The sequence below is a fragment of the Bacillus pretiosus genome (assembly GCF_052947655.1).
In genome coordinates this window covers 1,929,117-2,044,459 of sequence record NZ_CM129593.1, presented here as the reverse complement: position 1 = coordinate 2,044,459, position 115,343 = coordinate 1,929,117, and the positions used below count along the sequence as shown (strand labels likewise).

Annotated in this window: 121 protein-coding genes, 2 pseudogenes and 2 other annotated features (2 of these 125 cut by a window edge); of the genes and pseudogenes, 40 read left to right on the top strand and 83 right to left on the bottom strand. The window is 35.0% G+C overall.

Features of this window, described 5'->3' with window-relative positions; genetic code table 11:
* From ileS to ACU8YW_RS10565, 8 genes are all read right to left on the bottom strand, one after another.
* Positions 1-1,753: the 5' portion of an isoleucine--tRNA ligase gene (gene ileS, locus ACU8YW_RS10600; protein ID WP_306007798.1), read on the bottom strand. Its footprint begins 1,349 nt before the window's first position; 1,753 of the gene's 3,102 nt are visible here — the first part of the coding sequence; its start codon is at positions 1,751-1,753; the stop codon falls past the left edge of the window.
* 54 nt (positions 1,754-1,807) lie between these two features.
* Positions 1,808-2,046, bottom strand: a binding site (T-box leader).
* 99 nt (positions 2,047-2,145) lie between these two features.
* On the bottom strand, positions 2,146-6,348 hold the full coding sequence (locus ACU8YW_RS10595; protein WP_426933707.1) for a tetratricopeptide repeat protein: 4,203 nt from the start codon (positions 6,346-6,348) through the stop codon (positions 2,146-2,148).
* 338 nt (positions 6,349-6,686) lie between these two features.
* Complete coding sequence (locus tag ACU8YW_RS10590) at positions 6,687-7,592, bottom strand: class I SAM-dependent methyltransferase (RefSeq protein WP_426933708.1); 906 nt, start codon at positions 7,590-7,592, stop codon at positions 6,687-6,689.
* Positions 7,593-7,725: 133 nt separating this feature from the next.
* Positions 7,726-9,414: an arginine--tRNA ligase gene (gene argS, locus ACU8YW_RS10585; RefSeq protein ID WP_426933709.1), complete on the bottom strand. Its 1,689-nt coding sequence runs from the start codon at positions 9,412-9,414 to the stop codon at positions 7,726-7,728.
* A gap of 46 nt (positions 9,415-9,460) precedes the next feature.
* Positions 9,461-9,675 (bottom strand) — a binding site (T-box leader).
* 40 nt (positions 9,676-9,715) lie between these two features.
* Entirely contained in the window at positions 9,716-10,492 is a 777-nt protein-coding gene (locus ACU8YW_RS10580; RefSeq protein ID WP_087982606.1) for a class I SAM-dependent methyltransferase, read from the bottom strand.
* Between the two features lie 49 nt (positions 10,493-10,541).
* The gene (locus tag ACU8YW_RS10575) at positions 10,542-10,976 is read right to left on the bottom strand and encodes a BrxA/BrxB family bacilliredoxin (protein ID WP_000063705.1); all 435 of its coding nucleotides are present in this window, start codon (positions 10,974-10,976) and stop codon (positions 10,542-10,544) included.
* A gap of 83 nt (positions 10,977-11,059) precedes the next feature.
* Positions 11,060-11,443, bottom strand: coding sequence for a thiol-disulfide oxidoreductase DCC family protein (locus ACU8YW_RS10570; protein WP_098137211.1), 384 nt, complete (start codon positions 11,441-11,443; stop codon positions 11,060-11,062).
* Positions 11,444-11,446: 3 nt separating this feature from the next.
* Positions 11,447-12,574 carry a conserved virulence factor C family protein gene (locus tag ACU8YW_RS10565; RefSeq protein WP_087982610.1) on the bottom strand — a complete coding sequence of 376 codons (1,128 nt, stop codon included), beginning with the start codon at positions 12,572-12,574 and terminating at the stop codon, positions 11,447-11,449.
* 243 nt (positions 12,575-12,817) lie between these two features.
* Here ACU8YW_RS10565 and ACU8YW_RS10560 point away from each other — a divergent pair, with 243 nt between their 5' ends.
* Both ACU8YW_RS10560 and ACU8YW_RS10555 read left to right on the top strand, forming a co-directional pair.
* Positions 12,818-13,966: an FAD-dependent monooxygenase gene (locus ACU8YW_RS10560; protein WP_426933710.1), complete on the top strand. Its 1,149-nt coding sequence runs from the start codon at positions 12,818-12,820 to the stop codon at positions 13,964-13,966.
* A 122-nt stretch (positions 13,967-14,088) separates the two neighbouring features.
* Positions 14,089-14,679 carry a TetR/AcrR family transcriptional regulator gene (locus tag ACU8YW_RS10555; RefSeq protein WP_426933711.1) on the top strand — a complete coding sequence of 197 codons (591 nt, stop codon included), beginning with the start codon at positions 14,089-14,091 and terminating at the stop codon, positions 14,677-14,679.
* Between the two features lie 25 nt (positions 14,680-14,704).
* Here the strand turns inward: ACU8YW_RS10555 and ACU8YW_RS10550 are convergent, their stop codons facing one another.
* The 5 genes from ACU8YW_RS10550 to ACU8YW_RS10530 form a co-directional block, all read right to left on the bottom strand.
* Positions 14,705-15,043, bottom strand: coding sequence for a single-stranded DNA-binding protein (locus ACU8YW_RS10550; protein WP_048540931.1), 339 nt, complete (start codon positions 15,041-15,043; stop codon positions 14,705-14,707).
* A 158-nt stretch (positions 15,044-15,201) separates the two neighbouring features.
* A complete protein-coding gene (locus ACU8YW_RS10545; protein WP_426933712.1) occupies positions 15,202-15,456 on the bottom strand; it encodes a DUF4318 domain-containing protein in 255 nt (84 codons plus the stop codon).
* A gap of 153 nt (positions 15,457-15,609) precedes the next feature.
* Entirely contained in the window at positions 15,610-16,341 is a 732-nt protein-coding gene (locus ACU8YW_RS10540) for a Bax inhibitor-1/YccA family protein (RefSeq protein ID WP_426933713.1), read from the bottom strand.
* A gap of 75 nt (positions 16,342-16,416) precedes the next feature.
* Positions 16,417-18,312, bottom strand: a complete 1,896-nt coding sequence (locus ACU8YW_RS10535) for an ABC-F family ATP-binding cassette domain-containing protein (protein WP_426933714.1) — start codon at positions 18,310-18,312, stop codon at positions 16,417-16,419.
* Complete coding sequence (locus tag ACU8YW_RS10530; protein WP_426933715.1) at positions 18,309-18,956, bottom strand: HD domain-containing protein; 648 nt, start codon at positions 18,954-18,956, stop codon at positions 18,309-18,311. Before ACU8YW_RS10530 ends, ACU8YW_RS10535 begins: the two co-directional genes overlap by 4 nt.
* Positions 18,957-19,065: 109 nt before the next feature.
* Between ACU8YW_RS10530 and ACU8YW_RS10525 the strand changes: the two genes are divergently transcribed.
* The gene (locus tag ACU8YW_RS10525; RefSeq protein ID WP_098948846.1) at positions 19,066-19,851 is read left to right on the top strand and encodes a hypothetical protein; all 786 of its coding nucleotides are present in this window, start codon (positions 19,066-19,068) and stop codon (positions 19,849-19,851) included.
* A gap of 112 nt (positions 19,852-19,963) precedes the next feature.
* Here ACU8YW_RS10525 and spoVS read toward each other — a convergent pair whose 3' ends face one another.
* Complete coding sequence (gene spoVS / locus ACU8YW_RS10520) at positions 19,964-20,236, bottom strand: stage V sporulation protein SpoVS (RefSeq protein ID WP_000427790.1); 273 nt, start codon at positions 20,234-20,236, stop codon at positions 19,964-19,966.
* Between the two features lie 474 nt (positions 20,237-20,710).
* On the opposite strand from spoVS, the gene ACU8YW_RS10515 reads away from it, so the two are divergent.
* Complete coding sequence (locus ACU8YW_RS10515; protein ID WP_088063174.1) at positions 20,711-21,295, top strand: preprotein translocase; 585 nt, start codon at positions 20,711-20,713, stop codon at positions 21,293-21,295.
* A gap of 185 nt (positions 21,296-21,480) precedes the next feature.
* On the opposite strand, the gene ACU8YW_RS10510 is transcribed toward ACU8YW_RS10515, so the two are convergent.
* A complete protein-coding gene (locus ACU8YW_RS10510; RefSeq protein WP_262719894.1) occupies positions 21,481-23,082 on the bottom strand; it encodes an esterase/lipase family protein in 1,602 nt (533 codons plus the stop codon).
* Between the two features lie 550 nt (positions 23,083-23,632).
* Here ACU8YW_RS10510 and ACU8YW_RS10505 point away from each other — a divergent pair.
* Positions 23,633-24,472, top strand: a complete 840-nt coding sequence (locus tag ACU8YW_RS10505; protein WP_097907125.1) for an arylamine N-acetyltransferase family protein — start codon at positions 23,633-23,635, stop codon at positions 24,470-24,472.
* Positions 24,473-24,565: 93 nt separating this feature from the next.
* Here the strand turns inward: ACU8YW_RS10505 and ACU8YW_RS10500 are convergent, their stop codons facing one another.
* Together ACU8YW_RS10500 and exsG are read right to left on the bottom strand one after the other, a co-directional pair.
* Positions 24,566-24,775, bottom strand: a complete 210-nt coding sequence (locus ACU8YW_RS10500) for a hypothetical protein (protein ID WP_000830261.1) — start codon at positions 24,773-24,775, stop codon at positions 24,566-24,568.
* Positions 24,776-24,991: 216 nt separating this feature from the next.
* On the bottom strand, positions 24,992-25,144 hold the full coding sequence (exsG, locus tag ACU8YW_RS10495) for an exosporium protein ExsG (protein ID WP_000395678.1): 153 nt from the start codon (positions 25,142-25,144) through the stop codon (positions 24,992-24,994).
* Between the two features lie 207 nt (positions 25,145-25,351).
* Between exsG and ACU8YW_RS10490 the strand changes: the two genes are divergently transcribed.
* The 7 genes from ACU8YW_RS10490 to ACU8YW_RS10460 all read left to right on the top strand — a co-directional run bounded on the left by ACU8YW_RS10490 (position 25,352) and on the right by ACU8YW_RS10460 (position 32,772).
* The gene (locus ACU8YW_RS10490) at positions 25,352-26,263 is read left to right on the top strand and encodes an excalibur calcium-binding domain-containing protein (RefSeq protein WP_262719818.1); all 912 of its coding nucleotides are present in this window, start codon (positions 25,352-25,354) and stop codon (positions 26,261-26,263) included.
* Positions 26,264-26,464: 201 nt separating this feature from the next.
* Positions 26,465-27,172 carry an iron-sulfur cluster repair di-iron protein gene (gene ric, locus ACU8YW_RS10485; RefSeq protein WP_097889481.1) on the top strand — a complete coding sequence of 236 codons (708 nt, stop codon included), beginning with the start codon at positions 26,465-26,467 and terminating at the stop codon, positions 27,170-27,172.
* Between the two features lie 208 nt (positions 27,173-27,380).
* Positions 27,381-29,786 (top strand): NADPH-nitrite reductase large subunit, encoded by a 2,406-nt coding sequence (nirB, locus tag ACU8YW_RS10480; protein ID WP_426933716.1) that lies wholly within the window; start codon positions 27,381-27,383, stop codon positions 29,784-29,786.
* A gap of 15 nt (positions 29,787-29,801) precedes the next feature.
* Entirely contained in the window at positions 29,802-30,119 is a 318-nt protein-coding gene (gene nirD, locus ACU8YW_RS10475) for a nitrite reductase small subunit NirD (RefSeq protein ID WP_097889479.1), read from the top strand.
* 58 nt (positions 30,120-30,177) lie between these two features.
* Positions 30,178-31,602, top strand: a complete 1,425-nt coding sequence (locus tag ACU8YW_RS10470) for a uroporphyrin-III C-methyltransferase (RefSeq protein WP_088063166.1) — start codon at positions 30,178-30,180, stop codon at positions 31,600-31,602.
* A complete protein-coding gene (locus ACU8YW_RS10465) occupies positions 31,599-32,309 on the top strand; it encodes a sirohydrochlorin chelatase (protein WP_088063165.1) in 711 nt (236 codons plus the stop codon). The genes ACU8YW_RS10470 and ACU8YW_RS10465 overlap by 4 nt, the downstream gene beginning before the upstream one ends.
* Complete coding sequence (locus tag ACU8YW_RS10460) at positions 32,302-32,772, top strand: precorrin-2 dehydrogenase (protein ID WP_088063164.1); 471 nt, start codon at positions 32,302-32,304, stop codon at positions 32,770-32,772. Before ACU8YW_RS10465 ends, ACU8YW_RS10460 begins: the two co-directional genes overlap by 8 nt.
* A gap of 223 nt (positions 32,773-32,995) precedes the next feature.
* Here the strand turns inward: ACU8YW_RS10460 and ACU8YW_RS10455 are convergent, their stop codons facing one another.
* The 9 genes from ACU8YW_RS10455 to moaA all read right to left on the bottom strand — a co-directional run bounded on the left by ACU8YW_RS10455 (position 32,996) and on the right by moaA (position 41,073).
* A complete protein-coding gene (locus ACU8YW_RS10455) occupies positions 32,996-33,913 on the bottom strand; it encodes an AEC family transporter (protein WP_426933717.1) in 918 nt (305 codons plus the stop codon).
* A gap of 85 nt (positions 33,914-33,998) precedes the next feature.
* On the bottom strand, positions 33,999-34,742 hold the full coding sequence (locus tag ACU8YW_RS10450) for an amidohydrolase family protein (RefSeq protein ID WP_426933718.1): 744 nt from the start codon (positions 34,740-34,742) through the stop codon (positions 33,999-34,001).
* Between the two features lie 488 nt (positions 34,743-35,230).
* Positions 35,231-35,428: a PspC domain-containing protein gene (locus ACU8YW_RS10445; RefSeq protein ID WP_000737851.1), complete on the bottom strand. Its 198-nt coding sequence runs from the start codon at positions 35,426-35,428 to the stop codon at positions 35,231-35,233.
* A gap of 271 nt (positions 35,429-35,699) precedes the next feature.
* Positions 35,700-36,869 carry a nitrate transporter NarK gene (narK, locus tag ACU8YW_RS10440; RefSeq protein WP_088063161.1) on the bottom strand — a complete coding sequence of 390 codons (1,170 nt, stop codon included), beginning with the start codon at positions 36,867-36,869 and terminating at the stop codon, positions 35,700-35,702.
* Between the two features lie 80 nt (positions 36,870-36,949).
* Complete coding sequence (moaD, locus tag ACU8YW_RS10435; RefSeq protein ID WP_046953625.1) at positions 36,950-37,183, bottom strand: molybdopterin converting factor subunit 1; 234 nt, start codon at positions 37,181-37,183, stop codon at positions 36,950-36,952.
* Positions 37,180-37,650, bottom strand: coding sequence for a molybdenum cofactor biosynthesis protein MoaE (locus ACU8YW_RS10430; RefSeq protein WP_046953626.1), 471 nt, complete (start codon positions 37,648-37,650; stop codon positions 37,180-37,182). Before ACU8YW_RS10430 ends, moaD begins: the two co-directional genes overlap by 4 nt.
* Before the next feature lie 44 nt (positions 37,651-37,694).
* Positions 37,695-38,984, bottom strand: coding sequence for a molybdopterin molybdotransferase MoeA (locus tag ACU8YW_RS10425; RefSeq protein WP_088609035.1), 1,290 nt, complete (start codon positions 38,982-38,984; stop codon positions 37,695-37,697).
* 44 nt (positions 38,985-39,028) lie between these two features.
* Positions 39,029-40,042 (bottom strand): molybdopterin-synthase adenylyltransferase MoeB, encoded by a 1,014-nt coding sequence (locus ACU8YW_RS10420; protein WP_088609034.1) that lies wholly within the window; start codon positions 40,040-40,042, stop codon positions 39,029-39,031.
* Between the two features lie 17 nt (positions 40,043-40,059).
* A complete protein-coding gene (moaA, locus tag ACU8YW_RS10415; RefSeq protein WP_426933719.1) occupies positions 40,060-41,073 on the bottom strand; it encodes a GTP 3',8-cyclase MoaA in 1,014 nt (337 codons plus the stop codon).
* A 279-nt stretch (positions 41,074-41,352) separates the two neighbouring features.
* On the opposite strand from moaA, the gene ACU8YW_RS10410 reads away from it, so the two are divergent.
* On the top strand, positions 41,353-42,045 hold the full coding sequence (locus ACU8YW_RS10410; RefSeq protein WP_000185186.1) for a Crp/Fnr family transcriptional regulator: 693 nt from the start codon (positions 41,353-41,355) through the stop codon (positions 42,043-42,045).
* A 93-nt stretch (positions 42,046-42,138) separates the two neighbouring features.
* On the opposite strand, the gene narI is transcribed toward ACU8YW_RS10410, so the two are convergent.
* The 4 genes from narI to ACU8YW_RS10390 are packed head-to-tail and all read right to left on the bottom strand — an operon-like array spanning position 42,139 to position 48,544.
* Positions 42,139-42,828 (bottom strand): respiratory nitrate reductase subunit gamma, encoded by a 690-nt coding sequence (gene narI / locus ACU8YW_RS10405; RefSeq protein WP_000969212.1) that lies wholly within the window; start codon positions 42,826-42,828, stop codon positions 42,139-42,141.
* A 17-nt stretch (positions 42,829-42,845) separates the two neighbouring features.
* Positions 42,846-43,376 (bottom strand): nitrate reductase molybdenum cofactor assembly chaperone, encoded by a 531-nt coding sequence (narJ, locus tag ACU8YW_RS10400; protein ID WP_000814221.1) that lies wholly within the window; start codon positions 43,374-43,376, stop codon positions 42,846-42,848.
* Positions 43,377-43,395: 19 nt separating this feature from the next.
* A complete protein-coding gene (narH, locus tag ACU8YW_RS10395) occupies positions 43,396-44,871 on the bottom strand; it encodes a nitrate reductase subunit beta (RefSeq protein ID WP_098133688.1) in 1,476 nt (491 codons plus the stop codon).
* A complete protein-coding gene (locus tag ACU8YW_RS10390; protein ID WP_426933720.1) occupies positions 44,861-48,544 on the bottom strand; it encodes a nitrate reductase subunit alpha in 3,684 nt (1,227 codons plus the stop codon). The genes narH and ACU8YW_RS10390 overlap by 11 nt, the downstream gene beginning before the upstream one ends.
* A gap of 476 nt (positions 48,545-49,020) precedes the next feature.
* On the opposite strand from ACU8YW_RS10390, the gene ACU8YW_RS10385 reads away from it, so the two are divergent.
* From ACU8YW_RS10385 to ACU8YW_RS10365, 5 genes and pseudogenes are all read left to right on the top strand, one after another.
* Complete coding sequence (locus tag ACU8YW_RS10385; RefSeq protein ID WP_088609031.1) at positions 49,021-49,521, top strand: hypothetical protein; 501 nt, start codon at positions 49,021-49,023, stop codon at positions 49,519-49,521.
* A gap of 99 nt (positions 49,522-49,620) precedes the next feature.
* Positions 49,621-49,961: pseudogene (locus ACU8YW_RS10380) on the top strand (hypothetical protein).
* 405 nt (positions 49,962-50,366) lie between these two features.
* Entirely contained in the window at positions 50,367-51,329 is a 963-nt protein-coding gene (locus ACU8YW_RS10375; RefSeq protein WP_046953636.1) for an AAA family ATPase, read from the top strand.
* On the top strand, positions 51,329-52,543 hold the full coding sequence (locus tag ACU8YW_RS10370; RefSeq protein ID WP_426933721.1) for a DUF58 domain-containing protein: 1,215 nt from the start codon (positions 51,329-51,331) through the stop codon (positions 52,541-52,543). The genes ACU8YW_RS10375 and ACU8YW_RS10370 overlap by 1 nt, the downstream gene beginning before the upstream one ends.
* Positions 52,540-54,768 (top strand): transglutaminase TgpA family protein, encoded by a 2,229-nt coding sequence (locus ACU8YW_RS10365; protein ID WP_426933722.1) that lies wholly within the window; start codon positions 52,540-52,542, stop codon positions 54,766-54,768. Before ACU8YW_RS10370 ends, ACU8YW_RS10365 begins: the two co-directional genes overlap by 4 nt.
* Before the next feature lie 82 nt (positions 54,769-54,850).
* Here ACU8YW_RS10365 and bsaA read toward each other — a convergent pair whose 3' ends face one another.
* Positions 54,851-55,333 carry a glutathione peroxidase gene (gene bsaA, locus ACU8YW_RS10360; RefSeq protein WP_088609028.1) on the bottom strand — a complete coding sequence of 161 codons (483 nt, stop codon included), beginning with the start codon at positions 55,331-55,333 and terminating at the stop codon, positions 54,851-54,853.
* Between the two features lie 224 nt (positions 55,334-55,557).
* Here bsaA and ACU8YW_RS10355 point away from each other — a divergent pair, with 224 nt between their 5' ends.
* The 4 genes from ACU8YW_RS10355 (at position 55,558) to ACU8YW_RS10340 (ending at position 57,751) form a co-directional block, all read left to right on the top strand.
* Positions 55,558-55,767, top strand: a complete 210-nt coding sequence (locus ACU8YW_RS10355; RefSeq protein WP_088609027.1) for a DUF3925 family protein — start codon at positions 55,558-55,560, stop codon at positions 55,765-55,767.
* 96 nt (positions 55,768-55,863) lie between these two features.
* Complete coding sequence (locus ACU8YW_RS10350) at positions 55,864-56,835, top strand: MBL fold metallo-hydrolase (RefSeq protein ID WP_426933723.1); 972 nt, start codon at positions 55,864-55,866, stop codon at positions 56,833-56,835.
* A gap of 85 nt (positions 56,836-56,920) precedes the next feature.
* On the top strand, positions 56,921-57,355 hold the full coding sequence (locus ACU8YW_RS10345; RefSeq protein ID WP_262719814.1) for a hypothetical protein: 435 nt from the start codon (positions 56,921-56,923) through the stop codon (positions 57,353-57,355).
* 150 nt (positions 57,356-57,505) lie between these two features.
* Positions 57,506-57,751, top strand: coding sequence for a hypothetical protein (locus ACU8YW_RS10340; RefSeq protein WP_075310899.1), 246 nt, complete (start codon positions 57,506-57,508; stop codon positions 57,749-57,751).
* A gap of 52 nt (positions 57,752-57,803) precedes the next feature.
* On the opposite strand, the gene ACU8YW_RS10335 is transcribed toward ACU8YW_RS10340, so the two are convergent.
* Positions 57,804-58,484, bottom strand: a complete 681-nt coding sequence (locus ACU8YW_RS10335) for a DUF3600 domain-containing protein (RefSeq protein ID WP_262719813.1) — start codon at positions 58,482-58,484, stop codon at positions 57,804-57,806.
* Positions 58,481-59,059, bottom strand: coding sequence for a sigma-70 family RNA polymerase sigma factor (locus ACU8YW_RS10330; protein ID WP_199695234.1), 579 nt, complete (start codon positions 59,057-59,059; stop codon positions 58,481-58,483). The genes ACU8YW_RS10335 and ACU8YW_RS10330 overlap by 4 nt, the downstream gene beginning before the upstream one ends.
* A 207-nt stretch (positions 59,060-59,266) precedes the next feature.
* On the opposite strand from ACU8YW_RS10330, the gene ACU8YW_RS10325 reads away from it, so the two are divergent.
* Both ACU8YW_RS10325 and ACU8YW_RS10320 read left to right on the top strand, forming a co-directional pair.
* Positions 59,267-60,253 carry a quinone oxidoreductase family protein gene (locus ACU8YW_RS10325; RefSeq protein ID WP_426933724.1) on the top strand — a complete coding sequence of 329 codons (987 nt, stop codon included), beginning with the start codon at positions 59,267-59,269 and terminating at the stop codon, positions 60,251-60,253.
* 29 nt (positions 60,254-60,282) lie between these two features.
* Entirely contained in the window at positions 60,283-60,921 is a 639-nt protein-coding gene (locus ACU8YW_RS10320) for a zinc dependent phospholipase C family protein (RefSeq protein ID WP_426933725.1), read from the top strand.
* Between the two features lie 44 nt (positions 60,922-60,965).
* Here the strand turns inward: ACU8YW_RS10320 and ACU8YW_RS10315 are convergent, their stop codons facing one another.
* The 5 genes from ACU8YW_RS10315 to ACU8YW_RS10295 form a co-directional block, all read right to left on the bottom strand.
* Positions 60,966-61,349 (bottom strand): VOC family protein, encoded by a 384-nt coding sequence (locus tag ACU8YW_RS10315; protein ID WP_097907113.1) that lies wholly within the window; start codon positions 61,347-61,349, stop codon positions 60,966-60,968.
* Positions 61,350-61,472: 123 nt separating this feature from the next.
* Positions 61,473-62,642 (bottom strand): DEAD/DEAH box helicase, encoded by a 1,170-nt coding sequence (locus ACU8YW_RS10310; protein WP_000588608.1) that lies wholly within the window; start codon positions 62,640-62,642, stop codon positions 61,473-61,475.
* Between the two features lie 19 nt (positions 62,643-62,661).
* Entirely contained in the window at positions 62,662-63,189 is a 528-nt protein-coding gene (locus ACU8YW_RS10305) for a hypothetical protein (protein ID WP_141499182.1), read from the bottom strand.
* A gap of 90 nt (positions 63,190-63,279) precedes the next feature.
* Positions 63,280-64,968, bottom strand: coding sequence for a formate--tetrahydrofolate ligase (locus ACU8YW_RS10300; RefSeq protein ID WP_087983223.1), 1,689 nt, complete (start codon positions 64,966-64,968; stop codon positions 63,280-63,282).
* Between the two features lie 94 nt (positions 64,969-65,062).
* Positions 65,063-65,743, bottom strand: a complete 681-nt coding sequence (locus ACU8YW_RS10295) for a class I SAM-dependent methyltransferase (RefSeq protein WP_060488566.1) — start codon at positions 65,741-65,743, stop codon at positions 65,063-65,065.
* A 204-nt stretch (positions 65,744-65,947) separates the two neighbouring features.
* On the opposite strand from ACU8YW_RS10295, the gene ACU8YW_RS10290 reads away from it, so the two are divergent.
* Positions 65,948-66,286, top strand: a complete 339-nt coding sequence (locus tag ACU8YW_RS10290; RefSeq protein ID WP_060488565.1) for a hypothetical protein — start codon at positions 65,948-65,950, stop codon at positions 66,284-66,286.
* Positions 66,287-66,316: 30 nt separating this feature from the next.
* Here ACU8YW_RS10290 and ACU8YW_RS10285 read toward each other — a convergent pair whose 3' ends face one another.
* From ACU8YW_RS10285 to ytfJ, 4 genes are all read right to left on the bottom strand, one after another.
* The gene (locus ACU8YW_RS10285) at positions 66,317-66,529 is read right to left on the bottom strand and encodes a hypothetical protein (RefSeq protein WP_000798747.1); all 213 of its coding nucleotides are present in this window, start codon (positions 66,527-66,529) and stop codon (positions 66,317-66,319) included.
* Positions 66,530-66,598: 69 nt separating this feature from the next.
* A complete protein-coding gene (locus ACU8YW_RS10280) occupies positions 66,599-66,919 on the bottom strand; it encodes a hypothetical protein (RefSeq protein ID WP_048540982.1) in 321 nt (106 codons plus the stop codon).
* Positions 66,920-66,970: 51 nt separating this feature from the next.
* Positions 66,971-67,747, bottom strand: a complete 777-nt coding sequence (locus ACU8YW_RS10275) for an oxalate:formate antiporter (RefSeq protein ID WP_000014094.1) — start codon at positions 67,745-67,747, stop codon at positions 66,971-66,973.
* A 160-nt stretch (positions 67,748-67,907) separates the two neighbouring features.
* Positions 67,908-68,333, bottom strand: a complete 426-nt coding sequence (ytfJ, locus tag ACU8YW_RS10270; protein WP_000349987.1) for a GerW family sporulation protein — start codon at positions 68,331-68,333, stop codon at positions 67,908-67,910.
* Between the two features lie 132 nt (positions 68,334-68,465).
* Here ytfJ and ACU8YW_RS10265 point away from each other — a divergent pair, with 132 nt between their 5' ends.
* Entirely contained in the window at positions 68,466-69,251 is a 786-nt protein-coding gene (locus ACU8YW_RS10265) for a GNAT family N-acetyltransferase (protein WP_426933726.1), read from the top strand.
* 26 nt (positions 69,252-69,277) lie between these two features.
* Here the strand turns inward: ACU8YW_RS10265 and ACU8YW_RS10260 are convergent, their stop codons facing one another.
* From ACU8YW_RS10260 to ACU8YW_RS10235, 6 genes are read right to left on the bottom strand one after another with little or no spacing between them, the layout of a single operon-like run.
* Positions 69,278-69,628, bottom strand: coding sequence for a hypothetical protein (locus tag ACU8YW_RS10260; protein WP_088063138.1), 351 nt, complete (start codon positions 69,626-69,628; stop codon positions 69,278-69,280).
* A gap of 32 nt (positions 69,629-69,660) precedes the next feature.
* Positions 69,661-70,089 (bottom strand): GNAT family N-acetyltransferase, encoded by a 429-nt coding sequence (locus ACU8YW_RS10255; protein ID WP_097907110.1) that lies wholly within the window; start codon positions 70,087-70,089, stop codon positions 69,661-69,663.
* On the bottom strand, positions 70,086-70,457 hold the full coding sequence (locus ACU8YW_RS10250) for a cupin (RefSeq protein WP_262719809.1): 372 nt from the start codon (positions 70,455-70,457) through the stop codon (positions 70,086-70,088). The genes ACU8YW_RS10255 and ACU8YW_RS10250 overlap by 4 nt, the downstream gene beginning before the upstream one ends.
* Before the next feature lie 12 nt (positions 70,458-70,469).
* Positions 70,470-70,955, bottom strand: coding sequence for a GNAT family N-acetyltransferase (locus tag ACU8YW_RS10245; RefSeq protein ID WP_087982712.1), 486 nt, complete (start codon positions 70,953-70,955; stop codon positions 70,470-70,472).
* Positions 70,952-71,512, bottom strand: a complete 561-nt coding sequence (locus tag ACU8YW_RS10240) for a 2'-5' RNA ligase family protein (RefSeq protein ID WP_097908535.1) — start codon at positions 71,510-71,512, stop codon at positions 70,952-70,954. Before ACU8YW_RS10240 ends, ACU8YW_RS10245 begins: the two co-directional genes overlap by 4 nt.
* A gap of 6 nt (positions 71,513-71,518) precedes the next feature.
* Positions 71,519-72,085, bottom strand: coding sequence for a GNAT family N-acetyltransferase (locus ACU8YW_RS10235; RefSeq protein WP_097889438.1), 567 nt, complete (start codon positions 72,083-72,085; stop codon positions 71,519-71,521).
* Positions 72,086-72,221: 136 nt separating this feature from the next.
* On the opposite strand from ACU8YW_RS10235, the gene ACU8YW_RS10230 reads away from it, so the two are divergent.
* Positions 72,222-72,848: a DUF1648 domain-containing protein gene (locus ACU8YW_RS10230; RefSeq protein WP_097908536.1), complete on the top strand. Its 627-nt coding sequence runs from the start codon at positions 72,222-72,224 to the stop codon at positions 72,846-72,848.
* A gap of 31 nt (positions 72,849-72,879) precedes the next feature.
* Here ACU8YW_RS10230 and ACU8YW_RS10225 read toward each other — a convergent pair whose 3' ends face one another.
* Together ACU8YW_RS10225 and ACU8YW_RS10220 are read right to left on the bottom strand one after the other, a co-directional pair.
* Entirely contained in the window at positions 72,880-74,007 is a 1,128-nt protein-coding gene (locus ACU8YW_RS10225; protein ID WP_426933728.1) for a metallophosphoesterase, read from the bottom strand.
* 120 nt (positions 74,008-74,127) lie between these two features.
* Positions 74,128-74,550, bottom strand: coding sequence for a GNAT family N-acetyltransferase (locus tag ACU8YW_RS10220; RefSeq protein WP_087982720.1), 423 nt, complete (start codon positions 74,548-74,550; stop codon positions 74,128-74,130).
* 130 nt (positions 74,551-74,680) lie between these two features.
* Here ACU8YW_RS10220 and pdxR point away from each other — a divergent pair, with 130 nt between their 5' ends.
* A complete protein-coding gene (gene pdxR / locus ACU8YW_RS10215; protein WP_426933729.1) occupies positions 74,681-76,081 on the top strand; it encodes a MocR-like pyridoxine biosynthesis transcription factor PdxR in 1,401 nt (466 codons plus the stop codon).
* Between the two features lie 46 nt (positions 76,082-76,127).
* Here pdxR and ACU8YW_RS10210 read toward each other — a convergent pair whose 3' ends face one another.
* The gene (locus tag ACU8YW_RS10210; protein WP_097889434.1) at positions 76,128-76,973 is read right to left on the bottom strand and encodes a YitT family protein; all 846 of its coding nucleotides are present in this window, start codon (positions 76,971-76,973) and stop codon (positions 76,128-76,130) included.
* Positions 76,974-77,142: 169 nt separating this feature from the next.
* Positions 77,143-78,351, bottom strand: a complete 1,209-nt coding sequence (locus tag ACU8YW_RS10205; protein WP_088609019.1) for a macrolide family glycosyltransferase — start codon at positions 78,349-78,351, stop codon at positions 77,143-77,145.
* A gap of 386 nt (positions 78,352-78,737) precedes the next feature.
* On the opposite strand from ACU8YW_RS10205, the gene ACU8YW_RS10200 reads away from it, so the two are divergent.
* The 3 genes from ACU8YW_RS10200 to ACU8YW_RS10190 are packed head-to-tail and all read left to right on the top strand — an operon-like array spanning position 78,738 to position 81,233.
* On the top strand, positions 78,738-79,616 hold the full coding sequence (locus ACU8YW_RS10200) for a protein kinase family protein (RefSeq protein WP_097906682.1): 879 nt from the start codon (positions 78,738-78,740) through the stop codon (positions 79,614-79,616).
* A 23-nt stretch (positions 79,617-79,639) separates the two neighbouring features.
* Complete coding sequence (locus ACU8YW_RS10195; RefSeq protein WP_088609018.1) at positions 79,640-80,527, top strand: GNAT family N-acetyltransferase; 888 nt, start codon at positions 79,640-79,642, stop codon at positions 80,525-80,527.
* The gene (locus ACU8YW_RS10190) at positions 80,520-81,233 is read left to right on the top strand and encodes a class I SAM-dependent methyltransferase (protein WP_426933730.1); all 714 of its coding nucleotides are present in this window, start codon (positions 80,520-80,522) and stop codon (positions 81,231-81,233) included. The genes ACU8YW_RS10195 and ACU8YW_RS10190 overlap by 8 nt, the downstream gene beginning before the upstream one ends.
* 20 nt (positions 81,234-81,253) lie before the next feature.
* Here the strand turns inward: ACU8YW_RS10190 and alr are convergent, their stop codons facing one another.
* Positions 81,254-82,429, bottom strand: coding sequence for an alanine racemase (gene alr, locus ACU8YW_RS10185; protein WP_426933815.1), 1,176 nt, complete (start codon positions 82,427-82,429; stop codon positions 81,254-81,256).
* Positions 82,430-82,600: 171 nt separating this feature from the next.
* Between alr and ACU8YW_RS10180 the strand changes: the two genes are divergently transcribed.
* Positions 82,601-83,062, top strand: a complete 462-nt coding sequence (locus tag ACU8YW_RS10180; protein ID WP_446894061.1) for a DinB family protein — start codon at positions 82,601-82,603, stop codon at positions 83,060-83,062.
* A gap of 7 nt (positions 83,063-83,069) precedes the next feature.
* On the opposite strand, the gene ACU8YW_RS10175 is transcribed toward ACU8YW_RS10180, so the two are convergent.
* The 4 genes from ACU8YW_RS10175 to ACU8YW_RS10160 form a co-directional block, all read right to left on the bottom strand.
* On the bottom strand, positions 83,070-83,846 hold the full coding sequence (locus tag ACU8YW_RS10175; protein WP_000278952.1) for a Cof-type HAD-IIB family hydrolase: 777 nt from the start codon (positions 83,844-83,846) through the stop codon (positions 83,070-83,072).
* Positions 83,847-83,852: 6 nt separating this feature from the next.
* Complete coding sequence (locus ACU8YW_RS10170) at positions 83,853-84,443, bottom strand: histidine phosphatase family protein (protein WP_426933732.1); 591 nt, start codon at positions 84,441-84,443, stop codon at positions 83,853-83,855.
* A 264-nt stretch (positions 84,444-84,707) separates the two neighbouring features.
* On the bottom strand, positions 84,708-85,679 hold the full coding sequence (locus tag ACU8YW_RS10165) for an SPFH domain-containing protein (protein WP_046954938.1): 972 nt from the start codon (positions 85,677-85,679) through the stop codon (positions 84,708-84,710).
* 2 nt (positions 85,680-85,681) lie between these two features.
* Positions 85,682-86,110 carry an NfeD family protein gene (locus tag ACU8YW_RS10160; protein ID WP_087982739.1) on the bottom strand — a complete coding sequence of 143 codons (429 nt, stop codon included), beginning with the start codon at positions 86,108-86,110 and terminating at the stop codon, positions 85,682-85,684.
* Positions 86,111-86,385: 275 nt separating this feature from the next.
* Between ACU8YW_RS10160 and ACU8YW_RS10155 the strand changes: the two are divergent.
* Positions 86,386-87,600, top strand: a pseudogene (locus ACU8YW_RS10155) (MFS transporter); the annotation flags it as partial.
* An 11-nt stretch (positions 87,601-87,611) separates the two neighbouring features.
* Here ACU8YW_RS10155 and ACU8YW_RS10150 read toward each other — a convergent pair.
* The 5 genes from ACU8YW_RS10150 to spoIIP all read right to left on the bottom strand — a co-directional run bounded on the left by ACU8YW_RS10150 (position 87,612) and on the right by spoIIP (position 92,366).
* Positions 87,612-89,084: an amidase family protein gene (locus ACU8YW_RS10150; protein ID WP_426933733.1), complete on the bottom strand. Its 1,473-nt coding sequence runs from the start codon at positions 89,082-89,084 to the stop codon at positions 87,612-87,614.
* 185 nt (positions 89,085-89,269) lie between these two features.
* Complete coding sequence (locus ACU8YW_RS10145; protein ID WP_076537077.1) at positions 89,270-89,716, bottom strand: NUDIX hydrolase; 447 nt, start codon at positions 89,714-89,716, stop codon at positions 89,270-89,272.
* Positions 89,717-89,739: 23 nt separating this feature from the next.
* Entirely contained in the window at positions 89,740-90,480 is a 741-nt protein-coding gene (locus tag ACU8YW_RS10140; RefSeq protein ID WP_088609016.1) for a M15 family metallopeptidase, read from the bottom strand.
* An 11-nt stretch (positions 90,481-90,491) separates the two neighbouring features.
* Positions 90,492-90,989 (bottom strand): GNAT family N-acetyltransferase, encoded by a 498-nt coding sequence (locus tag ACU8YW_RS10135; RefSeq protein WP_141542753.1) that lies wholly within the window; start codon positions 90,987-90,989, stop codon positions 90,492-90,494.
* 222 nt (positions 90,990-91,211) lie between these two features.
* Positions 91,212-92,366, bottom strand: a complete 1,155-nt coding sequence (spoIIP, locus tag ACU8YW_RS10130; protein ID WP_088609015.1) for a stage II sporulation protein SpoIIP — start codon at positions 92,364-92,366, stop codon at positions 91,212-91,214.
* An 89-nt stretch (positions 92,367-92,455) separates the two neighbouring features.
* Between spoIIP and ACU8YW_RS10125 the strand changes: the two genes are divergently transcribed.
* The gene (locus ACU8YW_RS10125) at positions 92,456-92,752 is read left to right on the top strand and encodes a hypothetical protein (protein WP_048543102.1); all 297 of its coding nucleotides are present in this window, start codon (positions 92,456-92,458) and stop codon (positions 92,750-92,752) included.
* 4 nt (positions 92,753-92,756) lie between these two features.
* Positions 92,757-93,062: a hypothetical protein gene (locus tag ACU8YW_RS10120; RefSeq protein ID WP_048543104.1), complete on the top strand. Its 306-nt coding sequence runs from the start codon at positions 92,757-92,759 to the stop codon at positions 93,060-93,062.
* Here the strand turns inward: ACU8YW_RS10120 and ACU8YW_RS10115 are convergent.
* The 4 genes from ACU8YW_RS10115 to cbpA all read right to left on the bottom strand — a co-directional run bounded on the left by ACU8YW_RS10115 (position 93,035) and on the right by cbpA (position 96,397).
* Positions 93,035-93,562 (bottom strand): DUF1572 domain-containing protein, encoded by a 528-nt coding sequence (locus ACU8YW_RS10115; protein WP_426933734.1) that lies wholly within the window; start codon positions 93,560-93,562, stop codon positions 93,035-93,037. The two genes, ACU8YW_RS10120 and ACU8YW_RS10115, sit on opposite strands and share 28 nt — an antisense overlap.
* A 17-nt stretch (positions 93,563-93,579) precedes the next feature.
* Positions 93,580-93,909, bottom strand: a complete 330-nt coding sequence (gene csaA, locus ACU8YW_RS10110) for a chaperone CsaA (RefSeq protein ID WP_046954946.1) — start codon at positions 93,907-93,909, stop codon at positions 93,580-93,582.
* Between the two features lie 66 nt (positions 93,910-93,975).
* Entirely contained in the window at positions 93,976-95,313 is a 1,338-nt protein-coding gene (gene brnQ4 / locus ACU8YW_RS10105) for a branched-chain amino acid transport system II carrier protein BrnQ4 (RefSeq protein ID WP_426933816.1), read from the bottom strand.
* Between the two features lie 436 nt (positions 95,314-95,749).
* Positions 95,750-96,397 (bottom strand): cyclic di-AMP binding protein CbpA, encoded by a 648-nt coding sequence (gene cbpA, locus ACU8YW_RS10100; protein WP_098649269.1) that lies wholly within the window; start codon positions 96,395-96,397, stop codon positions 95,750-95,752.
* 244 nt (positions 96,398-96,641) lie between these two features.
* On the opposite strand from cbpA, the gene ACU8YW_RS10095 reads away from it, so the two are divergent.
* From ACU8YW_RS10095 to ACU8YW_RS10085, 3 genes are all read left to right on the top strand, one after another.
* A complete protein-coding gene (locus ACU8YW_RS10095) occupies positions 96,642-97,511 on the top strand; it encodes a hypothetical protein (RefSeq protein ID WP_426933735.1) in 870 nt (289 codons plus the stop codon).
* A 208-nt stretch (positions 97,512-97,719) separates the two neighbouring features.
* Positions 97,720-99,027 (top strand): hemolysin family protein, encoded by a 1,308-nt coding sequence (locus ACU8YW_RS10090; RefSeq protein WP_000353742.1) that lies wholly within the window; start codon positions 97,720-97,722, stop codon positions 99,025-99,027.
* Between the two features lies 1 nt (position 99,028).
* Positions 99,029-99,511 carry a DUF456 domain-containing protein gene (locus tag ACU8YW_RS10085; RefSeq protein ID WP_046959211.1) on the top strand — a complete coding sequence of 161 codons (483 nt, stop codon included), beginning with the start codon at positions 99,029-99,031 and terminating at the stop codon, positions 99,509-99,511.
* Between the two features lie 25 nt (positions 99,512-99,536).
* Here ACU8YW_RS10085 and ACU8YW_RS10080 read toward each other — a convergent pair whose 3' ends face one another.
* From ACU8YW_RS10080 to cls, 4 genes are all read right to left on the bottom strand, one after another.
* Complete coding sequence (locus tag ACU8YW_RS10080) at positions 99,537-100,157, bottom strand: NAD(P)-dependent oxidoreductase (protein ID WP_088063116.1); 621 nt, start codon at positions 100,155-100,157, stop codon at positions 99,537-99,539.
* 243 nt (positions 100,158-100,400) lie between these two features.
* Complete coding sequence (locus tag ACU8YW_RS10075) at positions 100,401-100,580, bottom strand: hypothetical protein (protein WP_001045960.1); 180 nt, start codon at positions 100,578-100,580, stop codon at positions 100,401-100,403.
* A 187-nt stretch (positions 100,581-100,767) separates the two neighbouring features.
* Positions 100,768-101,226 carry a spore coat protein gene (locus ACU8YW_RS10070; RefSeq protein ID WP_000340548.1) on the bottom strand — a complete coding sequence of 153 codons (459 nt, stop codon included), beginning with the start codon at positions 101,224-101,226 and terminating at the stop codon, positions 100,768-100,770.
* A 31-nt stretch (positions 101,227-101,257) separates the two neighbouring features.
* A complete protein-coding gene (gene cls, locus ACU8YW_RS10065) occupies positions 101,258-102,442 on the bottom strand; it encodes a cardiolipin synthase (RefSeq protein WP_142310359.1) in 1,185 nt (394 codons plus the stop codon).
* A gap of 160 nt (positions 102,443-102,602) precedes the next feature.
* Here cls and ACU8YW_RS10060 point away from each other — a divergent pair, with 160 nt between their 5' ends.
* Complete coding sequence (locus ACU8YW_RS10060) at positions 102,603-102,689, top strand: YjcZ family sporulation protein (RefSeq protein WP_000505094.1); 87 nt, start codon at positions 102,603-102,605, stop codon at positions 102,687-102,689.
* A 126-nt stretch (positions 102,690-102,815) separates the two neighbouring features.
* Here the strand turns inward: ACU8YW_RS10060 and ACU8YW_RS10055 are convergent, their stop codons facing one another.
* The 8 genes from ACU8YW_RS10055 to cotH form a co-directional block, all read right to left on the bottom strand.
* Positions 102,816-103,322 (bottom strand): acyl-CoA thioesterase, encoded by a 507-nt coding sequence (locus ACU8YW_RS10055; RefSeq protein ID WP_000141167.1) that lies wholly within the window; start codon positions 103,320-103,322, stop codon positions 102,816-102,818.
* Positions 103,323-103,517: 195 nt separating this feature from the next.
* Positions 103,518-104,387, bottom strand: a complete 870-nt coding sequence (locus ACU8YW_RS10050; protein ID WP_088063115.1) for a TIGR03943 family putative permease subunit — start codon at positions 104,385-104,387, stop codon at positions 103,518-103,520.
* A gap of 3 nt (positions 104,388-104,390) precedes the next feature.
* Positions 104,391-105,287, bottom strand: a complete 897-nt coding sequence (locus ACU8YW_RS10045) for a permease (RefSeq protein WP_000418724.1) — start codon at positions 105,285-105,287, stop codon at positions 104,391-104,393.
* 198 nt (positions 105,288-105,485) lie between these two features.
* Positions 105,486-106,427, bottom strand: coding sequence for a magnesium transporter CorA family protein (locus tag ACU8YW_RS10040; RefSeq protein ID WP_000932392.1), 942 nt, complete (start codon positions 106,425-106,427; stop codon positions 105,486-105,488).
* Positions 106,428-106,611: 184 nt separating this feature from the next.
* Positions 106,612-107,991 (bottom strand): putative polysaccharide biosynthesis protein, encoded by a 1,380-nt coding sequence (locus ACU8YW_RS10035; protein ID WP_046954954.1) that lies wholly within the window; start codon positions 107,989-107,991, stop codon positions 106,612-106,614.
* A 96-nt stretch (positions 107,992-108,087) separates the two neighbouring features.
* On the bottom strand, positions 108,088-108,690 hold the full coding sequence (gene uptA, locus ACU8YW_RS10030; protein ID WP_000881203.1) for an undecaprenyl phosphate transporter UptA: 603 nt from the start codon (positions 108,688-108,690) through the stop codon (positions 108,088-108,090).
* Between the two features lie 104 nt (positions 108,691-108,794).
* A complete protein-coding gene (locus ACU8YW_RS10025) occupies positions 108,795-109,412 on the bottom strand; it encodes an NUDIX hydrolase N-terminal domain-containing protein (protein ID WP_088063114.1) in 618 nt (205 codons plus the stop codon).
* 105 nt (positions 109,413-109,517) lie between these two features.
* Positions 109,518-110,594, bottom strand: a complete 1,077-nt coding sequence (gene cotH / locus ACU8YW_RS10020) for a spore coat protein CotH (RefSeq protein ID WP_048543582.1) — start codon at positions 110,592-110,594, stop codon at positions 109,518-109,520.
* Positions 110,595-110,775: 181 nt separating this feature from the next.
* Between cotH and exsB the strand changes: the two genes are divergently transcribed.
* Positions 110,776-111,354: an exosporium protein ExsB gene (gene exsB / locus ACU8YW_RS10015; RefSeq protein WP_088063113.1), complete on the top strand. Its 579-nt coding sequence runs from the start codon at positions 110,776-110,778 to the stop codon at positions 111,352-111,354.
* 45 nt (positions 111,355-111,399) lie between these two features.
* On the opposite strand, the gene ACU8YW_RS10010 is transcribed toward exsB, so the two are convergent.
* From ACU8YW_RS10010 to ACU8YW_RS09990, 5 genes are all read right to left on the bottom strand, one after another.
* On the bottom strand, positions 111,400-112,011 hold the full coding sequence (locus ACU8YW_RS10010; protein WP_088609009.1) for a phosphoserine phosphatase 1: 612 nt from the start codon (positions 112,009-112,011) through the stop codon (positions 111,400-111,402).
* Positions 112,008-112,544 (bottom strand): short-chain dehydrogenase, encoded by a 537-nt coding sequence (locus ACU8YW_RS10005; protein WP_149213400.1) that lies wholly within the window; start codon positions 112,542-112,544, stop codon positions 112,008-112,010. Before ACU8YW_RS10005 ends, ACU8YW_RS10010 begins: the two co-directional genes overlap by 4 nt.
* Before the next feature lie 12 nt (positions 112,545-112,556).
* The gene (gene fosB / locus ACU8YW_RS10000) at positions 112,557-112,973 is read right to left on the bottom strand and encodes a FosBx1 family fosfomycin resistance bacillithiol transferase (RefSeq protein WP_088063110.1); all 417 of its coding nucleotides are present in this window, start codon (positions 112,971-112,973) and stop codon (positions 112,557-112,559) included.
* Positions 112,974-113,030: 57 nt separating this feature from the next.
* Complete coding sequence (locus ACU8YW_RS09995; protein WP_097906697.1) at positions 113,031-114,692, bottom strand: peptide ABC transporter substrate-binding protein; 1,662 nt, start codon at positions 114,690-114,692, stop codon at positions 113,031-113,033.
* 84 nt (positions 114,693-114,776) lie between these two features.
* On the bottom strand, positions 114,777-115,343 hold the 3' portion of the coding sequence (locus ACU8YW_RS09990) for a DUF2628 domain-containing protein (protein ID WP_098649354.1). 438 nt of this gene lie beyond the right edge of the window; only the last 567 of its 1,005 coding nucleotides appear in the window; the start codon falls outside the window, past its right edge — the gene reads right to left on this strand; it ends in the stop codon at positions 114,777-114,779.

The following is a 115,343-nucleotide window of genomic DNA, read 5'->3' as shown; positions in this document are numbered from 1 at the left end:
CTAATACATGCCCTAGTGATAACACTCGTTTATAAGGCACTTTTCCTGTATATAGTGCTGATACTGCTAATAAACTATAAAACCATCCACGTGTTTGATCAATGCCTTCTGCAATAACATCCGCTGGAAACTGTTCTTCAAATAACTCTTTATTTTCAAATGGATAATGATATTGCGCAAATGGCATGGAACCACTATCAAACCAAACATCAATTACTTCTGGTGTACGATTCATTGTACTTCCGCATTTTTCACAGCAAACTTGCACTTCATCTACATATGGCTTATGCAATTCCAAATCTTCCGGTGTTTCTTTTGTACTATGCTTTCTTAAATCAGCAATGCTTTTCGGTGCGAATTGATGATCGCAACTTTCACATTCCCATACGTTTAATGGTGTTCCCCAATATCTATTTCGGCTAATATTCCAGTCCACCATATTTTCTAAAAACTTACCAAAGCGTCCATGTTTCATATGATCTGGATACCAAGTAACAGAATCGTTATTTTGCAAAAATGTATCTTTAATTGCAGTTGTTCGGATTAACCAACTCTCTCCTGCATAATAAAGAAGTGGTGAATCACAACGCCAGCAATGTGGGTAGCTATGTTCATACTTTTCTTTATGATATAGTAAGCCTTCCTTCGCTAAATGACGAACAATATCCACGTCACAATCTTTTACAAATTTCCCTTTCAAAAATGGTACTGCTTCTGTATACTCACCTTTCTCATCTACAACATGCAAGAATGACAATCCTTCACTTTGAACGACTCTATAATCGTCCTCCCCATATGCTGGAGCGATATGAACGAGTCCTGTACCACTATCTGCCGTGACAAAATCTGCTGCGATAACGTGATAGCCATTTGTAACTTCTTTCATTGGAAATGGCGGCATATAAGATGTGTTTACTAATTCTTCACCTTTATGAACAGATAATACTTCATAGTCTTCTTTTAATACATCTTGTACACGTTCTTTCGCAACAATGTATACATGACCTTCTTGTTTCGCTTTCACGTATTCCATATTTGGATGTACAGCGAGCGCAACATTTGCTGGAAGTGTCCAAGGTGTTGTTGTCCACCCTAGGAAATATTCATTTTCACTATCTTTCACTTGAAACTTAACTGTTGCACTTAAGTCTTTTACTGTTTTATACCCTTGTGCAACCTCATGTGAACTTAGTGAAGTTTGACAACTTGGGCAGTATGGTGAGACTCTATGCCCTTTGTACAATAATCCTTTTTCATGAATCGTCCCTAAAATATGCCATACACTTTCGATATATGGATTCTCTAGCGTAACGTATGGATCATCCATATCTACCCAATAACCGATGCTTTCAGTGAATTCACGCCACTGCTTCTCATATGTGAATACACTCTCTTTACACTTCTGAATAAATGGCTCAATTCCATACTCTTCAATTTCATGTTTACCAGAAATACCGAGTTGCTTCTCAACACCTAATTCTACAGGTAAACCGTGTGTATCCCATCCCGCTTTTCGTAGCACTTTATAACCAGCCATCGTTTTATATCTCGCTACTACATCTTTAATTGTCCGTCCAAGTGCATGTCCGACGTGTGGTAAACCGTTCGCCGTTGGTGGTCCTTCATAAAATACGAAAGACTGTGCGCCTTCTCGATTCTGAATTGATTGCTCGAAAATACTTTGCTCGTTCCACTGCTTACGAATACGTGTTTCTCTCCCTACAGCTGACTCTTTTACATCTACTTTCTTCATCTACAATCACTCCTTTTGAATATTTTAAAGCACACAAAAAACCCGTCCCCATGAAGTAGGGACGGGTTTAACCGCGTTACCACCCTAATTCTATTAGCTCTTCGCTAATAGCACTTAGCAACGTACTATCATACGTGTTCTTTGTAACGGTAGACATCCGTCCGGGCTTACTTATTTCAGCCTCGGCTCCTCGGAGATGATTTTCAAATAACGTCTGCACACCGGCTTTCAGCTATACACCGGCTCTCTGGGGAACAATTCATTATTTTACTCGTTCTCGTCTTCAGATTTGTATACTTTATTAAAAGCTATTTTATGCCATTGGGCAATAAATTGTCAACTAATTCTAAATATATATTTAATTATACCCTTTTTTCACAATTCCTATACAATTATTTCTTAAATTCTTGTATTCCAGCTAAATCTTCATCTTCTTCAATAAGCTCAGCAAAGAATCCTGATTCATCCTCACGAAGAACAATTTCAAGCTCTTGCTTCGCCTCTTCAATTCTATTTAACTGTGCTAAATAACAAGCGCGATCGTATCTTGCTAACAAATCACTCGCATCTATTGTTAATACATCATTTGTTATTTTTTCTGCCTTTAGTGTTTGTCCGGCACCATGATACGAAGATGCTAAAGAAAGAAGAATTGCTGCTTCATTTGGATGATGTATAGAAGCATTTTCTAATACATGAATTGCCTCTTCAAACCTTTCTTGACTTTGATACATTTCTCCTAAAGCAAGAAACGCTCTACTTACAAACGGTGTTTGCTCCGTTAATTGTAAGGTAATCTTTTCTGCTTTTCTTTCTTCTCCTATTTTAAAGAATACTTGTGCTTGTAAAAGAAGCGTATCATAATCATCTGGTAACTCTCGAACCATTTGCTTCGTTAATTCTGAAGCATCCCGTAACATATCTTCTTCCTCACACGCCATGAAAAGATTTACAAGTTGCTTCGCTATATCGTAATCCCATTTATTTTCTAACGATGTTTGCAATACATCTATCGCCTCTTTATACATCGCCACATTCTCGTAAAATAGTGAAAATCGCTGCGCTGCCATGCTATTTTTTTGATTTAACTTTAACGAAATTTCATACAAATCAATGATTGTAGTAATAATCGAAATTTCTTTCGCACGGTTTTTCATACGATAAAAAGCTCTCGTAATTATGGATTTTTTCGGCTGTTCATTTTGTTGACGTTCAATCCATCTTTCCGTCACCGCAGATGCAGCATACATAAATGCCATACTTCTTTCTGCCTTCTTCACCTTTAATGTATGAAGAAACTCTCGTATGTTAGACAATTTCTTATGTTGTTCTATCGCTTTTACATACACATCAAATATTCGTTCATTATTTGCATCTTTTTGTATAACTTTCATTGCAATTTCAATTGCTTTTGCATTTCTTTTTTTCACTAACACTTTGGCATAATGATATAGAACTTCTATATGCTCACTATCTAATTGAAGTGCCTCTTCAATCTGTGCTTGTTCTTTATCTATTTCATCCATCGCTCCATACACATATGCAATCGCATCTAATCGCCATATTTCAGGTGCTTCGTCCGCTAATTGTTCTAGTTCTGTCAGTAACTCTTCCTGAAGACTCATTTCTACTGAAAGCTGTGCCAAATATTCCATATTAATATGCATCGGCTCTTCTTTCATAGCCTGAACCATATGACTTTGTTCTTTAGAACGATTTTCTTCTTTTTCATATATTTCTGCAAGCTGTAAATGCACACCTACGAAATTCTCATCAAGCTCTAAACATGTTTCATACGCTTGTTTTGCTTCCGTCAATTGCCCTAATGCCATAAGTATTTCACCAATTCGGTAATACGGTAATGCCGTTTCCTTTTGTTCTATCGCCTTATTATACCTTTTCATCGCTTGGCCGTACTGCCCAATAGATTCATATAAAATACCTGTATAACAACCGTATTCGCTTATTTCTTTTCTTTCTTTGTGTAACGTTCTTAAGAATGCTATACCTCTTTGTACAAATACCGTTCCTTTAATTCGATTCACATATTCATCTAACGCACTTGCCACATTATATTCACTCTGCTTTATACCACTCTCTAACTTAGACAAAGCTACTTTAAACCCTTCTTCATTTCCACCAAGTTCAACCTCAGCATCCCATAGAACCATTCCCGCATTCATAAGAAAATCTTGGCTCTTTTCAATTTGTTTTTCAATACCGAGAATATATTGTTTCGCTTCCTTGTATTGTTCTTTCGCCATATAAACTTGCGTAAGTCCAAAGTGAGAATAAACATCATCATGATTTTCTTCTAAAGCACGATTATACAATGTTTCTGCTTCTTCCAGACTATCATTTTGAAAATGATAGTCACCGAGTTTTACGTATAGAGGTGCCTTATCGTCACAATTCTCAATACCTTTTAATAAAATTTCTTTCGTACTTTCCTCATCCTTCAAATCAGACTCGTATATTTCCGAAAGTTTCGTATAGATGTAAGGTGCATTACTATCCAAATAAATCGCTACTTTAAGCCCTTTTATCGCTAAATGTAATTTCCCTAAATGATGCGCACATCTCGCGCGCTCATACCATACATGTGCCTCATTTTTATTCTCTCTTAATAGGTCATTAAAAATTTCATACGCTTCTTCATATCTTTCTAAATCTATTAATATTAATCCGTGATTCGTTAAAGTGAATCTTTCTGGACTACGTTCTAAAGCAACTTGAGAAAACTGCAACGCCTTTTCAGATTGATCGATATACATGTATGATAGAGCGAGAAAACTCCAAGCAATCGGCTGATCTGCGTCTAATTGTAATGATGAACGAAAACTTGAAATCGCTTCTATATAACTTTCCTGTTCAAAAGCATATCTTCCGTTTATTAAATGATATAAAGCACGATTATTTTTCTTCTCAACACTTGTCAGCATTTGCCCGGCTTTTTCTAATTCTTGAAGGCGAATAAAGCACTGCGCACCATGCAATTTAACAAAATCTGAGTTCGGAAACTTCTCCATTAACTTTTCAATACAACATATAATAAACTCATTATCTACTTCAACATCTAAATGCTTAACTGTATATAACCACGTATTCGGATTATCACTCGTCTCTTTTAAAAATTGTACTAAGTTATGAATCCCCTCTTTATCATGTTCATCTAAATGATCCGTAAGAGAAAAAATAGATTTAAAATAATGATTTTCTTCTTCATTTAAAAATGCTAACTGCTCCTTCTTTTCTTTCGGAACAAACGTAATCGCTAAACAACCTGTGTAACGATATTTTTCTTGTAACTTACTATATTCCACAATAACTGGTTCTATAAAGTTCGGATCTTGAACATAAAAAGCTTGTAACGTATCATCATATCCAGATAGCACTTGTACATGTGAAGCATGCTCAATATCTATACTTAATAAAACAGGAATCCCTTCATCCAGCAGCCTCTTATAATTTTCCTCATTCCCTTTAAAATAACGATATTCATAACCTAATTCTTCTAAATAAGAAACAGTATCTGAAAACTTTGACCCTGTCATATCAAAAATAAACTCTGCTATTTCATCTTGTGTACGTTTTTCTCCCCATAACTGCAACATCATTTCTAAACTTGTCGGAACACAATAATTATCCTTTTGTACAATAGGAACTATCGGTAAATGCACCTTTTTTCCATCTGGATTTTTTTCTAAATTATGATATAAAGACTCTTTTAAACTTTTTTCTTCTTTTAATAACTGTTGTAAATTTACAAGTTTATTCATTTTGTAAAGCGCTTCTGCACGTAAATGTACAAAGTAAGCTTTATACGCATGATAAGGAAGCTGATTATTTATGTTATCTATTACCGCTAACATTTCTTCATACTTCCTTAAATCTAATAAATATTTTACCTTTTCAAAATGAAAATATGGTACTTGCGGGAACTTTACAATCGCATCATCAATTAGCTGTAATGCACGTTTTTGTTCTCCTTGATTCGCATATAATTGTGATAATAAATAGGTAGATAGCTCTTCACAATCTTTATGCTGCATGCCGGCTATAAATTGTTCTTCTGCTTTCTCCCATTCACCTGTATGCATATAGACGTAGCCCCATTTATCAAATACGGCACGTGAACTGTACTCCTCTGCCTTTTGCATATAGATTAGGGCTTCTTCATTTCGTTTCATTTCCAACAAACATCGTACTAATGTAAAATATGTTTTCGCTAAAAGATCAGCTTCTATTTCTTCTTTACTTACCTCTTCTAATGAGTCTTTTAACAACTGTTCTACTTCAAGTATTTTCCGCTCATCAATTAACTCATCACAATATAAAGAGAGCGTTCTCATATTTGGGAATTTTTTGTAGGCGTAGCGAATGAGGAATGAACTGTATTGGTGCATAAGCCCTTCATCAGTAAGACGTATTAATATGTCAAACTCCTTATGTGAAGGAACACTAGCAAGCCAACTCTTCAAATAAGATAAAGTATTCTTTTCTTTTATATATGAAATTTCATTATTTATTTCCTGTAATCCATCTATAAATCTCTTGTCTTTCAAACAAGCATCTAACTGCTTAAAATCTAGCATGTATTCACCTCGAATATTTATTTGTACTGCTACTTGCTTAGATTTTACACATCATATTGTAGGTATTCAACTAAAATCTCTTATAATGGATGGTATTAATTAATATTATTCAAATTTATAACAAAATATAGTAAAAATGATTGTTTTTCTCCATATTTTGTTTAATTAAATGGAATAACGTAACATGAGGATTTTATCTTTTGGAAGCTGAAATCCGTACATGAAATTATATCGGCGATAATTTAAATATATCGACGATTTTCAAAATATATCAGCGATTATACGGTGGATATCGACTTACCGACAAAAAATGACAATCCTCAATAAATCGCTATCTTTCAACATACTATTTCACCAAATGTAATTTTCATATTCGGAGCATATACTAAAGAAGAATGTAGATGAAATGCCTTAAAAAATCGGAGTTCAGCTTCATATTGAGCTAGCGCATCATCATATGTTAATCCTCTAGCCATTAAACGTTCTATAAAATGCTGTTTATCACCCGGATCCCCTGCAATCCCCTCTTCTTTTAATGAATGATACAACCTTTGTTTATCATTATAGTGCATATTAGAATCTAAAAAGTTCACTTTATCACTTACTCTACATTCAATATTTTTTACGCCTAGTTCACTTAAACACATCGGTATTTTCATACCAATATTTCCATCTTTTCCGCTTCTCTGCATGTCATTTTCAAATAACTTCTGCAAAGCACCTAGCCTAATAATTTCCGATTGATTCTCTCCATCTAAAGAGTATGAAGACATATTTGATATCCAATGTGGTTCAAAACAGATTATTTTTCCGCCCTTTTTAATTGAATGTATCATTTTTGGCGAACTCATATGTAATAAGAAAGCATGACAAATTGCTATATCGTATGTATCTTTCAATTCAATTTCTGTAGCATCTCCCTCAAGAAATTCTGTCTCATACGGAAGTAAACGAAACAACTCTCTCGCTTCAGATAATAATGTTTCTCCACTATCAATGCCTGTATACTTTGATCCTTCTGGAAGTAAAGGCATTAATACTAAGCCTAAATAACCATATCCACAACCATAATCAACAATATGTACTGGCTTAGTAATCTTCCAAACCATATTTACTAAAAAGCTTACATAATCGTCGTTGTAATATAAATCTCTTGTGTTTTTTAAATATGCTAGTTTACTGTTCCAATCGTATGTTTCCAAGTTTAACGCCTCCTTTTTATATATGACATTACAATTCTCCATTTAATAAGGACATTCCTACACTTGAAACAATTCTAGAAAAATTTAGATTTAATAAAATAAAACTTCTGCTTTCACATTTTCTATAAAAATAAATAGGCATACATATCTACTATGATACGTATACCTATTTGTTTCACATCTCCTCAGGTGCCTCCACCCCAAGTAAACGTAGTCCCTCTTTTAATACAACCGTCACAGCATACACTAATGCGAGTCTGCTGTCTTTCTCTTCGCTCTCTTCTAATATACGAACATTACCGTAATATTTATTAAACGATTGTGCTACATCCAATACATATTTTGAAATGATTGATGGCTCATTTTTGTTGAAAGCTGCTTCAATTATTTGAGGGAATTTATTCAGTAATTTTACAACGCTCCAGCTATGATCATCTTTTAATGCAAACGTACACGTTTCAAATTCTACACTTTCTTTTCTTAAAATAGAGCACGCACGTGCATGTGTGTACTGTACATACGGTCCTGTTTCACCTTCAAATTTCAGCATGTTTTCTAATGAGAATTCGATATTATGCATACGCTCGTTTTTTAAATCGTGAAAGATAACTGCGCCAACACCGACTTGCTTCGCTACTTCTTCTTTCTGTTTTAAGTTTGGATTTTTCTCTTCAATATTTTGTTTTGCAAGGTCAATTGCTTCTTCAAGTACTTCTTCAAGTAAAATAACTCTTCCTTTACGTGTCGACATTTTCTTACCATCTTTTAAAATGAACCCAAATGGTACATGTTCCATGCCGTCAACCCAATTGTATCCAAGCTTTTTTAATACAGTGAAAAATTGATTAAAATGTAAACTTTGTTCTGGGCCAACTACATATAACGCTTTATCAAATGCATATGTGTTTTGACGGTATAACGCTGCTGTTAAGTCACGTGTTGCGTAAATCGTTGCACCATCGGATTTTCTAATTAAGCAAGGCGGCATTCCCTCTTCTTCTAAATTAACGACTAACGCACCTTCTGACTCTTCAAGCAAATCATGTTCTTCTAAAATCCCAATAAAATCTTCCATTAAGTTATTATAAAAGGCTTCTCCTTGAAAATTAGTAAACTCAACACCGAGAAGTTCATAAATACGAGAAAATTCTTTTAAGGATTTGTGACGGAACCAATTCCAAAGCTCAATAGCTTCTTCATCACCTTCTTCTAATTTCTTAAACCAAGCGCGTCCATCTTCTTCTAATTCTTCATCGTCTTTTACCTCTTCATGAAATTGAACATATAACTTAAATAGTTCACGTATTGGATCCTCTTTAACTACTGCTTCATTTCCCCATTTTTTATAAGCGGTAATTAACTTTCCAAACTGTGTGCCCCAGTCTCCAATATAATTAATTCCTACAACTTCATAACCACATTTTTCAGCAATATGTTTCAGTGAATTTCCAATCATTGTAGAACGTAAATGCCCCATTGAAAAAGGTTTCGCGATATTAGGAGAGGAATAATCGATAACTACCGTTTTTTCACAACCAAAGTGATTTTGACCGTACTCTTCTTTCTCCGCTAAAACCGTTTTTAATACATCATCACTTACCGTCTCACGATTAAAAAAGACATTTACATAAGGACCAACAGCCTCTACTTTCGTAAAAAATGGATCACTTAATTTTCCTGCAACTTCCTTTGCGATAATAGCTGGTGATTTTTTATATTGCTTCGCAAGTGAAAAACATGGAAATGCCGCATCTCCGAATTCATCTTGTTTCGGCGTTTCGATTAAATCTAAAATTTGATTTTGCGTTAATTCATTCGTAAAAATATCGGATAAACTTTCCGCAAACTGCGTTTTATAATCCATACTATATAACCTCCTTATTTTTTTAAACACAAAAAACTCGTCTCTAAAAAGAGACGAGTTTAAACCCGTGGTACCACCCTTGTTGTTCATTACGAACCACTTTCCCGTTTATAACGAGGACAGGGGGCCTCGGCTTACTCTACTATTCGTTCAAGAAGCATCTCCGAAGTGCGCTTCATCTTTTCCTTCCACACTAGGCTCACACCATCCCTAGCTCGCTTTCCTTCTAAAAAAGACTACTCTCTTCATCACCGACAGTATATTTAATTAATTATTGCTTATTATACATCTTTTCAAACAATTAGCAAGGGTCAATTACACCAAAGTGAAACTTAGCACTTCTTCTTTTGTATACATGAAAATTATGTTTTTCAAATCTAGAACTACGGAAATGATCTTTCAGAACGACACGCTTTCTCGCCACACGCTTCGCTTCTGCAATTGTTTCGTTAGTAATATCATGATACAAAGCGAAGTGTTTTAATCCTTTTATTCCATCTGATTCTATAACAGTTTCTTCAAACATCGGATCAAGGTACACAACATCATAACTATTGTCTTCACATTGTGTTAAAAATGCGTAATGCTCCGTTTGCTTCACATCGATTCGTTGCATTGCCTCATCAATTTCAGAAACAGTTGAAGACCATGTTTTTAAACCATTTTCCATAATATAAGCCATATACTCATTGCCTTCAAGTCCCGTTACTTTTCCGCTTTCACCAACAATATAACTAGCTACAATACTATCTGATGCCATACCGAGCGTACAATCTAATACTGTCATTCCGCTCTCTAATTGCGCGGCTTGTACAAACGGATCGTGTTCTCCGCGCATTAACCTTTTCACACGAAACATCGCTGAGTTTGGATGAAAGAAAAATGACTCTTCCGTTCCTCTCGGATAAATAGCTAATCGGTTTTTCCCTACAACAAGTACATCTTGTTCATACTGCTCATGCAGTTTATGTACTGGTACGTCATTACGTTTAACGAAAGAACGATTTAATTCTGCTGCTACCTTGTTTGCATAATCTGTCATTTCTTTGTTTGTTCTTCCTGCTGTTGTTACGATCATTGTTTCACCTCTATATAAAGAAAAGAGGGAGATTTACTCTCCCCCTTCTTTAGCAATTCTTTTCGAAAGCTTGTTCTAAGTTCGTAATAATTTCGTCCATAGTTGCACCTTCAATTTCATGACGGTGAATGAAGTGAACAACTTCTTTTCCTTTTAATAATGCCATAGATGGTGAAGATGGAGGAATTTCTCCGAAGTATTCACGCATTTTTGCAGTAGCATCTTTATCTTGACCTGCGAATACAGTTACAAGATGATCTGGTTGTTTTTCAGCACGAACAACTGCTTGACCTGCTGATGGACGTGCTAAACCAGCTGCACAACCACAAACTGAGTTTACAACTACTAAAGTTGTACCTGCCGTGTTTTCCATAAATTCTGTTACAGCTTCTTCTGTAGTTAACTCTTCAAACCCAGAACGCACTAATTCTTGACGCATTGGGATTACCATTTGGCGCATGTATTCTTCATAAGCATTTGACATCGTGTAATCTCTCCTTCAACTTTCATTCCAAATTCATCATATCACGCTCTATTACTAGGTGCAAAAGAAAGATAACGATGATTTCATTTTTTTGTAGGGATTTCACAAACCCCTTCACGGCAATGTCCAACTGGGACAAGTTTTCTATTGTTAGCGATATAATCGTATACTTTACTTCCAAATCCGAGTACGATAGATAGTTTTATAAAAGGAACGGCAAACCAATAAGATGGAACGGCCTTTGCTAATACATGTATGCTATGAATTCCGGCATACCACTTATTATTTTTTAAAATATACAATCTTTGTTCCATCTTACTTTGTAGTTCTTGAGAAAGTTCATACTTCTCAACTACATCTTCATCTCGAAATGAAACAAATTGCATCTTACCCTTTTTATCTAGTTTTTTCGTACGTTCTGCAACCGCCGTACACATCGGACACCAACTATCATAGAAAACAATCATACATTACTCCCCTTTACGAGACTCCGTCATTTGTTTCCATACAGAACCTTTTGCTTCTTCTCCACCTTCAATACGCTCTAATGCTAGACGCGCTTGCATCGCTACTTCAAACTCCGGATCATCTTGCGCTGCTTTTAATGCAGGAATCGCACTTTCATCTCCAAGTTCAAATAAGAACATAGCTGCACGCCAGCGTACTAATTTACTTGAATCTTTCAGAGATTTAATCATAACGAACATCGCTGCTGGATCACCTACGTCTGATAAGCAATCGCCCGCTGTACGGCGAACACTTACTGAACGATCTAATAACGCTTTATATAATAACGGCAATACCCCATCACCTTTTACCATACCTAAATACGCTGTTGCTAAACGGCGGATTGAAACTTTTTCATCATCTAACGCCATCTTCAACACTGGCATATCTTCTTCAGTAGGATCCATTTGCTCTAATGCTGCAAAACGATTTTTCCAGTCAGCATCTTTCATCATCTCTACTGTTACTTTATATGGCTCACGCTTTTGAATCGTTACTTCAACAGCACCTGCCTGGTTTAATAATTCTTTAACTGTTTCATTTACACGTTCTTCTGAATAAGCAGCAACAATCTCTTCTACTACTTCTTTCCCGATTTCTTCAAAATTACCGTAACGTGTACCTTGTTCTACCCATTTGCGCTCTTTCACAACGTTTGGTGCAGACATTTGAACTTTCATAATTGATTCTTTAAAACGATCTGGTAAACCAACACGTTCTTCCGATGTTCCATCTGTTAACTTTACTTGCATTGGAATTGTAAAGAACATTTGAACAAACACTTTCACTTCCCCAAAATGAGCAAGTTGTTGTTCTTCACTTTCTTCTACTACCTGTTCGCCGAAAACAGCACGAACTTGTTGTAATAAAACTTTCCAGTCAAACTTCGCATTTCGCTCCACTGCTAAAAAGTCGGCTACATGATATACACCTTTAATACCTTCAATTTTCAAAATTTCTTGCACTTGCATTGGTGCCTGTTCTTTATTTTCATTTGTATAATTATTACGCGCTCCTGATGGTAATACTTCATTCAAAATAACTTTCATTGTATTTGGACTTGGCGTCGGTTCAATTGCTTTAATCTTCACGTAAAAAACTCTCCTTTATTGCGTGTTCTTAGCTGTATTGTAACATGTTATCACTCTATACTCCTACTCGGATGCTTAATTTTGCTAATTCCTTTTCTACATTTCTTAGAAGTTTCATTCATTCTATTTTCACCTAATCGTTCGAAAACTAAAGTTAAAAGTATAATTGACAATACCAGAAAAAGGGATTAACCTTAACTCATAAAATGACTATGGTCATTTTATGATCAAAGTCACTCTAAGTTGGAGGGATATCAAATGAATAATGTCATAATTATTGGTGGCGGTATTGCTGGACTTTGCGCAGCAATTTCCTTACAAAAAATAGGATTAGATGTAAAAGTATATGACCAAAATACTGAACCTACTGTTGCTGGTGCAGGTATTATCATCGCCCCAAATGCGATGCAAGCACTTGAACCATACGGAATTTCTGAGACAATAAAAAAAATTGGCAACGAAAGTGACGGCTTTAACCTTGTATCCGAAAAAGGAACTATTTTTAATAAATTGACCATTCCAGCATGTTATCCAAAAATGTACTCCATTCATAGAAAAAATTTACATCAATTACTACTTTCTGAACTAAAAGAAGATACTGTCGAATGGGGAAAAGAATGCGCAAAAATAGAACAAAATGAAGAAAACGCCTTAAAAATATTATTCCAAGATGGTAGTGAAGCACTTGGTAATATACTCATTGCTGCTGATGGTATTCATTCTGTCGTTCGAAAACAAGTAACACAAAGCGATAATTATCGTTATGCAGGATATACGTGTTGGCGCGGCGTAACTCCTACTAATAACCTTTCTTTAACAAACGATTTTATTGAAACTTGGGGAACAAACGGTAGATTTGGTATCGTCCCTCTTCCCAATAACGAAGTATACTGGTATGCGCTCATAAACGCTAAAGCTAGAGATCCAAAATACAAAGCTTACACAACAGCAGATTTATATAATCATTTCAAAACTTACCACAATCCCATCCCATCTATTTTAAATAATGCATCGGACGTTACTATGATTCATCGTGACATTGTAGACATTACACCAATGAAACAGTTTTTTGAAAAGCGCATCGTATTTATTGGGGATGCAGCTCATGCACTTACTCCTAATTTAGGTCAAGGAGCTTGTCAGGCAATTGAAGATGCGATTATTTTGGCTGAATGTATTAAGAATAATGCCCATTATCGTCAAGCATTCCTAGAATACGAACAAAAAAGACGAGATAGAATTGAAAAAATCTCAAATACTGCTTGGAAAGTTGGAAAAATGGCGCAAATAGAAAGTACACCTTTAACTATAGTGAGAAACGAAGTAATGAAACGTATTCCGAAATGGATTTCTGAAAGGCAAGCACATGAACTATACAACTTTCAGTTATAACAAAAATGAGAAACAGCATTCTCTACCCTTCTTTCAATTACATTAAACTTAATCATGAAGTAAGATTTTATTTAAGATTATCTATTAAACAGATATAATTGTTTGTGTTAGGAGTAGATAAAATGCTTAGAGAAACGAGAAAAAAAGAATTAAAAGAACTTATATTCCTAAAAGCAGTACAACTCTTCCAAGAACGCGGGTACGAAAATGTAACGGTTCAAGATATTACTACTGCATGCGGGATTGCAAAAGGAACTTTCTTCAACTACTTTCCGAAAAAAGAAAACATATTATTATTTTTAGGTGATTCTCAAATTGAGCTATGGAATGAAAGTTTAAAAGCATATGAAAATGTGGAACATCCAAAAGAAAGAATCAAACTTGTTCTAGAAAACTTACTAGACCGTTTTACTGGACATGGTGATTTAATGCAGCATGCCGTCTTTGAGATTATTAAGTCTAACTACTTAGTAGAAAATGAAGTAAAAAGCATACAACAACTACAAGAATGTTTATCTTCAATTATCGCAGAAGCAAAAGCGACAGGAAAATTAAACAGTAAATGGGATATACATATTATCACCTCTACAATTATGAGTACTTATTTTTATACATTAATGTCCCATTCACTATTACATGCTAATGAAATAAACGCGAAAAATATACTCAATCAACAATTAGATGTTGTTTGGGAGGGTATCAATCAAAAGTGATAGAGGGCTATACTACTAAGCCCTCTTATTGTGATGCCCCCTCCCGCCTTTTCTCCAAAAATGTAATGCTCTCAATCAGAACTTCCGTTATATATATTCTCTTTCCTTGATCATCTTCGTAATTCCTCGTATGAATACGTCCGGTAATTCCAACAAGTGACCCCTTCTTACAATATTCAGTTACATTCTCAGCCGATTTTCTCCAAACGACACAATTAATAAAATCTACTTGTTGCTCACCTAAACTATTTCGAAAACCTCTATTCACCGCAACACATACTCGTGCATAAGCGACACCTTGCTTTGTGTAGTATAATTCTGGCTCCTTTGTCAATCTACCGATTAATACAACTCGATTCATCATATGTTATACCACCTCACATATTTTTCTTCATTGTAAAGAAAAATGTATGAAGGGTAAAAAGCGTAAAATAATATATTTTAAAGTAAAAAATATTATTTTATATGCTGTAAAAGAAAAAAAGAAACCTTACATATATTAAACATGTAAGGTTTCAAAATTTATACTTCACTACAGGAAATGTAATATCCACCGCGAGCCATCTTTATCTCAACACGATACATTACATTTTCTAAGTAAAAAGTAATCGGTTTAACTTTACTCTCAAAACTCAATTGTTCCTGACATTCAACCGCATACCTTTCAATAGCGGAAATAATAACTTCTGATGATGGATACGTTAAAGCATCTTCTAGTTCTATGAAAAAACTTTTAGAAAATAGTTTTTTCATAATCCCTTTCTTCTCTTTCATCATATTCCATCCCCCTTCAATTTGAATTACCAACAACCATATTATACCATTACCGAAATTACCCTGCATTAACAGGCAGTATAAGCCTCACTGATTAAAATTTCACTCTATCTTTGAAAATAAAAAAATCCTGCATTTTTCATGCAGGATTTTTTATTAGTCATTTTTCGTAAAGTAAGAAACGAAACGAAGAATTTCTAAATATAACCAAACTAATGTAAGCATTAGTCCCATCGCAGTGTACCACTCCATATATTTCGGAGCTTGACTACGTACACCATTTTCGATTAAATCGAAATCTAGTAATAAGTTTAATGCAGCAACTACGATAACAACTGCACTAATAATAATACCAATCGTACCGCCTTGGTGAATGTACGGAACAGTTACACCAAACATGTTTAGTAGAAATACGACTAAATACATAACCATAATTCCAAGTGTTGCTGCCATCACGCCTGTACGGAATTTATCCGTTACCTTTACTGCACGCGTTGCATATAACACTAACATTGCAAATAGAATTGAGATTGTTAGTAATACAGCATTTAAAACGATAGAATCGCCAAATTTCATTGTATAAACCGCTGAAATACTACCTAATACAACCCCTTCTACCGCCGCATAGATTGGTGCACCAAAAGGTGAAATACGCGGAAAGAACATAGACGCAAATGCGATGATTGCCGCAACGATTAAAGCACCAATTAATACCGGCATCTTCATCGTCCCCTGCATCATCTGTATGTATGAATAGACAGACGTTGCAAGTAGCAAGATAAGCATAATAAACGTTTTGCCTACTGTTCCGCCAATCGTCATCGCAGAAGCGCTTGCTCCCTCTTTACGGAATGCCTCTTTTTTCAACATTGGATTAGATGTTCTCATTTTTTCCCTCCTAAAATAGGTTCTACCAATAGTGTAAAGTTTTTCTCTTTACTTTTCAATATATGCAGCTTGTTTTTATTTTAATCCTTCAACGATGTCTGATAGTTCACTCCATCTTTCCATCGTTTTTTCTAGCTCTTCTTCTGTTTTCTGCTGTGCTTCAGATAATTCTTGTGCCTTTGTGAAGTCAGATCCAACTTTCGCAAGTTCTTCTCCAATTGACTCAATTTTCTCTTCTAGTTCGGCAATTGTATCTTCAATTGTTTCCCATTCACGCTGCTCTTTGTATGAAAGTTTACGTTTACGTTGTTGTTTCGGAGCTTCTTCTACTACTTTTTTCTCTTTTTGAACTTCCGCCTTCTCAATAAGTTCTTTCGTCTTTTCCATTTCTAAAAAGTCCGTATAACTACCTAGGAATTCACGCACTTCGCCTCCGCCACTAAAGATGAACAATTCATCTACTACTTTATCTAAGAAGTAACGGTCATGCGATACAGTTAAAACGACACCTGGGAAATCTTCTAAATAATCTTCCAGTACTGTTAATGTTTGTGTATCTAGATCATTCGTAGGTTCATCAAGTAATAGTACGTTTGGTTCTCCCATTAAAATACGTAATAAATATAAACGTCTTCTTTCACCACCAGATAGTTTACCAAGCGGTGTACCATGTGAGTGCGTCGGGAATAAGAAACGTTCTAGCATTTGAGATGCACCAATTACTTTTCCGTCTGTCGTATGAATAACTTCTGCAATCTCTTTAATGTATTCAATCATACGCTGATTTAAATTCATCTCTTCATTTTCTTGCGTATAATAAGCAACTTTTACAGTTTGTCCTACTTCAACTTCACCACTATCAGGAGCTAACTTGCCTGCAAGCATATTTAATAGAGAAGATTTTCCGCTTCCATTCGCTCCAATGATTCCGATACGATCTCCTGGTTTCACAATATGATTAAAGTTGTGTAATACCGTTTTATCACCGAATTTTTTCGTTACATCTTTTAACTCAAGTACTTTTTTGCCAAGGCGACTCCCGCTAAGCGCAATATCAACTGACTGTTTTGCAGCTGGTCCTTCTTGACCTTTTAACTCATCAAATCGTTGAATACGTGCTTTTTGCTTTGTCGAACGAGCTTTTGCACCGCGGCGGATCCATGCTAGTTCGCGGCGATATAAGTTTTGACGTTTTGATTCTTGCGCAATTTCTTGTTCTTCACGAAGTGCTTTCGCTTCTAAAAATGTACTATAGTTTCCTTCGTAACTATATAGTTTACCATTGTCTAATTCAAAAATGCGGTTTGTCACACGATCTAAGAAATAACGATCATGGGTTACAAGTAATACCGCACCAGTATATCTTGCTAAATATTCTTCCAACCATTCAACTGTCTCATGGTCAAGATGGTTCGTAGGCTCATCCAAAATTAATAAATCAGGTGTTTCAATAAAACATTGCGCCATTGCAATACGCTTTTTTTGTCCACCAGATAGGTTTCCAACAGTTGCTGTAAAATCAGTAATTCCTAATTTCGTTAATAACGATTTTGCATTCGCATTTGCTTCCCATGCACTCATCGCATCCATACGTTGCTGCACTGCAAATAATTGTTCCTGTACTTTTTCATTACTTGGATCTTTTTCGATATTTAATAACGATTGTTCATAATCACGAAGAAGACGAATTAAAGGTGTATCACCACGGAACACTTGTTCTAATACTGTTAGTTTTTCATCAAACTCTGGTTGCTGTGATAAATAACTAATTGTATAACCACGTGAATGCGTCATATCACCTGTATCAGGAGTTTCTAACCCTGCAATAATTTTTAATAATGTCGATTTACCAGTACCGTTTACACCAATGATTCCGACACGTTGTCCTTCTGTAATACTACATGATAATCCATCAAATAACGGTTTTTCTCCGTATGATTTCGATAAGTTTTCCACAGTTAACATTTTCATATTTGTGCATTCCACTCTTTCATAAATTGTTCAATAAACTGTTCCATATAACGATGACGAACTTCAGCCTCTTGTTTTGCTGCGTTCGTGTTCATTAAGTCTTTTAGTTTTAAAAGTTTTTCATAGAAATGATTTAAAGATGGATCGTTATTTTTTCTATATTCATCTTTCGTCATCACTTCACGCGGAGGAATAGTTGGATCATACATTAATCTTCCTTTCGCTCCACCATACGCAAATGTGCGAGCTATTCCAATTGCTCCAAGAGCGTCTAAGCGATCCGCATCTTGAACAAGCTTCCCTTCAAGTGAATCCATTTTACCGCCATGACCACCTTTATAAGACATATTGGCGATGATATGAAGAACATGTTTACTTTCCTCTTCTTCAACATGTAACTCTTCTAACCAATCAGAAACTTTTTTCATTCCTGCTTCTTCACTTTCATTTAACTTCTCATCTGCCACATCGTGAAGTAATGCTGCCATTTCAATTATAAAACGATTTCCCCCTTCTTGCTCGGATAAAGAAATCGCCAGTTTATGTACGCGTTCAATATGATACCAATCATGCCCACTCGCATCTTTTTCTAAAATATGTTTTACAAAAGTAATTGTTTTTTGAATCTTTTCTTGTTTTGTCATTTTATCTTCACCCAGTTACTTATTGTAACACGCCCGCATTTTTTCATCACATATTTTCTTGTCCGCCCATACACTGAGTGGTAAGCATCATCATGGAGGAGGAATAAATATGTTCTATAATAATCAACCGCCTTATCCACAACAACCATTTTACCCTCAGCAACAGGACCAAAGATACACAGAACAATATGAAGAACAAGAGCAACAATATGAACAAAATCCATACGAAACACCGCAAAACCAAGAAGCTAATTATCAACAAAGCTCATACGACACACGTCCTAATTATGAATATCCTCAAAACCCATATGCAGCACCGCAAAATCAAGAACAACAATATCAGCAAAATCCATATGCAACAACGCAAAATCAAGAAACTGAATATCAACAAAATCCATACGACTCACGTCCAAATTATGAATACCCTCAAAATCCATATGTAGCACCACAAAATCAAGAGCAACAATTTCAACCAAATCCATACGCAACTCAGCCGCAACAACCACAATACCAACAACAAATGTACCAACCAAACTACAACGCGCGTGTCTCACCGCCTAAACCACCAACAATTGATCCAACACAACCACAAATTTTACCACCAGGACCAACACTCGATATTACACAACCGCAAATCTTACCGCCTGGACCAATTACAGAACCAACACAACAACAAATTCAACAAGTTGTCGGTACACAGTTTTTACCTTTAAAGAAACCTGTACTAGATTTCGTAAAACCTTGGGTAGATTACGGTTTAAATGAAGCTAAACATACATCACATAAACATGCTTTAACAGAAGTTGCGGCGATTATGTTTTTAGTTGGAAAAGGATTCAACCCGACGATTGCACATTATATTGTGGAATCTTGGGAGAAGAATGAGCAGTTTTAGAGGTTTTTATTCTCACAAAACTATAAAAGTGTCACAAATGCCTATTTCATAAGCATTTGTGACACTTTTTGTTTGTTATGTTAAATGTCATTTCAATACTGAATTACTGCAGTTACCTTTTCCTTCTAGGACCTACAATTAATTTAATCGCCGTTCTTTCTTGATCATTAATAGTAACCTCTTGAAATGCTGGAACAAAGGCCAAATCAATACCACTTGGAGCAACAAATCCTCTTGCAATTGCAATTGCTTTAATCGCTTGATTTATAGAACCTGCCCCAATCGCTTGAATTTCCACATTGCCACTTGTTCTTAGTACACCAGCTATTGCACCTGCTACTGAATTTGGTTTTGATTTTGAAGATACCTTTAATATATTTTCCATGTAAGTTGCTCCCTCTATTATTTAATCGCTCTTTTGTTACGGTTTAAAATATTTCAACGTATCTTTTATTACTATTCACACCAAAAGCAAACAATGCTACATATGTACATTCATTCGATACTTTTCGTCTTCTTCCTGCCCCACTACGTAAATAAAAGATAATAACCATAAACTCTAATATACAAACACTACAAAATAGACATTCACTTAAACGATCACATCATTACAACTGAAGATAATGGTTTTACTTTCACATGTAAAATATGCGTGCCCGCTTTACTTCAATCTTTCAAGATATTCCACTGATATTTCCACCAAAACATCAACCTTTTCTTCTTCAAAATCGTTACAGCTACTATTCTATTACTATATTTCATCGTATTAGCACTTTATACTCCAAATCTATCACCTTTTATATAAGACAAGCATAAAATACTATGAGTATACACTTCATTCATAATAGGAGGTAATATATTGGGTTCATACTATCATTCTTCAAATTCAAATAAAAAATGTTCATGTAACTCTTCTTCCAGTTCATATAAAAAATGTTCATGCAACTCCTCTTCTAGTTCCTATAAAAAATGTTCATACGACCATTCACATAAAAAAAGCTGTCCAGCATACGGCACTTTTTGGCAAACTGAGTTTATAACTGTTCCTTTTGGAAATCCTTTTCCATTTAATCACGTTGGCCCTATAGCAGGAGGAGTTTCCTTACTAAATCCTACTACTATACAATTTAGTCAAGCTGGTGATTATAGAGTTTCTTTCATTTCAACGATTAACACTACTTCAAATCCTGTATTTCCACATATTCCAGTCATGACTATATTTTTAAATAATAATCCACTTGCTAATAGTCAAGGTGATTTCGCTTTCCAAATGAATACTTCATCAAATAACGAATGTCTTCAACTAGCTGGCGAAACGATTGTTACAGTGACAGCTAATTCCACTCTTCAACTGAAAAATAATAGTGGTTTTAATCGTCAAAGTATTGCAACTTGTGATAATGGTATTAATTCAGTTGAATTAACAGTTATAAAACTAAGTTAATAATCCTCTTCACATTCAGATGCTATTTCAGCATCTTTTTTTATTGAATAATGCTCTTTTGATTCCTATAATCAAACATAAATTCCATTGTACGTTTCTGTTAATCTAATAAACATGAAAAAAGTACCGAACTCTTCTACTACAAAAGTTCGGTACTTTTTATATTAAAAACTTCTCATTCTTTCTTACTTCTCCACATAAACCGACTTAACAATTGTACGATTATACGGTTGTCCTTCTTTATTCGTCCCTTTTATATCCATCGTAACGTTATATACTCCTGGTTGCTTTATGTCCTTCAAAGCACCAGTAAACGTATTGTTATTACCCTTTTGTAATTCATTGTATTCAGAGACTAGTTTCCCTTCTTTATTAACTACTCTTACTGTTATAGAAAGATCCCCTTTCATTTCAGGTGCCACAGGTGATTTTTTCAGTTTATACTCAGATTTATTCACTTTAACTTTTGTAGGCATTTGGAGAACAAATGGTGCACCACTATTGTAATCGCTTACAATTAAAAATGCATCTTTCGACTGCTTCGCCATCATTTTAACTTTCCATTCTCCTACATCCATTTTATCAAATTTAAATGTTCTAATTGTCGCACCACCAAAGAAAGATTCACCTTCACCAGTAGTAATAACGCTATCCTTATTTGTATACATTTTTCCTTTTGGAGACATCATTTGTACTTCTACATCAGAAGACGCTGTTAAGATAGAAACTATTCCTTCAGCTTTTTTATCAACCATAACAGTTTGCTCTATCCATTGATTTTGTGGCAATTCTCCTCCTAAAATGTTTTGATTTGAAGTTGTATTTAGTTGTTCTATATTTTCATTTGAACTAGTGCTGGATGCTACTAAAGCTGGTACAGCTACATTTGATGTACGTAAATATGGTTCAATTCGAGAGAAAACAGCAGATCCTTTTCGTATATTATCATGATCAAATCTGGAATCTGTAAATAAATGCGTTCCATACGGTAACTTAGCACTCCACTCATTTACTAGTCCATCATTTGAACCGTATGATGACAAATAGAACCCGCCCATAGATAGCGCAGAAAATACTGGTCCCCAGCTAGTCCCAGTAGCCGTATAGTAACGGTTTAATTTAGCTGCTGGATTATTATCAATCGTTGAACGAAATTTTGCCATTTCGCCCATTTGTAATGAGTAAGTACCATCATCTTTTTGACCTAAAATAGAAGCAAGCCATCCTGCCCACCAACTATATGATAAGTCCGCTAAATTTGAGCCATGATGTGGCGTCGCAAGCGTAATAACATTTCCTACAAATCGATTTGCACCATATCCTACTAATGCAGCCTGTGTATCGATACCGCCTTTACTATGTGCTACAATATTAACTTTTTTACCGAAATGATTATATATTTCTTCTAACTTTTGTGCTAACAATTTTCCGTTGTCCCACTGACTAGCTGACCCTTTCCCAGCAGCATCATATAATTGTATAAATACTGTTTGATAGCCTGCTTTCAAAGCATAGTCATACATATCATTTATATCGTGATACACTGTCTTTCCATACCAACTATCAGCATTCCCATTCCTTCCTTGTACAAAAAGAATTGGAGGCTTATTCTCATCATAATTAGCAGGTTTTTGACCTAAAAACCATTCTCCAGGTGTAAATACTTCTGTATCAGGAAATCCCTTTCCAAGCTCTTTTACAACTTCTGCCCGTACATTCGTGCTAATCATTGGAGCCATAATTAAAAATACAATCAGTAAGGCAACACATCTTCTCATCAATCGCATGTTACTCCCCCCACTTTTTTTGAAAGAAGGTGCTCTTTGTAATATTTTTTTATCTTCTCTCTTAATACTAGATAATCTTTTTACTTAAACAAAATCTTGTCCCTATTTGCAAAAGATTACTAGTACACCTTCTTTCTTAACTCACGTTATTCTCTTTGTTTCTATCTCTTCCTTTTGAGAGAACACTATAAAAAAGTTTCTCAATAATTGTTAACCGTACTAAATCCAAATATCTCTAAATCATTATTGTCTATATAAAGTATACAAATCTTGAAAAAACTTTAGGAAAAAAACACTTTATTACCACCTAGTTATAAAAAAGATTAATGAAGATATGTACTTTTATTTAATTTTATACAAAACAAACGAATAGAGGCTTATACTGTAAGACTTTCCTACCATTAAATTTTAAACTGAAATTTCCGAATAGAAAATAATATTTCGAGAAACATATATTATGATAATTTTCGCAGACTTGAATTAAACTTTTATAAGTACTAACCTATCGGTGAGCAGAAGAAAATTCTGTAAAAAGAAAGGAGAATGCTTTATGATGACCAATTTACAAAAGGAGTTTTTTAAACGACTAAAAATTCCTGCAAAAGAAATAACATTTAATGATTTAGATGAAATTCTCTTGAAAATGGGCTTGATTCTCCCCTATGAAAATCTCGATATTATGGCTGGTACTATTAAAAACATCTCAAAAAATAACTTAGTAGAAAAGTTACTAATTCAAAAACGAGGCGGTCTTTGTTATGAATTAAACTCCTTATTGTATTACTTTTTAATGGATTGTGGGTTTCAAGTATATAAAGTAGCTGGTACTGTTTATGATCTTTACGATAATAAATGGAAACCCGATGATGGTCATGTCATTATCATATTAAATCATAATTATAAAGATTATGTTATAGACGCAGGTTTTGCATCTCATCTACCTCTACATCCCGTCCCTTTTAACGGAGAAGTGATTTCTTCTCAAACGGGAGAATATCGAATTCGCAAACAAACTACCCGAAAAGGTACACACATTTTAGAAATGAGAAAAGGAGCTAACGGGGAATCTACAAATTTCTTGCAATCTGAACCTTCACACGAATGGAAAATAGGCTATGCTTTCACTTTACATCCAATAAATGAGAAAAAAGTGAATAACATTCAAAAAGTGATTGTAGAGCATAAAGAATCGCCTTTTAATAAAGGGGCTATTACTTGTAAATTAACTGATTATGGTCACGTATCATTAACAAATAAAAATTATACAGAAACCTTTAAAGGCACAAAAAATAAACGACCAATAGAATCAAAAGATTATGCTCGCATTCTTCGTGAATCTTTTGGAATAACACAAGAAAAATATGTAGGAAAAACACTAGAAAGAGGATAGTTGACTAGAAGTATTTCATAATAAAGCAGATTCCATATTTAGAATCTGCTTTATTTTATATTTTGTTATAAAGAATTTTTTTGCTGGTATCCTTTAATTTTCAATGATATACTCATCATCATATTTATCGTATTGGAGCCCTGATCCTATTTTTGATTCCGTAACTTGATCTCTTAAAAACGGTGCAGCTTCCATTTTGCTAGTTGCAATTTCAATTCCATATTTTTTCGTTAAATGGGCTAATTCTATTAAAAACCACTCTCTTCGCAATGTAACTGGAATATCCAATGTTCTTCTTTTCATGTATAATAGCACCTCTTTAATTTCATAACTTAATGAACATCACTACATGCACGTGTGAAAACTACCTTTCATCACTAACATCCAATGAAACATTATAGTATATGCATGTCCATTTTAAACGTGCTATTACAAAACAATATTTTAGTTTACATAATCATATTATGTAAGAGTAGAAGAGAAAGGTATATCCCTTCCCTTCTACTCTAGAAACTTAAATTAAGAACATCTTGGTACACCTAAAGCTAAGAATAAACCTGCTACTCCCGCAGTAATCGGTACTTTTAACGTAATAACATCGTCTACTTTCGTTACTAAAAAGAAAGCATTACCTTCTTGTAATATACAAGTTACCAATAATTGGAATTCCATTTACCCCCCTCCTTTCAATCGTTATATTATAATTTATGAATTATCTTTAAAAATGTAATAGGGAATATATCCATTTTTCCTTATATATGAAATAAATGTTTGTAAGTCTATTAAAAATACTAATTTTCTAAATTTATATAAATCGTGTAATATCCAATAAGTTCCTATATAATCAATAGTGAAAATCTTACAAATGGAGGTATAAAAATGGCGATTTTGAGTAATATTGGTGCAGCTTTATTTTTTATTGCTTTTATTCTTTTAATACTATGTATCATTTCATTCTTTAAGAAAAATGGAAAAGCAAAACAATATGGTCGTCCTACTGTTATTCTTTTTATGATTTCAATTCTCTTAACAGGAATGGGCACTACAAAATCTGAACACCCAGTCATCGATTTTTTTGCTACTTTAAGTTTAATTTTATTTATTTTTTTCCTTGTTCTAGCAATCTTATCCGTAATTAAAAAGACAGGTGTAGCAAAAAAACAATTTATAATCACTGCTATTTTATTTGTCATTTTTGGTGCGTTATCAAGTATTTCAAACCCTTCTTCTGAAAAGACGGCAGCTACTAGTAAAAAAGTTGCATCTAACAATGCAGAACAAAAAGATAGCGACAAAAAAGATGAAGCAGCAAAGAAAGAAGCAGATGAAAAAACTCAAAAGCAAGAAGATGAGAAGCGTCAAGCGGAAGAACAAGCTCGTAAGCAAGAGGATGAAAAACGCCAAGCCGAAGAGCAAGCTCGCAAGCAACAAGAAGAGCAAAAACGTCTCGCTGATGAACAAGCTCGTAAACAACAAGAGGAACAAAAACGCCAGGCTGATGAGCAAGCTCGTAAACAACAAGAAGAGCAAAAACGTCTCGCTGATGAACAAGCTCGTAAGCAACAAGAAGAGCAAAAACGCATAGCTGATGAGCAAGCTCGTAAGCAACAAGAGGAACAGAAAAAAGCACAGCAAGCTCAAACACAACCTGCTGCAAGTAACAATAGTAATGTAACTTACGCAAATTGTGCCGCAGTTAGAAGTGCTGGGAAAGCTCCTTTATATAGAGACCAACCAGGTTATAGCTCTAAACTTGATCGTGATGGTGATGGAGTTGCATGTGAAAAATAGTATAAAAAAAGAAGCTTCTAGTAAGCTTCTTTTTTTATCAAATAGTATTGCGACTAATTACCTCCTCTCTCTCTTCCATTTATAACACTCCTATTATTCTCAAAACAGACACATAATAAGTGATTTCAATCACCACATTGTTTTTCATTCATCGCTATTCTTAATTTAGATATTACATTTAAACTTTATGGAGGCATTCATATGGAACATACATTTACTGAAACTTCAATTGTTGGTGAGATTGTTACGCAATTTCCGAAAGCTAGTGATCTTTTTAAATCGTATAGAATAGATTTTTGTTGTGGTGGTAATAAGCCGCTTATTGATGCAATTCATGAAAGAAATTTACCGGCTTCTGAAGTAATTACAAAGTTAAATACACTTTATCATAATACGAAACGATTAAATGAATCTGAAATTGATTGGAAAAATGCTTCTTATCGTGAATTGATTGATTATGTAATTAATAAGCATCATCGTTATTTAAATGAAGAATTACCGCAGTTAAGTCCATATGTGACGAAAGTATTACGTGTTCATGGAGTAAATCAGCCTCATTTAGCTCAAATTCATAAGCTATTTCATGAACTTAAAATGGAATTAGAACAGCATTTAATTAAAGAAGAAACGGAAGATTTTCCCTTAATTTTAGAATTTGAACAAAATCCAACTGATGAAAACTATGAAAAGTTAAGCAAGGTAGTAGATGAGTTGGAAAATGAACATAGCCACGCCGGAAATATTATAAAAGAACTTCGTAAAGTGACAAATGACTTTACTCCTCCAGAAGGAGCTTGCGGCACTTATCGACTTGTTTATCAACGCCTTGAAGCGCTAGAGTCTGATTTATTTGAGCATATTCATTTAGAAAATAATATTTTATTTCCGCGTGCCATTACAAGAGCATAAATCAAGTGCAGGACATGAGTGTAAATACTTATGTCCTGCTTTTTCATTTTGCGAAAAATATCCACGCCCCCCTCAAACAAATCCGAATTTTAACAATTTGTGAATCATTATATAAGTGTGATAAATATCACATCTCCCCCTTTTTTAATTTTCTATAATAAAAATATAATCCTTTGTTCAATATTTCACATAAAAAGGGGAAACAAAAATGAAAAAACGTTTAGTTATGATCGGAAATGGTATGGCTGGCATACGCTGTATGGAAGAAATATTAAAACATGATAGTGATTCCTATGAGATTACTATTTTTGGAGATGAACCGCATCCAAACTACAACCGTATTATGCTCTCTCATGTTTTACAAGGCAAAACAAATATGCAAGATATCATTATGAATGAATATAGTTGGTACGATGAAAACGAAATAACTTTGTATACAAACGAAAGAGTTCAAAGTATTAACCGAGAAGAAAAAATTATTATTACAGAAAAGAATCGTACTCTTACATATGACAAGCTCATTATTGCAACAGGTTCTAGTGCTTTTATTTTACCTGTTGAAGGTTCCACACTTCCCGGTGTAACAGGATTTCGAACTATTGAAGATACACAATTTATGATAGATACCACTAAAGAAAAGAAAAAGGCCGTTGTCATTGGTGGCGGGTTACTCGGTTTAGAAGCCGCAAGAGGTCTAATTGACTTAGGAATGGACGTACATGTTGTTCATTTAATGCCTAACTTAATGGAGCAACAACTAGATACGAAAGCAGCTTCTCTTCTGCGTGAAGATTTAGAAGCACAAGGCATGAAGTTTTTAATGGAAAAGAAAACTGTAAAAATTCTTGGTACAGACTATGTTGAGGGCATTCAATTTGAAGATGGTGAAGTTGTAGATTGTGATTTAATCGTAATGGCTGTCGGAATACGACCAAATACGAAAATAGCAAGAGGTGCTGGTCTCATTGTCAATCGCGGCATTGTAGTCAATGACTATATGCTAACAAATGATGAATCCATTTATGCAGTTGGCGAATGTGCAGAGCATGACGGTATCGCTTATGGACTTGTTGCTCCTCTTTATGAACAAGGGGCAATATTAGCGAAACATATAACAAATTTACAAACGAATGGATATACGGGCAGTATCGTCGGTACACAATTAAAAGTTGCTGGTTGTGATTTATTCTCTGCTGGTCAAATATATGAAGATGATCAGACGAAAGCAATATCGATCTTTGATGAATGTAAACGTTCCTATAAAAAAGTATTAATTCGCGACAATAAAGTCGTTGGTATCGTTTTATATGGTGACACAGCTGATGGTACACGCCTCTTTAGCATGTTAAAGAAAGAAGAAGATATACAAGAATATACACCAGCTTCCATTCTTCACAAAGCTGGTGAAGAAAGTGAACTTGACATTGCTACAATGAGTGCGGATGACACGATTTGTGGATGTAATGGTGTTACGAAAGGTACAATCGTTCATGCCATTTTAGAACAAGAGTTAACTACTTTTGAAGAAGTAAAAGGCTGCACGAAAGCAGCAGGATCTTGTGGTAAATGTCGTCCGCTTGTGGAACAAGTTTTATCTCATACACTCGGAGATGCTTTTGATGCTTCTGCGCAGTCTGCTGGTATGTGCGGATGTACAACTTTATCACGTGATGAAGTCGTAGCAGCCATTCACGAGAAAGGTTTAAAATCTCCAAAAGAAGTACGAAATGTTCTTGGTTTTGTACATGAAGATGGCTGTTCGAAATGTCGTCCTGCTTTGAACTACTATTTACGTATGGCGATTCCAGAAGAATATGAAGATGATAAAGCGTCCCGCTTCGTTAATGAAAGAATGAACGGTAACATTCAGCACGATGGTACATTCTCTGTTATTCCACGTATGTACGGAGGCGTTACAACAGCAGATGATTTAATGAAAATTGCTGAAGTTGCGAAAAAATATGATGTTCCTCTTGTGAAAATTACAGGTGCGAGCCGAATTGGCTTATACGGTGTTAAGAAACAAGATTTACCTAACGTATGGGCTGACTTACATATGACTTCGGGGTATGCGTATTCAAAATCGCTTCGTAATGTAAAATCATGTGTTGGTTCTCGCTTCTGCCGTTTCGGTACGAAAGATTCATTAGGACTTGGTATGCTCCTTGAACAATCATTAGAAATGGTAGATACACCCCATAAAATGAAGATGGGTGTAACGGGTTGTCCGCGTAACTGTGCGGAAGTACTGACGAAAGATTTTGGAGTTGTTTGTGTCGAAAATGGATACCAACTTTATATTGGCGGAAATGGTGGTACAGAAGTACGCGAAGCTGATTTTGTAATGATTGTCTCTACTGAAGATGATGTCCTTCGCATCGCTACAGCTTACATGCAATATTATCGTGAAACTGGTATTTACGGAGAGCGTACTGCCTACTGGACAGAACGATTAGGCTTCGATCACATAAAAGAAATACTGCAAGATGTAAATATGGTCACTAAGTTAAATGAACGTTTCCAAACAGCTCGTGGCACATATAAAGAAGCTTGGGGACAAGCACTGGAAACGAAATCATTAAAAGCGATGTATGAAGTAGAAACTGTGAAATAAGGAGCTGTGATCTATATGATACAAACGAAAGAAAAAATAAAAGTTATGCGTGCAGAAGATCTTCCTATTCAAATCGGTAAAGAGGTACAAATGAAAGGTATGTCTATCGCCCTATTCCGCCTTTCAAATGGCGATATTCAAGCTGTAGAAAATCGTTGTCCTCATAAAAACGGACCATTAGCCGAAGGAATTGTATCTGGTGAATTCGTTTTTTGTCCACTGCATGATTGGAAAATTTCATTACTAACAGGTGAAGTTCAAAAACCTGATGACGGCTGTATTCAAACATACGAAGTAGAAGTTATTGATGGTGACATTTATTTATACATGTAATTTTCGAAAGGAAGCCTCCTCTGGCTTCCTTTTAAATAAAAATTGATGAGGTGCGATGATGAACGGATATGTATATTTAGTTGGTGCAGGACCAGGTGATGAAGGGCTTATTACAAAGAAAGCAATAGATTGTTTAAAGCGTGCAGATATCGTTTTATATGACCGTTTATTAAACCCTTTCTTTCTTAGTTATACAAAAGAAACATGTGAACTTATTTATTGCGGAAAAATACCAAAGAATCATACTATGCGACAAGAAATGATTAACGCCCACCTCCTTCAATTTGCGAAAGAAGGAAAAATCGTTGTCCGCTTAAAGGGCGGAGATCCATCTATTTTCGGCCGTGTTGGTGAAGAAGCAGAAACTTTAGCAGCAGCGAACGTTCCATATGAAATCGTACCAGGTATTACATCTAGCATCGCCGCTAGTAGCTATGCAGGTATCCCCCTCACCCACCGTAACTACAGTAATAGCGTCACTTTACTAACTGGGCATGCGAAAGGCCCTTTAACCGATCATGGAAAATATAATTCATCCCACAATAGCGACACAATTGCCTACTACATGGGTATAAAAAACTTACCTACAATTTGTGAAAACTTACTACAAGCAGGAAAGAAAAAAGATACGCCAGTAGCCGTCATTGAATGGGGTACAACCGGAAAGCAGCGCGTTGTCACAGGAACACTTTCAACCATTGTTCCTATCGTCAAAAACGAGAATATTTCAAATCCATCCATGACAATTGTTGGTGATGTCGTTTCCTTACGTAATCAAATCGCTTGGAAAGAACGTAAACCATTACATGGTAAAAAAGTTTTATTTGCATCCGCAACGAATAAAACAAGTTCAATGAAGCAAAAGTTACAAGAAGCCGGTGCAGAAATATATCAAATTCCTACTTTCAAAAAAGCAGAATACACATTAAAACTTGAACAAATCAATGAAATTTTTAACGTTGATCGCCTTGTATTTTGTTCAGCTGAAAGTGTAGAAATATTGATGCGATCATGTAGTAAACACCAAAAAGATATTCGTTCTTTACAGGCGCAACTACAACATATGAACGTTGCCACTCAAGAAAAACTTATACAATATGGACTACTAAGTAAACAAGCAGAGTTCTCTTCCGATACAACTGTTTATTTAGGACGAAATATTAACCGAATTGCTTTTATTCAAGAGACAATTGGTGCTGGGTCATATATGATGACTCATGAATATACAATTGATCATCGCTTCGATGAAGTCCATTCTCGTATGCTTTCTGAATTCTCATGGGATAGTATTGTATTTGAAGGGCGTGCCTCAATTGATACATTTCTATCAGAAATAAAACGCCTTGGCTTTAGCGATATTCTTACTCTTCCCTTCTCATATACCGACGTTCCAACTTTACACTATGCGAATAAAGTCGGACTTCATCATGTAGATGAGCAATTACAAGACATGGTTATGAAGAAAGATTTGGTGGTACGATGAAAGGAATTGTATATGTTGGACACGGGAGTCGCCTGCAAGAAGGTAATGAGCAATTCATTCACTTTATTCAATCTGTTATGAAAGAACGTAACGAAAGAATTCAAAAAATGGCTTTTCTAGAACTAACAACACCTACCATTTCGGATGCAGTTACAGAAACGATACTAGAGGGCGCAACTGAAATAATGATTGTACCTGTTTTATTATTTGCAGCAGCTCACTATAAACTTGATATTCCTTTTGAAATAGAGCAACTACAAAAGAAATATCCACAAATAACATTTTCAGTTGTACCACCCTTTAGTACGCATCCACATATGGTGGAACTTGTAGTGAAAAGAATACGTGAAACTATGCCAATGCAAGATAGTAGTATTTTACTCGTAGGAAGAGGTAGCAGTGATCCACAGCCGATACATGAGTTACAACAAATCGGAGCAGCTGTCGAACGAAAACTCGGTATGCCAGTATCGTGCTCCTTTTTAACGAAAGGAGCACCCTCTTTTACTGCTGAGCTCAAGGCTATAACATCGACTGCCTCCCATGTATATGTCATGCCCTATCTTCTCTTTACCGGACTGTTGCTTCAAAAAATTAAGTTGCATACAAAAAAACATGCTCACATCACGACTTGTAACTGTCTTCAGTTTGATACATATATGAAATTGACATTATTAGAACGAATGGAGGAATGTGTGTATGTATAACATGTACCCTCTTATGCTTAATCTAAATAAAAAAGTAGTTGTTATAGTTGGTGGAGGTAAAATTGCATATCGAAAAGCGTCTGGATTAAAAGATACAGGCGCTTTTGTCACCATTATCAGCCCAGAAATTTGCGAGGAAATGAAGGAACTACCTTATATTACTTGGAAGCAAAAAACTTTTAGTAATGATGATATTAAAGATGCTCATCTTATTTATGCAGCTACAAATCAACATGCTGTAAATATGATGGTCAAACAGGCCGCCCATGATTTCCAGTGGGTTAATGTTGTAAGTGATGGTACAAAATCATCGTTTCACACACCTGGTGTCATCCGACATGATGAATATGTTGTCACTATTTCAACTTCAGGTAAAAATCCATCATATACAAAGCGTTTGAAGCAGGCACTAACATCTATATTTCCTAAACTTATAAAAAAGCTTTCTCGTACTCACAAATAATAATCTATTTCTTAGCTAAAATAGTAATTACCTTTGGACAAACGTTTTTTAGAAGCGTTTGTTCTTTTTGTTTTGGTTCCTTTTTTGAATTAAGCCGCTTGATTATTAGGCATGGTACAATTGTAAACGACACCTAATATATCAAAGACTGTTTTCTTCTCATATTGATGGGATTTCTGTCCATCATTTACCGCCTCAAATCTAATCGTTTTTGCATGTATATTCAAAACAAAATATATGACAAATAAATAACGACAGTTACTGTAATAATGCTGAAAAGTGTTGAAAATAGAACGATTTGCGCATGTAATTCAGGCTCTATTTGATACTCCATAGCAATCGTTGATGTATTTCTTGAAGTAGGAAAAGAACTTGCAATAAATAATGATTGTGCAACAATACCATCAATGTTTAGTAGGTAGATCATGGCAAGTGCTAATAATGGTCCCATCAATAATCTTCCAATTAAAGCCCATGTTATGACTCGATGGAAAAAATTAAGCTTAATGTTGGATAATTGCGCTCCTAGCAATATGAGTGCTATTGCAACAAAACTATTCGCAAGCTGATTAAGAGGTAGAAAGATAGAATTAGGTATTTGAATTGTAAAAGATTGAAAGAGAACCCCTAATATGAGTGCATGAAATACAGGCAATCTTAGAAATGATTGAATAATACTTCCGATTGTTTTTGTTGCTGATAGTAAGTTATATATCCCATATGAATAAGTTAAAATATTCTGAAAAATAATAATGAAAATCTGAATGGAAACCCCCACTGGATTGTGACTGAAAATCAATTGACTTACTGGTAATCCATAATTACCGGAATTCATTAACGAAATGCTATTTTTTAGAGCTGCACTTTCTCCTTTTTCTAACTTTAATGTTTTTGAAATGAAATGACTTACTATCATCACACTCAGACTGTAAAGCATTAAATAGTATATTATCTGGAGCAACAAACCTGTTTCTATACTAATATCATATATATTCACAAATACAGCCGCTGGCATCAAGCAATAATTAATAAGTGTTGATAGCTGCTTTAAGTTAAATTGGAACTTCCTTTGTAAGGTTGCACCAATTAGCATCAATATTAATATTGGTAATATTACGTCTAATATAATAAAAACAAACATTTAAAACCTCATTCTACATATATTTTAGTTTGATTAAACGCTTTACTAAATTTGGACACATTTAATTCAAATGTAGACCATGACGCTACCCAAAATACCATTTAAAAGCATTCGTATACAGGATGTTATCGGTAGCTTGTTCATCAAATAGCTGTTGAATCAATTTGATATCTCCATACTCAAAAGGTCTTTTTGCTCTTGTAGATGGTAAATCTGTTCCAAACATAAGTGCATATGGGTTAACTTCATAAATCGACTTTAAGGCATTCTCAACACCTAATTCGATACGACCAAAACCAGTAGCTTTCACATGTACCCCTTTATCAACTAGTTTTAATAAATGTGGTAAACCTTCTTCTGATAACCCTAAATGGTCAATTGATATAGCTGGTAATTTTTCTATAGTGGATGCAATTTCGGGCAACTCTTTTGCATCCATATAAAGCTCACTATGCCATCCTACTAAATCATGAACTCTTCTAGCAAAGTAATCCAGCTTCGATAAATCTTCTGAACCACCTCTTTTAATATTAAAGCGTAATGCTTTTACCCCATTTTCATTTAAATTTAGTATTTCTTCATCCGTCACTGTAAAAGGTAATTGTGTTACGCCACAAAATGTTGAACCCAACTGTTTTAGTGCCTTTAATAAATATTCTTGATCAAACCCTTGGAAAGAACCAGATACGATCGCTCCACCAATTACATTCAAATTAGGAGATTCATTCTGATAATCTTCTACAACAAAGTTGGGTGGAAAATACCCTTGGTTCTCAATAATCGGAAAATTAAAATCAATAATATGAAAATGTGCATCAAAAATTCTCATTTCATTTCCCTCCCCTCTCTTTTCTTTAACATATCAAATATGACTCATAAAGAAAATTATGGATTATTTATACAAATTCATAATTTTATCTTATCGACCTAAACTTTATTTTAAGTGTACTTTTTCATAATATCCATTAGCCTTACCAAAAAATCTGGCCCTAAAAAATATGAAGTTTTTTCTTGTTATAAATACCGTCATATATTTTTAAATTTTCGGGATATTCCTATACATTTATATTAATTTTTATATATTAATATATAGTTTTTAGAAAGGAGCGACTATTTATCGATTCGTTAGCGATCAATAGTCATCGTTTCATTCAAAAGTTATTATTTTCGTTCTCGATATATTCCGAATGTTTTATGAGGATTTTTCGTTTGTTCATTTCAGTCTTATAACAATCGTACTGTAGCTTTTACTTTGGAAACTTTCAATAGACAAAAAACAGCGTTCTCGATTGTAGAATTAGATTTAAGTTCATACATTTATCTCTTAATATCTTTATCTGTAGGCAAAACAATTGCAGCTATTATATAAAGTAACACTGTAAATCCGCTAGAAAAAAAAGCGGATAATGCAGTTACTATGCGAAGGATACTTACATCAATTCCATACTTATCACTTAAGCCACCTAGTACACCTGAAACTTGTTTATCTTGAGTAGACTTATATAATTTTTTCATCTAAACACCCCGATCCGATTAAATATTTGTATTCTAAAAATTAGCTCAATCTTTGGAATAGATTTAACATCCCTTTAACTAACTTGCCCTTTAATTGAATAACATCTGATATCTATATTTTAACATAAAATTCCATAAAACTTCTGTTTTTCATTTTTAAACCACATTATTTTAGAATACAAGTGTTTGTTAAGCTAGCAATAAAAAACATATCGAAGCCTATTACTAAAAGAACCATCCTAGATTACTTTAGGATGGTTCTTTTTCTTTATTAATGATTTTTTAACATCACTAACAGCTTTTCTTGACTATACATCCACACTGTAATGATTAAACAAGCAAGTGCGACTTCTGATAATGCCATAAATCCAATTGCATAATGGCCTGTTAGTTGGAATAGTAAAGTTAAAATTAGGGGCGGGAAGAACCCTCCTAGTCCGCCTAAAGCTGAAACGAGTCCATTTACAATACCAGCTTGTTCTGAGAAGTACATGGGAGCAAGTTTGAAGATTGTACCATTACCAATCCCTGCACAAAATGCGACTAGTAGGCAACCAAATGTATACACGTTCATACTAGGCATAAATGATAAAATAATACCTGAAAGTGTTAAACCGATAAATACGAAGATTAATATTTTAAACGGGTTAAACTTATCACCAAGCCAACCACCAATCGGACGCATAATTGTTGCTAATACAATGAATCCAGCTGTCCGCATACCTGCATCCACTTTCTCTAATCCGAAGTGAGATACTAAGAAGTTTGGTAAGTATACGGTAAATGCAACAAACGATCCGAATGTTAAAAAATAAAAGATACATAGAAACCAAAGTTTTTCATTTTTATATACACCTTTTATTTGTTCCATTAGTGGCGTATTCACCTTTTTCTCCTTACGATCGCCTAATAAAAAGTTCATAAGTGCAAACGCTGCAAGTAAAACTAAATAACACTGTACTGTCGTTCGCCAGCCAACTGAAGTTGCAATGACAGGTGCTAAAAACGAAGTAATTGCTGTTCCGGCGTTACCGACACCGTAAATACCATTTACAAAACCGTGACTCTCTTTCGGAAAGTATTTCGGTAAAGAAGTTACGCCTACGGAGAATACAGCTCCACCGATCCCTACAAATAATCCTCCAATAATTAAATCCATCATTGAATTGGCAACACTAATATAAAAGACAGGAAATAATAATAGAATAAAACTAATAAAGAATAATTTTCTTGCGCCGAAACGATTTGTCCAATAACCAATCGGAATGCGAAGAACAGAACCTAAAATAACCGGTACTGCCGTTACCATAGAAATTTGTCCCGCAGTTAATGGAATATCCGCTTTAATATAAGGCATTAATGATGATAAAATGACCCATACCATAAAACCGATAACTAGATTAGAAGTTTGTAAACTTAATTGAAAATTAGGACTTTTCATCCTGTTCCCTCCTATGTATGCATAGTTATATTCATTCCCTCCAGCCTAATCACGTCCTTACATGATTAGGCTGAAAAGAATCAACCACCACTTACTGGCGGAATTATCGCTATGACATCGCCAGTTTGAATGATGTCATCCTCATTTGCATACTCTTCATTTATAGCGACCATTATCTCATTTGAAATTGCTACGTTGTATTTCGTGATAAGGACTTCCTTTAGTTCAGCAACTGTAATATTTTCATAATCTATGTGTAATGCTGGCTTGCTTACTTCTTCTTGTAAATGTGCAAATAATAGTACTTCAATCATATTCTCATCCCCTTTCCAGGCTCATCATTCTCATATGCTACCTTTTCTAACTGATCACCTATCCATGATTCACCATCTTCCCAAAATTCTTTCTTCCAAATTGGAACGATTTGTTTTATACGCTCCATAATATATTCGTTCGCCTCATAGGCTGCTTTCCGGTGTGGTGTAGAAACAGAGACGACAACAGCAAGATCAGAAATTTGTAATGTACCAATGCGATGTGTAATGGCGACATTTGTCCCAGGCCACTTCTCTCCTACTTCGGTGCCAATTTTCTTAAGCTGTTTCTCCGCCATTGACTTATATGCTACATACTCTAAATATAGCGTACGACGGCCTTTCGTAAATTCTCTAACAGTACCAATGAAAGTTGCAACTGCGCCACATTCACGAAGAATTACTTTGTTTGTAACTTCTTCAATTGAAATAGGTGTATCAATTACTTCATAATACGTATGTGTCATCTCGCACCTCTTATCTTTGTATAAGTTAGCAATCTATTTTTCTATTATTTGTATGATCGAAGTGGTTCTTCCCACGGCCACTCACTTCCGGCGCTTGATTCTAATAACAGTACCGAAACAGTTATTCCTGCTTCAAATCCTCTCGTTCCTCCCGGCAGGACGATAAATGCGTTGGCCTCTGCAAGTGAAGAAATTGCACTAGATTTGTCTAAACCAACTGGTGTAGCTTGCAATGTTCCATCTACAATTTCCACTTTCCCTCGTACAAAACGAGTAAATGGGTTTGCTTTCAGAAAGTCTTTCTGTAATATTGCCTCTGCACGATATATGTGCGAATCTTTTCTATGCAAATATGTTCCAATGACTGGCCGAACATATAATTCACAACCGACATAACAAGCAGAAGGATTACCAGATAGACCAAATAATAGTTTCCCCTCTAGCTCAGCTACAGTTGTCACACTTCCTGGTCGCATCGCTATTTTGTTAAAAAGTACATTAGCTCGTAATCTCTCATAAATAGCAGGTAAATAGTCATAGTCTCCTACCGAAACACCACCAGTTGTAATTAAAATATTGACTTCTTTTATCGCTTTTTTCACAGTGTTATAACATGTCTCAAAATCGTCAGCAAATTGTCCATAATACTGTACAACTCCGCCCGCTCGTTCAACTTGAGCAGCTATCATATAGGAGTTACTATTTCGAATCTTCCCTGGCTTTAATTGTTCATGTACTTCAAGCAGTTCACTTCCTGTCGTTACAATTCCAATAACCGGCTGTTTTACAACGTGAACGGTACTATAACCAAACGTTGAAAGAAGCACCACTACTCCAGGGTTAATAACAGTCCCTTTTTTCACAAGGATGGTATTTTGTTTTACATCTTCACCTTTAAAAGAAATGTTATCACCAGCGGCGAAGGAGCGTTTTAATTTCATATACGTCTTTTCTTTTTCTTCAAATCCTTCCGTTAGCTCTAACATAACAACCGCATTACACCCTTTCGGAATTGCGGCTCCTGTCATAATACGGACAGCTTGAAATGCTTTCACTTCTTCTGTAAAAACAAAACCGGCTCCAATTTCACCAATCACTTCAAACAGAATGGGATTACTGCTACTTGCTTCTTTTGTATCTTCTGCTCGAATCGCAAACCCGTCATATGGAGAGCGATCAAAATGCGGGACATCATGATCTGCAATAACAGCTTCTCCAAGCGTTCTACCGTAGCTTTCTATAAGAGAAACCTTTTCTATTTCACCTTGGTAGGCATATTCCATTACACGCGCAACTGCTTCTACCACTGGAATTGGTATACGTTTTTCTAACATTCTTTTTTCACCTCTTTCCAATAAGGTGCCACTCACTTTTCTGTTCACCCTATATATGTTGCGTATAATCGTTTTGCTATTTTCACATCATTTGTCCCATGAATAAATGCCCTACCGTCTGTAAATAAAACGAAACGATATTCATCAATTAGAAATGATAGTAAGTATGGCGTTTTTTTGACATGTACACTCTTTTGTAATCGTTTTTGAATTTCGTTTAAATTAAGATTTTTCTTTATTCCTGAACGGATTTGAACTGTATTCCGTCCGCATAACACTTCCGTTTTCATTTGCGTTTCAAATGTTAAACTTGGATACGTTCGTGATTTTCCGCAAGATGGACATGTACTTTTTTTCTGTCTATTTACTTTTAATGAGAGATATTGATTGTTCCAAATATCAAATGATAACATCGTCCCTCTTAACGACTCATAATCATCCACCAATATTTTCATCGCCTCTGTTACTTGGTGAGCAACAACCATTTGTACAGCTGGCTGAATGATTCCGGCTGTATCGCATGTTGCACCGCTCATAGGATGGTCCATTAGGCAGCGAAAACATGGTGTTTTCCCAGGAAGAATTGTATACGTTACACCGTAACTCCCGATGCATCCGCCGTATATCCAAGGTATATTCTCTTTTTGTGAAATGTCATTTATAAGTAAACGCGTATCGAAATTGTCAGTCGCATCTATGATAAGGTCCACATCTTTTGTTAACTCTTCTATTTCTTGCATTGTGACATCTGTTACAACTGGTACAATTTCCACTTCAGAATTAATCTTTCTTACATGTTCTGCCGCTGCAATTGCTTTCGGTTTACAATGCTTTGCATCTTCTTCTGTATATAACTGTTGCCGCTGTAAATTACTCCATTCGACGTAGTCACGATCGGCAATTGTCAATTTCCCAATTCCCATCCTAACGAGCGCTTCCGCATTTGCAGCTCCTAGTGCACCCGCACCGATTAGGAGCACTTGCTTTTCTCTTATTTTTCTTTGACCCATTTCACCAATTCCAGAAAACAATACTTGCCTTGAATATCGCTCTTGCATAGAGAATCCTCCTTTCGCTATCCGCCAATGTATGACATTTCAACTTTTGGACGTTTATTTGTACTTTCCACCGTTCTTTCATCTGAATATCGATCTGTTCTATATCTCCATGTATGTTGTAAAATTTTTAATAGTGAGGCATCCGAAATATTTTCTCGAAGAAGCGTTCGCAAATCCGTTCCTTTTTCTCCAAATAAGCACGTAAAAAACTTACCGTCTGCCGAAATACGAGCTCTCGTACAAGAAGAACAAAATGACTCTGATACTGAAGTAATAAACCCAACTTCTGCATTGCTCCCTACATATCGATACAATTTCGCAACTTCTCCAAAGTAACGAGGTGTAACAGGCTCAACTGGATATACGCGATTAATCTTCTCTATTAATTGTTCCTTCGTAATCACTTGTTCAAAGTTCCATCCGTTCGTACTGCCCACATCCATAAACTCAATAAAACGAAGCTGAATTTCTTGTTCTTTAAAATAACGAGCCATATGTAGGATTTGGCTATCATTCATTCCTTTTTTTACGACCATATTTACCTTTACTTCTAATCCTGCAGCCTTTGCTGCTTCAATTCCTTTTAATACAGGTTTTGTGCTTACATTTCGGCCATTTATATTTTTGAAGACGTGATCCTCTATCGCATCTAAACTAATATTTACACGTTTTAATCCCGCGTCTTTTAACGCCTGAGCTTGTTTTGCTAAATGAATACCGTTTGTTGTGAGCCCAATATCTTTTAAGCCTTCTAGCTTTGCAAGTCTTGCGATTAACTTCGGTAAGTCTTTACGCAATAACGGTTCGCCACCAGTAAGCCTAATTTTTTCAACTCCCATACTTATAAATAACCTAGCTAGTCTCTCTATTTCATCAAAAGATAATAAAAACTCTTCCTGTAAAAAAGCGTAATGAGGTCCGAACACTTCAGCAGGCATACAATATGTGCACCTAAAATTACAACGATCAATAACTGAAATACGTAAATCTTGAAGTGGACGTTCTAAAGAATCTTTCATTTTCTCGTACATCTATATCCCTTCTTTTCTGCTGCAATCCTTAGTAAGTTTTCAATTTTTCATTTGCCTTTATTATAAAAAAGAAGCTACATATTCAATGTGACTTTTCTCACATCACTTTCCCCATTCAAAAATTCTTCACAAATCCGTTCGAATTTTGTTCACATCTTCAGTGCCTACTCCTTACGGTCATTGAAATTTCACTTATATTTTTAAAATAGCTCTTGCATTTCCAGCATACTTACACTCAAAATAGGAAATGGATTGCTTATAAGAAGAAAGGTGATTGCTGTGACAAACAGTATGAAATTATCTCAAGATTTAAAGGAATTACTTGCATCTGTTGAATATAAAATGCAGATAAAAAAAGGTAGTTTTATTTTTCAAGAAGGTATGGAGGCAACCGAACTCTATATTATCCACTCAGGAAAAGTACAAATTAGTAAACTTAGTGCTGACGGACAAGAATTAACACTTCGAATTTGTTCGGCATATGACATTATTGGAGAATTAACATTGTTCACGGACGATGCGAAGTATTTATTAAATTCAAAATGCCTTGAAGATGTTGAAGTAGGCGTTATAAAGCGTGAAGCGTTAGAAAGAGAATTACTCCAAAAGCCCGCACTTGTATTTGAATTTATGAAATGGATTAGTGAACATTTAAGAAGAATGCAAACGAAGTTCCGAGATTTAGTATTACACGGCAAAAAAGGTGCCCTTTATTCTACTCTCATTCGAATGACAAATAGTTACGGTGTATTAAAAGAAAATGGTATTCTCATCGATTTACCGTTAACGAATCAAGAACTCGCTAATTTCTGTGCAACTTCACGCGAAAGTGTAAATCGAATGTTAAATGAATTAAAAAAGCAAGGTACAATTTCTATTCATAAAGGAAAGATTACAATCCACGATTTACAATTTTTAAAACGTGAAATTGCTTGTGAAGATTGCTCTGCTTCTGTTTGTAGTATTGATTAGCGTCTTATTTAGATACTTATACCTATAAAGAAAGCCGAGGTCTCCAATTAGATCTCGGCTTTCTTTATAAGTTACTAAACATATAAAACAACATTATTTTTTCAATTCATTTGGAATACGTCTTCTGTAAATTACATAACTACGGCTTATATATTTAATTGGGGCACTAAATACATGTACTAGTCTTGTAAATGGCCATACTGCGAAAAGCCCCATTCCTGCAAGAATATGAATTTTAAACCATACAGGTACTTCCATCATATATTCAACTTTCGGTTGGAAAATGAAGAGGCTTCGGAACCACGGACCGATCGTTGTACGATAATCAAACCCTTTTGAGTCGATGTTTAAAAATGTTGAGGAAAGCCCTGCTAGCATTACGATAAGTAATAAAATAAGCGCAATATAATCTCCCTTTGTGCTCGTTGCAATGATACGTTTTACTGTTACGCGGCGGTACGTTAATATAATTAAACCGATGATAGAAGCAACACCTGCCGGAAGTCCGAAACTAATTGCTACTACATGATACATATGCTCCGAAATACCTATTGAACGGTATACAGCCTCTGGAATTAAAATCCCCATAACATGACCGCCAATTACGAACATGATCCCAAAGTGGAATAATAGACTTCCGATTCGGAGCATTTTCTTTTCTAATAGTTCACTAGATTTTGATGTCCATCCAAATTGATCATAGTTGTATCTGAAAATATGCCCACCGATAAAGATCGCAAAAATGATATAGGGAAACAATACCCATAGAAATTGATCCATCATTTTGACAACTCTCCTTTCTAATTTGTCTGTACACCCCATGTATCGATAGCGAGTAGAACAGCCGCAAGAATTGGTTCATACATACTACCTGCTTCTTTTAACTGAACGTGTAATGCTTGTATGTTCTCCTTGTATTTACTCATAATTGGTTCACTGTCTTGCTCATTTGCATTTGCAAAAAACTCGAGTAATAACGGTAAATAATCAGGTAGTTCTTTATCTGTTACTTCAAAACCAGATTTTTTATAATGCTGCTTTAACTCTAGTAATTCAATACCTCTTTCTCTTTGTTCGCCGGTGTTCATATAAGTTAAATACATATTTGTCTTTTTACCAAAATCAAATGTATATACGTAACAGTCAATTAATTGATCATCCATTTTATCCAGCGCTTGCTTTATAAATGCTGTAAGTGATGCTTTAACGTCTTCCTGTTCAATCGCTTCAATCTCTTCTTGCAATTCAGTTAAAGCTTCTCTCCACCCGAGTTCCGGATAGGAAAGAAGGAATGAAGAACATGAAAAAGCAGTTTGTAAACTTTGTTTCATATTTTTCCGCCCCCATTATTTAAGAAATTGTCGTGCAAGAGCCTGGGCCACCTGCGAAAGATAAACCACAGCTCCCTTGTTCGTTATATAAATCTGCAACTTGCTCGCGATGAGTGGCCGGAATGACGAAGCGATCTTTATATTTCGCGATAGCAAGAAGACGATACATATCTTCTACATCCTGTTTCGTTAAGCCGAGTTCTTTTAATACCGCTTCATTTGGTTCTTTATTAATTTGCAATGCTCTCATATGCGTTCGCATAACAGCCATTTTTTTCAACGTAAGACGAATATGTGATTCATCTCCTGCAGTGAGTAAATTCGCTAAATATTGAATTGGAATACGCATATTATCAATAGCAGGGAAAATCTCTTCTGCTTGCCAGTTACTACCTTTCCCCTCCACCATGTTCATAATTGGGCTAAGCGGCGGGATATACCAAACCATTGGCATTGTACGATACTCTGGATGAAGAGGTAGAGCAATTTTCCAATCGATAATCATTTTATAGATTGGCGACTGTTGTGCCGCTTTAATCCATTCTTCAGGAATCCCTTGTTTTTTCGCTTCAGCTGCTACTTCTGGATCATTTGGATCTAGGAAAACAGTAAGTTGAGATTCATATAAATCTTTTTCATCTTCAACAGACGCCGCTTCTTTTACTTTATCAGCGTTATATAGCATTACCCCAATATATCGAATACGTCCTACACATGTTTCCGAACATATTGTTGGCATACCCGCTTCAATACGTGGGAAACACATTGTGCATTTTTCAGCTTTATTCGTTTGCCAGTTAAAATACACTTTTTTATACGGACAAGAAGATACACAAAATCTCCATGCACGACATGCATTTTGATCTACAAGAACAATCCCATCTTCTTCACGTTTATACATCGCACCAGATGGACAAGAAGATACGCAAGATGGATTCATACAATGTTCGCATATGCGTGGTAAATACATCATAAAGACATTTTCAAAATCTGTTTTAATTTCTTCTTCCATTTTCTTTACGTTCGGATCTTGTAATCCTGTTATATGTCCACCAGCTAAATCATCTTCCCAGTTTGGACCCCATTCAATTTTGTCGATAAATTCACCCGTAATTGCTGATTTCGGACGAGCAACTGGCTGATGCTTACGCTGAGGACTATTTGTTAACGTTTCATAATCATAGTTCCAAGGTTCAAAGTAATCATCAATTGTTGGTTGATCTGGATTGTGGAAAATATTCATAAGGCGCTTCATTTTCGAACCAGATTTCAGCTGAATTTCACCATTTTTCAATTCCCAGCCACCTTTATATTTCTCCTGATCTTCCCATTGCTTTGGATAACCAATACCAGGTTTCGTTTCTACGTTATTGAAATACATATATTCAGCACCTGGACGATTTGTCCAGGTGTTTTTGCACGTTACACTACAAGTATGGCAGCCAATGCATTTATCTAGATTCATTACCATTCCGACTTGTGCTTTAATCTTCAAGCCAATCTACCTCCTTCAGTTTGCGAATTACAACGTTTAAGTCACGCTGGTTCCCTGTTGGACCATAATAGTTAAATCCGTAGCTTAATTGGCCATATCCACCAATCATATGTGTCGGTTTCACATGAATACGGGTTGGACTATTATGCGTTCCCCCGCGGGTGCTTGTTAATTTCGTACCAGGCACGTTAATGTGACGATCTTGCGCATGATGCATAAATGCCATTCCTCTCGGTATACGGTGCGTTACAACAGCACGCGCTACAACAACACCGTTACGGTTAAAGCACTCGATCCAATCATTATCTGCAACGCCAGCTTCTGCAGCGTCCTCTTTATTCATCCAAACAGTTGGACCACCTCTAAACAGCGTTAACATCGGTAATGAATCGAAGTACATACTATGAATCGACCACTTATTATGCGGTGTTAAATAATTCAATGTAATCTCTTTTCCTTCTACTTCAGGCCGTGATTTACGGAACGGTTTATGTTGCAGAATTGGTTTAAATGTTGCCATCGTTTCACCAAATTCTTTCATCATGTCATGATCTAAATAGAAAGATTGTCGTCCAGTGATTGTTCTCCAAGGAATGAGACGTTCCACATTTGTAGTAAATGGTGAATAACGGCGTCCACCTTTTTCTGAACCTGTAAATGCTGGAGAAGTAATTACTGTTTTCGGCTGCGCTGTAATTTGTTCGAATGTGAAGCATTCTTCTTCACGTTCTTCTGCTAAATCACGTAGTTTTAAATCCGTTTGTTTTTCAAGTGCTTCCCATGCTTTTACAGCCATATGACCGTTTGTTGTAGAAGAAAGTGTTAATACCGCTTCAGCAGCATTAATTGCTTCTTTTATGTCTGGGCAACCTTTCGCAATAGAATCCGTTCGAACGACTCCTAATCGGCTCTTTAATTGCTCATATTCTTTTTCCGCAGACCAAGAAATCCCTTTCGTACCAATTGGCTGTTTTCCAGTATTTGGTCCTAGCGCAGTCATTTTGTCATAAATCGTTTTATAATCCCTTTCGACAACATGAATTTGTGGCATCGTTTTACCTGGGATCGGTTCACACTCACCTTTGCTCCAATCTCTAATCTTGCCAAGTGGTTGCGCTAATTCTTGTGGTGTATCGTGAAGAAGTGGTGTTGCAACAACTTCTTTCATTGGTTCAAGATCGATTTTCTTCGCTAAATCAGACAAAGCTTTAGAAAGAGAAGTGAAAATGTCCCAGTCAGAGCGCGCTTCCCACGGCGAACCGATTGCTGGATTAAATGGATGTACAAATGGATGCATATCTGTACTACTTAAATCATGCTTTTCATACCAAGTTGAAGCAGGTAAGACGATATCAGAATAAAGTGCTGTTCCAGCCATACGGAAATCTAAATTAATGAGTAAATCTAACTTCCCTTCTGGTGCTTCTTCATGCCACTTAATTTCTTCTGGTCGTAACGAATCACTATCGTCATTCATTAATCCGTTTGTCGTACCTAACAAATGTTTTAAGAAATATTCATGTCCTTTACCAGAACTTGAAATTAAGTTTGCACGCCATACGAATAAGTTGCGCGGGTAGTTATTTTTATTATCTGGATCTTCAATCGCAAATTTCAGTTCTTTTTCTTTTAATTTTTGTGCAACGTATTTCCCGATTTCTTCTTGCGTTGTTGCACCAGCAGCAACAGCTTCTTTATATAATTCAATCCCATTTTTCTCGAATGTCGGATACGAAGGCAACCAGCCAAGTCGTGCCGCTAATACATTGTAATCACCGTGATGTTGATAACGAGAGTTGCCTTCCACTGGTGATGCTAAATGTCCCACTGGTGTATCTTCATAGCGCCATTGATCTGTTACGAAATAGAAGAAAGATGTACCGTTTTGTAATTTTGGTGGCCCTTGCCAATCTTTTGCCATCGCGATTGTTTGCCATCCTTCCGCTGGTCGTAATTTTTCTTGACCAACGTAATGCGCCCAACCACCGCCGTTTACACCTTGCGCTCCGACGAGAAGTACAAGATTTAAAACTGCGCGATAAATCGTATCAGAGTTAAACCAATGGTTAATACCAGCTCCGACAATAATCATTGAGCGACCGTTCGTATCAACAGCATTTTGTGCGAACTCACGAGCGATTTGAATAATAAGCTCACGTTTTACTCCTGTCATTTTCTCTTGCCATGCAGGTGTAAACGGTACGTCATCATTGAAGTCTTTCGGCTCTTGTCCGCCAAGTCCTCGGTTCACACCGTAATTTGCTAACGTTAAGTCGTATACAGTTGTAACGAACACTTCACCTTCTTCTGTCATAACCTTTTTCACTGGAATTGTTCGTTCTAATACTTTGTTTCCATCATCAGAGAAGTACGGAATTTGTACAGTTTGAACACTATCCTCCATTCCAAGTAAAGAAAGACGTGGATCAATCTTTTCACCTGTTTCTTCATCTTCTAAACGTAAGTTCCATTTCTTTTCATTATCCCAACGTGACCCCATTGTGCCGTGCGGTGTTGCAAAATCATTCGTATTCTCGTTCCAAAGTACAGGTTTCCATTCCCCTAACTTCGTTTCGCGTCCAATATCAGAAGCATTTAAAAAACGATCAGCAACGAATTGATCCCCTTTTTGTTTCAATGTGACGAAGAAAGGAAAATCAGTATATTGTTTCGCATACTTTGTGAAGTATTCCACTTGATTATCTACGTAAAATTCTTGTAAGATTACGTGCCCCATTGCCATCGCAAGCGCACCATCTGTACCTTGTTTCACACTAATCCAATCATCCGCAAACTTTGTAGATTCAGCGAAGTCAGGACTGACAGAAACGACTTTCGTTCCTTTATATCGAACCTCCGCTAAAAAGTGTGCATCTGGTGTTCTCGTCATCGGTACATTTGAACCCCATGTCATAATGTAACCAGAGTTATACCAGTCACTACTTTCTGGTACATCTGTTTGATCGCCCCAAATTTGAGGAGAAGCTGGTGGTAAATCTGCATACCAATCATAGAAACTAAGCATCGGTCCACCCATAAGTTGCATAAAGCGACTACCAGCTGCATGACTTAACATCGACATAGCTGGAATTGGTGAAAAACCAACATTTCGGTCTGGACCGTATTTCATTACTGTGTATAGTAATGAAGCAGAAACGAGTTGTAACACTTCATCCCAATTCGCACGAATGAATCCCCCTTTACCACGCGCCTGCTTATACGTACGTGCCTTCTCAGAGTTTTCCACAATGCTTTTCCAAGCGTCTAGTGGTGACTCGTTATTTTGTAATTCTTCTTGCCACATATTCCAAAGAACACCACGTACATACGGATATTTCACACGAAGTGGACTGTAAATATACCAAGAAAAACTTGCTCCACGCGGACATCCTCGCGGTTCAAAATCAGGCATATCAGGACCTGTAGTCGGATAGTTAAGCTCCTGCCCTTCCCAAGTTACAATTCCATCTTTCACATAAATATTCCAACTACATGAGCCAGTACAGTTCACGCCGTGTGTAGAACGAATTACTTTATCATGCTGCCAACGCTTTCTGTACACATTCTCCCATTCACGATCTTCATATGTTTCTTGTGTATGATTATCGTTATAACGATCTATTGGTGAAAAATATTTTAAACGTCTCATTAGTGCTGAAGGTTTCTTCTTCATACTGTTCACTCCTTTAATACGTCTCTCTTCCATACCCTTACTATAAGAGAGGTTGTAAAATACAGATGTGACATTTCGCACAGTTCAAGAGATTGTCAAAAATTCCGGAACAAATATAAAAAAGTGAAAATCTAATCGTTGTGGAGGGTTCACATCCTTCACTGACTGTTAAATTACTTCCTTGCTTCTAGCAAAGTTTAAGATGTAGTACAGATTAAAATGAGCGTGCAAAAAATTTCTTATATAATAGCGGAAGTAATTTGGGAATAGTTAAATTTGATTTGCCTAAATCGTAAGATAAGTTTATAAATGAAAATACAATACTTTCAATCCACCATACTAAGGGTAAGTATCCTGAAAATAGTTGAACCAAAAACGCCAGGAAATCCATATGATTTGCCAGCAACTTGGATTGAATGAAGAGAAGAATACACCAGAATGGCAGGATATTAAGATAATAATAAAAGGAGTAGATTATGATATTAGAACCGCTTTATGCAGAAAACATTATAGTAGCCGTCATATATAAAAATGAGTTTAGGTGGTATGTAACAGATAAAGAACTATGGTTTTTAGATTATAATAAATTAGATAATGCATATAAAAATTTAGGTATAAGCATTGAAGATAATGATGAAACGGGAGAAAGAAATGGAATAAAAGTATTAGATCATGAAAATGTAGAAGTATTTTTAGTAAGGATTAATCAATATAAAACAACTAAAGAAGAATTAAATTATTTACTACTTGAAAATATTAAAAGGAAGAATGCAGGAGAAGATCTATTAGATTATAGTCCCGTCTTATTAATTAACTTTGATAATAAAATACTATATTCAATGTTTCCAGAACCGGCATCATACGAAAACTATGTACCAAAAGATTGGATAGGTACATATGAAGATTTCACTGAACTCATACCTACATCAGAGAGATATTGGATAAATAAGTTTAATAACAATCTACTTTTACTATAAATGTAAGTAAGACAAGAGTAATGATAGTATAAGAATTTATTACCTTTATAGAGAAGTAAATAGAGTCACTAAAGCCAGAAATAAAAGAGTAAAATAGTCATGAAATATCCATATAGTTTTGAAGTACTTAACAGTAGTGATTTAGTTATGAGACTTCCTCAAGAAATAAAACTTGTTGAAACTTTTTTAGGAATTGAAGTTTCAGCTTTTCGAGATTGGATTTTAGAAGAATTACATAGTGTTTTAAACGGAGAAAAAATTATGTAGTAGTAAATGGCAACATTTGCGGTTTAGAAATCCGGAACGACACAACTACTGTGTTAGACAATTTAGCCGAAGATGGTAAAGGAGAATATTGTGAGATTGAAACAATGGAATTGGTAGAATTGATTCATATTTGGTTAAATAAACGAAAAGAATATAAAAAAGATAAAAAATAAAGGAGTGTAATAATTTAAATAGATGGCCTCTTCATGTGAAGCCGACTTTATTTTATTCATATACATTTTAATCACAAGGCGTATTAATATATGTTCCAAACTTTACGCGTAGGGTTTCCTACGCTATTTATTTTGCTCATTGAGGTCAATCTTTCCCTTCCTTCCCCTCTTCTACTTTTACCGACGATACTATTCTATATCAAAACGTATTTCACATAAAACGAGAAATCATTATTTACCATATTGCCCTAAGTTACGGAAACAATTATACTAGATGTAATCGCGATAAATAATCTGAATATTCTCAGAATTAAAGATAGAATCTTTACTGCCCGCAATTAGACGGATACATTCTATTTTTCACTAAATAGATTAGAAAACGATAATAAAATTAGGAGGATTACGATGCACCAGCTTGACTCATTACATCCCATTATAGAAAAAATAATTAACAATATTGAAAAGTTAATGGTCGGAAAGCGAAAAGAAACGATCTTAGCTTTGACAGCTCTCTTAGCAGAAGGTCATGTACTATTAGAAGATGTGCCTGGCGTTGGGAAAACAATGTTAGTACGTGCACTTTCTAAATCAATTGATGCTGATTACAAGCGCATTCAATTCACACCTGATTTACTGCCGTCAGATGTTACAGGTGTTTCTATTTATAATCCGAAAGAGCTCCAATTTGAGTTCAAGCCTGGACCAATCATGGGGAATTTTATACTTGCTGATGAAATTAATCGTACATCTCCAAAAACACAATCTGCCTTACTTGAAAGTATGGAAGAAGGCAATATTACAATAGATGGCATGACAAGACCGTTACCAAAACCGTTCTTTGTAATGGCTACCCAAAATCCGGTCGAATATGAGGGAACATATCCTTTACCAGAAGCACAGCTCGATCGTTTCTTATTGAAACTAAAAATGGGATATCCTACACAAGAAGAAGAATTTGAAATTTTAAACAGGATGGAAAAAACAAATCCCCTCTCCCATTTACAAGCTATTACAACAATAGAAGAATTACTTTATTTACAACAGAGCGTACGGGAAATAAGCATGGACAAAGCAATCAAGCATTACATTGTAAAGCTTGTTAGTCAGACTCGTTCTTATAGTTCTATTCAACTAGGTGCAAGTCCACGTGGCTCGATTGCTTTAATGAAAGCTTCACAAGCTTATGCATTCATCCATGGCAGAAATTATGTTATTCCAGACGATGTTAAATTTTTAGCTCCCTACGTGTTAGCTCACAGACTCATTCTAAAAATGGAGGCAAAATTTGAAGGAATAACAGGAGAACAAGTTATCGCAAAAATCGTTGCGCGAACTACCGTACCTACTCAAAGGAAGATGAACCTTTGATGAAACGGATACTACGAGCACTCTATCATTTTACTAAGTTATCACTCATTCCGTTATGCCTAGTCTTAACATTTGTATACGCTATGCTTCAAGGAGGATTTGTAAGTTGGTTTTTGTTTTACAGTGCGATTCCTATTGGCCTTTATTCACTATTGCTTCCCTTCTTTGCTTTACGGAACGCCGAGGTAAAACGAATAACAAATCAAGACGAATATGTAGCAGGAGAACCATTTTTAAGTACGATTACAATAAAAAGAAGTTTCCCTTTTCCCTTACTTTATTTAATTATAGAAGATGAACTGCCATCACAATTTGCAAATTGTAAACAAACGAAGATGAATAAAGTAATACTCTTTCCAGGATTGAAACGAAATATTTCGTTTCAATATGCAATTGACACAATCCCTAGAGGAGAGCACTCTTTTTCAAGCGTACGTGTCAAAACTGGCGATCTATTCGGTATGATGGAGAAAGAAGTAACTTTTTCAGTTCCAGATACATTTTTAGTCTACCCTCAGTATGTAGATATAACATATCGACAAATGGAAAATCATTTCGAACAAGGAGCACTTTCAGCAAATATAAATTTAGTAAAAGACTCTACCATTTCTGTCGGTGTCAGGGAATATAAACCTGGTGATCGCTTTTCGTGGATTGATTGGAAAGCAACTGCACGAACAAACAACATTATGACGAAAGAGTTTGAACAACAGCGCAGCCATAATATTATGATATTCATGGACAGAACCCCATCCCCTCTATTCGAATCAGTCGTCACATTTACTGCCTCTATTGTCAGGTCTGTCTTGAAGCAAAATTCACCGGCGTCATTCGTATCTGTCGGAAAAGAACGAACTTTTTTCCCTTTAGACAATGGAGATAGTCAGTTATATCAAATCTTTTGTCATTTAGCGAAGGTACAAGCAGATAGTGTATTCCCGCTCTCCCGGAGTGTAGAAATGGAATTAAGAAAAATTTATGAGCCCGTCACGATTATACTCGTGATAAGCGATCTTTCTCCCGATATTCAAAAGGCGGCTGACTTTGCTGCTATAAAAAATAGAAAATTAATGGTGTTTGTCGTAAAAGAAAAAGCAAATCAACTCTCACACCGAGAACTCAGTATTCTAGAAACTCTACAAAAACGACAAATATTTGTAAATGTGGTTTATGGAAACCAGTATACAAACGTGTTTTTTGAGGTGAGCACATGATAACATTACAGGCAAAAAAACAATGGGATATGACTAGATTTTTCATGCATGCATGCGCATTTCTACTTTTACTAGAATGGCTAAGGCCCCTCGTAGGTATTACAAACGTAGGTAGATTAGATGTTTTCGTAATATTTATAGGGATTTGCTTCACTCTCTCTTTTTTTCAAATAAAATGGCAGATTCCAATAAAGATCGTCACGATTTTATTCATCATTCATTTCCTATATTATAAAAATGCTTTTATAAATCCATCTTGGCTAACGAAATTTTCCACTGATATTTCTCGAAATTCCTCCCTGTTATTTCAGGGGAATTTGCTGGATATCTCTCCAGTTTTTCCAACACTTTTATTTTTTTTATCCTTTTGGTTTTTGAGTGCTTTCATCTCTTTTTGGATGATTCATAAAAAACGTGGGTTGTTATTTCTTATATTGACTATTATTTATATCACCATTTTTCATAACTTACATTTATACAATGCAAACTACGCTATTATTCGTACTGTTGTCATCGGCTTTTTTATGCTTAGTCTTCTTCGCATAGAACGAATAAAAGAGATGGAACACTTACAAAATTATGCTAGAGAAATCTCAAAATTACTTAAACCTCTTACAATATTTATTGTATTGTCAGCAACTATCGCATACTTTGCTCCAAAATTTGGCCCTCAATGGCCAAACCCAATGGATTTTTTAAAATTCAACACATCCGAAGCAAGTAAAAAACAAGAAGTTTCTAAAATTGGGTATGGTTTAGATGACTCACGATTAGGCGGTCCTTTTAAGGCAGATCCTACAATTGTTTTCACAGCACAAACGCAAAATAAACAATATTGGAGAGTCGAAACGAAAGATTTTTATACAGGAAAAGGCTGGGAAGTTTCTGAAAATCAAAAAAAGGTTTCTTTTAAAAATAAAAACGACGTCGTGAGCTGGTACGAACAAAATACAAAAACGGAGACAACTAAGGCAACAATCAACATGCAAAAAAGATATCCTCATCTTACCTATCCAGCAGGGTTAATATCAGTTGAGGCTTCTTCAGATATATCATACAGCGTTGACCCATTTTCTGAAAAAATCTATACGATGGACGGAGGTTCTTCTACTACTTTAAATTCATATAAAGTAACATATGGGGTCCCGGAGTTTTCCATAGAAAACTTGAAAGCTGTAAAAACGAATGAAGGTCAAGAAACAAATCCTTATTTCATGACAAAGTACACGCAACTTCCCGAATCATTACCGCAGCGAGTAAGAGACTTAGCTGTTAATCTAACAAATGATAAAGACAACCGATATGATAAAGTATTAGCTATTGAAAATTACTTCACCGACCATTCTTTCGTATATGAAACAATGAATGTGTTGTTCCCTGCCAAAAATCAAGATTATGTTGATCAATTCCTTTTTGATACAAAAAGCGGCTACTGTAATAATTTTTCGACATCTATGATTGTGTTACTTCGTTCTGCTGGGATCCCTGCTCGATGGGTAAAAGGTTATACAGAAGGAACTCTTGATAACACACTAGTTGGTGCAGAAGGTGAGGATGTATATAAAATTGCGAACGATAACGCACACTCTTGGGTCGAAGTATATTTCCCAGGATACGGATGGATTCCATTCGAACCAACAAAAGGATTTACCAATCCCTATAATTTCACAAATAATACTCCTGCTCCTACTTTACAAAATAGCGAAGAAACTAAGTCTCAAAATGCGCAAATGCCCCAAAGAAACAATGAAGCAAAGCTCAAAAGTTTAATTGAAGATACAGAAGACGCTCCTACTAAAAAGCTTACAAATTCTAAAAATGGACTTTCTTGGTGGTACGTATTCCTCTCTACGATACTAATTAGTATTATAGGATACACTCTCTTCGCTACTAGAATGCAATGGATTACATTTTTTATTATTCTTTTCTACAAATACCGAAAAGATGATGCTGTTTATAGCAAAGCTTACGGTGCACTTTTGAAACAATTTGCGCGAATCGGTATACTACGTGGGGAAAGTCAAACGTTCCGAGAATACGCTCTCCACATCGATACACTTTACAACTCGGCCGATATGCAACAACTTACTTTCAGTTATGAGAATGCTATGTATCAAAAGGGACAGGCCGTAGCAGAATGGAAGAAATCCGTACACTTATGGGAAATTCTTATGAAAAAAGCAGCCTCTCCGCCTAAATCAAATGACTTCCATTCAGCGATTTAATCTTGATAATGTGAGTTGATAGAAAAAGCCTTAAAGAACTACCTTGTTCTTTGAGGCTTTTTTAATAAAGTGAAACTTCTAGTTATTCTCCAAGTACCTTCTCAATCTCAACCTCTAAATCAACCGGCTTCGTCTGCGGCGCAAAACGCCCTACTACTTTCCCGTCTTTTCCAATTAGAAACTTAGTAAAATTCCATTTCACTGCTTTCATACCGAGTAAACCTGGTGCTTGTTCTGTCATGTATGTATAAAGCGGATGTGCCTTATCGCCTTTCACATCAATCTTTGCAAACATCGGGAAATTCACACCGTAGTTTAATTCACAAAAACTAGTAATATCTGCTTCTGTACCTGGTTCTTGTCCTCCGAATTGGTTACAAGGGAAACCGAGTACTTCTAGTCCTTGGTCTTTATATTTATCATATACTTCTTGTAATCCTTTATATTGTGGTGTAAAACCACATTTGCTAGCTACATTTACAATAAGAAGTGCTTTTCCTTCGTAATCTTTTAACGATTTATCTTCTCCTGTTATCGTTTTAGCTGAAAAATCATAAACTGTCATTTTCCTTACCCCTCTCTTCACTATCATTCTATGTTTATACTATACTACATTCATGAATATACAGCTCTTATTACGTACTTACACCCCAATATGATAGCGCTTTATTTCTATTCGAAAATTCGACACAAACTACTAGACTTTTATGATGGCAAGTTTTACAATTAAATTGTGAACAAAATGTGACAGTTTATATTCCATTATAAAAGAAAAGGATGGTGTTCATTATGAAAACTGCACAACATGAAACGATTTCAAATCGCGAGTTTTATTTCGTACTATATATGATGTTATTGTATGTGATTGGCTGGGTAATCGATGTAAATGGTTTATTTTTAAGCTCCTACTTTAATTTAGCAGGAGAAATTATGCTTCCAATCGTTGGTGGCATAGTTGGACTGTTTCTTATGTCTATCAATAAAGAACAAACGAAATAATAACACTTTAAAAAGGCAGAAGACGAGCTTTCGTTTTCTGCCTTTTTTCTATTTTAGCGTATAATAGAAACATATAGTAAATAAGGAGTGGTAATGATGAAAAAAGTAGAGCAATTATCTTCTCACCTATATCTTATTGATGATTTTGATTTACAACATAATGAACGAACAGGTACGTACGTTTTAGTAGGTGACGATATTACTTTAATTGAAACTTGTGCAGCCCCTTCTATTCCGTATATTTTAGACGGCTTACAACAATTACATATTGATTTAAACGAAGTTAAAAACATTATCGTTACACATGTTCATTTAGATCACGCCGGTGCTGCTGGTTTAATGATGGAAAAATGCCCAAACGCTACTTTATATGTGCATTCTCGCGGTGCTCGTCATATGATTGATCCAACAAAACTCATTTTAGGCGCAAAAGCTGTATACAAAGAAGATTTCGATAAACTATTTGATCCAATTCTTCCTATAGAAGAAGAACGTGTTCATATTGTACAAAATGGTGATACGTTAAAAATTGCCGCAGACCGTACACTTACATTTTACGATACACCGGGACATGCTAAGCACCATATTAGCATTCACGATTCATTAACAAATGGCATTTTTACTGGCGATACAATAGGAATTTACTATAGAGAACTCGCAGACCTTGGTGTAGAACTATATTTACCATCAACGTCCCCTTCACAATTCCAACCAGATGCGATGATTGCTTCTAAAAATCATATTCAAAGTATGAATGTAGATACTATTTATTTCGGCCATTACGGTGCATCATCCAATGTTACAGAAGTATATAACCAACTGGAACATTGGCTACCTATTTTTGTTCATACTGGTAAAGAAGTCTTTGAACAGTATAATGATTTCGATGAAGCGACTAAAGCTTTACACACTGTATTAATGGATAAGATCTCTTCTCATCTTACAAAGTTAAACGTTCCATCAGATCATTCTGTTTATAACATTTTACATCTAGATATAGAAATTAGCGCGATGGGCATTATAGATTATTTCACGAAGCAAGAAAAAGCAAACTCCACTATTAAATAACCGTAAAAGAAGAGATATACAACAGTAGTTATTGTATATCTCTTCTTTTTTTGAATATATTTTGAGTAAAGGATGGTGGAATACAATGCAAAAAGTAATACTATACCTCTGCTTTACCTTATTTATCGTCTTATTATTATTTGTCGGAGTGAAAATTCAATTTTATTTAGATACAGATGCGCAGGTGAATTTTAACGTTTATCCAAGATTATTCTACTTTACACTCTTCCCTCTTATAGTTGGCATTTTATTACGATTCCTTCAATCCATTAATCGCGAAACAAGTAAACAAAACTGGCGCTTTCAACCGGATAAATTTATCGCTATTACTGTGCCTACGCTATTCATTTCCTTTTCTCCAGCTCTACTCTTTTCACCAGTTGGTGCATACCTGCCTTATTTAACTAATATTATTCTTATAAATACTACTTTTGTTACGATAATAAGTTTAATAGCTGGCTATTCTTTTTTAGATTGTTTTATACAAAAAGATACTACAAATATGAAAAAATATAATTGATAACCATTTTTTAAGTGTTGCTAATTAGGTCAGTTTGTTTATAAATCTGATATTACTTGTAAAAGCCGATATAAACAAAAAGGGGAATTATGTTAAAATTAAATTGGTTGTATTTAGATCACAATGCATTTTATCCAGAGGAGACTTATTATGTATAAATTAGGTGCTTTCTCGTTTCTAACGTTTCTTGCAAGTATATGTTCTTTCTTTATTTTAAGAGGACCTAATGCAAATTTAACTTTAATTATTGTGATTCTAGCTATACTTTCATTACTCGGTATTATTTTTGCAATCGCATCAAAGAATTGGTTATTCGGAATAGTTGGTACAGCATTAAATGCAGTAATACTAGTATTTGTATATTTCTTATCGCTAGCAAAAGGAATAGGTGGTTAATAATTTTACGTTTCAATAAAAAAGCTCTCAGCTTAGGCTTTGAGCTTTTTACTTATCTCACCTTTTCATCTACATACTCCATAAACTGCTCCGCATTAATAAATCTTTCTTTATACGCCTCAGGTACTTCTTCTACTTTCATCCCACCAGTTGATTTTGTCTTTACTTGTACGATTTCATATGTCATTAAAGCTTCCACATAACGGTCAAACTCTTCTTGTGTTAATACTTCTTTACTAGATTTATGACCATTTAATCTATCAAAGTATGGTTGAAGGCTCATACTTAAATTTTTCATTTCTTCTCTTTTTCCTGGTGATAATTGATCATAATTAATATTACCGTTCGAATCCCCGTACGCAAGCTTTGCATTTGTTAATTTCTTTAGTTCTTTTGTAAACTCTTCATATTCCTTCGCACCCATTTCGTCTTTCGCTTCTGATAACTTTGCATTAAAACGCATATACGCTTCTAATGTCATCGCTCCGGCATGTTTTTTTAAGTTCTCAAACGACCCGTATATACCATCCGCCATAATAGATTGGTAAGCAAAACCAGTCGTTGGGATTAAAAATGCTGCTGCAAGCACTCCTGCAATAAGGCGCCTCCTCATCTTACTCCCGCCGTGATTCATTTTTATTTGAACGATTACCTTTTCTTTTAACTCCGGCGGGGCAACAATCCCATTCGCTTCCTCTTGTATAGATTCTCTAATTCTGCAATCTAAACTCATTTCACATTCCCTACCTCTCCTAAAAAGATTTCTTCTACTTGCTCTATTTGACGTAGTTTTTTTAATGCTGCGTGAATTCTAGATTTCACAGTACCAATTGGAATATGTAATATTTGTGCTACTTCTTCTTGTGAATAATCGTGTAAGTATCTTAAGATAATAACTTGTTTCAATTTATACGGTAATTTATGAATGAGTTCGATTAGTTTTTTGTTTGATATTTTACTTACAACATCGTTAGAAAAATCAATTTGTTCCGGTTTTCTTTGCTCTTCTGCTTTTTTTATAATTCGTAATCGCATCCACCTCTTTCTTCTATAAGAGTGAATTTGTTTAATCGCAAGTCCAATTAGCCAAGGGCGAAATGGTTTCTTGCTATCATACTTACGAAGCGATTCATATAACTGTATGTATATTTCTTGAACGACATCATCTACATCCGTTTTATCTTCAACTAAAAAATGTGCTGTTTTATATACTTCTTGAATCGTTTTATCATACAACTTGCTATATGCTTCTTTATTGCCTGATAAAGTTAATTGGATCAAATCTGTATACACTGTTTCAACCTTCATATACCATCCCTCCTTTGTCTTACACTATATATTGGCAAGTAATTGACATTTCGTTCGATTTTTTCAAAAGTTTTTTTATATAGATTAATATAATGATTCAATATGTTCATAAGCTTCACTTATAATCACACATAACTATTATATAATTTTCCAATTTCTAATGAACATTTAAAATGATTTATATAGTCAAATTTAGGAGGATATATAATGAAAGCTATCATTGTAACGTCGTTCGGTGGTCCTGAAGTAATGAAATATACAGATGTGGATATGCCGGCTATTTCAGAAGATCAAGTTTTGATTCGCGTTGTTGCTACTAGTGTAAATTTCGCCGATATTAAATCCCGTTATGGTAAAAAAGGAAATAAAGCACTACCTTTTATACCAGGGATAGATGCCGCTGGTATTGTAGAACGTGTCGGTTCTCATGTGAAAAATATTTATCCTGGACAACGTGTCATTGCTTTTCCTCAAAATGGATCTTACGCAGAATACGTTGTCGCAAACGAAAACCTTACTTTCGTTTTACCTGATAAAGTCGATTTTCAAACTGCAGCTGCTTGTCCGATTGTATCTTTTACAGGCTATAATTTACTCGCAAATGTTGCAAGGCTTCAACAAGATGAGTCTGTACTCATTCATGCAGCGGCTGGTGGGATTGGTACGACAGCAATTCAAATCGCTAAACTATTAGGGGCTGGAACTGTTATTGGTACTGTTGGGAGTGAAGTAAAAAGAAAAATAGCTTTAGATGCTGGAGCTGATTATGTTATTTGTCATCAGGATGAGGATTTTGTAGAGAAAGTCAATGAGCTGACCAACGGTGAAGGGGTCGATGTAATTTTAGATTCTATTTCTGGAACGGTTTCGGAAAGAAGTTTAAAATGTCTTGCTTATTACGGTCGCCTCGTTCATTTCGGAAATGCAAGCGGTGAAATTGGTAACTTTCAAACGAAAGATTTACACGCAAGTTGCCGCTCTATACTCGGTTTTAGCTTTGGTACTACACGAAAAAAACGCCCTGAACTACTCCAAGAAACTGCAAATGAAGTTTTCCGTTATTTACGTGACGGAAGTTTGCAAATTAAGGCTACGAAATCTTTTCCACTTCAAGATGCAGGGAAAGCACATGAATGGGTCGAAAGTAGAAAAAGTACAGGGAAAGTAATACTAACTGTTCAGTCCCCTTCCTGAAATGAATACTTGAAACCGAGGTGTCATTCATGGGATCACGAATTATGCATGTTATTATCGCTAACAGGATTGCCGAGAAATTATCTATTCAAGATAAAACTTCTTTTATACTTGGAGGCGTAGCCCCCGATGCTGTGCATTCAAAGATAGAAAAAGTCACCTCACATTTTTACGCCGGCTCAACAAAAGACCATACGAGACGAATTGATTATGGATCATTTATTCATAAATATAAAGATTATATGGAGTCCCCATTTCTCCTAGGCTATTGCACCCACCTCATTGCCGATGATAATTGGCTAAGCGGCTTTTTTCTACCTTGGCTTAAAAACAGAATCGAAAATGACGAAACTATCGCGCCTATGTACTACAACGACTTTAAATTATTGAACGCAAAATTACTTTATCATTACGATAAAGAACAACGGCTCTTCTCTCTTCTCAATCAAGAGGCTCACATTATAGATATTGAAGAGGTTTCTAAAGAAAACGTTTTAGCTTTTCGAAAGTATCTTTTTGAAGATATGTTGTATCCAGAGCAACATTTACATGAAAACTTACAAGTATTTACGTTCGATCAAATCGTTGGTTATATTGAAACAGCTATTGAAAAAGGGGCATTTTTTATTAATCAACTCTCTAATGAAAAATCCCCTTCAAACATGTAATCCCCCTCAATATATTTGAGGGGGATTTTCACATAGCAATATTATTATTTGTTCTTTTCCATAACCGCAAAATAATTCTCTTCACTATCAGCAAAGTTAAATACTTTACCAGAAGGCATTGTTACCATTTCACCAACAGTAACATTTTTATTTTTTAAATCTGTATATAATTGATCAAGATTTTCTGAGAAGAACATTAAAGATGGTGTACCAAGATTTAATTCTGGGCTCATCTTAGAAATCACTTCTTTATTATGTAATATAATGCTCGTTTCTGCACCGCTAGTCGGAGCAATCTCAATCCATCTCATTCCTTGCTTATTATCTTCCTCTGCAACTACATGAAACCCTACCTTTTCCGTCCAAAAATGTACTGCCTCATCTTGATTATTTACATACAGCATAATTTGTCCAACTTTATGGATCATTTCATTTCCCCCTAATGGTTTTTATATTCTATGTAGGTTTCTACAGGTACTATTATTATTCCTCTTTCATTCAATTACAAACAAAAAAGACGTAACTACAAATAGTTACGTCTTTCTCTTTATTTATCTAGGCTTTTTCTTCCCAGTAAATGCTGGTTTCTTTTTCTTTGGTGCTTTCGGTTTCGTTTCTACAAATGATCCGTTGAACATTTCTTGCTTCGTAAATACGATGCCTAGTTTTTTTGCAAATTGAAGTAATTTACGCTCTTCTTGTTGTGTTACAAGAGAAACGACTGTTCCTTCTTTACCCATACGTCCTGTACGTCCTGAGCGGTGAATATATTGGTCTACTGTGTCTGGTAACTCCAAGTGGATTACATGTGTTAAATCATCGATATCAATACCGCGTGCTGCAATATCAGTAGCAAGTAGAATTTCTAATTTCCCGCCGCGGAAAGCACGCATCGTTGCTTCACGCTCTTGCTTACTTGCCTCTGCATGAAGAGCCGCTGCTTTCATTTTACGGAATTGCAATTTCTGAGTAATTTCATCTAAACGGAATGGGTCATTTAAGAAAGCAACTGCTTTTACATCGCCCATATGCATAATTCTTCTTACGTAATCATTTTTTTCGCGTCGCTCACAAATGATATACGTATGCTCAACTAAGCTTTTTGACTCTGCACGTGTTATACGTACTAATTGTGGTTCAACTGCTAAATCACGTGCAGCATCTTCTGCCGCTTTTGTAATTGTCGCCGAGAAGAATACTAATTGACGATCTCGCATTGTAGATTTAATTACATCTTGTACTGCGCCCATCATCTTTTGTTTTACAATTTGATCAAACTCATCAAATACAATCGTTTTTACTTCATGCATCTTTAGCTTTTTCATTCGAATTAATTCTAAAATACGTCCTGGTGAACCGACAATTACTCTCGGGTGTTTCTTTAATTTTTCAACTTGGCGCTTAATATCTGCACCACCAATTAAAGATGCCCCTGAAATTTCAGTCCCTGCTGTAAACTTTTGAACCTCTTCGTGAATTTGCATTACAAGCTCACGTGTTGGCGCTAAAACAACAACTTGTGGTTGTTTTACTTCAGGATTAATTTTATGTAAAAGGGGTAATAAGTACGCTAATGTTTTTCCTGTTCCAGTTGGAGATTCAGCAATAACGTCTTGTCCTTCTAAAATAGTTGGAATCGCTTGTTTTTGAATTTCAGTTAATTCTTTAAAACCAGCCTTCTCCCAAGCTTGTTGTAAAAATGGTTGCATATCTTTTATCATTTGTTTTTCTCCTTTATCTCTATTTTTGAAGAAAATGTTGTATTGTTCGCACCGTTTCTATCATGTGTGAAATAACAGCTATTAAATCATCAACATGGTCTTCTGTAATCGCTTTTTGAAATATAACCTCTACCTTATTATGATATGAAATCGCTTGCTTATTATATTCGTATGAAATTTTCTGCGTAATCATTCTTTCTTTTCCCCATATAGAATGCATGAAATTTTCAATTTCTTCACACACTACCTCTGGCTTTTCTATCGGGAATGAAAATGCTAACTTCATTTCACAACCTGGTGTAAATTGTGGTACTTCCAATATTTCACCAGACAAGTTCTTTGCATCTACAGATAGTGAAAATGTTGCTTTTACTACCGGTTCGAACGGTTCTGTTAATTGAAATGAAATATGGTATATACGACTTAATGAGGCAAGGTCCATCATATCTTTTCGATCTGTTACAAGAATATCTCCATGTAAATCAAAATCATAAACAGCACCTTCTACGATTACTTTTAAATTATCAAAAGCAGTTGGATCAAACATAATTTCCTCCAAAAAACAGGCGCCTTTCGATGGAAAGGCGCCACTTGATGTATATATAGTTTACAGATAAACGAGATGAATTACAACCTTTTAGAATAAACCTACTGCTTTTCCATCTTCATTTACATCCATTTGTAGTGCTGCTGGCTGTTTTGGAAGGCCTGGCATTGTTAACATTGTTCCTGTTAACGCAACGATAAACCCTGCACCAATTGATGGTTTTAGCTCACGAATTGTAACGATAAAGTCAGACGGACGACCTAATTTTGTTGCATCGTCAGAAAGAGAGTATTGTGTTTTAGCCATACAAATTGGTAGGTTACTCCATCCTTCTCCTTCATATTGAGCTAATTGCTTACGTGCTTTCGGAGCAAATTCAATATCTTTTGCACCATACACTTTTTGAGCAATTGTACGGATTTTTTCTTCTAATGGTAATTCTAATTCATAAAGTGGTGCGTAGTTGTTCTCACCTTTTTCAATTTCTTTTAATACTTTTTCAGCAAGGTCAACTCCGCCTTGGCCACCCTTCTCCCAAACTTCCGTTAAGGATACTGCATAGCCACGCTCATTGCACCAATCTTGTAAGTATGCAACTTCTGCATCTGTATCTGTAATAAATTTATTAATTGCAATTACGAAAGGCACACCGAAGCTTTGAATTGTTTCAACATGCTTCTGTAAGTTTTCCATACCTTTTGCTAATGCATCTACATTTTCTTCTTTTAATTGATCTTTTGCTACGCCGCCATGCATTTTAAGCGCACGAATAGTCGCAACAATAACAACTGCTTCTGGTTTAATGCCAGCTGCACGAGCTTTAATATCTAAAAACTTCTCTGCACCTAAATCAGCACCAAATCCAGCTTCTGTAATAACATAATCACCTAATTTTGCGGCCATTGTTGTAGCGATAACACTGTTACAACCGTGAGCGATATTCGCAAATGGTCCACCGTGAATGATAGCTGGTGTATTTTCTAACGTTTGCACTAAGTTTGGTTTTAATGCGTCTTTTAATAATAATGTTAACGCACCTTCTACACCTAAATCTTTAACCGTTACAGGTTGATTTGCAAAGTTATAAGCAACTACGATGCGAGATAGACGAGCTTTTAAATCTTGAATATCTGTTGCAAGGCAGAATACGGCCATAATTTCAGATGCTACTGTAATATCAAAACCGTCTTCACGTGGTACACCTTGAACTGGTCCCCCAAGACCAATTACTACGTTACGTAGGGCACGATCATTTAAGTCAACACAGCGTTTCCAAACGATTTTACGCGTATCAATTCCAAGTGTGTTCCCTTGTTGGATATGATTATCAATAAACGCCGCTAACGCGTTATTAGCAGTTGTGATCGCATGAATATCTCCAGTAAAGTGAAGGTTAATGTCTTCCATAGGTACAACCTGTGAAAAACCGCCACCTGCTGCCCCGCCTTTTAGTCCCATCGTTGGTCCAAGAGATGGTTCGCGAAGTGCAATTACTGTTTTCTTACCAATTTTATTAAAAGCTTGACCTAAACCAACTGTTACTGTTGATTTACCTTCTCCAGCTGGAGTTGGGTTAATCGCTGTTACTAAAACAACTTTACCGTCTTTCTCATCCTGTAAGCGCTTAAAAATATCAAGAGATAACTTACCTTTATAATGCCCGTATGGCTCTAATTCATCTTCTAAAATATTTAATTCAGCTGCAATTTCTTGAATCTTCCTCATACTCGCTTCTTGCGCGATTTCAATATCGGATTTAACTGTTGTAGTAGTTGTCATATACCCTAGTCCCCCTTTAATTGGTTCTGATGATATTGTATCAGTTTTTTGTATTTTCTGCACTTATTTACCTCCTAAAAATTCTTTCATTTCTTTATGCGTTTTTTAACATAAATACCCATAAGAATGTTAACGATTGTTGTAACTCGATAGGTAGTTGACCTAGCATCTTCTCATTTACTCCGCGCTTATATACACCGATGCCATCTACAACTTCAAAACCTTGTTCTTTCGCTAACTGTTCAAACTCCCAAGGCATCATCGTATTACAAACAACGTCTTTGCCATATAAACGAGGATAACTGTTCTCTCGAGGCTTTGCTGTCGGTCCTAAAATTGCAATACATGCATACCCATCTCTTTTTAAAACGCGCTTTATCTCATTTAATGCTCGTAATGGCTCCTCGGTCCATTCTAAAGAATTTATTGCCATAATTGATTCAAATTGCTCATTTTCAAATGGTAAGGAAGAAAGATCCCCTTTTATAAAAGATAAATTCGGTCCTTCTCCACGCTCCTTCCCTTTTTGAATCATCACTTCTGATAAATCTACTCCAACTGCTTTATAGCCCGCGCGACTTAATTTATATGTACCATATCCATCCCCACAACCAACATCGAGCACCTGAGCTTCTTTCTTCACATACTGTTCAAAAAATGGAATAATTGTACTCCTACTCCCGCTGTCCCACATCTCTTGACTATTTTGATTCCAAAATTCTGCACTACTATCCCATTTTTTCTCTGCTGATTCATGCCAATTAAATTTCGTCATACATTCCCCTGCCTTCACGTTTTATCACTCATTTCATTCTACATCATTTTCCAAAATTCCTGTTTATCTTCATTAGGAGATGTACAAGCTAATAATGGAATCTTTATTCTCCAATTTTTGCTTTACTTGGGTTTAACTCATACTCATGTTCTTCTCTTTGTGTAAGATACTATAGGTACACCCAATTGAAAGAGAGGGATGTACATGCGAAGAAAGAGAAATCATCATTTTAAAAGTGGTGAAAAACACGAAGAGTATGCAGCTGAAATATCACCAGCTGGCATACCAATTAGACATAAGCGTAAAGAAATTGCAAATGAAATAGAAGGTACAAACACCGGTGCAATGGTAGGCTATGTCGCTTTATTTCTTTCGCTTTTCTCAATTGCATTTTATCCAGTTACACTCGGCTCTCTTGCGATTTTAGTCGGCTTATTAGCTGTCAATTTCGGAGCAAGAACACTTGGATATACAGCAATTGGTTTTGGTAGTTTTTCTGTTTTATTTACTTTACTCTATCCGCTTTCTTTGTCAGCGTTTTAAAAAAAACACACCAAGTTATACTTGGTGTGTTCATTCGTGATACAACATAATATGACCGCATCCACAGCAATGTTTCGCTGTAATTTCTTGAAACACTGGATAATTTTCTTCATCCCTATGTTCAATAAACACCTTTTCAAAACGGTACATGTTTGGCGCATATGCCCAATCTTGTTTCGTACGTGCATACAAAGTTGAGGAAAAAAACTCCTCACCACCGCAAACGATACATGTATTCTTCATTACTATCCCTCCTATGCTTGTCTTACTTCATCTATATGAACATAAGCATAAGAAAAAGACCTTCTATTACTAGAAAGTCTTCTCTGAAACAAAAAGAAATGTACCAAACATTCCTACTCCGCTATATTCTTTCGTAACACCAGCTTCTGTTTTAAATGTTTGCTTTGCAGTCATAAAGAATACACCATTTCGTGCATCTGTACTTTCAAATTGTAATTTTTCTTTTTTACCATCTACATTTTGTGTGCATTCAAAACTACTCTCATCACATTTCAATGCATACTTATCCTCTACATATACTTTAAAATCCGATTCTTTCGGACAAGTAATAAGTAAAATCGCTACGAGAATAATACTTACAATACCCACAATTGTATAATATTTCTTCATTTGTACTCCTTTCAAATGACAAGAAAACTTGACTTCATGCGCCAAGTTTTCTTAGTCCACAACCCATTGCCATTCTTGTTCTTTCTTATCAAAAATAAGCCAGCCTGTCTCTGTTGCTTCTTCTTTCAATTCATCGATATTATCTAGCACCTCATCCGTACTTTCATACGAACCAACTACATATACCGGAATTTCAAGACCTCTTCTTGACTCAATTTTCCCTGCTAGATCAATATAAAGACCGTCCTCCATTAATGGAAGAAGCCCCATGATCACTTCTTTCGAAATTGCTGGGAAAATTTTTGATTTTTGGAACAAAGAAAAACGTTTCTTACCAAAAGCACCGAGTTTATAAGGAATGACTTTACTTAACATCCCTACAAAGTCAGCAATTCTACGATAATACACTTTGTTGTACCATCCGTCATCATGTGAAAAATAAACAAATCTATTTTTCAATAGCGGAAAGAATGTTCTTGCAAGTGGTTCTTTTTTGTGAGCCAAATATAAAAGCTCTGCAATTTCTTTTGGCTCTAATTCATCTAAATCGCTTGCATCATCAAAATCTACCCAACAAAATTCATCAAATTCATCAATCTCTGCTTGAATTAGCTTATGTATATTTTCTTCCTCAACATATTCAAATAAAGTATGATAATGAAAATCTGTCCATTCAAAGTTATGCTTCAAAAGCAACACTTGATGAAGCGGTGAAGGGATGTTACTTGCAAACTCTTTAAACGTAATTCCTGATGTAATAAAACAATGACCCCGACGATTACCATTAATATATATCATATTTTTTACTTGGTCAGATCCTCCAGACAAAGCACCTAGCCACCTTCGTTTTATATGTTTCAATTCTATAGCATATTTTAACATGAAAAATTTTAGAAACATAGAAAAAAATTCAAAAACTATTTACAATTTCATGTGTTTTATTACATAGTGATTACAAGAAAAAACACCTGCTCGTGAGCAGGTGTTTTTAAAGGATTTCATCTGGGTTTTGAGGATGATGATTTCCCTCTTTCTTTTCATCTTTTTGGAACATCGATTGAATTTTATCAATTGTTTGTGGAGCTAATTCAATCATTTTTTCTGCTAAATGTGTCGCATTTTGTAGATGCAGAATATTTACTCCATCTTTATTCACTACAAGAAATGCTACTGGTGTAATAGAAACACCACCCGCGCTACCGCCACCAAATGCAGGGTTACCGTTCGCTCTTTGGCCATCATTCGTTTGGAAATCAGAACCTCCTGCTCCAAAACCGAACGCCACTTTAGAAACCGTTAACACCACACCACCGTCAGCCGTTTGAACAGGCTCTCCAACAATCGTATTTACATCGACCATTTCTTTTAAATTTTCCATTGCCGCTTTCATTAACCCTTGAATTGGATGATCCACCGTTCATAACCTCCTTTGTCATATCTTTCCTAGTTTTTCCGAAAGTTGGTGAACTAAACATAAAATTTTATATTGATTTCAAAAAACTTAAGTTGTAATATTTAGAAAAGTAAAAAAAGAGGTCGATTCGTTATGATGCGAAAGTTAACAAAGAAAGATCATGAACAAGTATTCGATTACCTAAAAGAAGAAGCAGCCCTTAACTTGTTTATTATTGGGGATTTAGAAGCTTTCGGTTATGAAACAGACTTTCAAGAATTATGGGGCGTATTTAAAGAGAATGGAACATTAAAATCGATTTTACTCCGCTTCCATGATGCATTTATACCCTATAGTAAAGAAGAATTTATTACCATTGATTATGAGGCACTTATTTCCGCCTATAAGCCGCTTAAACTCTCTGGCAAATCAACTATTGTAGAAAGATTTGAAACCGCTCCGAGCATACAACTAGGTGTCAAAAATAAAATGTATTTTTGTGAATGTCTAAATGACAACAACTTACCTATTACACCTGTCCAAGAAACAATTAAACTTGCCACACTAGATGATGTAAAGCGAATAATGCAATTACGAAGTAACATCGTTGAATTTCCGACTGCTAATGAATCAGAGAAAATATTAAGACAAGCTCTCGAAACAAACACAGGACGTACATACTATATTGAAAAAGACGGCGCTATTATTGCATCCGCCTCTACATCTGCTGAAAATTCATTATCCGCTATGGTAGTTGGCGTATGTACGCATCCGAACTACCGCGGAAATGGATTTGCTTCACTCATATTGCAAAAAATGATTCAAGACTTTACGAAAGAAGGCCGAACACTTTGCTTGTTTTATAATAATCCGGCTGCTGGACGAATTTATAAACGATTAGGGTTTAAAGATATAGGGATGTGGACGATGTACCGATAATAAAAAGCCGATTTGAAATCGGCTTTTTATACATATTGTGCTAATCCAGCTTCAAAGGCTTTTTTATCATTATTTAGTACACCAAACAATGCTTCTTGAAGCGCAAATGTACTTTTATAAAAATACATTCGTTCCTTTACTGCTTCTAAATTAGGATAATGAGCTGAAAATAGTTGTAAAAACTCCTCTCCATAACTAGCTAATTCTATTCGAAGTTTCTGAATACCTTTTTCATATTTCGGAAACCGGAATACTACATTATCATTTACAATTAATACATCATTATTTTGGCCAATTTCATTTATATAAGCTGATCTTATTTGTAATTCAGGACACACTCTTTGTAAATACGAAACATACTCATTTTCTTTTCTCATTCTTTCCCCTCTCCCGTTCAAGCCTATTGTTCTCACTTCAAAGTCATAATTACCTGTCTTTCAACAAAACCAAACTCTTCGTACATCTCTTTCGCAAAATTCCCGGCAAATACATTTAAGCGAATTTCTGAATACGTCTCCTTCAATTCCTTAATACCAGCTTCCATCAGTTCTTTCGACAGTCCTTTCCCGCGATATTCTGGAAAAACGTATAACTCATATATAAATCCAAGTTTTTCATGAGAGAAATAGTCTGTATTTTCCCCTATTAATACCCATCCCATTACTTTCTTTTCTTCTTTAATAACTAAATAATATGCTCCCTTTTCCACTATTGGCTTTGTAATTTCAATCGCTTTCTCTATACTTAATCGACAATTCCCTCTTGTCCCTTCAAAAAGTGATTGAGCTGCATACTGTAAGATTTCATTCGTTTCTTCTCGATTCGCCTTTTCTATCATTTTTCACAACTCCACTCATTAATAGGCATTACTATCGCTTGTTCAAGTTCCTCCGGCTCAATCACAATTGCCAGCAATCCCTTTTCCGTAATCGTTTCATGAAATTCGCCCTTCTCCCAAAACACAGCCTGTCCCGCTTCCACCTTCACATTTTCTTTATCTGCTCCGCATACATATCCTTCTCCATCCACAATAAGAAGCAGCTGTGATACAACTGCTTCATGATATCCAATTATTCCATTCTCTCGTAAATGCATAGCACCAATATGTACATTTCCTTTATGGTTTAATATTTTTGACATTATGAAATTAGATTGAAATGCTGAGATTTTCTTTCCCACTTTTTCACTAAAATCAAAAATTTTCATTACTAATCCTCCCTATACGTATAAAACCATCCTTACTGTCTGCATCATATGTCCTTCAAAATCTTCTTCAAATTCCTCTAATTGTGCAAAACCTTTCGCTTCATAAAAACGTTTTCCTTTTTCATTCGCTGCTTCTACATGAATGTATAGTTTCCGAATTCCTTTTAATTCCGTTAACCCTTTTTGTAATAAAGCACTTCCTACCCCTTTCCCTTGCTGATCTGGTAACAAATAAATCGCTCCTAATTCTGCTTCGTTTTGCAATCTAACAGGTGAAAAATTCGCAAAGCCAATTACTTCTCCCTCTTCTTCCGCAACGAATAAATGTGTATTTTCAAGACGATATTTCATTTTTTCATCAGAATAGGCCTCGTCTAAAAATCTGTCTTGAATCTCTCTCGGAATAATGCTTTCGTATGTATCATGCCAAGCTATTTTCGCTACGGATTGTACAGCGTGAATATCTTCTTGCTTCATTTCTCTAATTACATATGTCATCTCGTTGTCTCCATTCTCTTTAACTTATATTCTGCTAATATACTAGAAGAAATGGCAGAACCATTTTCATAATTCACTTTAATTAATTTTAATTTCTCAATTGAAGCTGTTGCATAATCAAATTTTTCATATATATATTCCATTACACTTAAAAACTGATTTGCATGTAACTTATTTGCAATCGTGCAATGCGGAACCCATTTTCCTGGTACATAATATGAATTTAAATTATCATGAAAAGTTTTAAAATTATCATGATAAGAATGATGAAGTTTTAACAATTCATCTGTAATGGTCGGTGCTAAAAAGATCGTTCCATTAGTAGGAAAAACTCCAACAGAAGGAAAATTTATTGCAGCCATATTTTCTTGAACAGCTACAAACTCCTCTAATTTCTTAGTATATAAGTTAACATCTACCTCATTGTAATCAGCTAATGTAATATGAGGTTCTACTCCGGCTAATTGATTTGTGCCAATGATATTTGTTATTTCATTTTGTAATTCTATAATTTTATTAGTAAACACACAATCAAATGTAGCAATAATAGCGTACATACTTTCTCACCCCTTCGTTACATATAACGCTTCCCATTCTTCACGAATCATTCCCATTCGAATAGAATCATAGTACGTCCCGTTATAATAACGACATTTTCGCATCCTACCTTCTAAGCTCATTCCTATTTTCTCCGCTACTTTCATCATTCGTTCATTGCCAGACCAAGTCGTGATTCCTACTCTGCCAATCTCCATCTTTTCAAATAGTAAATCTCGATATAACGTTAACGCCTCTGTACCATAACCACCATTCCAGTAATTTGGATTATAAATAACAAGCCCTATCTCTAACCAACGCGTCGGTTTATATTCCCAATAAAACCCGATTGTCCCTATAATTTGACCGTTATTTTCTATAATTAAATTGGATAGAGGTTCCTCTTTTAAACGAGTTTTCATCTTCTCTTTATAAGACGAGTATTCTTGCATTGAAAACGGAAAATACGGTGCATCCCATTTTTTCCATTCTGGATTTTCTTCTTTAAATACGAGATCCCATAATGTTTTTATATCTGATTCTTCAATTGCACGAATTGTAACTTTATCCCCTTTTACTCTTACGTTTTGCATAATTTCCTCCTACACTCCTCTTTATTTCATATATAATTATAATGTTTTTTCAGAAAAATCAAAACAAATATCGTTTATTATATTGTATAATTTTGTTATAAGATACCAATTATTCATGTGGAGAGCTGGTGATTCAATGAATAATCGATTTAGTATTGCTTTATTTCTCACTATTATTACAACAAATATTATTCTCTATTTCTTCTTACCATTACGTATTGTTACGAAATGGGACTTCAATGGAACGCCTACATCAACAATGGATAAAAGCACTTTTGTTATCGTAAATATAATTATATGTACCTTCTTATTCTTTTTATTTTTAGCTTTATCTAAAGCAGCGAGTAACCAGAAATTTCTCCTTTGGATTGGCAACACAATTTTACTATTTTTATTTTTTGTCGATATTGTCATTGCTCTCATCGCTCTTGGCTTCACTCTTCCTCTTGATCATTTCATATTTTTAGCATTAGGGCTTTTATTTATATTAATAGGCTATTTCAGTTCCAAAATCGATACGAGTAAATCAACGGTTTCATTGGAATGGAATGATAAACATCTTGAAAAAAGAGCTTCAAATATTTGTAGTATTTCAATGATAATAGCAGGTATTTTCCTAGCCGGGCTTCCATTTATCGTTCCTGTTCCGTATAGAGGTTATGCTATAATCGCAATTATTTTAGGAATGACGCTTGCCATTTTACCGAGTACGATTTACTTACTTATGAAAGACAGCAAGCAATCTACTCATTTAAAAAGGTAATAAAAAAATAGGAGGTTCTATACCTCCTATTTCAGCTAAACGTTTTCTTTTTCATTTTTTCTATCTCAACTAAAATCCCTTTCTCTATCCAGCCTTCTATTCCATCTCTTTTCACTAAATCATATCCTGAACAGCTTCCATCAATGAGAGAAACAATGTCCCCTTTCCTTACACATATTTGTGCACAAGAAATATCGGTTTTCACTGTGTAATCACCTGACTCAAGCTGCCTAATATATTCATTTTTCACATAAAGTAATGTATTCGTTTCCTTTTGCTTGCATATTGTGTATTCTTGCACCTTCTCCATCGGCTCTATGTAATAATATGGATATGTTACCCCGCCCTGCATTTCTGAATTCGCATTAAAATCTGCTATCACTTCAAACTCTGGAAAATAGTCTACATATGTATAAGAAAACATATCACCTGCTGGTTTCCTTTGAATGATAAATGCGTTTAATTGCCCTGCCTCTTTAATCGTATTTCCCCCATCCATCGCAATAATCTTTTTCTCCTTATCAATAACTGGATTATTAGACGGTGCTTTGTCTGAATAGTTTACAACAGGCCAATGACCGACAACTACATATTTATGTGCTCTATGTGATTTATTGAAAAACTCCGGCATTGCTATCGCATTTTTTCGTTCTGTCTCTTTCCAATCTTCTCTATCTTCAAGGCCAGCATGTACAAAAATATAATCTTCTGTTTCAAGCGCTGTTGGCAATTCTGTCAGCCACTTTATTTCTTTTGAAAAATGGCTCATTAATACTTCCCTTACTTTTTGAATAGGCGTACCTTCATGAATAGAGAAATGCACACACTCTAACCATTCATTAAAAATCGAATGCTTTCTCGTACATAAATAATTGATAAGACCAGGATTTTCATTTAAAAGCGCATCAACTAAAACTTCACAATTCCCTTCAACAACGTGAACATTTGAATTATTCTTTACAAGATTCATAACGTAGTTTACGACGCCGATGCTGTCTCTTCCTTTCTCACAAAGATCACCATTAATAATTAAATAATCTTCATCTTTAAAGTTAACTTTCTGTAGTACTTCTTTTAAAAGAAGTACTTCTCCATGAATATCAGATATTACGATTACTCTAACATCATTAGGGATTGATAGTTTCTTTATTTTTTCCAAGTGTAAGCGCTCCAATCATTCTCTGTATTATTTACAAAAAAACAATTCAACAACTTAAATTATAAACCTTTCTAAATGAAATAGGTTCTATATATTATGTCATATAGAACCTATCCTTCTTTATAATTCTTTATAAAAAGAAAAACTTACCTTATCATAACCTTCTCTTTCATAAAAGCGGTGAGCGTCTAATCTAGGAAACGCTGATGTAAGAACGATGGACTCACATTCGTTTTCTTTTCCCCAGTTCTCTATATAGGAGAGTAATACATTCCCATACCCTTTTGAACGATGTGCTTCTGCTGTTACAAGGTCATATACGAAAACATGTTTCTCATTATAAAAATTCGTACAAATCGCTACACCGGCTAGACTAACTGCTTCATCTTCTTCATTACGTAGCGAAAATAGTTTATAATTCTCTTCTTTCATTTTTTGAAACAAAGAACTTGCTTCTTCTCTTGAAAGTTTCGTTCGTAACTGCTGTAATACGGGAAATACATCATGTAAATCCGCTTCTGTTACTACTTCTCTAATATTCATTTTGATTCTCCCCTTACTATTTATAAAATTTTCTAAATGTTATATCATCATTATAGAAAGCCACTGCCCTTAGCTTAAGTGACAGTTTTATCTTTTTTTATAAGGCCAGTATGAAAAGGAGCGTCTACGAATGGATCTGACTATCCCATTAGTATTACAAAGTAAAATACCCCTTTACTTACAAATTTATGAATATATGAAACGAGAAATCTCTCATAGATCACTATGTGCCGGTACACGCCTTCCTTCTCACAGAAATTTAGCAGTACAACTTAATGTGAGCCGTATTACAGTGGAATCCGCTTATCAACAATTACTAGCTGAAGGGTATGTAGAAAGCAAACCGAAACGTGGGATTTTTGTTGCAGAAGTTGATATGGATGTCATTCAAAAGAAACAGCAAATTGCGTCAAACAGTGCTAACAATAAAGAAAACGAACAATATGATTATGATTGTAGTCAAGGACTTATTGATCAAAAAGCTTTTCCGATAACAAACTGGAAAAGAGCAATACACGAAACTTTATTTCAGTATGAAAATGAATTATTTGCTAAGGAAGATCCACAAGGTGAGCTCGTTCTACGAGAACATATTTCAAAGTATTTATATCATGCTCGCGGGGTACATTCTTCACCTGATCAAATTATTATTGGAGCAGGTACGCAGCCTCTTCTTTGGCTACTACTTCAACTACTTGGTTCAAAAAAGGAATTCGGAATCGAAAACCCTGGATTTCACCGTATTCCTGCTATGATTCAAAGTTCTGGTCTTACCGTTCACCCCATCCCTTTAGATGATAAAGGAATTCATATTTCCGCTTTACGTGAATCGGGTTGCAATGTAGCGTATGTCACTCCATCTCACCAATTTCCACTTGGAATCATTATGCCATTATCTAGAAGACTCGAGTTATTAAAATGGGCGAATGATTGTAAGGGCTATATTATTGAAGATGATTACGACGGGGAATTCCGTTATATAGGAAAACCTATTCCTTCTTTACAAGGACTAGATGCAAATGAACGTGTTATTTATATGGGAACTTTCTCGAAATCTTTTTTACCTTCTTTACGAATGGGATATATTGTTTTACCACCTCATCTGTTAAGATCCTATGAAGAGCTTGGTGGTATGTTTAAACAAACTGTTTCTACGCTGCAGCAACTTACCTTTGCCACCTTTATTCAAAATGGTGATTGGGAACGTCATATTAACCGAAGTCGGACGTTATATAAAAGAAAACATATTTCTTTAATTAAATCTATTACAAACGAGATGGGAAATAACGTCCATATACTCGGTGAACAATCCGGACTTCATATTGTACTTCACGTTCATAACGGGATGAATGAACAAGAACTTATTCATGCAGCCGCAAAAGAACGTATTAAGTTATACCCTCTCTCCACATACGATTCTGTTCATAATGTAATGGATGAGTCGTATGTATTGCTCGGTTTTGGCAGTATTCCAGAGGATCGTATCGAAACTGTAGTTCAATTACTGAGAAAGGCCTGGTTCCCTAAATAAGAATAGCTCCACGTAAGTTATACTTACGTGGAGCTATTTTCATTCACTATTTTTCTGTTCTCGCTGCCCTTCCTGGCCGCTTAACACCAGTTGTTTCTGTTGAATAGGAAGCTTCAATGATAGCAGTTGGATCTACAGAGAGAACGAGATCTTTCATTTTTGGATAAATGAAACGGTTTGTAATACAATAAATGATTCTCTTATGTTCTCCTAAAAAACCACCTTCTCCATGTAGATACGTAACGGATAATTGCAATTCTTTCATAAGCAGATCGCCTATTTCTTTATTTTTACCAGAAATAATCATGACGCTCTTTCCTTGGTTAATACCATCTAATATGAAATCAATCATCTTCGTAACAATATAGAAAATTGCTAATGAGAACATCGCTTGTTCGATTGAAAATAAAATCGCTACAAATGTGAAAATAACTGCATTTACAGCAAGTAAAAATGTACTAATCGGTACTTTAAAGTGTTTGTTCATCCAAACCGCTAACATTTCTGATCCATCTATTGCGCCACCCATTTTAACAACAATCCCAACGCCTATTCCAAACAGTACGCCACCATAAAGTACAATTAATAATTCAGAAGTTGTAATCGCCGGAAATGGTTTTAAATAGATTAATCCGAGTGTTGTAACTACATTTGCATAAGATGTACGGATGAAGAACTTCTTCCCCATTACTTTTGCGGTAAATAGCAGGATAGGAATATTAAGTCCTAAAAACACTCCGTAAAGCGGTAATCCAGCAACTTTATTTGCCATAATAGCAATGGCCGTTACCCCACCATCTACTAAGCCATTAGGTGCTAAAATAAGCTCTAATGAACCCGCTACAATAATCGATCCAATTGTTAATAATACGTATTCAAATACTCTTTTCATTCATTACCCCCAAAACTTATATATTTTCTTAGTATTATTTTAACGTAATTTTACTACTAATTCAAAGATATGAGTTTATATACACAAAAGTTTCACCTTTACAGTGATTTTTTATGTAATTTATTTACAGAAACACACTTACGTATTACAGTAAGTGTGCTCCAAACATTTATTTAAGTTTTAAGTATGAATTCATTTTCATTTTTAATATTTCATCAACTGCCCTATTATACCCACCAGCATTTCTAAGGGACTCACCAACTTTACGACTATTTTCTTTAAATGTCACATCATCCATTACTTTTTCTACAGTCTCACGTAACAATTCAGAACTTAATTCTTTACGATTAATCCTTATTCCAGCCCCTACTTCACTCACTCGTTGCGCAACTAAAGGCTGATCTCCTGTTACCGGAATTACAACTAACGGGACACCGTAATATAGTGCTTCACTCGAACTATTCATACCACCGTGTGTCACGAATACATCAGCATGCTGTAATATTTCTAATTGCGGTACGTAATTATACAACTTAAAGTTATTCGGAATGTTTTCAAATTGATTTAAATTTATCTTCTTACCAACAACTAATACGACTGTCGCTTCTACATCTTTAAACGCTTCAAAACATTTTTCATATAGTTCAGGTTGTTCATTAAAAACTGTTCCCATAGAAATGAAAATCAATTTTTCATCTTTTAAATCTTCCATAGAAAAGCTGTCTACTTCTTTTCGAGTAGCAATTGATGGGCCGACAAACTTATACGATTCATCGAATACATCTGAACGCGGCTGGTATTCTTTTGAAGTATATACAATAGTAATATCACCAGGATGATTCATAATATCATACATACTATTACATTTCATTCCATACTGCCTATTCCATTTTTCCATTCCCGCTAAACAAGATTGATATAACGGATTCGTTTCATCTACTTGTCTTGATTCTTGTTCATCATTAAAATTAATGTACTGATTAAAAGCAAATGTTGTACAAGAAGAAACGCTAGGTAATTTTAAAATATTGGCTATAATACGTCCTACGGGAAAATGATTATCGTATAGCAAGTAATCGTACTTTTCCCCTTTTGTTTCTTCTACAATTTGAGTCACAATACGCTCTGATGCTTCAATCATATGAGATAGCATCGTCAAAGGACTCCCACCTTCATTTACTCGTTCCATAATATTAATTTGAGAGAGGAAATTCTCAAACACTCGGAATTCTGCACCTGTTGCTTCAATCTTCTTTCTATAATCTCCAATACAATACGAAACAACTGTCTCCCCTCGCCGAATTAACTCACTTACAATAGCTAAAGTCGGATTTATATGACCTTCTCCGGGAAAATTTATTACGAGTACATTTGCCATCATATTCTCTCCTATCTAACAATATTAATAGTTAATTATATTAATTAATTTAAAACTATTATAAAGGAATCTATTCTACTTCTTCATATTTTTCACTTCATTTTATTATTGAGAAATATTTTTCATAACCTACATTATAACTCTTATAAAAGTATGCTTAACCTTTCATTTATTGAAAAATACGGGAGTTACATTCAGGCATTTTTACAGATTTATCATCAGAAACATTATTTTGATAATTCATACAAAAGTAGAAAAATATAATTTCCACACTGATTTCTCACTATAAATTTATTTAAGTTCTAAGTTGTCCTCATCATTATCCACTTGGAACATATTCTGTTATATAATGAATTTATAGAATTTACAGAAAAAGAGGTAACTTCATGCTACAACAACTATTCACTTCACCTATTTTATCTATTCAAGCTTTACACCCAGGTTATGAAGACCATGCAAGCGATGTGTTTCTCGTCCGAACAGAAGATGCAGAAGTCATCGTTCGTTCTTCTAAAATGAATGAAGAGCCAAATAATGATTTTTGGTGGGGATGTAAAAACCTATTTGGAATTGATCCAAGGAACGTACATCATTTAAAAGCTGTACATACATTGCTGCAAGAACATACTAATCTTCCTATCCCAACAATATTAGAAAAACATATTTTAAATGGCCGTGAATTCGTTGTAGCCGAAAAGTTAGTAGGTAACACAGTTCAATCTTTTATCGGGCAACCAGATTCTATTTTATTCAGTCTAGGAAAAGGGCTTGCAGAAATACATACATTTAAAGCCGATTACATAGGAAATGTGTCAGGTTCCTTCCAAATTACACTAGATGAATTCCAATCACACATTTTAAATGTGAGTAAAGAGCTTGTGAATATGTTTTATTCCGATAATGAAAGCATACAAAATGCATTTCCTACTTTTGAATCACAACTTTCTTCCTTACCAGCACCAAAGGAATCAACGCTCGTTTTAATTGATATGGACCCTACTCAGTTTTTATCAGATGGTACAACTATTACGGGATTAGTAGATACAGAAGCCTATGCCGTTGCTCCCCGGGAGTTTGATTTTATCGGCTTAGAATATGTGTTTACAGAAAAAGAGGCACATGCTTTTAAACAAGGTTACGAAACCATTATGCCCCTTCCTCATCTTGCAGAATGTAGACCCCCCTATCGATATTTGTACCGGTTATTATCTGTTCAGGGCAGTGTGGAGTTAAAAAAGTGGCTTAGTCATCCATCCTATTTTTAAATACGAATGAGAGGGGTTATGAAATGAATATTGAACAAAAGAAATCTTTAATAGCAAACGAAATTCAGCAAATGAAAGATTTAGCTCATATTTGTGGGCAACACGATCAAATTGATTACTCATCAGATTTACATATAAACTTTTTAACTGCTCGCAATAATGAAGAGGTATATGATTTCCTATTTTATGATAATACTCAATTAATCGGTGCATTAAGTATGTATGATTTTGAAAGACCGACAAAACTGGAGTTAATAGGGTTTGTTCATCCGAACTATAGGAAACAACATATAGGCACTACTCTTTTACAAACCGCAATGAAAGAAATACGAATAAGAGCGGCAGATGAAGCTCTTCTTATTATGAATGGGGATTCTGCTTCTGGGAAAGAATTTGCAAGACATATGAAGTTACCTTATTTATATAGTGAATATAGTATGGAGTTCAAAGCTAAAGAAGTTCAAAAAACAACAAAGAATTCTATACAGCTTACTCTTGCATCTTCAGGGTCACTTCTTGATCTTATTGAAATTTCCAGTAAAGCTTTTGGAGATTCAGCAAAAAATACCGCTACATGGTTACAAAAAATGATGAATTCCCCTTCCTATCAAGTTTACTGTGCTCTTATCGACGAAAAAGTGATAGGAACGATTACAGTTTCTGAGCAAGAACAATCTACTACACTATCAGGATTCGCCGTTCATCCTTCTTATCAAGGTAAAGGATACGGAAAAGATATTCTTAGTTATATGGTACATACCCTTATTACAAAAGGAATTTCAACAATTGAATTAGACGTCGAAACGAAAAATAACCACGCTTTAAAACTATATACACAATGTGGTTTTGAAATGAAAAAGAAGCATGACTATTATAATGTAATGAATCTTGAGGTGAATACATATGTGTAAAAAACTAATTTATTCTGATTATGATATTTTCGCATCCATTTATAATAAACATTGGGGGCATTATGCTGAACACTCCTATCTACTTTTGGAAAAACTCGTTTTACAATATGCACCACCACATTCTCATATTTTAGATCTTTGCTGCGGGACTGGTCACCTTACTAAGATATTAATTGATAATACTTTTTTAGTAACTGGTATAGATGGTTCTGCTCAAATGATTGAATACGCACGTCAAAACGCGCCAGACGCAACCTTTATCGTCGATGATGCTCGTTATTTCAATATAAATGAGCAATTTCACTATGTTATCTCTACTGGCGATAGCTTAAACCATATTTTAAAATTAGATGAATTAAAAAATGTTTTTCATAATGTTTACTCCGTATTACATAGCGAAGGTACATTCGTATTTGATATGAATATGGAGAAATGTTTTCTTGAAAATTGGATTGCTTCATTTCATATTTCAGCGGAAGAATATGTATGTACAATTGATTCTACATATGATAAAGAAAATAAAAAAGCAGCAATGAACTTTATACTATTTCAACATGACATAGATAATAATTGGAAAAGAAGTGACTTTTCTTTTGAGGAAGCTTGTTATTCCAATGAAGAAATAATTTCTTCATTGGAATCTGTAGGTTTTAAGAACATTCAATTACACGGTACAAACAGAACATTTTTCATTTGTCAAAAATAAAAAAACTGAATCATAACGATTCAGTTCTTTCTTAGTATATTTACGACAGCAGCCGTTTCATTATTTTCTTTATACACTCGCGGGATTCTTCTGTCTAACATACAAGTAACTTCATAGTTAATTGTACCTAACATATCCGCTACTTCTTCTACCGCAATTTCTTCTTCACCTTGTTTACCGTAGAATACTACTTCATCCCCAACTTGTACTGGCATTGCTTTTGAAACGTCTAACATAAGTTGATCCATACAAACACGGCCAATAACAGGTACTCGAACTCCATTTATTAATGCATGACCTTTATTAGATAACTGACGATTATATCCATCAGCATAGCCAATCGGTACAGTTGCAATACATTCTTCACCAGTCGTTACATACGTATTCCCATAACTTACACCGCGATTCTTCTTCGCATGTTTAATATGAGCTACTTTTGATTTTAATGACAACGCAGGCTGTAAAGAAACGACTGCATGATCTACCTCTTTTGAAGGATACATTCCATATATTCCAATACCTACACGAACCATATTTTGAAATGTATTGCTAAGCTCCATTGAACCTGCACTATTTGAACTATGAATATATGGAATATGGATTCCTAATTCTTTTGCTGCATTGACAGCTTTCTCAAATAAACTTGTTTGCATATTCGTATATGATTTATCAATTTCATCTGCCGTAGAGTAATGTGTAAACATTCCTACTACCTCTACATACTCCATACGGTTTAATTCTTCTAAAAATGGTTTAACCTCTTCTTCTTGTAAACCGATACGACTCATTCCTGTATCAATTTTCACTTGAATTTGCGCTTTCTTTTGAAGACGGTTTGCGATTTCATTTATACCTTGTAAATCTTCACTTCTATAAACAGTCATCATAACGTCATATTGAATTGCCTCTTCCGCAGCTGCTACTGATGTATAACCTAAAATTAAAATCGGCACGTTAATTCCTGCTTCTCTTAACTCTATCGCTTCATCTACAAATGCAACTGCAAGCTGATCTATTCCTACTTCAATAGCAGCTTTCGCAACTTCAACCGCCCCGTGACCATACCCATTTGCTTTTACAGCAGCCATCATTGCAATATTTTCATCATTCACACGCTTTTTAAATTCTTTTACATTATGTTTTACTGCATTTAAGTCAACTTCAATAATTGTATCTCTTCCATATTTCAAACTCATTGGTCTAACTCCTAACTCAATAATTGCATTCCATTCTATTTCACGTTTCATATGACCTTTTACAATATAATACTTTTCAATATGCTAGTCAAACTACTAGAATTTTCGGAATTTTGAGTATGATATAATACCCTTAAGAAACTATTATATACGGAGAAGAGGAGAATTACAATGTTTGTACAATCTGCATTGCATCAACTACAAGTTGCTGTTGATACTTCTATTCAAATGCTTAACCAATATAATGAAGATAGTTTAAAAATACAACCAATTCACTCGAAGCGAGCTTTATTTGAAATGTGTGCACACCTTTCTCTGATTTTCCATGCGGATTTACTCATTTTAAATGGTAGTACTGAAAAACAACTACACACTTTCTATAAAGAACAAACACCCGAAACAATTACGCAAATGCAAAAAACGATGCTACAGGGCTACGATGTACTTTCTAAAACTTTTTTATCCTATTCCAATGAAGAATTAGCGGAAATTAAGACTGCTTATTGGGGTATTTCTTATTCCCGTTTTGAATGGTTGCTTGAAATTGTTGCACACTTTTATCATCATCGTGGGCAAATTCATATTTTATTGTGCAAGCACATTAAAGATCCTAACATACCTTTATTCCAATAAAGGTATGTTAGACGACATGAAACTTCTCTAAAGCAAATAAAATACCACCTTCACTCGCCTTCTTTGTAACGAAATCAGCTTTTGTTTTTAGTACTTCTCCGCCATTCCCCATCGCAATTCCTAATCCTACATATTGCAACATCTCAATATCGTTTCCACCGTCACCAAAAGCAATTGCTTCTGATTTACAAATGTTTAAGTGATCCAATACTTTTTGAATTGCGGTGAGCTTCGATACTTTATTATCTTCCAATACATTTATGACATAACCATGAAAACGGTCGAATGTAAGCATTGGGTATTTTTCAATAAATTTTTGAGATTCTATTTCATCCGCATACAAACATAAACAATAGATCTCTTCAGACAAATCCTTGCTTTTTTCAGGGTACTCCCCTAAATTTAACGTCTCGCTAAGCGCTTGCATTACACGCTCATTATCTGAGGCTATTCCGTTCATTGTAAAACCCTCAGTAAAATAAGAAACGCCGTGACCATGTAATTCTGCAAACTCTGAGATATCATGAACGATTTCACTTGAAAGTACCGATTTATGTAGAACTGTTTCCCCACACTTAATATGTGCACCATTTGCAGAAATAATTGTATGTATGCCCAGCTCTTTAAATTGTGAACATAAGCTATATGGTCTCCCTGTTGTAACAACTACGTGAATTCCTTTATCTATTAATCTTTGTATCGCTTCTTTTGTACTTTCGTGCATACTTCTATCAATCTCACTTAAAAGCGTACCGTCAACATCAAAAAACACTACTTTGTACACGGGTCTTTACATCCCGTCCAAATGATTCGTATCATTAATGAAATGTACCGTTTTTTGTTCGCCATCAATTTCAATTAAGCTTATTCCCGTATCTCCCATTTTAAAATAATAGTCCATTGAAATGGGCATTTTGAAAAACGCACGTAATAGACTATTTATTACACCACCGTGTGCAACGATTGCTATCCGTTCATACGTATTCTCTGTCACGATTTTAGAAAAGATTCCTTCTATTCTCATTCTAAATTCAATAAATGATTCCCCATTTTCAAAACGGTCATGAAGAAACTTTGGCTCTGGATATTTCTTTGCTTCTTCAAAAGATAAGCCTGCTTGCACTCCGTTATTAAACTCCATTAATTCCTCTTCTAGTTGAATTGGGCATCCAATTCCTTCAGCTAACGTTTCACCAGTTTCACGAGCACGCTTTAATGTACTTGCCCAAATGAAATCTGGTGGAAAATCTGCTTTCACTTTCTGTACAAGCCTTTGCACTTGCTGTCTTCCCTTATCTGTTAATTCAAAGTCAGCTCGTCCTTCATGTACGTTTAAGATATCAGCTTCTGATTCTCCGTGGCGTATTAATAATATTTGCACTTGTTTCCCACTCCCTTGTTTAATATCCACAAAATTCCATTATATCATATTTTAAATTTTATTTAACAAAAATATATTACTTTGACAGTTTTTTAACCGTCTAGTAAACGTGTTATTCCACTTAACATTTCCAAACACTCTAAACTTATAATTCTTTGAAAAGTGACAAACAAAAAAGCCCTATCCATAATGGCAAAGGACTAATATTTTTTATCCTACTCAAAAATAAAAAGAGAAATGGCATCCCATTTCTCTTTTTCACTCTTATTGTTCTTTTTGTGTATCTGAAGAAGGCAATTTCTTCGCTTGTTTTTCTTTAAAGATTTCTCCAATGGCCCCGAGAGTACCAAGCGTCTCAATTGCATTAGATGGAATAAAGACTTTATTTGCTGGCCCTTTCGCAACCTCAATCAATGATTCAAATGATTTATAAGCAAGTATACGTTCATCTAAATTCGCTTCACGAAGTAATTCAATTCGGTTTTGTTCTGCTTTTGCGATTTCCTCGATCGCTCTTGCTTCCCCTTGCGCTTCTAATTCTTTTGCTTCTTTTATACCTTCAGCTTCTCGAATACGTGCTTCTTTATCCCCTTCAGCCATTAAAATTTTACTTTGCTTTTCCCCTTCAGCACGAAGGACTTTATCTTGTTTTGCGGCTTCCGCTTCTAATATGATTGCACGTTTATTACGCTCTGCTTTCATTTGTTTTTCCATTGATGCTTGCACATCTTTCGGCGGATTAATATCAACAACTTCAACACGTTCAATACGAACGCCCCATTTTTCTGTTGCTTCATCAAGTGCTAAGCGAATTTCTGTTGAAATTTTTTCACGACCTGATAACGTTTCATCCAGTTCCATATTACCAATGATTTGACGCATCGTTGCAGAAGTAATGTTACGAACACCATATTCATAGTTTGAAATACCATATGTCGCAAGTTCCGGTTCCACAATTTGATAGAAAATAATTGTATCAATCTCTACTTGTACATTATCTTTCGTAATTACCTTTTGGGGTGGTACATTCGTTTGTTGAATACGTAAGTCATGATATACACGAACTCGATCTACAATCGGGATTAATAAATTTAATCCTGGCTGCATAACACGTTGAAACTTACCAAATCTTTCAACGACTCCAACTTTTTGCTGTGGAATAATTTTAATTGTTAACGCGATAAATGTAACAACAATTAGTGCTAAAATAATCGTTAATGTTAATGCTACTGCCATATTTATTCACTCTCCTTTTTAACTTGTAATATAGTACTATTCCTCTTTATAACAATAACTTTTTCTCCAACATCAATTGGATCATCTGCAATAGCTGTCCAAGTATCTCCATCCACCTTCACAATACCATTCGCTTCATTTGTAATCGCTTGCATAACAATGCCTTTTTTACCGACAAGCAAATCTACTGTATCAGTAAAACCTTTTGCTTCTCGAAAGTTTTTTGAAATTCTTTTCGTAAAGAAAGTCAATGTTAAACTTACAATCGCACCAGCAACAACTTGTAACAGTAGTGCTTCAGGGGCAAACAAAGCAATTAGACCTCCGACAACAGCTCCAATTCCAAGCCAAAGCATATAAAACGTAATCGACAACAGTTCCGCAATAAATAAAATACCAGCTATTATAAACCAAATTACCCAAGCAGCCATATGCAACCCTCGCTTTCTTTCTCATTTTCTATATGTATATGAAGAAAAGAATGGTTTATCCGCCCTTTCTTATACCGGGGCATTTACTACAAGCTATTGTACATATTCACTGTTATAAAAAGCATCAATAAAATACTATATTAATATATTCTTCATTATACATGACATTTCCTTTCAAAAAATGACAAAAAATTAAATTCTTTCACAATTCCAACTTTCAAATTATAATTATTCTAACTATTGGAAGGTTTTTCCTCAGGAAGGTTGTGTACTTATTGCAAAATCGTTCACTAATTTACTATTTAGGCTCTAAAATATGCATTACTCTCGCTGACATCGTATACATCATGATTATTACAACTCATATGTATATCACAACGAAATCAGCTACATTAACCGCGCTTTTTCCATTAGTACAAGTCATAACTAATCTTATAGCAAATACATCTGCACCACTTATCATGAATCGTTTTTCATCTTATTCCTTACTTTTCACACTACAATGGACAAAAACTGTTCTATTATTTTTATTAATGATATTATTCCCAGCCCTTTCCTCAAACGTTGTAACACTATTCATTTTCATTTTTTTCATTTCTTTATGTAGCGGCTGGAGCGCACCGTTATTATACGGTATCCTTCCTCGCCTTACACGAAAAGAACAATTAGTAAAAGTAAATAGTATTTTTTCCTTTTCCACACAAATTGCGCAAGCCGCTGCTTATTCATTTACAAGTGTTATAGTTCTTCTTATCGGTGCTACTTCTACACTCATGATGAATAACATTTTGATGATTTTTGGGTGTGTTGCACTACACGTTTCATTACGTTCCATACATACTGAACGAGTAATTGAACCTTCTTCTTCAAAAGGCGCTGCTTTACTGGAAGGTTGGAAACTCTTATTTCAGAACCCCTCTCTCCGTACCGTTACATGTATGGACTTAATTGAGACTTTCGCAGGGACGATATGGATCGGCGCTATTACGATGGCTTATGTAACAACTGTCCTTCATAAAGGAGAAGAATGGTGGGGATATATTAACACAAGTTATTATGCGGGGACGTTAATTGGCGGGATATTAGCGTGGAAAATGAGTACATACATTCAAAACAATTTAATACGCTCCATGGCGATAGGCTCCCTTATGTTTAGTATTCTTACATTTTTATATGGTATGACAAGTAGCGGGTTTATTGCGCTTTTTCTATGCGTTCTAATGGGGCCATGTTATCAAATTAGAGATATTTCTCAAACGACGGTTTTACAATCCAGCGTCGCTCCTTCTTTATTATCCAAAATGTATACAGCACACGGCGCACTTCTTTCAACAGCTTCTGGTCTTTCTATGCTTAGCGTTGGCATTATTACCGACCTGTTCGGTGTTCGTACTATTTATATTCTCGCTTCTATCCTTATATTGTGCTCTGCTTGTTTATCATTTAACTTATTAAAATATGATAAAACAGAGAAAAAAGATATTTCACTTTATTTTATTCATTATAAGTTAGGGATTTTCCGATGCTTTGTCGCTTGTTCAAAAGCATATGCTAGTTTAATCAAGGTCCCCTCAGAAAAAGCAGTGCTTGCAAGAGTAATTCCAAACGGTCTTCCGTTATCCATATATCCCGCAGGTATCGCTATAGACGGATAACCTGCTTTCGCACATATAGTCGAGCCGATATAGGAAGGGAATAGAATCGCATCAAGATCATATTTTTTCAGTGCAAAATCAATACCTTGTTCTTTTGAAAAATATATATCTGCTAATCTTGCATTTAAATATTCTGGATTTCTTAACGTATTAGGAAAATCTTTTCTTCTTTCTAACTTAGTTTGTCCATATTTTAAAGCTCTTTCAGCTATGTTTTCATTAAACGCCATTAACTCTGAAATAGAATGTACTGGCATAGTAGAAGGTAATTTAGAAAGATAGTTATCTAAACTATGCTTTAATTCATAGAGCGATACTCCCCAGCTCCATTCTCTATGAAAAGACGGAATATCAATATTTTCTACTACTGTTGCTCCCTCACTACGCAATACTTCAATCGTTTCCTTAAACAATTTTTCATCATATTCACCAGTTTCATAATAATCTTTTGGTGCATTGCTATATACACCAATCTTTGCTCCATGTAAACCGTTAACATCAAGATATTTTGTATAATCATGTTCTGCTATACCTTCACTTTTATGAGTAGCTACATCCTTCTCGTCTACCCCAGTTAAACTCCCTAGCAAAATAGCAGCGTCTGTAACCGTTCTAGCAAATGGACCAGCTGTATCTTGCGAATACGTGAACGGAATAATGCCTCTACGACTAATTAGACCAACAGTCGGTTTAATACCGACTACAGAACTTTGAACAGCCGGGCTTAAAATAGAAGCATCCGTTTCCGTTCCAACAGATACTACTGTAAAGTTAGCAGCAACTGCAATCGCAGACCCCGTACTAGAGCCACCAACAAACATATCATCCTCGCCCGTCCCATATGGATTGATTGTTTGTCCACCTCTTGCACTATATCCAGCCCACATGTCAAAAGACATTGCATTTGCTAATTCTGTCATATTTGTTTTTCCTATTATTACTGCTCCTGCCTCTCGAAGTTTCGTAACGAGAAATGCATCTTCACTACTTATATTTTGTTCCAGGGCAATCGTACCTGCACTTGTATGCATAGAGTCATTCGTTTCAATATTGTCCTTAAGTAAAACAGGTATACCATGTAATGGTCCCCGTCCACCTTTTGTCTTTCTTTCATAATCTAGCGCTTCTGCAATAAAAATAGCGTCTGGATTGATTTCTAAAATAGAATTGATTTTTGGCCCTTCTTGATCATATTTCGCGATTCTATGAAGATAATACATAACTAATTCTTTTGAAGTTAATTGCCCAGCTTCCATCGCTACTTGTATATCATGAATTGTTAATTCTTTTTGTAATCGAGCATTGAACTGAATCTCCATCTTCATTCTCCTTCTTTAAAAGCTTTTATTGATAACGTGTATCTATTACTTTTTCATTTTCTCCGCTCCTCGCATATACAACTACAATCCCTTTCAAAGAATTCAACTTACCAATGTAAAAACCTTTTATTTCCTGAAAAATAAAAAAGTCTGAAACGATTAAATTTCCGCTTCAGACTCTTTTATTACTTTACATATACCTCATCTAACAAATGTAAAAACTCACCTTGTTTCCCAGCTAGTGCAGGGCATTTTGCAATATCAATCCATTCGTAGCAAAATACTAACCCTTGATCTTCCTCACCGGCACTTACAATATGTTCCCAATCATCTTTTACATCTGTTAGTAAAGTTACGTGGAAAAAATGCCGCTTTTGATATTCCTTTTTCTCTTTCACAAGTATGATGTAATCGGCTAGGAATCTTTCTATGCATAAATGACGTAATCCAGACTCTTCCTGTACTTCACGTAAAATTGCTGCTTCTAACGTTTCCCCTTCGTCAACTGTTCCCCCTGGTACTTGTATACCAGCTTCAGGTATATCACGATGTTTAAAAACAAGCAGTTGCATAACTCCTTCTTTTTCTCTTGTCACATATGCGTGTACTTTTTTCTTATATAACACCGTCATAATCCTTCTCTCCCCTCAATTGCTCACTGCGTTACTTCTTCAAGCGTCAGTTGATTTTCATATAAATATGTAGCTTGTGGGTTACCCACATACCTTACGTGCCATGGTTCATATCGATAGCCCGTAAGCGATTCTTTCTCTTTTGTATATCGAATTACAAACCCAAATTTATGGGCATTTTCAGACAGCCACTGCCCTTCTTTCGTTTCACCAAAAATTGTCTCTAGCTGAAACTTAGCAGCTTGAGATGTAATATCCATAGCAAGCCCTGTTTGATGTTCACTCGTACCAGGAACCGCACTCGACATCGCTGTTTTTACTGCTCCATCTTGCTTTTTATACATCGTATTTAATGCTTTTTGTCGATCGAAAGATCTAAATCCCGATACTGCAAATAAGAAAATATGCTCCTTATCAGCTTGCTGAAACATTTCCTCTAGCGCCCCTGCTGCTTCTTTCCTCATTTTTTTCTTTTCTTGATCACCTTCACTTGAGTAGCGCACTTTCGGAATAACTAAATCTGGCGGTCTGTATCCATCTGGTAAACGTCTACTTTTATTCACAAGCACAAGCATCGAATTCGGATTACTAATTACCGCAATATCACCATCCATATTGGCAATCGTTTCTTTCGCTTTCGGAAATATGTTATTCACATTTACCTCGCGCGCCTGCTTATCCTTATACATTTTATAATTGATTCCTGCTACTCCAACAATGAGTATCATCGCTACGATACCAAGTAGTATCCATCTTTTTTTCATATAACGACCTCTTATTTTAATAATTTGGCCATTTCATACTCATCGATGTTCTCTCCACCGATAATAAGAGCTGCTCTTTTGACACCTTCTTTCTCAAATCCAACTTTTTTATATAGTGCCTGAGCTCTTGTATTGTGGGCCATTACCGTTAATTCTAAACGCCATACATCATGTAATCTTGCCCACTTCTCAGCCTCTTTAAACAATCTCGTCCCAATACCTCGCCCGCTATACTCTTGCAAAATACCAATTACAATACTTGCTACATGTCTCTTTCTTTGAATATGATTTCCATTCACTAAAATAAACCCTACTATACTTCCTTCTTCAACTGCTACGAATATTGTTGCATATTCATTTTCTATAAAGCGATGAATCATTTGTTCTTGTTGCTCGGCTGTAAATTTTCTTTCGCCTGGTTCATATAGCATAAATTTCGTTTCTTCATCTAATTGCTTACTTAATTGCAAAAATGGTGCTGCATCTTCTATTTTGATCTCCCTAATCACTTCTATCACCCTACCCGTTTTATAATAAAAAGTTTTCCTTGTAAAAAGATTTTCTCTACTTTCCCGAAAATCCCTTTGTAAATCTCCCAGTATAATTTGACAAATTTCGATATTACTATAACAACGACAAATTATGTCTATTCTGTGACGTCTCATCATGACAAAAAACGCAAGCTTTACACTCACGTTTTTTCAGACTCTCCCACAAATTTATGTTTCATTTTATCCATTCACCTTTTCTGCCTGCCAGAAATATTCACCAAATGCTTTAGCAAGGGCATCAATCGATCGATTTAGTTCTTCCTCCGTATTATCTACGCCACCAACTTCAATTAATATCGCTTGTCCTGATAAGTCTTGATTGTAGACACCATTTCCTGTTTGGAATCCTTTTTGAATGACACCACGACTCACTCCTGGATATTTCTTATTAATTTCCTCATGAAGAGCTGTTGCTAATTGTAAGTTCTTTTCATAATTTTTATTGCCTTTCCCTATTACGAAAGCAAGCTTTGCATATGATTTATCTCCAATTGCTTTTGTCGTGACATTTTTCCGAGCACTATCACGATGCAAGTCAAAGAAGTACTGCAGTTCTTTATTACCTGTCATTGCTTCTTGTACAATTTCCCGTGACACTTTGTAAGAACTATTACTATTTAACCCTTTACTAATCAACTTTTGGCCGACATCAGTCTTGTCGTTAGTAGCTCCTATCCCTTCACTTTCTAATTGTTCACGAAATCGATCGCCCACTATTGAAATATTAGTGACGGAACTTGTTGCTTTATTCGGATTTGGATCGTTTGCTAAATTTAGTAACGGCAAATAAGATTCCCAACTATGCGAATGATAAATAAGCGCAACTTGTCTTTTTCCTGTTGTTTGAGCCGGTTGCTTTTTCTCTTTGTTCGTATTCGGCTTTTGAGCCTGTCCGCCTTCACCAGTCCGTTCTTTTACCACTTCTTCAAGCGGAACGCTCGACTCTATCGGTAAGTTAGAGTAATTTGTCCCTTCACCCGCAATAACAATTTCTGTATCGTACTTTCCAAAACCAGGTAGCTCTTTTCCGACAAAACTGCGTACATCATTAAAACGAATATTCGTAGCCATAGAAAAGAGAAACGAAGAAATTGAAAAATCTTGATTTAAATTTCGATACTCCTGTGTAAAATAATGATTCTCTTTCCCAAGAACGTACATGTAACCATTCATCGATAACTCATTTAACCAATTATATAAATACGTTGACTTTGTCTCTTTCATAGAGGTTACCATCATACTAATAAGAAAAAAAGTCGCTAGTACTGTAGTAATAATAAATAAAACTAACTTACGTACACTTGTGAACTTCACATAAAAAAAGCCTCGATTCATACTATCACCCTCTCTATTTCAAGTTATGTACAAGCTCTAGAGAATAGACCGTCTAAATTCCGGCTATATTGTTAATGAGGTGAAATGAATTGAAGCTACTAATAGGAACATTACCCATTGTACTATCATTTATTTTTTATTGGCTTGCTAAGCATCCTACAATCCGTGTTGCTTTACATATTTCAGCGTACTTAGCACTTTATGTACTCGGTACAATTATTTCTATTAATATATATGATGTTTTAATACAAGATTTAGTTTTCATGACAAGCATTCATGGAATTTTACTAAATCCATTTTTTCTTATATCAGGAGCATATATAGGGATATACACCTTGCACTTAATCTTGTCTTACGTTATTACGAAAATAAAAAATGGAGCGTAATAAAATGCAACCACCATTCATCTGTCATACATGCAAAAAAAGAATTGTGCGAAAGAAAGATCTTATTATTGCCACATCGTACTTCCGCTTTTATTTATTTCACAGTGATTGCTTTAAACGACAGCAAGTGTTCATCTCACGATTTATCCCTGTAAATACGCTTTTTAATTTCTTTCTTATTATATACGGACTTATTTTTGGCAGCATGCTTATGATTACAGAACCATCTATTATTTGGGTGATTTTCTTATTTCCCATTTTATATCGGTTTCTTTCCTATTATTATGTTGAACGTTTTTTCTCTACATAACGTGCAGACTGTCCTCTAGGAATACTTAGACATTCCCACTCATTTTCTTTTAACATCTTCCCAATGTAAATAATCTGTCCAATATGCAAAGCATAATGAGAAATTTGTCTTTCAATTGCTTGCATGACAGTATGTGCTTCACCGCGAATATATATCGTCTGTAATAAATCTTCTGGCGTTAGCACATGCATCGTTTTCAAAACATATTCCCATCCTTCATTCCATGCTGCGAGAACCTCTTCCTTAGAATGATAACCATCTTCAAATTCAGCGTCTCGGTTACGATTTATTTTTTCACCATCAGATGTTAAAAAATCCGTCCATCTAGAACGCATATTACCTTGCAGATGCTTTATAATAACCGCTATACTATTTGTTGCTTCATGAGAAGACCATTCAATCTGTTCATATGATAATTGAGAAAGCACCCGTTCCCCTTGTTTCTTTGTTGCTTCAAAATTCGAAATGGCACATTGTAAATATTCTCGTCCAATATCCATGTTCCCCCGCCTTTACACTAACTAATTTTCGTTCCATTTGGTAATTCCATATTGGGCTGAAGTAATACGACATCACCGGCTTCAGGTACTCCCCCTAAAACAAGCACTTCTGATTTAAATCCAGCTACACGTTTTGGCGGAAAATTTACAACAGCAACGATTTGCTGACCGATTAAATCTTCTGGGGTATATCTCTTCGTAATTTGAGCACTTGACTGCTTAATTCCAAGCTCTCCAAAATCAATTTCTAGTTTAATCGCTGGAACTCTGGCTTCTTTAAATTCCTCTGCATGTGTTACAGTTCCAATTCGTAAATCCAAAGCTAAAAAATCTTCAAAATTAGCCATTTTATCATTCCTCCCATTTATTACTTAGACAAAACAATAAAATCCCCTTTAAAAAAAGAAAGGCGCCTAAGCACCTTTCTTTTGTAGTTCACTTGATTCATTTGATTTATAGAAGAAGAAACCAAGAATCCCGCCAATACATGATGGGATTAACCATCCTATTCCTTCATTATATAATGGTAACATTTGTAGTACGTTAGAAATCGCGTCAATTTTAATGTTCGCACTTTCTAAACCGTTAAAGAAACTAATTAACAATGCGCCTAGAATAGCTCCAATATAAATGGTATTACGCTTCCCAATCCATTTATGGAAGTAAGAAAGTACGATTAATACAATTGCAACTGGATAAATGATCATTAACACTGGTAAAGTAACTGTGATTAATTGTGTTAAACCTAGGTTAGATACAATTAAACTAAACACACATACCATCGTTACAATCGCTTTATGCGAAAGTTTAGGGAATAAGTTTGTAAAGAAGCCCGCACAAGCTGATGTTAATCCAACAGAAGTTGTTAAACAAGCAAGTATAATAACGAGCCCTAATAAAATTTTACCACTTGTCCCATATAACTCATTTACAACATTCGTTAAAATAAGTCCACCATTCTCTGATACACCAAGTGATGTACTTGTTGAACCAAGATAAGCAAGTGATAAATAAATTAACGTTAAACCAAGTACTGCAATAATACCTGATACTACTGTTATTTTTGCAACTTGACTACTTTCTTTTATTCCTTTAGAACGGATAACTTGTACAACGACAATTCCAAATACAAGCGCACTAATTGCATCCATCGTTAAATATCCTTGTATAAATCCACCAAAGAAAGCATTTTCTTTGTATGCTGCTAGCGGCGCAGCTGGTTCTCCAATTGGATCAATAATTGCCTTTCCAACAATAACAGCAACAATCAATACTAACAATGGTGTAAGAAATTTTCCGAACCAATCCACTAATTTAGATGGATTTAATGATAAATACCAAGTTATTCCGAAGAAAACTATCGTGAAAAAAAATAGCATGTACCATTCGGAAACCAATGCCTCTGATAAAAATGGCTTCATACCCATTTCAAATGAAACGGCTCCAGTACGCGGAATCGCGAAAAATGGTCCAATTGCTAAATAACTAATCAATGGGAAAATAAACGCGAATATTGGGTGAACTCTAGAAGATAGCGCTTTCAAGTCCCCCTCTACAAACGCGACAGCTGTTACAGCTAATAGGGGTAATCCGACTCCCGTCACAAGGAATCCAATTGTAGCAATCCAAACATTCTCTCCAGCTTGTTGCCCTAAAACTGGTGGGAAAATTAAATTTCCTGCTCCTAAAAATAGTGCAAATAACATTAAACCGATTGCTACCGTATCACCTGGCCTTAAACGTCCCTTCATACTTTTCATTTGCATAGCACTTTTTCATTGTTTATCTCTATTTTCACAATATGCTATGCATCCTCCTCTCTGCTCAAGCTGATAAAATATGCCCCTTACAAAGCAGTGTCTTTCTCCATAATTTCTCCATTCCCCTTATTTTTACTCTAATTATTAATTTTTGATTTTTTTGAATATTTAACTCATTAGAGTGGTATTGCGTGGAGTATAGTTGTCAGACCTCTTTGTTTTTATCACACATATAGTAACATATTTAGTTGAAAAATAAAAACATATTTTCAAATTGATTTTTTTGAAAATCAAAATTATCTACATTTTTTATTCTTTTACACAAATATTGTTACAATCTCGACTTTTATCCTATCATTATTTTTAAATAACTTTATTCAAGTAACATAACAAAAACCATCCAACATAATTAGATGGCTTTTGCATGTTACTCTATCGTTTCAACTTCGCGTGGATTTTTCATCTCTTCCACATACACAACTCTAAATCCGTGATTTTCTAAATCTTTCAGTAACGTCTCTAATTCACCGTCGTTAAACTCTTCTCCTAATGTAAACATAATTCTCCGAACTAATAAGGCATCATTATCAAAAGTCATTAAACTTTGGATACCTGTATATTTCTTTAATACTGTCGATAATTTTTGAATGGCCCCATTATAATCTTGTGTCCCAATCATGACAGAATATTTACTAGAATGAACGCCCCAAGCATCTTCTAATAACTCGAAAACCTTTTTATGCGTTAAAATTCCAAGAAAGACTCCATTTTCATCAACTACTGATAAATAAGGTAATTTTTTTATTGTAAAAAATACTTTAAAGAACGAAGAATCTTCTCTAACATAACCTTCTTTATCGTTTAATAATTGTACTACACTCTCTTCCAGCGAACCTTTATATTCTAAAATATCTACTTTGTATACATTCCCTAAATACTTCTCTTTTTTTTCATCTAAAACTGGTACACAACGATACCCAGTTTTATTTAAATGCTCCAGTGCTTCCCCTATCGTAATTGAACTTGAGCAAAATAAAACTTCCTTTTTCGGCACATAATTCCCTTTAATCCTCATAAACAGCCTCCTTATGTTAAAATACTTTCTGTGCCATAACTATATTATATTTTCAGAAAAAAATAAATAATTTATTTTACTTTTCTGAAAATTATTCATTTTCTTGTCATAATTTATTCACGTTTCATTCACTTATATCCCCTACAATACTAAATTTCTTTAAGAAAAATATATTGTAACTTACGCCGAAAAAAGCTAAAATAAGAATAAGAATTTTCTGTATATTCTAAGAGTAGGTGATTACATGTCTTTATTGCGCTCACATATATGTAAATTTATCGTTGGTGTTCTCATTATATTTATCATTAGTCCTATTCCTGCATTATTCATTACACATAAATACTCATACATAACTGGCTTTATAAGCATTTTTCATAACTTCGCACAACTTTCTTCTATGACAATTCCAAAGATTGATTGGATGCACGAATCTATCTTTTTCTCAGCAAATCAAATGGTTCATACTTCTAATCATTCAACACCGTTATTCCCTTACATATGGGAAATATATTTTTTATCGATTGTTCGTTTTACCTTTACTCTTGCGATTGGATTCTTTATCAGCTTAGGGATCGGCCATTTATTTTTTAAAGCACCTCAATCGGTTAAGAAGTTCACTTATTTATTAAAATGGATACCGTACTCTTTTTGTACTGTATTATTAAAATGTTCGGTCTTATTACTACTCCTATACATCGCAAAATTGATAAAGCTTCCTTACTACTCATCTTTTATCATCGTTTGTAGTACTTCCATGATTATCGTTATGCAAGCAATAAAAAAGTGGGTTCCTTTCTTAAGTAACACCAATGAATATGAAATAAAACAATCTTCTTTCCTTGTAGATACATTGTTTTTAGCGCTTACTTCGAATCATAAATCTATTCTAGGTTCCATTATTCTTTCATTCGTTATTATGGAATGCATTTTTCATGCAAGCGGACTATTGCAATTTGTCGTTCAATTCGGTGGAAATGCACCTGTTATTGTTACAATTAGCTTATTACTTTTGTATATCCCGTATTGCATACTCTCTTTCCTTCAAACGCTATGGACGACAAATCACGTTAAACAACAATCATACGCTTTAACGAGAAGTATTCCAAAACCTTAATTTGAAATAACCCTCTATAATCTGAAAGTAGGGGGTTATTCCTTTTGTATAGCGGACAAAATAACAGCAAATTCAAAAACTATTGCAGAAACATGCCAATATTTACCCTTTTTCTTTGACTATTCTTTTCGTTTGGATTTATTATAAAAGCATAACATAATCGCAGGAGGTGACATCTTTATTCCAAACTACGGAATAGAGAACACACTTGGACATATTAAATATTTTTCTCATCTTTGTGCTCATCCTTATTTCCGGCTTTTTCGTTGCATCAGAATTCGCTGTTGTAAAAGTACGAAAAAGTCGCATTGACCAACTTGCAAATGAAGGCAATAAACAAGCTTTAGCTGCAAGAAGTGTCCTATCTAATTTAGATGTTTATTTATCAGCTTGTCAGCTCGGGATTACGATTACTTCTTTAGGGCTTGGTTGGCTTGGTGAACCGACTGTGGAACATTTACTACGACCGCTCTTTGAAAAGATTAATATTACTGGAACAATGGCGAATACTTTATCCTTTATTATTGCTTTTAGTGTTATTACATTTTTCCATGTTGTATTAGGTGAATTAGTTCCAAAGTCTTTCGCCATTCAAAAAGCTGAAGCAATCACACTTAAGTTTGCACGACCACTTATTTTATTTGATAAAATTATGTATCCATTCATTTGGCTACTTAATAGTACGGCAATCTTTTTCACAAAACTACTCGGTTTAGAGCCTGCGAAAGAAAATGAACTTGCCCATTCTGAAGAGGAACTACGACTCATTTTAGGTGAAAGTTTCAAAAGCGGCGAAATAAACCAAACCGAATATAAATATGTAAATAATATTTTTGAATTTGACGACCGGGTCGCGAAAGAAATTATGGTCCCTCGTACAGAAATGATTTGCTTATCTACTGAAAATACGTTAGAAGAGAATATGGATATCGTCGCAACTGAAAAGTATACACGCTATCCGATCATCGAAAAAGATAAAGATGATATTATCGGTATGATTAATACGAAAGAAGTATTTCACGATCAAACGAAAGGCATTCATAAACCACTTGAATCTTACATACATCCAGTACTAACTGTATTTGAAACTGTTCCAATTCGCAAAACATTAGTACATCTACAAAAGAATCGCGTTCAGATGGCAATCATTATGGATGAATATGGTGGTACTGCTGGACTTTTAACAATGGAAGATATTCTTGAAGAAATCATTGGAGAAATTCAAGATGAGTTTGATGCGGATGAATCACCTATGATTGAAAAACGTACGCCGAAGCTTACTGTTTTAGATGGGAAGGTGCTCATTTCTGAAGTAAATGATATGTTTGGCCTGCATATTGATGATAGCGATTTAGATACAATTGGAGGCTGGCTCCTCTCTCAAGCAGTTGATTTAAATATTGAAGCTGGTTATTCCATTGAATTTGCCGGTTTTCAATTTAAAGCACTAGAACTTGATGGACATCAAGTGAAAAAAATTGCGGTACATAAATTAGACACGAAGAAGGAGTTATAAAGTGACAGTATTATTAACAATCTGTATCATTGCCTGTTTCATTGTTTCATTTCTCGCCTTTATTTATCCTATCATTCCAGGCATCCTTGCTGTCTGGGCTGGATATTTCATTTACCATTTTGGTATAAATGGCGGAGAACTAACAACTTCCTTTTGGATTATTCAAGTCATTTTCACACTATTTATTTTCGTGGCTGATTTTATTGCAAATGGATATTTCTTAAAGAAATACGGAAGTTCTAAATGGGGAGAACGTGTCGGTATGATTTCTATCATTGTCGGATCTTTCTTCTTCCCACCATTCGGTTTAATTATCATACCGTTCTTATCGGTATTTATTACAGAACTCATGCATAAAAAAGCGCCAAAAGACGCCTTTCTAGTAGGAGTTGCTACTGTAGTTGGTTTTTTAAGCAGCACAGTAGCGAAAGCTATTCTCCAAATCATTATGATTCTCATATTTGTATGTTATATCATCTTTTAACCATCCCAATTTCGGGATGGTTTTTTTAATATGAAATACCTACTCGACTATTCTCATATTTGTTTTCACTACACAGATTCCACGTAAATTGCGCTGTATCACCAACTGTTATTTTCGCTCCCCCTTCTGGTAATACATCTTTTTCAGTTCGATACACTCCTGTCACATCACCGTCTATTAAATGCGTCGGACAAACGACCGTCCAACATAAATTACTACTACTAAGTATCTTATATGCAGCTAAATGATCTTCTGCTGCTGTTGTCATTTTTCTTTTTGATTCAGCTGATTGAAAACGATATAAATTTAGATTTGTTCTTGCTTGTAAAATACCTGCTGTTCCTATTGTAATGATTTTATGAACCCCTACTTCTTCCATTTTCTTTATAATATGTGGCATACTCTTCGCCAATGTCCCATTTTGATCCGTTCCAAGTGCACTAATTACTATATCGCTTCCTTCTATCGCTTTCTTTATATCATTTTCATTTAGTACATTACCTTCTATTACTCGTAACCTTTCATGTTGTATTTCTATTCTATTTAAATCACGTGCTAATGCAGTTACTTCAGCTGCATCCTTTAATGCTAATTTTATTATATTTGAACCTACTCGACCTGTTGCTCCTAATATACATACTTTCATTTGTTTTCCCCCTATTTCATTCTCCCTCTATTTTTCAATAATCTCAATCAATTTACAACAAAAAAGCTTCCTCATATATAAGAGGAAGCTCTATTATTATTTTACCCCGCTTTAACGGGCAGTAAGACCCCACCTCAAAATTCAGTAAAAACAAAGAAGTTAGATGGGGATCAACTGCCCGTAAAAGCCCGATTGGTTCAACTAATAATCAGTGGGGGATGCCTCACTGATTAAAGTTTCACTTTATTTCTTTTCTTTAGAATCTGTAGACTTCTCAGTTCCACTTGTTTCTTTATCCTTTTTGTCCTCTTGTTGTGTTGTTGTATCGTCTTCTTTCTTCTTGTCCTCACCTTTACTACAACCTACCATTAATAAAGAACTTGCAAGTGCCATAGCAGTTAATGATTTAACCCATTTGTTCATTTGCGTTTCCTCCTTTAGATAGAATATGTACAACCCCCATATTACTCTCTATTTTTAAAGGAAAGATTGAAAAATAGTAAATAAACGGTAAATATTTGTAAATTTTCTAATAATAGATATGTACACCTAGTCTTTTTTCTCCATGAAAAGTAAAAAACTAAGGCGCCTATCTTTCCGCCTTAGTTTCTTATGCAAACTTCTCATTTTCATATACATGTTTAATCTTATACTCTTTCTTCACAACATATTGCCATACACTATAGGCATAACGATTCATTTTCAGGAAGCAATTTTCTAAGAACGAGCGGAATTCTGGATTCGCAACTTCAACTGCCACTTGAGCGAACTTTAGTGCTAACCGTTTTAAATGCGAAATATAACAAGTTGCAATATGGATATCCCCTGTATATTTACTATCAGTTTCCTTTTCCATTTCATGAAAATGAGATGAAATTGGTTCACAAGTTATATGCTGTACATTCTCTCCTTCTTGAAAATTCACTTGTTCATTATACGCTTGCAACATATATGGTAAATGATGCTGTAATAGCTCTTTTAATTCTTCGTCTCTTACCTCCCCTGTATACTCCCCAACCTTATAAATAAGCATATAACTATACCTCATTAATTCTTTCATACAATCCATGAAAATACCTCCCTCCTCTTTTGTCTATATGTTATAAATATGATGCTATAACATTTGCTATTCTTGCTAAAAACCAATCCCACTTACTAATTTTCTCAAAGTCTTCTTCTGAAAATCTTTTTGATTTATGAAAGTCTTCTTTTAATCGGTTCCATACGTCAGCAACAACTGTTGTATCATATATGATACAGTTAGATTCACAATTTAAATAAAAACTTCTATTATCAAAATTCGCTGTACCTATATCAACAATTTCTCCATCAATGATTGTTACTTTCCCGTGAAAAAAACCATTCCGATATTGATAGATCTCCGCTCCAGCATGGTTCATCTCTCTCAAATACGGATAGGCAGCTTGTTTTAACAATACTGCGTCGCTTTTAAATGGTACGAGAATTTTCACATTGACACCTCGGTTTAATACACCTTTTAACTCTTTCATCATTTCTTTACTTGGTACAAAATATGGCGTAGCAATAATTAAAGACTTTTTAGCCTGCTTTAAAAGCGCTCCATATTTTTCCCATAACCCTTTTCCATCTGAAAATAAATATTGATATTTCACATGCCCAATTGCAGGTAGACTTTTATGTATAGGCATTTTTTCTCCCGTATCTTCTTTCCAGTCAGCAGCAAATTTTCTTTCCATATCCTTAGCACCATTCCCATTTACTCGCACATGATAATCACGCCACGGACCAAATTTCGGATCTTGTCCAAGGTACTCCTTTCCAATGTTAAAGCCGCCGATATATGATATTTTTCCATCTATCGTAACAATGCGTCTATGGTTTCGTTGATGCAACGAATAAAATAAATGTTTCAATTTAGGTTTTTTACTAAACGTAAACTGGACACCATTGCTTTTTAGTTGACGAATTATCTTTTTCTTCAGCTTATATCCACCTATTCGATCAACTGACAATTTTACTTCTACTCCACTCGATGCCTTTTTCTCGAGTAACTGCAAAAACTCTTTGCTTATTTCATCTTTACCTACAATATAAAAATGGATATATATGTACTTTTCTGCATTACGTATATCCTCAAATAATTTCGTATATAACTCTTCACCGTTCGTATATAGTTGAAATTCACCTAATCGAACTTGCCCTAATTCATATTCACTAGCCATTTTTTTCCCCATTTCCACATCGATGTTCATCCAAATGAATACACCTATTAAACAAAGGATTACAACGAAAAAGTGTTTCATGGATATTTTCCTTCCTCCACTTACTGTTATTTCTATATCTTCCCTTTTTTAATACAATATCATTCAAGAAAATATGTCATTACATGATATATGTCCATATCAAACGATAGCTCATTTGCATATTGTATGTTGTATCTTAAAATAAAAGGAGGAAATAACAATGGGCTTCGCACATGGTAATGGATTCGCGCTATTAGTCGTATTATTTATCCTCTTAATCATCGTCGGTGCTGCTTGCTTCTGCTAAGTAGTTATCGTCATATGATATGTGGATGAAAAAACTATAAAAGCGGACACCTATTTTTAGGTGTCCGCTTTTCATATGAAAAACATTTCCGTTTGTTATTGTACCTTTAACGACTACATATTCAACTCAAAAAGTTAATAATGTAGCTACTTTCTTACTCTCCGCCTTACGTATATGGCGTTGTTCTGCACGTAACACTGCAATGCGATGTAATTCTTTCTCTTCTTCTGTTTCAGGGATAACTCGCGGCACAGGAACCGGATTATTTTCCTTACTAAGTGCAACAAAAGTAACAAATGACGTTGCTGCTATACGTTTCTCACCCGAAATTAAATCTTCTGCTACTACCTTCACAAATACTTCCATAGAAGTTCTACCCGTCCAAATTACAAAAGATTCATAACTAACACAATCTGAAGAGCGAACAGGATGTAAGAAATCTACCCAATCCATAGATGCTGTGACACATTCTTTTCTTGCATGCCTCGTTGCTGAAATAGAAGCAACCATATCCATCTCGGCTAATATCTTCCCACCAAATAGCGTATTATGATCGTTTAAATCTGTTGGAAATACTCGGCTCGTTTTAAACACTCTAGACTCATTAGCTGTTTTCCCTTTTACTTCAGTCATTGTTATCACCTCTTTGATTATTTAACCCGCTATTTGCAGACATTAAGACTCCCACCACAAAATTCGGCTGGAGCAAAGAAGTTCGGTAAGAGTTCCATTTCCCATTAACACTAGAACGGTATGAGCTTACTATCACTACACGTTTAATATTAACAACATTCAGAACTCTTAGTCCACAAAAAAGAACCGATGTTATCAATCGGCTCCTCTAAATACATATTGTTCTTTTGGCGGTTCAACCTTATTCCATTTCGTTACTTCTAATACAGGGATATTCGCATGGAATGGCTGATAAAATTCCGTTGATATTTCTCCTTCAACTTGAATCCAATCATCATTTTTCCATTCTACACCTTCTGGTTTTTTCACTAACATACCATATACACCAGAATCCGCTACACAATGTATAATCCCGAAACGGAATAAGAAATATTGTTCTTTTTGAGAAGAGTCATCTTTGAAAACAAACCCTTTAAAAGATAATTTTTTCCCAGTAAACTCGCCAGGATAATTATAAATTGTTTCCATCCCTTTTAGAAAATCTTCATCTTTTAAAGTAATACTATCTTTCGTAACAAACTCTTTTTTCCCCTTTTCCATTACACCACGGTATCCTTCTTTCCCGTAATAAATGCTCGTATCAGGTCTTAGAAATTGCCTTGTCATAAATGGATCTGTACTTTCTGCTTGTGCAACAGGAAAATGAAATCCTTTCGCCTTAACGATATCTGAATCTAACGTTGCAATCGGGAAAAACAGCCCTGAGACAATCGGAAAACAAAACAATGAGTACGAAAATGCTTTTTTCCACCATGTATTCTCATCTTTTGAATGATCATGCCCGCAATGGCTATGATCACAACCACAATTGTGCTGTTCTTTTTCTTTTTGATGTTCTTTTTGGAAAACGATAATAATTTGAACGACCGTTAAAAAACCTAAAATAATAGCTGCTGTTTTTGATAAATAGGCATACTTCATATTGATATACTTCGTAATATTACCTGAAATATGAAGCTGCGCAATTAAGATTGTAAAACCTAATAATATATATGCTCGAAACATAACCTACCACCCCATCGCATAAATGAGTAGTGAGCTTGCATAAACAACAAGTGTAACTGTAACTGTAACGACAATTACAAATTTCGTTTTAAATGTCGCAAGCATCATAAACATATTTTTAATATCCACCATCGGTCCATATACGAGGAACGCGACAAGTGATGCTGTTGAAAATGTACTTTGGAATGACGAAGCAATAAACGCATCCGCTTCTGAACAAAGTGATAAAATGTAAGCTAGTCCCATCATAACAGCTGGTGAAGAGAACGGCCCTTGTCCTATAGCAAGAAGTGTTGAAGTTTGTACGAACGTTTGAACTGCCGCTGCAATTAACGCACCTAATACTAAATATTTTCCCATCGAGAAAAATTCCTCAACAGCATGCGTACATACATCCCACATTTTTTTACGTAATGGACGCTTATGATTCACTTCTGGGAAGTGATCATCTCGTAATTGATGTTCTTTAAACATAAATGATAATATAATTCCAACGATAATTGCTACGATAATCGCTACGATAGAACGATACCATACCATGTGCATACTACTTCCAAAGGCAACGTATGTTGCAAATAATACGACCGGATTAATAATTGGCCCAGTTAACATAAATGCAATCCCGGCATATGGTGGAACCCCTTTTCCGATTAACCGTCTTACAATCGGAACGATTCCACATTCACAACCTGGAAACATCATACCTAAAAAAGTAGCCATTAAAACAGACAGAAAACGGTTTTTCGGCATCCATTTTGCTACCATATCCTCTGTCACAAACATTTGAATGAATCCTGAAATAAATACACCAATGAGCACAAAAGGAAGTGCTTCGATCAATATGGAGATAAAGATTGTATTCATTTGCAGGAATGCTTTCGGTAATTGAAACAATTCCATGATGTATTTCCTCCAACTTTTCATTAACAATATGTAATTTTAACCCCATTTTATGAATTGGACAAGGCTTATACGGAATTCACTTCCTTCATATACATTACATTTTATAAGTTATATTCTATTCAAAACTTTCGATTTCATAGCAAAAAAGCTGCTCTAGCGCAGTTATATAACTATGCTAGAGCAGCTTTCTTCTCGTTAAAAGTAACGTTTCTTCCAAAAAACAAATGCTAATGTGAAAGATAGTGTTACACATATTATGAGTACAATTACAAAACCATGTGCTTCCCCTTCAAACGGAACCTTTACGTTCATTCCAAAGAAACTAGAAACCATCGTTGGTAATGATAAAATGATTGTAATAGACGTTAACAGTTTCATAACACTATTTAAATTATTTGATATAACGGAGCTAAAAGTATTCATCATTCCACTTAAAATGTGACTATATATTTCCGCCATTTCAATAGCCTGTTTATTTTCAATTAATACATCTTCTAATAAATCTTGATCGTCTTCATACATTTTTAAAAATGTACTGTTACGCATTAATTTTTGAATTACAATTTTATTCGCCTTTAATGATGTTGTAAAGTAAACTAAACTTTTTTCAAGGCCTAGCAATGTGAAAATCTCTTTATTTTTCATCGACTTATTTAATTGATGCTCTAAATCGATTGTTTTTCTGTTAATTTGCTTTAAGTATCTTAAATAATAAGTAGAAATCGTATATAAGAGCTGAAGTGCAAAGCGTGTCTTTTTAAACGTATAAAATTCTTTAATACGTTGATTAATAAAGCGTTCGAAAATTGGGTTTTCTTCTAAACAAATTGTCACAAAGCAATCTGGCATTACAATCATACCTATTGGAATCGTGTCATAAATCGAATTTCCTTCTTCATCATGTCTAACTGTTGGAATATCCACGATTATTAAGGTATTATTGTCTTCCTTTTCAATACGAGAGCGTTCTTCATCATCTAAAGGGTCTTTAATGAAATCTAAGTCTACATTTAAAGTTTGTACTAGATATTGAATTTCTTCTTCCGTTGGATGAAGTACATTAATCCAGCAACCCTTTTGCATTTCCTCAACCTCTTGTAGTTTTCCGTTTCGGTCTGTTAAATAAATATTTAACATACTATCACCCCGATTCTTTTTACATGTAGGAATCTACCTCTCTTACATAACAGTTTTTGAACCGCCATTCTCAGCATATGAAACATACGTTTAAATTTCAATAGAAAAATTATTTTGAAAACGTTTTTATAAGAAAAATATTCTAAACAAAGAAAAAGACAGAGTGCTCTCTGCCTTAAAAAGCTTATGTTGCCTTTATAACATATTTAGAAAGCATCCACAAGTTAAAGCCAACTGAAATCGTATAACCAGCGTATGTTGAAATAATAAAACTTACATAATCGAAATACGGAAGCAATACGATATTTAAAACTATCTTTACAATAATGCCAATTACTAATCCTAGCACTGTTTTCTGTTGTTGGTTAATTCCTTGTAACATCGCAGCTGTTACTGTAAAAAGCGAAAATAGTATACAGGCAGGAGCATAATACTGTAAAATAACTCTCCCCATCTCCGGATCATTTCCGGCACCAAATAAAAGAGTATATACTGGTTTTGCTAACAACATCATTCCAATCGCCGCTGGTACAGTAATACCTACTACTAATACATTCGTTCTCGTAAAATGTTTGTACAGTAACTTCACATTCCCTGCTGTATAGGCTTTTGTCATCTCAGGTACGAGAGACATACTAAAAGCAGTCGCAACGGAAACTGGGATGAGTACAACCATCTGAACAAGACCAATTATTGCATTTATCTTCTCCGCTTCTCCTTGCATATACCCTATTTGTATAAGTAGTTTATTAATTGTAAATGTATCAATCGTCTGATACAACGGAATTGCTAAACCAACCACAACAAACGGTATTGAATATGTAAAGAGCTCCTTATACAGTGAGAAGAAAGATTTCGTTGTTTGCGGTATACTTGCCATCTCTTTTTTCTTTAAGTGCTTTCTCCTCCTTATGTAATACGCACTTAGAACTGTTAATCCACCTATCGCTCCCATAAAAGCACCGAACGTTGAAATACCAACAGCTAGCGAGACAGAAGCTTTTAAAATATATAAAACGACAAAGCTTCCTATTAAAATGGTTAAGACCCGAAAAAACTGCTCAACAACTACACTTAAAGCAGAAGGCCCCATCGATTGAAACCCTTGAAAGAATCCCCTTAATAAACTCATTACCGGTACAAGTATTAACGCAAAACTTACAATTTGGATATTAGTAGTGACCGCTGCTACACTATTCCCTGTTTGATCATTTCCATCGATTACAAGTTTAGCTAAATGTGGAGCTAATATATATAGCGTAAAACATGAGATTACTCCCATTATTAACATAAAAAAGATACCGCTCTTTAGCACTCTCTTAACCGTATGATAATCATTCAGTTGATCATATTTTGATACCATTTTTGAAACGGCAAGTGGTAGTCCCATCGTCGCAATGCTGAGCATAATCGTATAAGGACGATATGCATATGTGTATAAAACGTACCCACTCGTACCAACCATCGCTGTAAATGGTATAACATATATAAATCCTAACATTTTAGATATCATCGTTGCCATCGTTAAAAATATCGTTCCACGTATAAACGGTGACCCTTTCATCACATTCCTCCGCTACGCTTTATTATTACACATTATGGACAACTCCTTTTTTTTAGAACCGAAACAAATAAAAAAGCCAATGAAAAATCATTGACTTTAACGCGCTGCTTTTTTCTTTTTTAAATACTTTAAACCGAAGTATAGAGCAACAAAGAGAACAGCTCCTATAATTATGTAATGTGTGTAATCAGATGCATACTCTTTAATGTGTCGCCAATTTCCACCAAGCTTTTCACCTAAGTATATAAATAGTATTGACCATGGAATAATCGCAACTACTGTATATAGTGTAAATAGTTTTAACGGCATTTTAGCTAATCCTGCTGGAATAGAGATTGCATGACGTACGACTGGGATAAAGCGTGCAGAAAAGATTACTCCTGCTCCGTAACGCTTAAACCAACCTTCCGCTATGTCTAAATGGTGTTTATTAATAAGTAGATATTTCCCATATTTCTCTACAACCGGACGCCCTCCGTAATATCCAAGCCAGTATAAAAAGATTTGGGCTAAAGTACCACCAATAGTTCCGGCGATAACTGCACCGACAAAACTAATTTTACCATCCGCTACTAAAAATCCAGCATACGAAAGTACAATTTCACTCGGGATAATTTCAATCATTAAAGCTAGTGCTACTCCAAAGTAACCTAAGCTTGCAAAAAATTGCAATAACTGATCTATTATGCTTGCTAACATTTTATTTTCTATCTCCTTTTTTCTTCACATACCATCCCATTATTACATAAAGGTTGCATTCTGCCAATATCTTCATTTCAACAATATCATCTGCATAAGCATTATTAATCTATTAATGTTTCTTTTTGAGGTTCTTTCATGTAGGCAAACATTTCTTTAATTTGCTCTTCTGTATTTCTAGCAATCGATAAATTAGGCAATTCATTCTCACCAAAAAACTCCACATCTTCTGTTTCAATACTAATTTTCTTTTCACCACCAACAATCTTACAGCCAATAAAAATTTTATATACATGTGTTGCTGAAGGCGATGGTTGATGTTTTTCTTTATCAAATATAGCGAGTAGCTTAAAATCATCTACTTCATAACCCGTCTCCTCTAAAACTTCTTTTGCTGCTACTTCTGTCGGCGTATAACCGATATCAGCCCATCCACCTGGCAATGCCCATTTCCCATCACTTTTTTCTTTCACAAATAATAGTTTTTCATTTTGAAAAATGACTGCTCTTATATCAACTTTAGGTGTTTGATAGCCTGTCTCACTTGCAAATAACTTCTCTACTATTTCCCAATCTGTCTTTGTATAATGTGACATCATTGAAATGGAAATATCCCGTAATTGTTGGAAACGCTCTATATCATACACATCTTTAGAATACGTTAAACCCGCTTGAGCTATAGATTGTATTTGTTTTACCCAATCAACCCACTTAACTGTCATGTTTCCACATCTCCATTCTTTATTAAGTAAATATTACTTCAATTCAATTGATACATCTTTATTATACAAAAAAAGAGATTGATAATGTTCCAATCTCTTTCAAAATTAATCCAATTCATGTAAGTGGTCTTGTATATACTTTCTTCTTTTATTTATATATTCATCAATCATATCAGCTTCTTGATCAAATGTTTCTAATTTTTCTTTCATATATGGATCTTGTAGTAAATATGGGCGAATCGATTCACACAAACCTTCTACTTTCGGCATCATAAATGAAACGGTAAATTGTTCTTCTAATATTTCTTCCAAAATGCTTCGGTATTGTTTTCTAAATACAGGTATATCTAACAATCTTGCACTTAACGTGTTATAACCTTGGATACGAATATACTCATGATTAAGTGGTCTCCCTTGTACATCTCGCCCCCAAGTCGCATCATAATCCCACGGTATCACTTCAAATAAATTTGTTTCATCGTTATGATATAGTGCATAGTTATGAACGAAACCATCAAAGTTTTGTGTAAAAATAACGCCAGCTAACCATCGTAAATATTTATCAACATGCAAAAACTTTCCAATTTCTTTTTCATAAGCTTCCCTCGACAAAGCATTCGCTTGAAATACAAATTCACTCAGCTGTTCTTCACTATTTTTATTCGAATATTTAAATTCATAACCCGCAAAGAGCTCAGTCTTAACATCTTTATCTCTCTCACTCATTAAAGAAAAATTCGCATCATCATCTATCGCATAATAAATAGAACCACTCGGTAATCCTCTATTTTTCAAAAAGTTTTCATCAACTGATTCTAACTGTAAATATACACCTTGAATTTGACCATTAATTTTTATAAATACATGTTGTGATTTTGGTGAAAGTACACCAATATCATGAAAAAAATCTAAAGATAATTTATTTCGTATGAGAGACGGATCCATAAACTCAGAATTTAAATGAATCTCTTTCGCACCTTGAAATTTTTTCGGTTTATAAAACATAACATGATAAGACTTTTTCTCAAATTCACGAATATGAGCGCCTCGGTATACGATATCAATGTCATACTTCTTTTTTCCATAAGTTAATTTTGCTGGCACTGGACTATCTGACCAAATTTCTTTTTTCAATTCCACTAAGTTCATTGGATGAATAAAAAAATCATATGAAGGTAGCATATTTCCCCATCCCTTCTCAGTTCTCTTCATTCAATGTATGCACCTTGCCTTGTCCATACATCCGCTATCATCTATTTATATAAAATTACACTCTTGTCCTGTTCAGAAAGACGTCATATCTCATATCATGTTAAGGAAAAAGAATACCTTTTCAACTTAATACATGATAAGGAGGATTTCTATGAAACGTGATATTAGAAAAGCGGTTGAAGAAATCAAAAGTGCTGGGATGGAGGATTTCTTACACCAAGATCCAAGTACTTTTGAATGCGATGATGATAAATTCACTCATCATAATTGTACAACTGGATGTAAATGTACAACTGGGGGTAAATGTCCAAGAACAAGATGTACTCGCGTGAAACATTGTACGTTCGTTACAAAATGTACGCATGTAAAAAAATGGACATTTGTTACGAAATGTACTCGTGTACGTGTTCAAAAATGGACATTTGTTACGAAAGTAACGCGTAGAAAAGAATGCGTTTTAGTTACAAAACGTACTCGCAGAAAACATTGTACTTTCGTTACAAAATGCATACGCTTTGAAAAGAAATTTTTCTGGACAAAACGAAGTTTCTGTAAAAAATGCGAATTCTTCCCTCACGGACACGGTCACTCTTGCGATGATTCATGTGATCATGGTAAAGACTGTCACGATGACGGGCACAAATGGAATGATTGCAAAGGCGGACATAAATTCCCATCTTGCAAAAACAAGAAATTCGATCACTTCTGGTATAAAAAACGTAATTGCTAGTTTTTATGCCTACAAAAAAAGGCCGTTTTGCGGCCTTTTTTACGTTTATTGAAAGTGACTTATATCTGCAAATTGCTTCACTTCACCTTTCCCTTCTTCAAATTCTATTATACTTAGACTAGCACTATGCATAAATGGATCATCCCATACATTTTCTATTTCAATACCCGCAAAATGTCCTACAAGTAGTTTTGCCGCTGCCGCATGGGAAACAATTAATATACTTTCTCCTTTATGCTTTTCTAAAAGAAGCTGTATCCCATCCATTACCCTTTTATGAACAGCCGCAAAATTTTCTCCCGATGTTGACTGGAAAAGATGTGGTTCATACCAAAACAACTGTATTTCGTCTGGGTACTGCCTTTCTATATCATCGACTGTCTGTCCTTCCCATATACCCATGTTAATTTCATAGAAATGCTCATCCGCGATTATCGGTATATCACGTTCGCCCTTTATTAACTCTGCAGTATGAAGGGTTCTTTCACTCGGACTACTATAGATCGCATCGATAGATAAATCTTTCATTCGATCTCCTAATTGCTTAGCTTGTAACATACCATTTTCAGTTAAAGCAGAATTTTTCCTGCCTTGCATTCGTTTCTCTACATTCCATTCCGTTTCACCATGCCTTGTTACATATACCGTTGTCTTCACTTCAATTCCCACGGTTCTACTCGTCCTACAATCCATTCATCACATTTACTTTCAATTCCTTTTATTACTCCATCCGATATTTCTTCATGAGTAAGCCATCTTCCGTATGTATCTTCTAATATAAAACCTAATATTATTCTATGATAGCTACATCGCGTACCGCCTATTTTTTGTGAGGCTATTCTCGACGCTTTACTGCCTAAAATATGAAAAACGTTGTATGTTTCAGACGACAAGTCTAATTCTCTACAAATGAGTGATAATGCATCCTTTGCACTTGAGTGTATCCATGCAACAACCAATGTTATTGGGCCATTCCTCTCAATTGTGTTTTTAATAGCTAACTTTACATCGTCATCATGATGATAATCTAACGGAAGGCATGTGATACTTTCAGGTGTGGTACTCTCCCGTTTAACATTTTCTAATTTCACTTCATCTCTTCCAATAATAGAAACATGAAACCCTTGCTCACAAAGCCACATAGACACCCTCTTTAGCATTCCCGTTCCACCAATTACTAACGCATGCAACTTCTTCCCCCCTTAGTAAAATGTCATATGAGGTTTATCTTCCCTATAATAATTAATTCGGTCTTGCAATGTCCCTGAATGAAACTCAAACTTATGTCCATCAGGATCAACAAAATATATAGACTCACAATCTCTTACATCCCGTTCTCTTCCTTGTAAAATATGAACATCATTTTCTTCTAATCGCTGTATTAGACGTTCAAAGTCTTCTTGTTCAACAGAAAATGCAATGTGCGTATAAGATTGATGAATCTCATTTCTCGGAATATGTTTCTCTTCATTAAGTGCTATCCATACTCCACATATGTTAAAATACGCCAATTTTCTCCCTTTAACTAATAATTCTCCCCCTAATACTTTTTCATAAAACATAATAGAGTTTTCTAAATTAGACACTGAAAAACAAAGATGATTGATTCCCCTTAACAACTATAATTCCTCCTTATACAAAAAAGATGAGCGAAAATTCACTCACCTTTTATTATACTATTTTTTTGTAATATATGCCCATTTATAACTGAAGTCCCCGCCAAACGTATGATTAGCAATACCTTTTACAAACGGCTTCTCTAAATAAGCTGTGCTTTGTTGATACGTAGGAGAAATGGCAGCATCTTGACCAATTAAGATTTTTTCAGCTTCTGCAAGTGCATTCCAGCGTGCTTTATCATCTTTTAATAGCTCTCCTTTTGATTTCGCTACTAAATCATCATACTTCGGATTAGAATAATTCATTTCATTAAATGAGCTTCCAGTAACAAACATATCAATATAAGTCATTGGATCTGGATAGTCAGGGCTCCATGCAGATAATGAGAATTCATATTCGAATTTCTTTTCTAAATCTAGCTTCTGCTTGTATGGTTGCTGTTTCAAATTCACTTTAATACCAGGTAAGTTTTTCTCTAATTCTTCTTTAATAAAGTCGCCTACTTTTTTACGGCTACCATTATCATCATTTAGTAATTCAACCGTAATTGTATCTTGACCAAGCTCTTTCTTCGCTTCTTCCCATAATTTTTTTGCTTTCGCTGCGTTATCTTTACTATCACGGAAGTTTTTATTTACAGAGCGGAAGTCTTTTCCATCCGGACCTGTCGTGAATTTTTCAGGTACTAAGAAATATGCTGGCAAAGAACCGTCATTTAAAATGACATCAGCAATTCCTTTTTTATCGTATGCTAAATCAATCGCTTCACGTACTTTTTGGTTTTTAAATGTTGCATTTTTTTGGTTAAAACGCAAGAAATACATACGTGGATCTAACTTCGTTTTAAATTCATCTGGCTTATTCTTTTTATATTTATCAACAAATTCAGAAGTTAAAATAACTCGATCTGCTTGATCACTATCATATAAATTTACTCCAGTGCTTGTTTCCTTCACAATACTTACATTAATTTCGTCTAACTTTACAGTATCTTTATCCCAATAATTAGGATTTTTCTTTAACTGATAATTTTGTTCATGTTTCCATTGACTCATTGTAAATGGTCCATTATATAATAATTTATCTGCTTCTAATCCGTATTTATCTCCTTGCTCTTTCACATATTTTTCATTTAATGGGAAAAATGTAGGGAACGACGTAAGCTCAAGAAAATAAGGTGCTGGTTGCTCTAATTCTACTACCAACGTTTTATCATCCTTCGCTTTAACACCCAATTGATCTGATGGTAATTCTCCTTTATTTACTTTCTGTGCATTTTTCACATCAAATAAAATGAATGCATATTCTGCCGCTATTGCTTTATCTAATGTACGTTGCCATGCATATACAAAATCTTGTGCTCGAACTGGATCACCATTTGACCATTTCGCATCACGTAATTCAAATGTATATGTCTTTTTATCTTCACTAATCTTCACATCTTTTGCCATGCCTGGTGTTGGTTTATTATCTTTATCTAGACGATATAAACCTTCCATTGCATTTACAAAGGCACGGAAAGATACAGAATCCGTTGATTTAGATGTATCCATTGAAGGAATTTCAGCTGTTTCTAGCAAATTTAAAACTTGTTTATCTGCCATTTCCTTATTCGATTCTTTCTTCGTTGTCGAAGCCTTCTCACCATTCCCACATCCTGCAACCAATACACTTGTCGTTAACGCAAGTGCAGCAATTGTTGTTGTCTTTCTCTTCATTCTTCCTTCCCCCAATCTATATGTATAAGTTAAATCTTGTATAATATATTTCATTATACAAAAGATTCTGATTATTTTAAATATTTATTTTAACAAACATAGAAAAAAGCGGTCGGAAGTTTCTTTCCAGCCGCTTTTTTGAATCGCATTTACTTGTAATCCATCCTCTATATCAAATGGATTTTGAACCTTAAATATTTCGTCCATCATCTTCAAAAACTCTTCTTCATTTTTAGATTCACCATTAACCGTAAGCGAGTACGGTTCCACTTCACCCAATTTATAATCGACAACAAATTGAATCGTCACCTTTTGTCTTGGTGATCCCGCGTTATATCCTTGGAATTCTACTAATTCTAACCCTTCCGTTCCACGATAATATATCCAACCTGAATTTTGAAAATAATTTTCGAAAGATTCACCTATTGAAAAGAAAGGATATTCATAAAGCGAGCTTGTACGAACCTTTTGTATAACGTCTCGATCAGTCGGAAAAAAGAAATGACTAAAAAATATGCTAGCAACTGCTAAAATAGTAACAATTGTCGCTCCCATTTTGCTCGTTCCGCCGCTATCATGGATAAGATAGTTTTCAACTGATTTATCTTTTATTTCTCTTGCTTTTATTCGGTATATACGTCTTTCCGCAAA

What these genes read in the sequence shown, in the direction of transcription:
- ACU8YW_RS10500 (WP_000830261.1), bottom strand. Translation starts at nt 24,775, where the DNA reads ATGAAAAGAAGAACATTGGATATTCCAGTTACATTGCGAAGAGAGTGG.
- ACU8YW_RS10220 (WP_087982720.1), bottom strand. Translation starts at nt 74,550, where the DNA reads ATGAATATTAGAGAAGTAGTAACAGAAGCGGATTTACATGATGTATTT.
- ACU8YW_RS10370 (WP_426933721.1), top strand. Translation starts at nt 51,329, where the DNA reads ATGAAACGGATACTACGAGCACTCTATCATTTTACTAAGTTATCACTC.
- ACU8YW_RS10535 (WP_426933714.1), bottom strand. Translation starts at nt 18,312, where the DNA reads ATGAAAATGTTAACTGTGGAAAACTTATCGAAATCATACGGAGAAAAA.
- ACU8YW_RS10035 (WP_046954954.1), bottom strand. Translation starts at nt 107,991, where the DNA reads ATGAAAGGGTCACCGTTTATACGTGGAACGATATTTTTAACGATGGCA.
- ACU8YW_RS10190 (WP_426933730.1), top strand. Translation starts at nt 80,520, where the DNA reads ATGTGTAAAAAACTAATTTATTCTGATTATGATATTTTCGCATCCATT.
- ACU8YW_RS10425 (WP_088609035.1), bottom strand. Translation starts at nt 38,984, where the DNA reads ATGTTAGAAAAACGTATACCAATTCCAGTGGTAGAAGCAGTTGCGCGT.
- exsB (WP_088063113.1), top strand. Translation starts at nt 110,776, where the DNA reads ATGAAACGTGATATTAGAAAAGCGGTTGAAGAAATCAAAAGTGCTGGG.
- ACU8YW_RS10355 (WP_088609027.1), top strand. Translation starts at nt 55,558, where the DNA reads ATGAAAACTGCACAACATGAAACGATTTCAAATCGCGAGTTTTATTTC.
- ACU8YW_RS10320 (WP_426933725.1), top strand. Translation starts at nt 60,283, where the DNA reads ATGGGATCACGAATTATGCATGTTATTATCGCTAACAGGATTGCCGAG.
- uptA (WP_000881203.1), bottom strand. Translation starts at nt 108,690, where the DNA reads ATGTTAGCAAGCATAATAGATCAGTTATTGCAATTTTTTGCAAGCTTA.
- bsaA (WP_088609028.1), bottom strand. Translation starts at nt 55,333, where the DNA reads ATGACAGTTTATGATTTTTCAGCTAAAACGATAACAGGAGAAGATAAA.
- narK (WP_088063161.1), bottom strand. Translation starts at nt 36,869, where the DNA reads ATGAAAAGTCCTAATTTTCAATTAAGTTTACAAACTTCTAATCTAGTT.
- ACU8YW_RS10055 (WP_000141167.1), bottom strand. Translation starts at nt 103,322, where the DNA reads ATGACTGAAGTAAAAGGGAAAACAGCTAATGAGTCTAGAGTGTTTAAA.
- ACU8YW_RS10590 (WP_426933708.1), bottom strand. Translation starts at nt 7,592, where the DNA reads ATGGAGAATTGTAATGTCATATATAAAAAGGAGGCGTTAAACTTGGAA.
- ACU8YW_RS10285 (WP_000798747.1), bottom strand. Translation starts at nt 66,529, where the DNA reads ATGAAGAATACATGTATCGTTTGCGGTGGTGAGGAGTTTTTTTCCTCA.
- ACU8YW_RS10580 (WP_087982606.1), bottom strand. Translation starts at nt 10,492, where the DNA reads ATGATCGTAACAACAGCAGGAAGAACAAACAAAGAAATGACAGATTAT.
- ACU8YW_RS10075 (WP_001045960.1), bottom strand. Translation starts at nt 100,580, where the DNA reads ATGAACAAATGGGTTAAATCATTAACTGCTATGGCACTTGCAAGTTCT.
- nirB (WP_426933716.1), top strand. Translation starts at nt 27,381, where the DNA reads ATGAAAAAACGTTTAGTTATGATCGGAAATGGTATGGCTGGCATACGC.
- ACU8YW_RS10260 (WP_088063138.1), bottom strand. Translation starts at nt 69,628, where the DNA reads ATGAGAAAAGAAAATGAGTATGTTTCGTATTTACAAAGAGTGTGTCCT.
- ACU8YW_RS10180 (WP_446894061.1), top strand. Translation starts at nt 82,601, where the DNA reads ATGTTTGTACAATCTGCATTGCATCAACTACAAGTTGCTGTTGATACT.
- spoVS (WP_000427790.1), bottom strand. Translation starts at nt 20,236, where the DNA reads ATGGAAAATATATTAAAGGTATCTTCAAAATCAAAACCAAATTCAGTA.
- ACU8YW_RS10040 (WP_000932392.1), bottom strand. Translation starts at nt 106,427, where the DNA reads ATGTTAAATATTTATTTAACAGACCGAAACGGAAAACTACAAGAGGTT.
- ACU8YW_RS10350 (WP_426933723.1), top strand. Translation starts at nt 55,864, where the DNA reads ATGAAAAAAGTAGAGCAATTATCTTCTCACCTATATCTTATTGATGAT.
- ACU8YW_RS10210 (WP_097889434.1), bottom strand. Translation starts at nt 76,973, where the DNA reads ATGAAAAGAGTATTTGAATACGTATTATTAACAATTGGATCGATTATT.
- ACU8YW_RS10140 (WP_088609016.1), bottom strand. Translation starts at nt 90,480, where the DNA reads ATGAAAAAAAGATGGATACTACTTGGTATCGTAGCGATGATACTCATT.
- ACU8YW_RS10165 (WP_046954938.1), bottom strand. Translation starts at nt 85,679, where the DNA reads ATGGCAGTAGCATTAACATTAACGATTATTTTAGCACTAATTGTTGTT.
- ACU8YW_RS10240 (WP_097908535.1), bottom strand. Translation starts at nt 71,512, where the DNA reads ATGTACGCTATTATTGCTACATTTGATTGTGTGTTTACTAATAAAATT.
- ACU8YW_RS10195 (WP_088609018.1), top strand. Translation starts at nt 79,640, where the DNA reads ATGAATATTGAACAAAAGAAATCTTTAATAGCAAACGAAATTCAGCAA.
- ACU8YW_RS10230 (WP_097908536.1), top strand. Translation starts at nt 72,222, where the DNA reads ATGAATAATCGATTTAGTATTGCTTTATTTCTCACTATTATTACAACA.
- ACU8YW_RS10340 (WP_075310899.1), top strand. Translation starts at nt 57,506, where the DNA reads ATGTATAAATTAGGTGCTTTCTCGTTTCTAACGTTTCTTGCAAGTATA.
- ACU8YW_RS10375 (WP_046953636.1), top strand. Translation starts at nt 50,367, where the DNA reads ATGCACCAGCTTGACTCATTACATCCCATTATAGAAAAAATAATTAAC.
- ACU8YW_RS10420 (WP_088609034.1), bottom strand. Translation starts at nt 40,042, where the DNA reads ATGCAAGAGCGATATTCAAGGCAAGTATTGTTTTCTGGAATTGGTGAA.
- ACU8YW_RS10145 (WP_076537077.1), bottom strand. Translation starts at nt 89,716, where the DNA reads ATGACGGTGTTATATAAGAAAAAAGTACACGCATATGTGACAAGAGAA.
- ACU8YW_RS10160 (WP_087982739.1), bottom strand. Translation starts at nt 86,110, where the DNA reads ATGGCTGCTTGGGTAATTTGGTTTATAATAGCTGGTATTTTATTTATT.
- ACU8YW_RS10545 (WP_426933712.1), bottom strand. Translation starts at nt 15,456, where the DNA reads ATGATGAAAGAGAAGAAAGGGATTATGAAAAAACTATTTTCTAAAAGT.
- pdxR (WP_426933729.1), top strand. Translation starts at nt 74,681, where the DNA reads ATGGATCTGACTATCCCATTAGTATTACAAAGTAAAATACCCCTTTAC.
- ACU8YW_RS10295 (WP_060488566.1), bottom strand. Translation starts at nt 65,743, where the DNA reads ATGACGAAATTTAATTGGCATGAATCAGCAGAGAAAAAATGGGATAGT.
- ACU8YW_RS10460 (WP_088063164.1), top strand. Translation starts at nt 32,302, where the DNA reads ATGTATAACATGTACCCTCTTATGCTTAATCTAAATAAAAAAGTAGTT.
- ACU8YW_RS10390 (WP_426933720.1), bottom strand. Translation starts at nt 48,544, where the DNA reads ATGAAGAAGAAACCTTCAGCACTAATGAGACGTTTAAAATATTTTTCA.
- moaD (WP_046953625.1), bottom strand. Translation starts at nt 37,183, where the DNA reads ATGATTGAAGTACTATTATTTGCACATTTACAAGAAGAAGTAAGCAAG.
- ACU8YW_RS10205 (WP_088609019.1), bottom strand. Translation starts at nt 78,351, where the DNA reads ATGGCAAATGTACTCGTAATAAATTTTCCCGGAGAAGGTCATATAAAT.
- ACU8YW_RS10060 (WP_000505094.1), top strand. Translation starts at nt 102,603, where the DNA reads ATGGGCTTCGCACATGGTAATGGATTCGCGCTATTAGTCGTATTATTT.
- ACU8YW_RS10455 (WP_426933717.1), bottom strand. Translation starts at nt 33,913, where the DNA reads ATGTTTGTTTTTATTATATTAGACGTAATATTACCAATATTAATATTG.
- ACU8YW_RS09995 (WP_097906697.1), bottom strand. Translation starts at nt 114,692, where the DNA reads ATGAAGAGAAAGACAACAACAATTGCTGCACTTGCGTTAACGACAAGT.
- ACU8YW_RS10510 (WP_262719894.1), bottom strand. Translation starts at nt 23,082, where the DNA reads ATGCGATTGATGAGAAGATGTGTTGCCTTACTGATTGTATTTTTAATT.
- ACU8YW_RS10465 (WP_088063165.1), top strand. Translation starts at nt 31,599, where the DNA reads ATGAAAGGAATTGTATATGTTGGACACGGGAGTCGCCTGCAAGAAGGT.
- cbpA (WP_098649269.1), bottom strand. Translation starts at nt 96,397, where the DNA reads ATGAGGATTAAAGGGAATTATGTGCCGAAAAAGGAAGTTTTATTTTGC.
- ACU8YW_RS10450 (WP_426933718.1), bottom strand. Translation starts at nt 34,742, where the DNA reads ATGAGAATTTTTGATGCACATTTTCATATTATTGATTTTAATTTTCCG.
- ACU8YW_RS10095 (WP_426933735.1), top strand. Translation starts at nt 96,642, where the DNA reads ATGTCTTTATTGCGCTCACATATATGTAAATTTATCGTTGGTGTTCTC.
- narJ (WP_000814221.1), bottom strand. Translation starts at nt 43,376, where the DNA reads ATGAAACAAAGTTTACAAACTGCTTTTTCATGTTCTTCATTCCTTCTT.
- ACU8YW_RS10335 (WP_262719813.1), bottom strand. Translation starts at nt 58,484, where the DNA reads ATGAGTTTAGATTGCAGAATTAGAGAATCTATACAAGAGGAAGCGAAT.
- ACU8YW_RS10365 (WP_426933722.1), top strand. Translation starts at nt 52,540, where the DNA reads ATGATAACATTACAGGCAAAAAAACAATGGGATATGACTAGATTTTTC.
- ACU8YW_RS10245 (WP_087982712.1), bottom strand. Translation starts at nt 70,955, where the DNA reads ATGACATATGTAATTAGAGAAATGAAGCAAGAAGATATTCACGCTGTA.
- ACU8YW_RS10345 (WP_262719814.1), top strand. Translation starts at nt 56,921, where the DNA reads ATGCAAAAAGTAATACTATACCTCTGCTTTACCTTATTTATCGTCTTA.
- ACU8YW_RS10530 (WP_426933715.1), bottom strand. Translation starts at nt 18,956, where the DNA reads ATGACAAAACAAGAAAAGATTCAAAAAACAATTACTTTTGTAAAACAT.
- ACU8YW_RS10305 (WP_141499182.1), bottom strand. Translation starts at nt 63,189, where the DNA reads ATGTTTGATCCAACTGCTTTTGATAATTTAAAAGTAATCGTAGAAGGT.
- ACU8YW_RS10300 (WP_087983223.1), bottom strand. Translation starts at nt 64,968, where the DNA reads ATGACAACTACTACAACAGTTAAATCCGATATTGAAATCGCGCAAGAA.
- ACU8YW_RS10540 (WP_426933713.1), bottom strand. Translation starts at nt 16,341, where the DNA reads ATGAGAACATCTAATCCAATGTTGAAAAAAGAGGCATTCCGTAAAGAG.
- ACU8YW_RS10595 (WP_426933707.1), bottom strand. Translation starts at nt 6,348, where the DNA reads ATGCTAGATTTTAAGCAGTTAGATGCTTGTTTGAAAGACAAGAGATTT.
- ACU8YW_RS10505 (WP_097907125.1), top strand. Translation starts at nt 23,633, where the DNA reads ATGATGACCAATTTACAAAAGGAGTTTTTTAAACGACTAAAAATTCCT.
- ACU8YW_RS10255 (WP_097907110.1), bottom strand. Translation starts at nt 70,089, where the DNA reads ATGATAGAAAAGGCGAATCGAGAAGAAACGAATGAAATCTTACAGTAT.
- argS (WP_426933709.1), bottom strand. Translation starts at nt 9,414, where the DNA reads ATGGATTATAAAACGCAGTTTGCGGAAAGTTTATCCGATATTTTTACG.
- ACU8YW_RS10150 (WP_426933733.1), bottom strand. Translation starts at nt 89,084, where the DNA reads ATGGAGATTCAGTTCAATGCTCGATTACAAAAAGAATTAACAATTCAT.
- exsG (WP_000395678.1), bottom strand. Translation starts at nt 25,144, where the DNA reads ATGGAATTCCAATTATTGGTAACTTGTATATTACAAGAAGGTAATGCT.
- ACU8YW_RS10120 (WP_048543104.1), top strand. Translation starts at nt 92,757, where the DNA reads ATGCAACCACCATTCATCTGTCATACATGCAAAAAAAGAATTGTGCGA.
- ACU8YW_RS10430 (WP_046953626.1), bottom strand. Translation starts at nt 37,650, where the DNA reads ATGACACATACGTATTATGAAGTAATTGATACACCTATTTCAATTGAA.
- narI (WP_000969212.1), bottom strand. Translation starts at nt 42,828, where the DNA reads ATGATGGATCAATTTCTATGGGTATTGTTTCCCTATATCATTTTTGCG.
- ACU8YW_RS10050 (WP_088063115.1), bottom strand. Translation starts at nt 104,387, where the DNA reads ATGTTTCGAGCATATATATTATTAGGTTTTACAATCTTAATTGCGCAG.
- ACU8YW_RS10115 (WP_426933734.1), bottom strand. Translation starts at nt 93,562, where the DNA reads ATGGATATTGGACGAGAATATTTACAATGTGCCATTTCGAATTTTGAA.
- csaA (WP_046954946.1), bottom strand. Translation starts at nt 93,909, where the DNA reads ATGGCTAATTTTGAAGATTTTTTAGCTTTGGATTTACGAATTGGAACT.
- ACU8YW_RS10570 (WP_098137211.1), bottom strand. Translation starts at nt 11,443, where the DNA reads ATGATTGTTTTCTATGATAGTTGGTGTCCGATGTGTACGGCGGTTGCA.
- moaA (WP_426933719.1), bottom strand. Translation starts at nt 41,073, where the DNA reads ATGTACGAGAAAATGAAAGATTCTTTAGAACGTCCACTTCAAGATTTA.
- ACU8YW_RS10265 (WP_426933726.1), top strand. Translation starts at nt 68,466, where the DNA reads ATGATGCGAAAGTTAACAAAGAAAGATCATGAACAAGTATTCGATTAC.
- ACU8YW_RS10070 (WP_000340548.1), bottom strand. Translation starts at nt 101,226, where the DNA reads ATGGATTGTATGAAAGAATTAATGAGGTATAGTTATATGCTTATTTAT.
- ACU8YW_RS10235 (WP_097889438.1), bottom strand. Translation starts at nt 72,085, where the DNA reads ATGCAAAACGTAAGAGTAAAAGGGGATAAAGTTACAATTCGTGCAATT.
- ACU8YW_RS10290 (WP_060488565.1), top strand. Translation starts at nt 65,948, where the DNA reads ATGCGAAGAAAGAGAAATCATCATTTTAAAAGTGGTGAAAAACACGAA.
- ACU8YW_RS10550 (WP_048540931.1), bottom strand. Translation starts at nt 15,043, where the DNA reads ATGATGAATCGAGTTGTATTAATCGGTAGATTGACAAAGGAGCCAGAA.
- ric (WP_097889481.1), top strand. Translation starts at nt 26,465, where the DNA reads ATGGAACATACATTTACTGAAACTTCAATTGTTGGTGAGATTGTTACG.
- ACU8YW_RS10250 (WP_262719809.1), bottom strand. Translation starts at nt 70,457, where the DNA reads ATGAAAATTTTTGATTTTAGTGAAAAAGTGGGAAAGAAAATCTCAGCA.
- ACU8YW_RS10385 (WP_088609031.1), top strand. Translation starts at nt 49,021, where the DNA reads ATGATATTAGAACCGCTTTATGCAGAAAACATTATAGTAGCCGTCATA.
- nirD (WP_097889479.1), top strand. Translation starts at nt 29,802, where the DNA reads ATGATACAAACGAAAGAAAAAATAAAAGTTATGCGTGCAGAAGATCTT.
- alr (WP_426933815.1), bottom strand. Translation starts at nt 82,429, where the DNA reads ATGAGTTTGAAATATGGAAGAGATACAATTATTGAAGTTGACTTAAAT.
- ACU8YW_RS10445 (WP_000737851.1), bottom strand. Translation starts at nt 35,428, where the DNA reads ATGAAAAAATTATATAAGTCTACTCAAGATAAACAAGTTTCAGGTGTA.
- ACU8YW_RS10315 (WP_097907113.1), bottom strand. Translation starts at nt 61,349, where the DNA reads ATGATCCATAAAGTTGGACAAATTATGCTGTATGTAAATAATCAAGAT.
- ACU8YW_RS10200 (WP_097906682.1), top strand. Translation starts at nt 78,738, where the DNA reads ATGCTACAACAACTATTCACTTCACCTATTTTATCTATTCAAGCTTTA.
- ACU8YW_RS10325 (WP_426933724.1), top strand. Translation starts at nt 59,267, where the DNA reads ATGAAAGCTATCATTGTAACGTCGTTCGGTGGTCCTGAAGTAATGAAA.
- ACU8YW_RS10330 (WP_199695234.1), bottom strand. Translation starts at nt 59,059, where the DNA reads ATGAAGGTTGAAACAGTGTATACAGATTTGATCCAATTAACTTTATCA.
- cls (WP_142310359.1), bottom strand. Translation starts at nt 102,442, where the DNA reads ATGAAACACTTTTTCGTTGTAATCCTTTGTTTAATAGGTGTATTCATT.
- cotH (WP_048543582.1), bottom strand. Translation starts at nt 110,594, where the DNA reads ATGCTACCTTCATATGATTTTTTTATTCATCCAATGAACTTAGTGGAA.
- ACU8YW_RS10280 (WP_048540982.1), bottom strand. Translation starts at nt 66,919, where the DNA reads ATGAAGAAATATTATACAATTGTGGGTATTGTAAGTATTATTCTCGTA.
- brnQ4 (WP_426933816.1), bottom strand. Translation starts at nt 95,313, where the DNA reads ATGAAGGGACGTTTAAGGCCAGGTGATACGGTAGCAATCGGTTTAATG.
- ACU8YW_RS10080 (WP_088063116.1), bottom strand. Translation starts at nt 100,157, where the DNA reads ATGAAAGTATGTATATTAGGAGCAACAGGTCGAGTAGGTTCAAATATA.
- ACU8YW_RS10025 (WP_088063114.1), bottom strand. Translation starts at nt 109,412, where the DNA reads ATGACAGTTAAGTGGGTTGATTGGGTAAAACAAATACAATCTATAGCT.
- ACU8YW_RS10490 (WP_262719818.1), top strand. Translation starts at nt 25,352, where the DNA reads ATGGCGATTTTGAGTAATATTGGTGCAGCTTTATTTTTTATTGCTTTT.
- ACU8YW_RS10525 (WP_098948846.1), top strand. Translation starts at nt 19,066, where the DNA reads ATGTTCTATAATAATCAACCGCCTTATCCACAACAACCATTTTACCCT.
- ACU8YW_RS10310 (WP_000588608.1), bottom strand. Translation starts at nt 62,642, where the DNA reads ATGATAAAAGATATGCAACCATTTTTACAACAAGCTTGGGAGAAGGCT.
- ACU8YW_RS10045 (WP_000418724.1), bottom strand. Translation starts at nt 105,287, where the DNA reads ATGGAATTGTTTCAATTACCGAAAGCATTCCTGCAAATGAATACAATC.
- ACU8YW_RS10575 (WP_000063705.1), bottom strand. Translation starts at nt 10,976, where the DNA reads ATGTCAAATGCTTATGAAGAATACATGCGCCAAATGGTAATCCCAATG.
- ACU8YW_RS10470 (WP_088063166.1), top strand. Translation starts at nt 30,178, where the DNA reads ATGAACGGATATGTATATTTAGTTGGTGCAGGACCAGGTGATGAAGGG.
- ACU8YW_RS10555 (WP_426933711.1), top strand. Translation starts at nt 14,089, where the DNA reads ATGCTTAGAGAAACGAGAAAAAAAGAATTAAAAGAACTTATATTCCTA.
- spoIIP (WP_088609015.1), bottom strand. Translation starts at nt 92,366, where the DNA reads ATGAATCGAGGCTTTTTTTATGTGAAGTTCACAAGTGTACGTAAGTTA.